The organism is Haematomicrobium sanguinis DSM 21259 (assembly GCF_000688395.1).
Classification (GTDB): domain Bacteria; phylum Actinomycetota; class Actinomycetes; order Actinomycetales; family Micrococcaceae; genus Haematomicrobium; species Haematomicrobium sanguinis.
Window position 1 is genome coordinate 1 of record NZ_JIAG01000014.1, and the last position, 86,713, is coordinate 86,713.

An 86,713-nucleotide genomic window follows, 5' to 3' on the forward strand; every position below is an offset into this window, starting at 1 on the left:
CCCAGAGAACACGCAACTCTTCACCCGAACCGCCATACAACGCGGCGGGATCTCGGTGGCAGGGCACGTCTACGTCCTCGGCAAAGCATGGACCGGGCAAACGATCCACGTCATCCATACCCCGAACACCGTCGAACTCTTCACCCGCGAGGGCGAAAGCCTGATACTCAAACCCTGGCCCCCACCCAAATCCGTCAAATACGAAGCCATCGCACGCCAACTCACCCACCCACACACCCGACACCACACACCCCACAAAAACTGTCCACTATGTATTGAGACCTAACTGTCCACTATGTATTGAGACAGTACAGACCCCCATACGGCGAGGAAAATGCGGTACGGGGATGCGAAACGAGTAGAATGAGTTCGGCTCGGGTGGCAGACGGGCCGGACGTTAGTCCCACACATTCATCAGCATCTTTCTTTGGGTTGATTGGCACGAGTCGCGCCTAGGCGACCCCACAATTACTGAAGGACAACAATGTCTGCCGACCACACGCCGTCGAACTTCACCACGGGCGCCACCGCGCAAGCCGAACCAGTGCACTTTGCTAGCCGCCCGCGCACCTACTTCGACATTCTGATTGCGGTCTTCTGCGTCGTGATCATTCTGTCCAATATCGGCGCGAGTAAGGGCGTTGTCTTTGGGCCGATCGGCGACTTCCCAATCATCACCGACGGCGGATTCTTCCTGTTCCCATTGGCATATGTCCTGGGCGACATATTTAGCGAGGTGTATGGGTTCCGTGCGGCGCGGCGAGCGATTTTTACCGGATTTGCCCTTTCAATCCTCGCGTCGCTGAGCTTTTGGGTCATCATCGCACTTCCGGGCTTTGACGACCCGGATTCCATGGCGCGTAACGAGGCATTCGCCATGGTTCTTGGTCCTGTCTGGCAAATTGTCGCGGCGAGCCTACTCGGTTATGTGGTGGGGCAAACGCTGAATTCCTATGTGCTCGTTAAGATCAAGGAGCGCATGGGCGAGCGCGCACTCTGGGTGAGACTCTTGGGTTCAACCGGCGTGGGCGAGGCCGTTGACACGTTCATTTTCTGCCTCATTGCGGCGCCGGTTATTGGCATTCAGGATGTCGGGCAGTTCTTCAACTACTTCATCTTGGGGTACCTGTACAAGTGCGCCGTCGAGGTAGTTGTGATGCCGCTGACCTACCAGGCGATTCGCTGGCTGAAGCGGCGCGAACCGAGCTACTGGAGCGAGCCGGTAGCGCAGGGTTAGGCGTTTTTCGCGTAGTACTTGCCAAGCACTTCGGCCTTGAGGTCGAAGAACGTGCCGTCGGAGATGGCGGCGCGAGCCTGGTCCACCATGCGCACCACGAAGCGCTCGTTGTGGATGGAAATGAGCGTGGCGGAGACCATCTCCTTGGCCTTGAAGAGATGGTGGATGTAGGCGCGCGTGTAGTGCTGGCAGGTGTAACAGTCGCAACCGTCGACAAGCGGCGTGAAGTCGCGGCGGTACTTCGCGTTGGAGAGGTTGAAGCGGCCGTCCGGGGTATAGAAAGCAGAGTTGCGGGCCACACGGGTGGGGGAGACGCAGTCGAAGGTGTCGGCACCGTTCTCGATGGCGACGAAAACGTCATCTGGCTCCGAGATCCCGAGCAGGTGTCGCGGTTTGTTTTCGGGTAGCTCCTCGTTGCACCAGCGCACGATCGTGCCGAGGTTTTCCTTTTCCAGCGCGCCACCGAGGCCAAAGCCGTCAAAGGGCATGGCGCCCAAGTCGCGGCTGGCTTTGCGGCGGAGGTCCTCATACTGGGCGCCTTGGATGACACCAAAGAGCGCTTGATACGGTTTGCGGGCGCGTTCGGTGGTGAGGCGCTCATGCTCGGCGATGCATCGGAGCGCCCAGAGGCGGGTGCGCTCCAGGGCCTCCTCCTGGTAACCGCGAGAGTTGTGCAGCGTAGTCAGCTCGTCGAAGGCGAACATGATGTCGGCACCGAGTTGGTGCTGGACTTGCATCGAGATTTCGGGACTGAAGCGATGACGGTCGCCGGTGATGTGGGACTTGAACCACACCCCGTCATCGTCAATGTGCGCGAGGCGCTCCTTGCCGGCGGCTACGGCGTCATCGCCGTGCTGCGCTGCCCGGGCCGCGTCCATTTCGATGACCTTTTTGAATCCGGAGCCTAGGCTCATGACCTGGAACCCGCCGGAGTCGGTGAATGTGGGGCCGTCCCAATTCATGAAGCGGCCAAGTCCGCCGTCGTCGGGGCCGCCGGCCTCATCCAGAATGTCGGCGCCGGGCTGGAGATAGAGGTGGTAGGCGTTGGCCAGCAAGGCTTGCGCGCCGAGTTCCTTCATGGACTCGGGGAGCACCGCTTTGACGGTGGCCTTAGTGCCGACCGGGATGAAAGCCGGCGTCTGGATCTCGCCGTGCGGGGTGGAAATGGTGCCGGTGCGGCCGAGGAACGGTGCGCCCGATTCGCTGGTGCGGTCGCTCGACTCGGCGAGGCGCGAGGATACGGCGAAGGAAAAGTCTGATTGCGGCACCAGACAAGTCTAGTCGGCGGTGCGGCCGCTCATCCCTGTATTGCCTTTTCATCCCGCAATTGCCGGATGAAAAGGCAATTGGCGGATGAACCGGGGTGTGGGGGTGGCAAAAGGGTGGGGATTGCTGGATGTGTGGGGTGGAGGGGTGGGGTGAGTCCTAGCGGCCCCAGGCTGCGTACGCGAGCGCTTGCCGCAACAAATCCTGACGGCCGCCGTGGAATTCATCTTGGACATACGGGCTGAGCGCCTCTTCCGGGGTCATCCACGCGAGTTCAAGCGCGTCCTGGCGCGGGTAGCATTCGCCATTGACCGGGATGATGTAGGCCAGTGCCACCGCGTGTTGCCGGTCATCGGTCAATCCGCTTTGCGAGGGCGCCGGGAAATACTCGGCGACGGTAAACGGAACCAGGCTCGGCGGCAGTTGCGGGAGGGCAAGAGAGCCAAGGTCTTTTTCCAGGTGCCGCAGGAGAGCCGCGCGAATCGTCTCTTTGTGCATCACGCGCCCGGACACGAAGGTGCGCACCATTTGCCCGGCGGGCGTGGCCTGCAACAGCAAGCCCACCTCCGTCACATAACCGAGCGAGTCCAGGCGCACCGGAATCGCCTCAACGTAAACCATCGGCAGGCGCTCTCTGGCCCACGCCAACTCTTCATCGTTGAGCCAACCGGGATGCGGGTCTGGGGTGCGAACACTCATATCCAAGTTTTACCGCATTGCCCCGGCATCTGCCGAACGCCCATGGCTCGAAACGCGAGTTGGTCCGCCCCCAGCCGCGCGCGTCGGAAGCGGCAGCGCGGCGACGCACACCAACGCCAAGAAGACCAAGGCCCCCAGGAGTAGCCACATATTTCCAGTGCTCAAGGTAAGGGAAGCCAGGCCGCTGACCACAGTCGCTGAGACAGCAACCGCAATGGACTCGCTGATGCCGGCCGCCGCACCGGCCTCCCCCGGGCTGATGCCATCTGGGGGCGTGGGCTCGGCCAAGATCGCATTGTATGTTTCGAGGTACGCGAGCCCGATGCCCACGCCGGCTAACGACCAGCCGATCACTAAGAGGGCGAGCGCAAGCCCTTGCTCACCGGATGCCAGGAATCTGGCGTTAGTGAACACCGCGACCGAACCGGCCACCGCCGCGATACCCACACCCAAGAGAAGCAAGCCGACCCGCACCACAGTGCGCGGAAAAGGAACAGCGGGCTCGCCCACCTTCGTATCCGGCTCGCCCGCGCGGCCTCGACGCTTACTTCTCGACACGTTAACCTTCCCCACAATCGCCCCGGTCACCGCCCAGCCAAAGCCACCGCACGCGAGCGCAATCGCCGTCATGGTCGCGTCCAGCCTGAGGATATCGGTGGCCAGGATCGGCACCGCCGCCTGCGCCCCAAAATACGCAAAAGTCATCGCGGCAAGCAGCAGAACCGCGCCGGGCCGGCGACCCCGAGCGCGCAGAGTTCCCACAGGCAAAGTTCGCTGCGCCCCCAGCACCAACAAAAACGAACCCGCCGCGTAGGCGAAGACAATCAAACCTGGAAGGAGCACCGGCGCGAGGGCTAGCCCACCAGCGCCGAGAGCGAGAATGAGGCCATTCGTCACACCGAGCGACTGCCGTTGAGACCCCTGAGGCGCGCTCCCGCTTTCGCGCGCACCACCACGCGGCATCGCCACCGCAATGACCACCCGCGCGGCCACCAGCAACGGCAAATACAACACCAGCGCCCAGCGCCAACTCCCCAAAGCATTGGTCGCCGCGAGATATACCGGCGCCAGCGGCGAACTCACTAGCCACACCGCGGCAAAGCCAGCCAAGACTGCCCGCCGGTGTTCCTCGCGCAAACTTGTCAGCACCCCGCCGAGCGTCACAGTCATCATCGCGCCGGCGGCAAGCCCAACCACCACGCGCCCCCCGACAAACATTGCCATCGACGAACTCAACGCGGTGAGCGTAGAACCGGCCACGCTGATCGCGGCCAAGAAACCAATAAGCCGATTCACGGAAAATCGGGCCAGCAGATACGGCCCCAACGGCATACTGGCGAACGTGGCCATCAGCGGCAACCCATAGGCTACCGAGTACAGATCCTTCGCCCCGAATTCCGTGGTGACTTGCGGCGTCACCACCGGCACCACGTAGCTTTGAATGCCCACTGCGAACTCGAGCGCCAGCAGCGCAAACGCAATCACCAGCGAACGCTTCCGGCTCAACATTTCTGCCACCGTGCCCCCAGCAGGATTCGTTAGAGGGCCTGATACCCGTAAAGGTCGGTCGGCTTTTCGTTGATCCAGATCGGCTTGCCCGGATGGTCTGGGTCCTCGAGCAACAGCGTCCTGCCATACGACTCATCCACAACGCTCCCGCGCAACCCCGCGCCTTCCAAGCGCTCGAGCAAGAGGTGAGCATCGCCGTCGTACTCCAGGCCAAATGCCGAGAGACTCTCGGTCGACGCAACCGAGGACCCCAGATCGTGATCCATCACCTGCCCGCCGCCCGGCGCGCTAAAGCTGATGAACTCGCCGTCGTTGGAACGCAACTGGGCGCGCAACCCAAGCGCGTCCAGCAGTTCCCCGAAGCGCGGCACGTCCCGCACAAACGCGATCTGATTGACCGTCACTGCGGGGCTGTCAGAACCGGCCGGGATTGGGCCCCGCGCCGCATCCACCCAAAAGGACAACCCCGCCTCATATTCCACCCGCATGCTCATTCCGTGCGGCTGCTCGCTCACCTCGGCCGCGAACCCGGCCGACCGCACCGCCTCCGAAAGCGACTCAAGAGAATCGCTGGAAAACCGAAAATCGGTCGTCAAATGATAGGAATCCGCGGGGGTCGAGGCGTGCAGGGCAACCGACCCGGAGTCGGCCCCAAACACGCGGAAAGACGGGCTGTCATATGACTTCCGCAGCCCCAGCGCGAGCAGCAGCTCCTCATTCGCGTCCATGTTCGGCGTGTATCGAATTGGCGTGACCTTGATCATTTTTGCTCCCCGCCGCCCAGGTACTCGCGCAGGGCGGTCTCGACCAGCACCGACAGGCTTTGCCCATCGTCAATTGCGCGATGCTTGACGCTCGTCACGAGGTCCTTGGGCAGATAGACATTGAATTGCACTTTCTCCGACATGCCTAGAATGCTAGTACTCTAGCTTGCTCGCGTGAAGCGCAAGAGCACCTCGAGGCCGGCGGGAGTTCCCGGCCAATGTCGCTCGAGCGCGTCCCGTCCCGCGGTTTTGAGAATGTGGCGCAACACAATCGCCACCACAATAAGATCATCCGCCCAGCCGATCACCGGCAAAAAGTCCGGCACCAGATCGATGGGCAGCAGCAAATAACCCAGTACGACGGCGATCCACACCTTGCTCCCGCGCGGCACCTTTGGGTCGGCTACTAAGGATTTCAGGGTTCTGAGCAGATCCGGGATGAGACGCAGGGCGTCTTTAGCGGTCACGGTCTCGGGGTTGCGCCTCGCGTACAGCCACAGCAGAAAGAGCAGGACGGCATACACCAGCGCCAACGAGCCAACCACGGCCAGCAAAACTTCCCAGAAATTCACGGACTCAGTCTATGGCGGCCGTACCCCAGTGGGTGCGATCGCTGAGTGCCCGCACCCGGCGGCGGCTGGCCGTTCGCCGTGAAAGGATGAAGCATGTGACGATTCCGCAGACCCGCGCCGAAGCACGTGCCCTCGAACGCGCCCAAACAACTACAGTTGTCCGTACCGCTCGCGGTCAACGGTTGCCGGGAACGCGGTATCGTGAGCCGGCGTGGGGTGGCGGTGCGGCGGTGAGCTTGGGCGTTTTGGTCGGTGTTTTCGGCGCGCTCGTGGGAATTGCGCCGTGGCTTTTGACCGGCGCGACTCTGCCCCTTCAAAATTTGTGGGGCACGCACACGGCTCCCGAGTCGATGCCGGTGGCTTTGCTGCCGATCAGTCAGTACAACGCGAGAGACATCGTCATCATGCTTGTGGTTGGCGCTCTGATTGCGGGGTTTGGTGCTTGGGGCGCGGCGAGGATCACGCGAGAGTCGCTCCGATGGGGCGCTCTCGCCGGGCTGGTGCTGGCGTACGCGGTAATTATTGTGCAGTCATTCCTGGTGACGGCCGAGGGGTTGCGCAACGACGAATCGGCGCAAATCTATGTTGCCGGACTCCTCGGGGGCACCCTGATATCGGCGGTCATCGGCGTCGGTATTTTCTATCTCGCCTCGGCCCGAACCCCGGTGCTACGAGCCTTGGCCGTGGGCGCGCTGGCAGTGCCGTTGGGCGCGTGGCCCTTAGTGTTTGCGCGTACCTCGCTCGTTGGTGAGTTTTCGATCACCGACGTCCCGTGGCTCCAGTGGATGCCCGGCGTCATTGCCGGGCTTGCACTCGCGTGGCTTGGCTGGCGTAGTGGTGCGGCGGTGCTCGTGTGGGTGCTGACGCTCGCGTTCTTATGGTTCTTGCCCGCGGTGTTTTCTGCGATTCAGTCGGCGCTGGGTAATCGCGTTATCCTGGGCGACTTTTCGGCCATGATCGCCAACGCGAGCAGAGCCTTCGGCCACACGATCCTTCCCAACGAGCTCAACGTGGCAAACGTGATCGTTGCCGTGGTGATTGGCGTGCTCGGTGCCGCGGGGCTGGCGGTCTTGGAGCGCCGTCGTACCTCTGCGGGTTAGCCCGCCCCGCCCCGCGCTACTGTTCCCGCGCGGAAAGGACGCAAAATTCGTTGCCCTCGGGGTCCGCGAGCACAGTGAACGTCGCGTCGGCGGGTTGGCCGACGTCGATGCGCTTAGCGCCGCGATCGAGGAGGCCCTGGATGAGGGCGTCGCGATCATCGCTCAGGTGCGGCGCGAGGTCCATGTGCAGCCTGTTTTTGACCGTTTTGTCTTCGGGGACCGGAACGAACACGAGGCCCGGCGGGCGGCGCTCCCAGGGGGTGGAGAAGGATTCCTCCATGACGTATTTAGGGACAATGACGATTTCTTCATCCGACTCGTAGATGACCTGCCAGTCCAGGGTGTCGGCCCACCAGCGGAGGCTCATGGTGGTGAGCTTACGCGGGGTGCGCGGGTGTTGGGGAGGTGCCGGAGCGTCAATGCGGCCAGCCGCTGTCCGCGACTTACCACGTGTGACGCTTATCCCCGTGCCATAAGCGTTGCACGTGGCAAGTCGCGAAGTGGGTTGCGGCGCGGAGCGGGCGGAGCGGCGGAGTCAGGGCAGGGTCGCGCTACAGCGTCGCGGCGGCCTCGAAACACATCCACGCCTGCAATTGCGTCGACAGGTCGATGCGCTTAGCGCCCGGGTAACACTCGGCGGAACTCTTGAACGGTTCGTTCGGAAAGATGAGCCCCTCTCGCGCCGTGAAAAGCGAGACCTTGAGCCGCGCCTCCTGCGCCCCATCCCACAGCGCCGACGCCGTGTCCAACACCAGCCTCCGCGCAATGTCGCACGCTTCTGCATCCGCCGCGCGCAATTCCGCAGAGCGCGCCGCCAGTGCCAAGTACCGCACCAATATCCCGGTAAACAGGCCGCCATCCCCGGAGCCGTGGGTCTTCAGCGATCGGCGCCCGCCGGGGCCGGACACCACCAGCTCCCGGTCCACCGCCCGCACGAGCGACGCCGCCCGCGCCACATACGCCGAGCCCCCAGTGTCGCCTGTGCCGCCTGAGCTCCCTGACCCACCAGTGCCACCCGAGTCACCAGACCCGCCCGACCCACCAGCAACCTTCGCCAACTCCAACAGTGCCCCCAAAACCGGCCCCTGGTTGTACGTCCATACCGACGGCTCCAGCACCTCGGCGCCGTCGCGGATTTTCACCCCGTCCAGGTACAGCCCGGACTCCGCGTCATATACCTTCGCATCCAGCCACGCGAGCAACTCAGAGGCAACGGCAACATCCCCGCGCCGCGCCGCAATCAGCGCCACCGGTGCCGTCGCCGGCGTGTTCTTGAAATCGCGCGCGGTATTCCAAAACACCCCGCCGCCCAAATCCGGCGTCACCGCCGAGGTCAACGAATCCTGCAATCGCGCCATCGCCCGCGCATTCCGCAACCGCCCTGAGCGCCGCCCCACTTTCTTCGCCGCCTCAGCCAGTGCGTCCAGCCGCCCCACTGAGAGGGCCAACCAGGCCATGTCGTCATAGTACGAATTCGTAAACCGCAACGCGTTCCGCAACCGCATGGTGGTGACCAGCCGGGAAGCCAGCTTTCCGGCACTGGGGTGATCATCGCCGTCGAACCTCACACCCGTGGCCAACTCCCGGTAACCCGCGTCCACCAAGCAATCCACAAAGTGTGCCTGCCACCAATAGTGCCACTCGGGCGAGAGGCGCCACGGCCGCACAATCGCGCCCAAATACGTGCCCGGCAGCGCCCACAGCCGTTGACCGTAGAGGTGCGTCACGGCGCGCGCGGCCGCCGTCGATCGGGAATCCCAAGTGTCCATAAGCCCACCTTATGAGCCGCGCGGCGCACGCAAAAGACCCGGTACGCTGGCAACGGAACACTACTCAAGGAGGACTAGTGGATATTGCAGGCGCCAGCGCGCTCATCACCGGCGGCGCATCCGGGCTCGGGGCGGCCACGGCCAAAAAGATGTACGACGGCGGAGCTTACGTTGTGCTCGTGGACTTGCCTTCTTCGCGGGGCGAGGAATATGCCCGCGAGTTGGGCGAGCGGGCGCGGTTTGTTGCCGCGGATGTGGCTGATGAGGGGCAGGTGGCTGCCGCGGTTTCCGCCGCGGGTGAGCTTGGCCCGTTGCGGCTGGCCGTGAATTGCGCCGGAGTCGCGACACCCGGAAAGGTGCTCGGGCGGGACGGCGTCTTGCCGCTGGAACAGTTTGAGCGGGTGATTCAGGTGAATCTCATCGGGACCTTTAATGTGACGCGGCTGGCGGCCGAGGCGATGGCCGAGACATCGCCGGTCAAGGACGCAGCGACGGGGACTGAAGAGCGCGGGGTGATTGTGAATACCGCGTCGGTTGCCGCGTTCGACGGGCAGATCGGGCAGCCCGCGTATTCGGCGTCCAAGGGTGCGGTGGCGGCGATGACGCTGCCGTTGGCTCGCGAGTTGGCGCGGCAGTTGATCCGGGTGATGACGATTGCGCCGGGCATTTTTGAGACGCCGATGATGGCGGGGTTGCCGGAAGAAGCGCAGAAGTCACTGGGTCAGCAAGTACCGCACCCCTCTCGGCTGGGTAAACCTTCTGAGTATGCGGCATTGGTGGAACACATTGTGGCGAACCCGATGCTCAACGGCGAGACCATCCGCCTGGACGGCGCGATCCGAATGGCACCGAAGTGAGTGCGCTGGCGGCCGGTGGTGCCGGTGGGTCCGCTGCTGGTACCAGCGGCGACGGTGGTGGCGGGGTTGCGGCCGGGGATGCCGCGGGGGTTGCCGGCGGCGCGGACTGGCCGGTTGAGGACGACGGTGCGCACGCCGCCGCGGCCGCCGTCGCCTCCGGTATCGACCCGACTCCCTCGCTGAGTGCGCCGCACGCCGGTGCCGACTTTTATCACGTCGAGGCGTGGCTTGCCGAGCATGAACGTTCCAAGCTCGCCGAACTGCGCGAGTTTCTTGCTCGCGAGGTGTTGCCGCACGCATCCCGGTGGTGGGACGCGGCGTCCTTCCCGGTCGATTTGTTGCCCAAGCTCGCAGCCCTTGGCTTGAGTGCACCGATCCAGCAGGGCTATTCGCCGCTGTTTCAGGGGCTGGTGATTGCCGAGCTGACCCGAGCCGACACCTCGATCGCGACCTTCTTCATGGTGCATCACGATCTGTATGTCGAGGCGTTGCACCAGTTTGGAACGCCCGAGCAACAGCAGCGCCTGCTCGGCCCGGCGCAGGCGTTGGAAGAGACCGGAGCATTCGCGTTGACCGAGCCGGAGCACGGTTCAGACATTTCGGCGCGCATGGAGACGACGGTGCGCCGGGACGGGGATGATTGGATTCTGAACGGCCGCAAGCGTTGGATCGGCAACGGCACGTTTTGCGACCGGATGGTGCTGTGGTGCACGGACGAGTCCACCGGCGAGGTCCGCGGATTCTTCCTCGACGCCAACGCCCCCGGCGTCACGCGAACCCGGATCGAGAACAAGATCGCGTTGCGGACCGTGCAAAATGCGGACCTGGTTTTTCAGGATGTTCGTGTGCCGGAGTCGGACCGCATGCAGGGCGTCGCCTCTTTTAATGACGTGAAGCGCCTGCTGTTGGGCTCTCGGATCATGGTGGCCTGGCAGGCGGTCGGTCAGCAGCTCGCCGCATTCGACGTCGCCAGTGCGTACGCCCGTGAGCGCGAACAGTTTGGCCGCCCGATCGGCGCGAACCAGCTGGTGCAAGGGCAGCTCGTGCAGATTCTCGGCAACGCGGTGTCTTCGATGTCGATGCTCGCGCAACTCGCGCATTTACAGCGCATGTCGCTCGATCACGACGGCTCACTCGAAATGCCGCAAGCAGCACTCGCCAAGTCCTTTACCTCGGCGCGCATGCGCGAGAGCGTCGCCCTGGCGCGCAGCATCTTGGGCGGCAACGGCATCGTCACCGATTACCGCGCCGCGAAGATCTTCGCCGACGCGGAGGCGATCTTCACCTATGAGGGCAGTTTCGAGGTCAACACCCTGATCGTGGGCCGGGACATCACCGGCATCTCCGCGTTCAAGTAGCGGCGTCCTCCCTCAGAAAGTTGACGCAGATTACCGAAGTTGTGCGGGATTTCGCACACTTTTGTTAATCTGCGTCACCTTTTCTTGGGGAGGGGAGGAAGTGTGACGGCGTTGCTCACCTATACTTCTTTTCCCCGGCTTCCACGGGGGTACTGATAGCGTTTCGTTCCAGCGGCATCGGGCAGGTTCCAAAGTCCGTGAACGCGCTCGGGTAATTGATGGCGCGGTTGAAGTCGAGAGTGACCGTGCCATCCGGGCGCGGCTTGGTGATCTGCAGCTTCCGCCAGTGGTCGGTGCTCTCCCCGTTGGTCGCATCGAAGAAGTTCAGGATGAGTGAACCCAACTTGTCCGGCTCCACCGGGAACGTGTACTCCTGACCGTCAAGCGTGAACGTCACCTCGCCCACAAACTCGGCATCGGTGCGGTACCCGAGAGCGGTCCCAATCTCGGCGAAAACCGGATCGGCATAGGGGACAAATCGGCCCTCCACCACCGCTTCCGGTGCATATTCAAACATCGGCACACCGGAGAACTCGTCCAGTAGCGGGGAATTGGGGTCATGAATGCGGATGGCGTACCGGTCGTCGCGCACGGCCAACTCGACCAGCACGTCGCCAAAGGTCACCCAGGGCAGCGATGCGTCCTCGGTCATGGACGCGGTGATCGTCCCATCGACCGGTCTCGTCCCCGTTTCTTCCACGCCGGCCAACCGCAAGCCATCGGACTCGGTTGCGCTCAGAGCGGCGTGCCCACCTCCGGAGGCGCGGCCGGTTGCTGACCACAGCCCCGGCACACCCTCGTATGCGCGGGGCTCTTCATCCAGCCAGTGCAAAGCCGTCAGCGACAGCCAGCCGAGCGGCTCGGACAGCGCTTTCGTGCGCCCATCCCGGAACCGTTGCCAGCGATCGAGCACCTTCTGATCCACATTTTCAGCCATACCCTCTTAACCTTTCCCCGATCCAACTCTATTTCCGCGCCCGTGTCTTGGCGCGCCGTCGTACATAACTCACTGCCACGGCAACCACGGTGCCAAGCGCAATCCCGGTGCCCATGCCGATCAGCGAGACGGCCCACGCGGGCAGGTCGGTGCCGGTGGCGAAGAGCGCGCCCATGCCGACCATGAAGACCGCCCAGAGAATTGCGCCAAGAACCGAGGCGGTCAAAAACGGCCGCCACGGCACGCCCGCGATCCCGGCCGCGGCCATTGACGCGGTGCGGCCGCCGGAGAGGAAGCGCACCGACACGAGCGCCGTGAACGTCTGCGCCGGCCCAACCTTTGCAACGAGCGCGACGATTCGCGCGTGCACCCAGCGCCACCAGCGAAAGCGGTCCAGCCAGCGGGTGAGCCCGAACCGGAAGGTTGCGTAGAGGGCTAGGTCGCCAAGCCAGCAGCCCAGCGCAGAGCAGAGAATAACGACGGCGAGTGGGTACCTTCCGTCCGCGGCGAGGGCTCCGGAGCCAATCACCAAGAGCTCTGAGGGAATGGGCGGGAAGAAGGCGTCGGCAGCGACCGAGACGATGAGGACGGACAGGAACCAGGGCGAGGTGGCGAGGACGTCCGGATCCATGGGTTAGCGGTTCGCCTGCTGCTGGTGCTGCGGCTGGGCGAGCGCGGCGGGGGTGTGTTTGAGAGTGAGCTCGCTTGTGAAGGTGCGGGTTTCGCCGCTGAGCGGGTCGGTGAACGTGATGCTTTTGGCGAGCAGTTGTAGCGGTTCTGCGTAGTTGTCGGGGGCCTCGTCGAGGAGGGTGGGGTAGTAGCGGTCGTTGAGGATGCCGAGCCCGAGTTTGCCCATGTGCTGGCGTAGCTGGTGGGTTTTGCCGGTGTGTGGGTAGAGGCGGTAGAGCGCATGGGTGCCGTCGGTGTGTGCGAGGTCGATGAGGCTTTCGGCGTTGGGCTCGCCTTCGAGTTCGCGGGAGAGCAAGTAGTCCTTTGTTTTGACGAGGCGGTTGCGGACGGTTTGCGGGAATTGTTGAGCGGGGTCGAAGCGTGCGACGGCCTCATAGGATTTGCTGACGAGGCGCCGCTCGAAGAGTTGCTGGTAGTCGCCGCGGGATGCGGGGTTGAGTGAAAAGAGGAGGACGCCGGCGGTCATGCGGTCCAGGCGGTGGATCGGGACAAGGTCCGGGAGGTTAAGGGAGGCACGCAGGCGGACGAGTGCGCTTTCCTTGACGTACATGCCGCCGGGGGTGGTCGGCAGGAAGTGCGGTTTGTCGGCGACGAGGAGGTGGTCGTCGCTGTGCAGGACGGTGATATCGACCGGGAGCGGCTGCTCTTCGGGGAGTTCGCGGTAGTACCAAATGAAGGTGTGTTCGCCGAGCGGGGTGTCGCGCGTGAGCTTGACGCCGCCGATGCCTTGGACCTCGCCGCGGTCAAAGCGCTCGGCGATGCCGTCCGGGTCGACGTGGCGGAAGCGGGCGAGTAGATAGCCGAGAGCGGTACCCCATTCGCCCGATTCGGGGAGCCGGACTCGGGTGGCGTTGACGCCGTCGCGCACCGGGAGCGGGGATTTCATCACGGCTTCAGTCTAGTTCCCGCCCGCGTTTCGCATCCCCGTACCGCACTTTAAGAGGCATGTGCGGGGAAATTTTTGCGGTACGGGGATGCGAAACGCGGGAGGCGGCCGGGTGTGCGACGTGGCTGGTGGCCGTGCGGGGGTGCGAAACGCGGGAGGACGCGGGTTACTCGTGGTGGTAGGGGCGCCCGGCCGCGATCTCTTGTGCGCGGTACACCTGCTCGGCCAGGATGAGCCTGACCAATTGGTGCGGGAACACCAGCGGAGAGAGCGACCAGACAAAGTCGGCTTTGTTGCGAAACTCGTCGGTGACCCCGTAGGCGCCACCGATGACGAAGCTGACTCGTTTGCCGAGATCGAGTTGGCCCTGAACTCTCGCCGAGAGGGAAGGCGAGTCGATCGCTTTGCCGCGTTCGTCGAGAAGGATGAGGTAATCCCCTTGTGCTTTGGAAGCCAGCTTTTCGCTCTCAAGCTGCCGCGCGCCGTCGTACTCCAAATTCGAGTGGGGCACGAGTTGCCAGGTGAGATCCCATGGCTTCTTCAGCCGCTTTTCGAAACGGGCGATGCCGTCGGAGACCCAGTCCTCGTGTTTGCGGCCAATGGCCAGCGCGCGCAGGCTCATTTTTCGTTGCGTCGGAGGGTGAGGATTTGGGCGACGCGGCCGATGGGGCCGTCTTCGTCGTAGAGGTCGCTCGCGGTGAGGCCGGCGCCGGTTTCGCCCCAGGAGACGCGGGTGTCCAAGCCGACCCAGCCGTGGCGCGGTTGGCGGAAGAGGTGGACCGTGAGGTCGACGTTGGGGAAAAGCCAGTCGCGCGGGTTTTGACGGACGGCGATGCCGTTGGCGGTGTCGACGAGGCCCATGAAGGAGGCGTTGGCTTCGCTTTCTTCGCCGAGGACGAGCGGGTACGGGGTGGAGAGCCAGGCGGTGCCGTTGCCGGGGCCGTTGCTGGCGACCTTCTTGAACTTCAGCGAGCGGATGAAGCCGCCGGGCCAGACATCGGAAATGTTGGTGATGTCTTCACAGGTGTCCGGCGCGGGGAGGGGGTTGAGGTGGGTGCCGGCGACGTCGGCGGTATCCGACTTGATGAGGCGCCAGGCGTAGGCGCGGATCGCGGCGCGGCCGTTGTGGCTCATGGTCGCTTGGATGAGTTCGATGGTGCGGCCGGGGCGGATCACTTCGGTGGTGACTTCGATGAGGCCGCCGTGGATGAGGCCGAGGATTTCGAAGGTGACTTGGGAGAGCTGGACGTCCTCGCGCGGGTGGTTCGTGTTGATCGCGTGGACGAGGAGGCCCGAGGCCGGAGCCATGTGCTGCTCGTGGGGGTTCCAGGCGCCTTGGGTGTGCAGGGTGGAGTAGAAGTGGGTGTCGTCCTTGCGGACGTAGTAGGCGCTGGGGGTCTGCTCAGGGTTGTCCTCGCCGAGGTGGGTGTCCGGGTTGGCGTCGGTCAGGTCCGGGGTCTCGGTGGCGCTACTCATGGGTAATAGCGTAGCGCGGTGGTTGTGGTCTGGACGTTTTCGCGCGGGCCGCCGGTGCCTGGGGCTCTGACTAATGGCTTTGTCTTTTGTTGCCCCGCCGGAGATTTCTAAGTTGCACGGTTTGAGACACGGCCGGGGGCGCTTCTGGCAAACCACAACGGCAGATAGCGACGAAGATAGTTACATGGAACAGAAAAATGAGGGTTCAAGCAGTGCGGGTCTTGTCATCACGATTGTCGGGGTCGTACTGATTGGCGCGCTCGTCGCGTGGGCCGGCAGCGTTGACGGGCGCACAGTGTGGGGCGGCGTCCCGCTATTTGCGCTCGCCGTCGCCGGAGCATTCCTGATTCAGTGGCTGGTCTACATCCCGTCCATACTTGCCAGAACGGAAAAATACTTTGATCTGACCGGATCGCTGACCTTCATCGCCATCAGTATTGCTCTGCTCATTGCCACCCCGAACAAGGACCTGCGGTCCTGGATCCTGGCCCTCGCGGTCATCCTCTGGGCCGTGAGGCTCGGTTCATTCCTGTTTGCCCGCGTCGCCCGCTCTGGCTCCGACTCGCGCTTCGACACCATCAAAAATCAACCACTTCCATTCCTCCGAGTCTGGACCATGCAAGGGCTCTGGGTCAGTGTCACGGCCGCCGCAGCCTGGATCGCCATCGCCTCGGGCTCGCGCCAACCGGTCGACATTTTCGCCATTATCGGCATCATTCTGTGGTTTGCCGGGATGGCAATCGAAACCACCGCCGACTGGCAAAAACAACAATTTCGAGCGAACCCCAGCAATAAGGGAAAATTCATCGATATTGGCCTCTGGTCTCGCTCCCGGCACCCCAATTACTTTGGCGAAATCACGCTCTGGGTCGGCGTTTTTCTGATCGCGGCACCGACCCTGCAAGGCTGGCAGTGGGTCGCCATCCTTTCCCCCATCTTCGTGATCCTGTTGCTTACCAAAGTCAGCGGCATCCCGCCCCAAGAAAAACAGGCCGAGAAGCGCTGGGGTGACACTCCCGAATATCAGGCATATAAGTCACGCACTAACAAGCTGATCCCCAGGATTCGCCCAGCCAGCACTCGTAAAATCGAGTGAATTGCCGATGACCCACCCGCAATAGCGCCCGGAGCCGTTGACCGCTCCAATTCGTTTGTTGCCAGCGTGGCCACGACACTCAAGGAACCCCCATGACGATGCCCTTCGCTAGCACCGCCGCCCACCTCACGCCGTCATCCCTGGTGCCTGCCGCCACGGATCCGAGCCAACCGCAATATGAGGGCTTCATCGGCTGGATCCTCAGCCTGATCGACACTCTCGGTGAAATCGGTGTTGGCATCGCCGTCTTCGCCGAAACCTTCATTCCTCCCATCCCCTCTGAAGCGGTGCTGCCGGTGGCCGGGTTCCTCGCCTTCGACGGCCGGATGAATCCCGTTTTCGCTTGGGCCATGGCAACGCTCGGCGCGCTTGTCGGCGCGTGGGCCTGGTACGCAATCGGTGCCGCCTTGGGTCGTGACCGCACCCGCCGGCTTATCGTGAAAATCCCGCTCATGGACGGCGAAGACTTCGACAAAGCGGAGAAATTCTTCCAGAAGTGGGGTGTCGTCGCGGTACTGGTTGGTCGCTGCGTCCCGCTGGTGCGCTCCTTTATCTCGATCCCCGCGGGCATCGAGCGCATGAACCTGCTCAAATTTTCCGCCTACACCGCACTCGGTTCAGGTGTGTGGAACGCCATCTGGATCGGCCTCGGATACGCATTTGGCCCGGCGATCCGTCCAGCCTTGGAAAACTGGAGCGGAATCCTGTCCAAAATCGTGGTCATCGTGATCTTGGCACTCGTCGCGTGGTTCGTCATTGCGCGGCTCCGCAAACGCTCGCGCCTAAAAACACCGCAAGCATAATTTCCCCAAACTAGTTGATCCGCTGCACCGAATAGCTTTGTACACGTGCACAGAATCCGCATGCCGTGAACATCGCCAAGGGAGCGCAGTTGGACAGCCAGACCGCGAGCACACCGGAGCTCACTCCGCCCGCCGCATCCCGCCGGATTGCCGTTGTCGGCTCCGGAATCTCCGGACTCATTGCAGCCTGGATTCTCAGCAAAACCAACACTGTCACGCTCTTTGAAAAGGACGATCGGCTCGGCGGTCACGCGCACACGCACACCGTCCGCACCACGCCAGAATCTATTTCCGAAACCACCAACGTGGACTCCGGATTCATCGTCTTCAACGAACGCACTTACCCAACACTGATCCGCTTTTTTCGCGAGCTCGGCGTCGACTCGCAAGCGTCCGACATGTCAATGTCCATCACGTGCCAGGGCTGCGGCCTCAGTTACGCCGGCGGCAAGGGACTCCGCGGCATCTTCCCCCGCGGCGCCGGCAACTTGCTGCGCCCGAGCTTCCTCAAAATGCTCCTGGAAATCAAGCGTTTCCACCGCCTGGCAACCCGGTTGCTTGAGAGCACTGCAGGAGCCATGCAGGAGCCAACTTTTCGTGACCCTGCATCACCGACGCTCGGCGACTTTTTGCGCGAGCACCGGTTCTCGGTGCATTTCACCAGCCACTTCCTGACGCCGCTCATCTCGGCGGTGTGGTCCTGCAACGCCGCGACCGCCGCGCAATACCCGGCCCGCTACCTCTTCACCTTTCTGCAACACCACGGCATGCTTAGCGTCAGCGGCTCCCCGCAATGGCGCACCGTCACCGGCGGCTCCGAGCAATACGTCCGCAAAGCAGCGGCGAGCATCGCGGATATCCGCCTGGGTTCTCCGGTTCAGAGCATTAAGGACGACGGCGTTAAGGTCGCCATCACCTCGATTCCCACCTTGGTCGCCACAACAGCGAGCGCCCCCGTAGCCGTGGCGGACCGCTTGACCCCACCAGAACGTGTCGGTGCCGCGCGCCTTGCCAGCGCGGCACCGGCATCCCCATATGGCGCTGACCCACTCACCGAGGAGTTCGACGCCGTCGTCATCGCGACACACCCCGACCAGGCGGCATCGCTGCTGGAAGACGGCCACCCCGCGAAAAGCATCCTCAGCGATATGCCTTATTCCGTCAATGAAACAGCCCTGCACCGCGATGCGAGCGTCCTGCCCAGCAACCCGGACGCGAGCGCGTCGTGGAACTACCTGCTACCGGATTGCGGGGCAATGCCCGAAGATGTACTCGTGAGCTATGACCTCAGCCGACTGCAATCACTCGGGAACCCCGGCGGCAAACCGTTCGTGGTCAGTCTCGGCCTGGGAGAGAGTATCGATGATGCAGCTGTCATCGATCGGATGACCTATGAGCACCCGCAATACACCCCCGAATCGCTCCGCGCGCAAGCAGAGCTCAGGAACCTCAACTCGCCGCGCATTGCCTTTGCCGGCGCTTACCACGGCTGGGGTTTCCATGAGGACGGAGCGCTTGCAGGCGCGCGGGCGGCCACGCACCTCGGCGGAGTGTGGCCCGAATGACGCCGAGCGCAATCGGTGCGGCCAACTCACTGTATGCGGTCAACATTCGTCACGTTCGCCGTGAGCCCATGGGCAACTCCTTTCGGTACCGTTCTTATCAATGGTTTGTCGATCTCGATCACCTTCCTCGCCTGCCCTGGTGGGCAAAGCCGTTTGCGCAATTTCGCGGCAAGGACCATCTGAGCGACGCCCCCGGCAACCCGCTTAACAGCATCGCCGCCAACGTGCGCGCCCACCTCAATGCCAAAGGCATCACCGCCGACGGTCCCATCTACATGCTTGCCAACGCCGCAATCCTTGGGTGGGTGTTCAACCCGGTCTCCTTCTTTTGGTGCTTCCGCAATACACCTGAAGGGGCGCCGTCCGAACTCGAGTGCGTCCTCGCCGAAGTCCACAACACCTACGGCGAACGCCACACCTACGTCCTCCACCCCGACGCAAGAAACCGCGCCGCAACGACCAAGGACTTTTACGTTTCCCCCTTTCATCCGGTCGATGGCCACTACACGATGACCCTGCCAAAACCAGATAAGCACCTGGCTCTGACAATCACTTTGCACCGACCAGAATCCAAGCCGTTTACCGCCACGATGACCGGAAACCGCCTGGCCATTACCGGAGGGAACATTGCCCGGATGCTCACAGCAATTCCGCTTGCCCCCTTGCGCGTGCTCGCTCAAATCCACTATCAAGGTGTCAAGCTGTGGCTACGCAGGCTCCCCGTCCAGCACCGACCGGCGCCGCCGACCAACCAACTCAGCCTCTCTCGAAAGGACTCGCAGTGACCACGACAACCGCCCACGTCAGCGCCGATATTTGGCCGGACATCGCGCGCGTCCCGGACGGACTTCGAGCCCAACTCGGCGCACCCATTGCACGCAAACTCTTCCTGAGCGCCGTGCGCCGCCTGCCGCTCACCCTCGAGATGCCCGGCACCGCACCAGAACCCAATAACGGCACCACCAATAAGACCGCAACCCACCCGGTCATGACCATCCACTACCCGGACCGCTTCTTCGCCCGTCTCGCCCAGAGCGGCCTGATCGGCCTCGGCGAGTCCTACATGGCACGCGAGTGGGACGCCGAGGATCTCGCCGCGGTCATGGGCGTTTTCGCCTCCCAAGTTTCCAAGCTCATCCCGCAACCCCTCCAAGCGCTCCGAAGCCTGCTCATCCCGCGTCACCCCAAGTCGGAGCGCAATGAGAGCGCCAACACCAAAAGCAACATTGCCCGTCATTACGACCTTTCCAACGACCTCTTCGCCTCGTTCCTCGACCCGACCCGCACCTACTCTTCCGCTCTGTTTGAAAGTCTTGACGCGCCGTCGTACGCCACCTTGGAGGCCGCGCAACAACGCAAGATCGACCGCCTGCTGGACGCCGCCAAGGTCACCGCCGGGTCGCGCGTGTTGGAAATCGGCACCGGCTGGGGCGAACTCGCCCTCCGCGCGGCCGCCCGGGGCGCCACCGTGTTCTCCGTGACCCTCTCCGAGGAGCAAAAGGAACTCGCCGAACGGCGCGTCGCCGAGGCCGGGCTGTCCGGCCAAGTCACCATCCAGCTCATGGATTACCGGCAGATCACCGGCCAATTCGACGCCGTACTCTCGGTCGAAATGATCGAAGCCGTCGGGCTCGAATTCATGCCAGAATACTTCCGCGTCATCGCCGATTCGCTGGTGCCCGGCGGCCGCGTGGGCCTGCAAGCGATCACGATCGGCCACGAACGCATGCTCGCGACCCGCAACTCCTACACCTGGGTGCACAAATACATTTTTCCCGGCGGCATGATCCCCTCCTCCGAACTGATCGGCGCCGAGGCCCGCGCGCACGGGCTGATTGTGGAAAACCGACTCGCGTTCGGGCAACATTACGCGGAAACGCTACGGCTCTGGGACGAGGCGTTCAACCGGGCGAGCGAGCGCGTGGATGCGCTCGGATTCGACGAAACTTTCCGGCGCATGTGGCATTTCTACCTCGCCTATTCGCGCGCCGGCTTCGCATCCGGCTACCTCGATGTGCAGCAATTCGCGATGGTCAAGGGCGGCCGCGCATGAACTCCATGAATTACGACGGCGATGGGCCGGGTATCGCAGGTAAGCTCGCCTCGGTCGTTGAGTCAGTGGGCGGGGGCGAGTGCCCGGTCACCATCGAGGCATGGGACGGTAGCGTTGCGGGTGCCTCTAGTGATGTGGGCGCGCCGGTGGTGTCGTTGCGTTCGCCGAATGTGGTGCGGCGGCAGGTGTTTTCACCTGGGGAACTCTCGCTGGCGCAATCCTATGTGATGGGCGAACTCAGTGTTTCCGGGGATGTGTACTCGGCGTTGCGGTATGTGTGGGATTGGGTTCAGGCACGCCGTGACGAGGGGCAGCCGGTTGGTGTTCTGGTGACACCGGCCCTGATCGCTCGGTTATTGGGTGTGGCTCGGGATGCCGGGGTGTTGCGCGAGCTGCGCCCTCCCGCGGCGCCCGCGACGCAAGCGAAGCTGGGTGGGCGGCTGCACTCGTTGCGGCGGGACTCGGATGCGATTAGCCACCACTATGACCTCTCCAATGATTTTTACGGGCTGATCTTGGACGAGCGCATGGCGTATTCCTCAGGGTATTGGGGCGCTGGAGCTAGTGATTTGGAGCAGGCGCAAGCCGATAAGTGCCGGTTGGTGGGGTCGAAGCTGGGTTTGCGGCCCGGCATGCGCGTGCTGGATATCGGGTGCGGGTGGGGGTCGCTCTCGATTGAACTGGCGGAGCAGTTTGGTGTGGAGATGGTCGGGGTGACGATTTCTGCGGAGCAATTGGCGTTTGGATTTGAGCGGGCGGCGTCGAGGGGCGTGTCTGATTTGGTGGAACTGCGCTTGCAGGATTACCGCGAAATATCCGGCGGCCCTTTTGACGCTGTGGTGTCTTTGGAAATGGGCGAGCACGTCGGTCAGAAAAACTATCCGCGCTACGTCGAGGCAATTCGCTCCAACCTTGCCCCCGGTGGGCGCGCGCTGGTGCAACAGATGTCGCGGCGCGGAAAGTACCCGGGCGGTGGGCCGTTTATCGAGTCCTTTATCGCGCCGGACATGTATATGCGCCCGTTGGGGGAGACCGTGGAGTTTTTTGAGCGCGGCGGCTTGGAGGTCATCGGCGTGCAGTCGCTGCGCACCGACTACGTGCGGACCGTCGAGGAATGGCGGGAGAACTTTGCGCGCAACCGCGAGGCTGCTCTGGACATGATGGGCGAGGAAGTCGTCCGGGTCTGGGAACTGTACCTGGCCGGCGGTCAGCTCAGTTTTGAGCAGGGGCGGATGGGCGTGGATCAGATCTTGATGCAGCGGTAATCACGGCGAGTGTCGGGCTAGGCTGGTTGTAGTACATCCATTCGAGGAACCCGAGCAAATTCAAGAGGGGACATTGTGACCAACAATATGAACGAGCCGTCCGCGCATACCGCCAAGCAACGCGCGATGTCCAAAGCATTCATCATTCAGGGCGTCATCGGTGCGGTGCTCATTGTGGGCGCGGTGTTGTGCTTTGTCTATGGCCAAGTCCTGCTCGGGATCCTCTTGATCGGGCTGGAGATCGTCGTCTCCCTCGTGGCGATCTTTTGGGCTCAGCACATCCAGCGGCGGGTTCGCAACGGCGAATAGTTAGATAGCACGAACGCCCCGCAATCGCTGGGATTGCGGGGCGTTGTGTATGGCGGCCACAGTGAGGTCTCGTTGGAACACAGCCAACTGGAAGGACCTTCCGTTGTGAAACACGCAATGGAATGAACGCAAATCAGTCTGAGTCAAATTGTAGGAGTATTTAGCCAAACACGTTCGGTGTTTGCGTTGAAAATAATCACATGTATCTGGGCTTCAATTTCAGCTCGGCGCTCAGTAAACCCGGCATTCTCGATGAAAGCGTTCCGTATGTCTTCGGTTGAGGATCGAGACGCTGGGTCGTACCAATAGATGATCAATTCTGCTTGGAATGAATCATCACTACCGGCATAGCTCATCGCGTGAGATAGCGATTCGGCTATCTTACTCCACCACCAGCGGTCGGACTCACCCAGAGAGCATCCAAAAATGATAAACAGCTCTGTATCATTGAACAGGTGCCCGTACCGTATCTGGTTCTGCGCCCAGAAGGGCTTCGCTAAACGCAATGCCTGATCTCGATTACCGGTAACTGCTTTTGGCGTATCAATGCCAAACAGCAAAGAACGCGGAATACCCTGCGCCCCGTGAGGGTGGACAATCTCCGTCATCACGTATGAAGAGAAGACATCCCCTGGGCGTATTCGTGCTTTCGAAACTTGACCCGGATTACCTTCAAAAGAGAAATTTCGATCTACAGTGAGGTGCGGCATTGAGTCGAACTGCTGCTGATCGAGGTAGATATAATTATCAAATATGGATGTATAGTTAAAGTTGAAGAAAACGAAATTGTAAGCATCGAAATTGTCACAGCGTGTTGGAAACGTCAACTGTCGGTAGCTATCGTCCGATAAGTCTTTTAGAAAGCCCTGCAAAGATGCCAGTGCGAGCTTCTCGTTCATCGAGTGTTCCCCAAGCTGGACAAGTAGTGCACTTGGAACGGCGAAATCCAAAAATTCTGCAAAAAATTGTTGCATTTCGCGAAGATTGACAACCAACCTGGCAGTCGCGGAGCGATCTCTACGGAATAGACCCTCGACTATCGCCTCTACGTCGCTCCAGTCTTCTTTGCCATCCTGATTCAGCCTTTCCATCTCACGATAGATGAGGTTTTCAGTATTGAATGAGCGCAGCTTCAAGAAGTGGAAAAAGCTCTCGTAGCGCGTATTGGTTTTGGCACCATAGTTGTACATGGCTTGCAAATCGAACCCATTGCCAACAAAGGAAACTATATTCCGCTGCTTAACCGGTGACGTGAATCCAGATAACATCAGGTCTCTGTGGCTCATATTGCATTCTCGCTTCTAAAATTTTATGTATTCGTATTATTACCCATACACGACAGTTTGAAAACCCCAGGATCGTACGGTGTTCCGCCCGGTGTTCGCCTCGCTCTTCCGTTCACTTTGCCGACCACACGCCACCGTCCCCGGATTTCTACGCCACTTCGCCCGAACTGGGATGGGGGTCCTGCTGCTTTCGCAGCAGACCGAGCCGGATTGCAGGTGCAGCGTGGGCTGGAAGAGTGTGCGTATCCCTCGGTGACCGAATCCGCAGACCTTTTCGAAACGAGAATTTCGCCAAACCAGGGACACGTTGTTGCGGAATACACATCATGCCGAACGGAATATTTTCTCCTTCCGTCAATCGAGCTATCCTCGCGGGGCCACTCGAGAGAAAACCGCGCCGAACCGGGGCGTTAGAGCGGCAGAAAGGAGTAATAGATATGGCGATCTATCCTCAGCCCGAAGCCGCTACGCGAACAACATCAACCACCTAATCTCGCGCGGTTATCTATCTTCGCGTCTCTACCTCACGCCAAGCGAACGAGAATGGCGAGGCAGAAGGCTACTCAATCCCGGCGCAGCGTGAAGCCTGTCGGCGCAAAGCCGAAGAACACGGTGCGACAGTTATTGAAGAGTTCGTGGATGCAGGTGCATCAGCGCGTTCGGCAGATCGTGACGGACTGCAGGCGATGTTCGGCTACCTCGGCCAGCAGGGCGCCGACTACGTCATCGTGCACAAGATTGACCGGCTTGCGCGTGACCGGATGGATGATGCGTTCATTCACCTCAAGATCAAGAGCGCGGGAGCTGCGCTCGTCTCTGTCATGGAGAACATCGACGACACGCCATCCGGCAAGTTCCAGCACGCCGTCATGGCAGGCATGGCAGAGTACTACTCGTCCAACCTGAGCCATGAGGCCAAGAAGGGTATTGGCTAGAAAGTGAAGAACGGCGGCGCCCACGGCGTCGCTTCGATCGTCTATGCCAACACGCTGAGTCGCATCGAAGGTCGCGAGATAAAGAGCGTTTCGCTCGACCCGGAGCGGGCACCGCACATCAAGCGGGCGCTCGAGACGTATGCGCGTGGTCAGGTCGGCATCTCTGACCTGCGCGATCTGCTCGAGGAGCGTGGTCTCCGGAGCCGTAAGACGACGCGGTATGTCGGCAGCGCACTTAGCAACGCCCAGGCGCATCGGCTGCTGTCGAATCCGTACTACACCGGGTGCATCAAACACCGGGATGTCTTCTACGACGGTGCGCATGAGCCGTTGATTAGCGACGAAACATGGAACGAAGTCCAGAGTGTGCTCGCAGGGAGGCGCATCGCCGGCGACCGGTCATGGAAGCATTCGCACTTCCTCAAGGGAACCGTGAAGTGCAACCGCTGCAAGCGCCGGATGGGGTTCGGCTACGCAAATGGTCGTGGTGGCACCTACGCATACTTTTTCTGCCTCAACCGGCACACCGGCCGGAGTGTCTGCGATCTGCCGTACATCCAGCAGCACGAAGTCGAAAATGCCGTTGACCATCTCTGGGCCTCGCAGCACTACAGCGAAGCCGAGCTTGCGCACATTGAAGAGACGATTGACGAGTTGGTTGCACTGGAACTTAATGACAGCAGAGAGCTGGTTGCCGTGCAGCAGAGCCGACTCGTCACGCTGACGCGCAAGAAGCGGCGGCTCAGTGATGCTTATCTCGACGGCATCGTGCAACCCGAAGACTTGAAGCCACGACAGGAGCAGCTTCAGACGGAGATCGCTGACGCCGAACGACTCGTCAGGAATGCAGCAGTCCACGGCGACATCACGAAAGAGCGCATCGGCATCTTGCTCAAGCTCGCGCGTAAAGCTCACAAGCTCCACCGATCAATCGGTGACAGGGCCAAGGGTGATCTCAACCGCGCCCAGTTCAGGGCGATATACATTGACTCGGAAAGTGACGAACCAGGTCAGGGCCACGAAGTAACCCTCGTGCCCGCGCACGCCGACGTCCTGGCCGCATTCGTGGCCGTGGCCCAGGAAGCCCGCCAGGCCCTGAACGCGCGGGACAAGGCCAGACGCAGGCGAACCAGCCAGCCAACCGCGGAGGACAACGGAAAAACCCCCGACAAGCTTTCGCTTGCCGGGGGTTCCAATCTGTATCTACTGGCGGTGACGGTGGGATTTGAACCCACGTTGGCTGTTACACCAAACAACATTTCGAGTGTTGCACCTTCGGCCGCTCGGACACGTCACCAAACAACTCCACTACTTTACCGTAAACGCCCCGTGCCACCGAAACCAGGTGGCTAGCGATGATTCGCAAAGAAATCGCGGAGCAACTCAGCGCATTCGGCCTCGCGCACCCCGCCAAACACCTCGACCCAATGGTTGAGCCGCGTCTCGCGCAGCACCTCCAGCACCGATCCGGCCGCCCCCGCCTTCGCGTCCCACGCGCCAAACACCACCCGCGGAATCCGCGCGAGCGAAATCGCGCCCGCGCACATCGCGCACGGCTCCAGCGTGACCACCAGCGTGCACCCGTCAAGCCGCCACCCCGGCACCTCCTTGGCGGCCCGCCGGATAGCCAGCATTTCCGCGTGTGCGGTGGGATCGCCGTCGTGCTCCCTTTCATTGCGCCCGGCGCCAATCACTACGCCTTCGGCGTTAAGAACGACGGCGCCAATCGGCACATCGCGCGTGTCCAGTGCCGCGCGGGCTTGGGAGAGCGCGAGGCCCATCCAGTCATAGAACTGCGCCTTCTGAAGTGCGATCCCTTTGTCCACCCCTCAATGGTACGTTTAGACCTATGCGCGTACAGGTTGTCGACCACCCCCTTGTTGCCCACAAACTCACCGTTTTACGGGAGAAGACCACGCCGTCTCCGGTGTTTCGGTTGCTCACCGAGGAACTCGTGACTTTGCTCGCCTATGAGGCAACGCGCACGGTGCGGGTAGAGCCGGTTGGGATTGAGACTCCGGTCGCGACTACTACCGGCACTGGTCTCACGAAGCCGACGCCGCTCGTGGTGCCGATTCTGCGCGCTGGGCTCGGCATGCTCGAGGGTATGGTCAAACTCTTGCCGACTGCCGAAGTCGGATTCTTGGGGATGGCGCGCAACGAGGAGACCCTGGACGTTATTACCTATGCGGAGCGGTTGCCGGATGACCTGACGGGGCGTCAGGTGTACGTGCTGGACCCCATGCTCGCGACCGGCGGAACGCTGCGCGAGGCAATCAAGTTCCTGTTCAAGCGCGGAGCTACCGAAGTGACTTGCATTTGCCTCCTGGCCGCACCCGAGGGGCTGAAGGTGCTTGAGGAAGAGCTGGCGGACGCGAACGTGAATATTGTTTTGGCGTCGATTGACGAGAAACTCAATGACAAGGCGTACATTGTTCCGGGTCTGGGCGACGCCGGAGATCGGCTCTACGGGGTAGTCGGCTAGGGCGCTTTGGATTACTGGAGAGTAGGTTTTGCCGGTCGCGCGACCGTCTCATTATGTGGACAAATATTTTCTGGCGTGACGAAGCTTAAGTTCAGATTCGATTCACACTTGGAAACAATCGAATTATCTTCGGTGTAACCAGGTAATGAGGGCTAATCTTCGAGGCGGATGGCGTTACTGGCTGGGTTCTGGCTCAAAAATTCGATTGTGAAGCGGATCACAAAATCAAGCGATTTCTCAGCATACGGACATTTTTCCCCGAGAATGATTGCCGCTGGACCTGCGTCGGGTGCAATAATTCTTTATGTGAACATCGAACCCACATCCATGACGTCGCGAGCCCCGCAGGCCATCAAGCCTGCGGACGTTGCCCGTGAGTCGATGTGCTGTCGTTGTCGAATGCATAGCTAAAGCACTACCCCAGCTCTAGTTCTCTATTCATCATTCGAGCCCAACGGCGGGTTCGCCCGTCTCGTCTCGGACACCACCCCTGCATTCGAGCCGATGATTTCGGTTTCTCAACGTTTACGAGGTTTCACCATGAGCACTTCTTCCGGCTACGTCCACATCTCTGTACGCAACGCTCAAAACCGCTCCCGCGCTGTACGTCAAGCGGGACCGTCCCACTACGGTTACGGCAACCCTGGTGTCGCACCGGGTTCTCCCTACGCCTATTCGCCGCAACAACGTTTTGCGCCCGTTCCGGTGGCGGCGACTGCGCCGCGATTGGGCCCAGCGAATAGTTCCTCTGCGGACGTGGCTCGCCCCGACGCCGATGCCATCGCGCGTGGCTTTGTTCTATACGTCGGCATTGACGAGGACACCGCCGCCGACGCCGGAACCTCGCTCGCCAAGCTCGCTCAAGAGGTGCGGAAATTTGTGCAGACTCTCGTGCCCGAGGCCGAAAGTCACGCGGCGGTAGCGATCGCACCCTCCACGGCGATCGGCTCCGACCTCGAAGTGGTGCGCCGCGCGCTGGGGGATCCCACCGCCGCCCGGGCGCAACGCATTGATTCCGCGATCAACCAGGAGAGCGCGCCACGACCCAATGGCGTGTTGATTGATTTGCCGCGCCGCGAGGTCCACCTGGACGGGGAGAGCCTCAACCTGACCTACAAGGAGTTCGAACTTTTGAGCTTCTTGGTCGACAACGGGACCCGCACGGTCACTCGTGACGAACTGTTGGATTCGCTGTGGAGTGGATCGGGCGAAGTGCCGAATGAGCGCACCATTGACGTGCATATTCGCCGACTGCGCTCCAAGCTTGGCCGGCTCGCCAACACAGTGCGCACCGTGCGCGGCCAGGGTTACCGCTTCTACGAGCACCCCGAAGTTGTCATCTGGTCCGCGCCAGAGTACTCGATTTAGTTTTCCCCACGGTTAGAGCGGGAGCGGCGAGCGCTGCTTCCATCACTTGGCAGGCCCAATTTAACGGTGCAGGCCCATATATGGGCCTGCACCGTTAAATTGGGCCTGCTAAATTGGGCCCGCATTCTTGGGGCGCGCCACGGCGCAGGCGCCCGTTGCGCTGCAATTACTTAGCGCCCCAGTAGCGTCCCAGCATTGCCCGCGCCGCCATTGACTAGACTGAACGCATGAAGGGCAACGTCAAGACTCTGATGCTCATGCGGCACGCCAAGGCGGCATGGCCCCCGGATGTTGACGACTTTGACCGCCCGCTTGCCGAGCGCGGCCACGAGCAAGCGCCCGAGGTGGGCCGCTGGATGCTGGAAAACAATACGGTTCCGGACTACATCCTGACCTCGAGTGCCCTGCGCACCCGGCAAACCACCACGTGGGTTTCCCAGGAACTGGGGGAGCTTGCGCCGACGGCCAAATTGGAGGACGGTCTTTACGGCGCCACCGGGACGGAAATTATCGTCCACATCAATCACGTTCCCGAGACTGTGCGATCGCTACTGGTTGTCACCCACATGCCCGGTGTCCAGGACGCAGCGATGCGCCTCGCCAGCGCACAATCCGATGAGGACTCCGTGCTGGATCTCGCAGGACACTATCCGACCGCCGCTCTGACGGTCATGAACGTCACGAAACCCTGGGCGGAACTTGACGGCAGGGACGCTGACGTCACGAATTTCTTTGTCCCGCGCTAAAGCGTCAATACATCCACGTCCCGCACGTAGCCGCGCAACGGCAGCATCAGCACACGAATGGCTTCATCCCGCGAGCGTTCCGGATGAAAGACCTGCCGGTCCAGGGCCAACACCAACGCAGATCCCATCATGAGACCGACCAGGGCCTGCTCATCGATGTCGGTTTCGACCTCATGCCCCTCGACCGCGCGGCGAATCGCCTGACCCGCAATCGAGAACAGGCGCTCGCGCAACAGCGCCAAGGTCGAGTGCCATTCGCTGGGCGAACGCCACAACTCGCTGATGATGAGTTGCGAGAAGGAGGGGTACTCCTGGAAGAAGTCGAGCGTGTACCCCAGCGTCACCTTCAACGCTTCTAGCGGTGGCACGGAATCGTCTGGCACCAGGCGCTCTTCCAACAGATCCACGCCGTATTCCAGTAACTGCGCCACCAGATCGGATTTGCTACCGAAGTTGTAATACACCGTGCCTTTGGATACTCCGGCCGCCGCCGCGATCTCATCCACGGTCACGTGCGCGGGACCGCGCTCGCCGATGAGCAGCATCGAGGCGTCGAAGAGTTTCTTGCGGGTGGCGGTGGTCCGCCCCGGTCGGCGGGTCGGTGCCGGCGCACTGGGCTCAACGTAGTTCATACCGCGATCTCCGGTTGCAGGGTCTTGAGCGTCCAGAGCTTGTGTTTGCGCGCGGCCAAGGTGGAAAGCAGCAGCCCGATCGCGGTGTAGAAGAACAGCGCGGCAACCACGGGCACCACTTGGGACAGCTCGCCACCGTAAATCAACTGCCGCATACCCGTCACCACATAGCCCAATGGCAAGATCTGATGCGCAATCTGCAAAGGCTCAGGAATGGTCTGCCACGGGAAGGTGCCGCCGGCCGAAACCAACTGCATCACCAACAGGATCAGCACGACGAACTTGCCCACCGTCCCCAAAAGCGCCACCACGCCCTGAATGATCGCGGTAAATGCCATCGCCGCCAGTAGCATCAACAGCCAGGTCAGCCACGGATAAGCGGTGTCCAAGCCCAAACCAAACTGCACCACCGCAAACAGCAGCGTTGCCTGCAGCGCCGCGATCGCCAGGAACGGCAACCATCCGCCCACCGCGATTTTCCACGACCGCGCATTGGAGGCGAGCGCCCGCTTGGTAATGGGACGCATCGCTTGAATCAGCATAAACACGCCAATCCAGAGGGCCAGCGACAAGAAGAACGGCGCCAAACCGGCCCCATAGCTGTTCGCCTGGGTCTGTTTCAGATCTTCCACCTTGACCGGATCGGAAATGACTCGCGCCGCATCTTGACGCTGGTCATCGGTAGGATTCGGGACGGTGCCAGCACCCTTGCGCAATTGAGAGGCAAGCTCGTGCGCGCCGTCATCCACTTTCCCGACTCCGTCCGCTAGGGCGCTCGAGCCGTCCCGCGCGGTGGTGAGGCCATCGCGTAGCTGCACCGCGCCGTCGTACGCGCTTTGCTGCCCCGCGGCCAAGGTGCCGGCACCGCTATTCAGTTCAGCTGCACCGCTGGCGAGCTGAGCGGCACCATCGGATGCCTGCGAAATCCCGCCGACGAGCGCGGGCATGTTGTCGGCGAGTTGCCGATTGCCGTCCGCCACCTGCTGCGCGCCATCGGCGAGCTTATTGACCTGGCTGACCGCGCCGTCAACCTGCGCCTGCGCGTCCTTGACCGCACTGGAATTTGCGGCGGAGTCGAGGTCGGCGAGGATCTGATCGGCCTGTGCCTGCGTGAGGATTCCGGCGTCCACAAGTTGCGCTGTCCGATCCTCCACTGCCTTGCGCACCGAGTCCTCGGTCGCGCGTAAGTCTTGGACCGCCGTCGTAATTTTATCGGCGAGCTGGCGATTTCCGTCCGCCACCTGCTGCGCGCCATCGGCGAGCTTGGCGGTCTGCTCGGGGAGCGCGGCGGTCTTGTTCTTGAGTTCGCCGAGCCCGCTATTGAGCTGGTTTGCGCCGTCGGTGAGCTGCCCGGTGCCATCGCGCAGTCGGTTTGCGCCGTCCACGAGTTGCACCTGCCCGTCGACGAGGCGCTGCGAGCCGTCGGCGAGTTGGCCGATGCCGTCACGCAACTGGTTGGCGCCATCACGCGCCTGGCTGGTGCCGTTGGCGAGCTGGTCCGCGCCGTCCGCCGCCTTGACGATCTGTGCGTGAATCTGGCCGAACCCGGTGAGCAGCTTGTTCGCCGTCTCCTCGCCGACCTCCTTCGCCACCGAGTTGTGCACCTCGGTGGTCAGCTTGTCCACAATGGAGCTCAGCAGGTAGTTATTGGCATCATTGGTGGTCACCTGAAGGATCGCCTGGCGGGAAGAATCAAAGTCCGACGGCGATGCAAGCGCCTCGCTGAAATCTTCCGGGATGATGAGGGCAAAGGAATATTTTCCACTTTCCACCCCGTCATTGGCGGCCTGCTCGCTGTCCACCGGGATCCAGTTAAAGGTATTGGTGTCCTGGAGGTTTTTGGCGACGTTTTCACCGGCGTCGAGGGTAGTGCCGTCCGCCATGGTTGCGCCCTTGTCTTCCACAACGAGCGCGGCATCGAGGTTCTTGAGGTTGCCGTAGGGGTCCCAGTTCGCGTAGAGATACACCGCGCCGTAGAGGATCGGAACCATTGCCAGCGCCAGGATGGTGAGGCGCGGCAAAATGCCCGAGGTCATGCGTTTGATCTCGGAGCGGAAAAGCTGGAAAACGGTCACTGGGCATCACCTGATTGTGGGGTCTCGGGTGTTTCTGACGTTTCTGGGGTGGCCTCTTCTGCGGGTGCCGAGGCGTCGCCGACGTAGAAGACGGGGCCGTCAAAATTGGCGGGCACGTTGAGCACTGTGGCGACAACGGTGTCACGCTCGGCGAATTCTTGCAGCGGGGTGAGCCATTCCTCGGCGTAGGGGGTGTGGCGGTCCGGGGTGTCGAAGACGAGGGTATCGACCGCGTAATCGGTGAGAGCAAGGTTGGCGAGCAGTGTGATGCGGTCTATCGCGTTGACTTGGTCAATCCAGTTGTCTTCGAGGTGCTGGAGATGGTTGACGTTCAGCCATTGCGTTGCGGTGAGTTTGGCGCGGCGCTTGCCCGGGATTAGGGCGAGGTCCTCGTTGACAAGGTCGAGAATCTTGAGGTGAGATTCGGGCTCGTTGACGTCAATGGCGTCGATCAGGCCGGTGTGCATGCGCAGGTCCTTAGGGGAGGCGCTGTGGTCATGGGTGACAGTGCCGGAGGTCGGCTTCATGCGGCCGGTGAGCGCAAGCGCGAGGGCAGTGCGGGTCAGCGCCGCGTCCGCTTGGACTAGGGTGACCGTCTTGCCGGGGGCAACCAAGCTGGTCGGCGGAACCAGGTCGGTATGGCGCCCCTTAATAAAGAGGTTGTGGGCAGTGAGCATGGGGGTCCTCAATCTTCCGATCTGTAGCCATGTTATCTAAACTGACTGGTCAGTTCAAATAAGAGGGGTGAGGGGTGTGCGTTGTGGTGGCCCAAGAGGGTTTGGATGGTTGTGCCGTGGGTGGCGGGGTGCGGCGGGTTAAGCGGTTTCCGGGCGCTGTTGTCTGCTCAGCCCCAGGTTCACCTTGCGTTCGAGTGCTTCGCGGGCCGCTTCAGGAAGTAGGAGCACGCCGTCGAGTTCTTTGAGGGCGCGCTGGTAGGCGGTTTTACGCTCGCTGTCGGTGGAGCCCTGGTTCGTGGACATCGCGACGAACTGTTTTGCTTTCTTGAGCCGGTCCCGTTCCGCGGGGGTGAAGTTGTTGTCCTTGACGCGCATCGCTTCCCGTTCGGCGGCATCGAAAGCGGTGAGGTAGTCATCCACGGCGTCTTGGTATTCGCGGAGTTGGTCTTGGGTGAACGTGGCGTCCGCGCTCTCCGGGGCGAGTCGATCTGCCTTGCGCTTAGCCTTGAGGTACGCCGAGGTGAGCGGTTCCCGAACGTCGGTCATGGCGGGGTAATCGATGAGTCTGGCGACGTCGAGTTCATAGGCGAGCCAGCGGTCATTGACGGCCTTGTGAGATTTCAGCGCCTCGGTGGTTTGGCGGCGGAGCCGATCCTGCGCGGTAGGAGCGGGAGCTTGTTGGGGATGTGGGCTCGGTGTGGCGCCGGCTTGGCCATAACGCAGGCGCATGCGCTCCATCTTGCGTTCGTGCCGCTTCTCGTTCTCTTTAGAGATGGCTTTGAACGCTCCACCGATGGAACCGGCAATCATGGCGCCAAAGGCCCAGACCACCCACATGTTGGCGGACACCCACTGAAATACCTGCTGGAACTCATTGCCATCCGCTGCCACGATCATGATTTGATTCTAGTGACTTGATCGCTCGAGTAAACCGCGTGGTATTTAGGGGCGCGGCAGGTTGGCGAAGAACTGCCACAAGTCTTTCAGGAGTAAGTCGGGGGCTTGTTGCGCCGCGAAGTGTCCGCCTTTGTCCATTCGAGTCCAGCGCTGAATATTGGCGTGGTCGCGGTCGGCGAATCTTCGGACGGATTGAAAATCGTTGGGGAAGATCGCAACCCCCAACGGCACGGTAGTAGGGCCTGGCGTTGTGGGCTCGGCGTGCGCGTCGTCAAAGTATCTGCGCACCGAACTCGCGACGGTCCCAGTGAGCCAGTAAGTAGCTGCGTTGGTTATGACATAGTCGTCAGGCACTTCGTCGCGAAAGAGCTGTGCGGTCCACGCCAGCCAGCCCGTAGGGGAGTCCTGCAGTGCAAAACTGAGCGTTTGCGGCTGAGCCGATTGGTACGCATTGAATGCGAGCCCGCCGCCAGAGGTGAATCCCTGCAGAAATTCCACGGCCGCCTGGTCTTCAGTGCTTAAATCGTGAAACTCGGCGGGATCCCCACCGGGAAAAGAAAAAACTTGCGTGACGTGAGCGCCGATCACCCGGTGCGGGGCGATCCTGCCGAGGGCTATGGAGACGTCAGAACCGAGATCGTTTCCGTGCGCCCCAAACCTCTCGTAGCCCAGGCGGGTCATAAGTTCGAGCAGTGTTTCGGCTATTCGCGTTGTGGTCCAACCTTCTGACGTGGTTGCACCAGCAAAACCAATGCCCGGTACTGAGGGGAGCACCACATGGTATGCATCGGTGGCTGACCCGCCGTGTGCCACGGGATCGGTAAGCGGACCGATGAGGTCCAGATATTCAAAAACGGACATCGGCCAACCGTGGGTCAGCAAGAGGGGAGTAGCGCTGGGCTCTGCGGAGCGAACATGGATGAAGTGAATTGGCTGGTCATCGATGGTGGTCAGAAACTGGGGGAGCGCGTTGAGTTTCGCTTCCTTAGCACGCCAGTCAAAGTCGTTGAGCCATGCATCGCGGAGTCGTTTCACGTAGTCCAGTGGCACCCCGTATTTCCAGTCAGCCGTCTCGGGAACCTCAGGCCATTTTGTCCCGGCGAGGCGACTCCTGACATCCTCTAGTACGGCATCGGGAAGGCGGACTTCAAAAGGCGTAATAGCGGAGTTCATGCCCACTGTGGGGTTCTCCCCAGGTAGCGCAAGAGCGAATCGGCGGCCCCGTCGTCCTGGTCCGGCTCCAACGCCGGCCCGTAGGCAAAGCCGCGCAACGATTCCACAGTAGCCTCGGCGGCGGGACGCAGCTGCTCGGCGAGTTCGTCAGTCAAGGGGGATGGCTGACCTGTTGCGATTGCCACATCCCAGGCGTGAACGGCGGCGTCCAGAGCTGCCGCCCCCGCTGCGAGCTCGGGGCTCAACTCTGGGACAGGTGGGAGCGGAGTATTAAGGGTATCGGAGCCTTCGGCAATCTCGGTCCAAGAAGTCCGAGCGGCCTCTGTAGCGGTGTTGACTGCGTCGCCTACTTCTTGGATACCAACTGTTGGCGGCTCAAACGGGTTGTACGTGGGAGGGGTTCCAGATCCGACGGATGCGGCCCAGGCATGCTGATCTCCTGCCGCGTGCATGAGCACCTGTGCAACGTTCCACTCGGGGCACGGCGTGGGGAGTGAGAGCTGTCCGGTGCGGATCTGCGAGGTCACCTGGTCAAGTGCAGCGAGAGCGGCTGAAAGGGTGGGGAATTGCATAGGAACTCCTTGATGGCGAACGATAGTTTTTAAAACGGAACGTTTCGTTCCGTTTTAGGGTAGCAGTGGCGTTACGGGCGAGCAATGGCTCAAGCGCGGCAACTGCTAATCTGGCGCAATGGCCGAAGACCAGGACAAGATTTCACTCAGCCCGCACCACGCCGAGGCGGCGCGCAACGATGAATCGATCCTGAATGCGGCCCGCGCTGTTTTCTTGGCTGACCCCAAAGCGCCGATGAGCAGCGTCGCCAAGCTCGCGGATGTCGGAATGAATGCGCTCTATGCCCGTTATGCAAGCAAAGAGAACCTGCTCAGAGCGCTCGCATACGACGGACTTGAGAGATATGTGGCTGCGCTGAAAGAGGCGTTGGCCAGTGCCGCCCCCATCTGGGATGCATACACCACCTGCCTCGAGCGCATCGTAGAGGGTCAAAGCCAGGCGCTTGCACAAAGGGTTGCGGGCACGTTCACTCCCACTGCAGAACTGACGGAGTTGGCCAAGGTTTCCGGCGCGCTCTCACGCGAACTATTCGACCGGGTCCAAGGCGCGGGCCAGCTTCGAGATGACGTGTCCGAGCCCGACGTGACGCTCCTGCTAGAAATGGTTGCATCCATTGATATCCCGCACGCGGATCGAGATCCATCCGTTCGCAATCGCTACCTCGCCATCGTACTGGAGGGCTTGCGGGCGCCCGCGCGGAATGTTTTGCCGGGAAAGCCTGCGAATATTGACGACCTGGTGGCGCGGTGGAGGGGCACGGGTGCTAAGGCGCCTGGCAAAGCAGAAGGCCCCCGCCATGTCGACGAGGGCCCTCACAAAAAAGTGCGCCCGAAGGGATTCGAACCCCCAACCTTCTGATCCGTAGTCAGATGCTCTATCCGTTGAGCTACAGGCGCATGTCCCTAAAAGGACTCATTTACTTTAGCGTGCCAACCGGAAATTCTCCTAATCGGCCACAATGCAGGGTGGGGCGCGCGCAAAAGGCGCGCATCGCCGTCGTATTTCATGCGGGGAGCAGGAGGCAAAACCGCCGCGCTCCGCCATAAGGCGGCTAGACCGGTCTATGTGACATGCGTCACTGAAAACCGGCCGTGGCGCCGCGAGAATCCCCGAAATCTCGCGCTTGACCAATGTAGTTGCGGCCGCGCACCGCCAAACATCGGGCCAATTTGCGCACGAAGAATCCCTACGATCGTTACACCACTGTCACCCAATGGAGGGATCAACCATGGCCGAAGTCTTGCCCGACACCACGCACGCGCCGAACGCTGAGCCGGCCGCGCAGGCAAGCATGGGGAGCACGGGAAGCACTGCACCGACCACGCACGCCAAACTGGCCGCGTGGGTTGAGGAGGTGGCCGCGCTCACCGAACCGGCAAACATCTACTGGGTTGACGGCAGCGAGGAGGAAAATGCGCGTCTAACGGCGGAACTTGTCGAGGCCGGGACGCTGACGCCGCTGAACCAGGAAAAGTTCCCAAATTCTTTCGCGGCGTTCTCCGATCCGAAGGACGTGGCGCGCGTGGAGGAGCAGACGTTTATTTGCTCCGAGCGTGAGGAAGACGCGGGGTTCACCAATAACTGGATGGAACCCAAACTCATGCGCAACAAGCTGACCAACCTGTTTAAGGGGTCGATGCGCGGGCGCACCATGTACGTGATTCCGTTTGTGATGGGGCACTTGGACGCGGATGATCCGAAATTCGGCGTGGAGATCACCGATTCGGCGTACGTTGTCGCCTCGATGCGGATCATGGCGAACATCGGCACCGATGTGCTGCGGAAGATGGAAGAATCCGACGCGTTCTTTGTCCCGGCGCTGCACTCGGTCGGTGCGCCGCTTGCGGACGGGCAGGCGGACGTCCCGTGGCCCTCCAGTGACGAGAAATGGATTGTCCACTTCCCCGAGTCGCGCGAAATCTGGTCCTACGGCTCCGGTTACGGCGGCAACGCGCTGCTCGGTAAGAAGTGCTTCGCGCTGCGCATCGCCTCGGTCATGGCGCGCGACGAAGGCTGGCTCGCCGAGCACATGCTCATACTGAAGCTCACCAGCCCCGAGGGCGCGGTGCACTACGTTGCCGCCGCGTTCCCTTCGGCCTGCGGCAAGACGAACCTCGCGCTCCTGGACCCCACGATCGAGGGCTGGAACGTGGAAACCCTGGGTGATGACATCACCTGGATGCGCTTCGATTCCGAGGGCAAGCTGCGTGCGGTCAACCCGGAGGCCGGTCTCTTCGGTGTGGCGCCGGGCACCGGCTGGGGCACCAACCCGAACGCCATGCGCGCCATCGCGAAGGGCAACTCGATCTTCACCAACGTGGCTCTCACCGATGACGGCGGCGTGTGGTGGGAAGGCATGACCGAGGACACCCCGGAGCACCTGACCGACTGGCAGGGCAACTCCTGGACTCCGGATTCCGGACGCCCGGCCGCACACCCGAACTCCCGCTTCTGCACCCCGATCGATCAAATCGACATGCTCGCCGAGGAGTACTTTGCGCCCAACGGCGTGCCGATCTCCGCGATCCTGTTTGGCGGCCGCCGCAAGACCACGGTGCCGCTGGTGACCGAGTCGCGATCCTGGACCAACGGCATCTTCATGGGCTCCACATTGTCCTCCGAGACCACTGCCGCCGCGGCCGGTCAGGTCGGCGTGGTGCGCCGCGACCCGATGGCCATGTTGCCCTTCATCGGCTACGACGCCGGCGACTACCTCAAGCACTGGATTCGCCTGAGCAGCGAGCACAGCGAAGAGCAGCTACCGAAAATCTTCCTGGTCAACTGGTTCCGCCGCACTGAAGACGGCGGGTTCGCCTGGCCCGGCTTCGGCGAAAACTCGCGCGTGCTCGAGTGGGTCATCGACCGCGTGGACAATCCAGAGGCGACGAGCAATGCGCAGGAGACCCCGATCGGCTACATTCCGACCGTGGACGGCCTGGACACGGACGGACTCGGCGAGGATGACGCGACCATCGAGCAGGCGATCCGCTTTGTTCCCGAGGAATGGGCCGCGGAGACCGAACGCATCGAAGAATGGTACGAGCGCTTCGGCGACTCGCTCCCAGACGCGATGCGCACCGAGTTGGCCTCGCTCAAGGAGCGCCTGAACGCCTAAAACCTCACTCCGCGACTTGCCACACACGACGCTTATTCCAGCGGCATTTCCGTGGTATGTGGCAAGTCGCGAGCGGTGGTGGGCTGTCGAAGGATGGTTTTGAGCTTTTCTGGAGCGGTGCGCCTCGGATCGGAGAGGTAAATTTCGTGGTGCTCGCCATTGAAGGTGAGCTCTAGGCCGGGCATGACCTCGTGGTGCAGGCGGTGGAGCGTTGGGGCTTCGGCATCGTAGGGTCCGATGTGCAACGTTTGCAGGCATTCGCCTTCGGTGATGGTCCGGAATTCTACGTCGGCCAGTCGCGGCACATCCTTCTTGGCGGCGAGAGTGTGGCGGGCGTGATCCACCTGATCTGCGGTAATCCACCCGGGTTGGTTAATGAGCATCGTCCAGGCCCAGGCATCCTTGTCCCGTGTGATGAAGACTTCCGGGTCATCGGCGCGCCATTGACCCTCAAGCGGGGCCACCACGTAATCACGCCGCAACTCCTGTTTGCTGAAGAACTTTAACGTGTACGAAAGTCCAAATAGCGCTTCCACGGCGAGTCGATACTGCTCCGAAGTATTGGGGTTGCCCTCACCGTCCAGGGCCAAATAGGTCATGGTCGGCACGTCAACCTGCGTAAATTCGTCACGCGGCGCGGAATAAAGAAAGCGTAGCGACTTTTTGACGTCAAACTTGTCCATGAGGCTAGTGTGGCTCACCTTGCGGACGAATCGTGTCCTTAATGGAATCCATCAGGGTCGAGAGCACCCGGGGCACGGCATGTTTTGTGCGGGCTCGCTCTGCAAGCGCGAATCCATAGTGGAGCTTGCGCCCGCTAGTGGTGCCGAAGAACCTGTGGAGTTGCTGCTCTACCGGACGCGCGCGTTGTTGCGGTTCTTGCCGAAAGCTTTCCCACTGCCGGGATTCGCCCTCGGCCCGAATTAACTCGGTCACGGATTCCACCCCGAGGGAGGAAATGAACTCACCTTCCAAGTCGGGATCACAGTGGAAGAGGCGCGCCCGCGCAACGCCGTGATTGTCAAAGGCGCGCTCAAAGAAAGCGGACTCAGCAATATCGCACAATGCCCAGACCGCATTTGCCGTGGCCCGACATTCACTTAGGGCGTGGGCAATATTGGTGGCCCCGCCAAGAATTTCCACCCTCACGCCGACCAGGTCAAAGGCCGAGAGTAGCTCGTCAAGCGCCGCCGCGTCACTCGCTCCTTCTACGAAGACGTGTGCGGAAAGTTCGGGCATGAATTCATCGTACGTCCCCGACCCGCGGGCCCGTCCCCTCCTCGACTGTGTAGCAGTTAATGCCCATCCGACCGGCGAGAATGGGCATTAACTGCTACACAGTCGAGGAGATAGGGTTGGGGTATGCGCGAAACATCGGATGTCACCGCCAGCCTGCCCCGCCCGGACGCCTCCGAAATTTGGATGCCCCCGCTCCCGAGCCCCCACCCCGACGGCATCGCCAAACCACGCATCGGCATCTGCGGCATCTCCATCGAGTCCAGCACGTTCTCGCCGCACGTCTCCGGCGAGGAGGCGTTCACCCGCCGCGAGGGCCAAGATCTCCTCGACTTTTACAGCTTCCTCCAGCCCGCCGACGAGCTCACCCAGGCCGCCGAATGGCGCCCACTCGTCCACTTCCGCTCGCTCCCCGGCGGGGCCGTCGACCCAGATTTCTACCAAGAAATGAAGGACGCCATTCACCAAGCGCTCCACCAGGAAATCGAAGAAAACGGTCCCCTCGACGGCCTCTTCTTCGACATCCACGGCGCCATGAGCGTCACCCAGATGTGGGACGCGGAAGGCGACCTGGCCGATATGGTGCGCAACGCCGTCGGGCCTCAGACTCTTATCACCACCTCCATGGACCTCCACGGGAACGTCTCCCGGCAACTGCTGGAAGCCGTTGACCTGATCACCTGTTACCGGATGGCGCCGCACGAGGACTACATGAACACCAAGGAGCGCGCGGTCTGGAACCTGCTCGATCGGCTGCGCGGCGAGCACGGGCGCGATCCGCAGGCCCGCCGCGTGCACAAGGCGTGGGTGCCGGTGCCCGTCTTGCTTCCGGGCGAGAAAACCTCCACGCGACTGGACCCGGCGGCCTCACTGTACGCGGAACTTCCGCGCATTGAAGCGCAGCCGGGCATCACGGACGCCTCGATCTGGATTGGCTACGCGTGGGCGGACGAGCCGCGGTGCATGGCATATGTGGTCGTGACCGGGGATGATGCCGAGCTCGCGGCGCGCGAGGCCGAGGCGCTGGGCCGCCAGTTCTGGGATGCGCGCGGCGATTTTCGGTTTGTCGGACCGGCGATGCCGCTGGAGCAGGCGGTGGATCGGGCGCTCGCCTCCAGCGCGCGCCCGTTCGTCATTTCGGACTCGGGCGACAACCCGACCGCGGGCGGCACGGGGGACGTGACCTGGACGGTCGCGCGGCTTCTGGAGCGGCCCGGGTTTGTGGACGCGGTGCGGGCCGTGCACGCATCAATGTACGACGGCGATGCCGTGGCTTCCGCATTTAGCGCCGGCCTGGGTGCCGAAATAGTAGTAGATGCGGGGGCGCGCGTGGATGGTGTGTGGGAGGGGCCGGTGACCCTGCGCGGAGAGGTGTATTCGCTGAGCGAGGGCGATCAGGTCGCCGGGCGGCAAGCGGTGATTCGGGTGGGGCCGGCCGGGGACGACGGAGCAGGTAGCTCGGATCGCGGGCTGTACGTGATCGTGACCGAGCGCCGGAAGCCCTTCCACCATCTGGAAGACTTCCGATCGTTGGGTCTGGATCCGGAGAGCTTCGACGTGGTGTTCGTGAAAATCGGGTACCTGGAGCCCGAGCTATATGCGCTCGCCGACGGGGGCAGGAACTGGATCATGGCGCTGACTCCGGGCGGGGTGGATCAGGATTTGTTGCGCCTGGGCCACTCGCATTTAGCCCCGGGCGTGTTCCCTTTCGAGGACGTGGAGGAACCCGCGGGTGGGTTGCGCGCGGCGGTGCATCGGCGCGACTAGTTCCGCGGTACCGGGATGCGAAACGAGGAGAGGATTTGGCAAAAGGGCTTCACAAATAGTGTTCCAGGTCACACAATGGGGTTAATCGATCACATGTTAATCGATTAACAGGAATTGTCAACCAAGGAGTGATCATGAACCGCCGATGGAGTGGCCCCCTGGCTATTGCCACCACAACACTTTTAGTCACCAGTACCGCCGTGCCAGCCATGGCAAACCCCGGTGCCGTAGCGGCGCCATCCCTCGCGAAAGCCAGTATTGCGAGCGCGTCTCTCCCAGGACAAGTGGCCCCGTCGCAGACGGATTCCGGTGTCATTTCGAGCGACCTCACCGTCCAGAAAGCGTTTAGCAAGGTGACCGCGCGCGGCATGGGAGACGCGGGCGAGCAGGAAAAACGCGAGAACCGGCACATGCGCCACTCGGACCTGCAATCCACGGGGCGATTCGCCACCGCGGGCACTCGCTTGACCGTTCTGGTTCCCAAGGGGAGCCCGAAGCTAGAGATCGGCATCGGCCTGTACGGGCCCTATGCCTCCATGAACGGCGGCAAAGAAGTCGGGATCAAGAAGCAGGTACTGGGCGAGGGCACCAATACGGTTGTGGCACCCGTCGACGGTATGGTCTACCTGCTGAACAAGACCGAGACCGACACCTCCCGGCCCGTCATGGTCAAGGGCGGTCAAGCCGTGCCGGTGTGGATCAAGGGTAAGACCACCCCGCAAGAGTTCGAGGCCGCGCTACAGCGCTACCCAGATGCGCCCTTTGTCACCCTGATTGCGGACCGGATTATGGGCGAATTCCAACGCCGAATTGTCGACGAAGCGACCAACCGCGCCGACTTCGGGAAGATCATGGATGAATGGGACCGCTATGTGGCAATCACAAACGCCACCTACGGTCTCTCCGACACCGCAACCGGCCTGGATTGGAAGTCCCAGCAAAAGGTCTACATCTCCAATCCGGACACCGGCTATGGTTACGCTTACGCCGAAGACGATTACATTGCCTTCCCCATCTCCAATGACGCCGGAGCTAACCTCTTGGCCAATGTACCGGCAAAGCGCTGGGGACTGTGGCACGAAATCGGGCACACCTACCAGACCACGCAGTATGAGACGGGATCGGAAGAAGTTACCGTCAACATCAGTGCGCTAGCGGTGGAGAAGGCCGTGCAGGGCACAAGCCACCTCGATGGCGAAGGGCCGCAAAAGAGTTATGACGCCTTCTTCGGGATGCCGGTAGAGCAACGCGACTACAGCGCTAACCGCGACCTCTTCTTCAAGCTCATGATGTTCGGCCAGCTGTCCTGGGCATTCGGCGACAACTTCTATCCCCAACTCTCCCAGGAGTACCGTCGCCTCGTTGCCTCCGGCGTCAAGTTCCCGAGCAGCCAGGACGACCAGCTCAACGAGTTCGCGCGGATCACCTCGAAACTGACCGATCGCAACCTCGCGCCGTTCTTTGAACAGTGGGGCATCCCCTTGACCCAGGAGGTCAAGGATGAGATCGCTCAGTACCCCGAGCTCACCACGCGCATCTGGGAGAACCGGCTCTCGACCGACATCACGGTAGAGAAGGAGCTCTAACTCTCCTGCCGCACGGCAGTCAAGACGCGGTCACGAATGGATTCCATCGTGGCCGCGTCTTTGCCTTCGGCATTCAACCGCAAGAACGGTTCCGTGTTGGAGGCACGGAGGTTGAACCACCACGCTCCGTTCGCGGCAGAGAAGGTGATGCCATCGAGATCGTCTGTTGTGGCGCCGTCGTTCTTAAATTCCTCACGCACGCGCGCCACGGCCGCCGCCACGTCCTCAAGCCGCGAATTAATCTCCCCGCTGGAGACGTATGGCTCATACTCCGCCGCGAATTCGGAGAGCGGCAGGTCCTGCTCGCCGAGCGCCGCGAGCACGTGCATTGCGGCGAGCATGCCGGTGTCGGCGTTGAAAAAGTCGCGGAAGTAGTAGTGCGCGGAATGTTCGCCGCCAAAGACCGCGCCCTCTTGCGCCATGACCGCCTTAATAAACGAGTGCCCTACGCGGGTGCGCACCGGGCGGCCGCCCTCGCGCTCCACAATCTCGGGAACCGCGCGCGAGGTGATGAGATTGTGAATAATGACCGGCGTGTGCTCGCCGGCAGCGCGCGCCCGCGCAATTTCGCGCCGCGCCACCAGCGCGGTGATCGCGGACGGGGAGACCGGCTCGCCCTTTTCATCGATCACAAAACAACGGTCTGCGTCACCATCGAAGGCCAGGCCAAGATCGGCCTGATGTTCGACGACGGCACTTTGCAAATCGCGCAGGTTCTCCTTTTCGAGCGGGTTGGCAGGGTGATTCGGGAAGGACCCATCCAGTTCGAAATAGAGGGGAACAATGTCCAGCGGAAGTTTGGGGAGCAGTTGATCGCCCAGCACCGCGGGGGTGGTGAGCCCAGCCATGCCGTTGGCGGCGTCTACGACGACCTTGAGCGGCCGGATGTTGCTGAGGTCAACGAGGTTGCGCAGGAACTGGGAGTAGTCCTTCAAGATGTCTTTGACCGAGATTTCACCGGGAGTGCTGTTTTCCGGGATGCCGTTTTCGAGGTAGTCCTCGGCAGCCTTCTGGATCTCCTTGAGACCGGTTTCGCTCGAGACTGGAACAGCCCCGGCCTTTGCCATTTTCATGCCGTTGTATTCGGCAGGGTTGTGGCTGGCGGTAAAGGTGACACCGGCTGCGTTGTATTCGCCGCATGCGAAGTACAGCTCATCGGTGGAGATGAGGTCAAGGAGTTCTACGTTGGCGCCGCGAGCCGACGCGCCTTCGGCAAAGGCGCGGATGAACGTGGGCGAGGATGGGCGCATGTCTCCGCCCACCATGATGGTTTTGCCGCTCTGCTCGAGGACATCGACGAAGGCCGCGCCCACGGCCTTGCAGATTTCCGGCGTGATGGTTTCGCCGACGATTCCGCGGACGTCATAGGCCTTGAAGGACGGGGACAAGTCAATTGTTGAACTCACCCCCATAGCGTACCGAACGGCTCCGACATTCTTGTTATTAGCGCGGAAACCGGCTGGTTTCGAGGTCAATGTCAGAGGCGGCTGAAATACTGCAGACATGGAGAATTTACCGAACGGCTCGGCAGGGTTGAAGGAGCGAGCGCTAGCACGGCTGCACGCGCTTGTCGGCAATGCGGAAGCCTCATTTCACCAGGGGCAATTCGAGGCCATCGAGGCGCTGGTCGCGCGGCGGGAGCGGGCGCTCGTGGTGCAAAGAACCGGGTGGGGAAAGTCAGCGGTCTACTTTATCGCGACCGCTTTGCTGCGCGAGCAGGGGAGCGGCCCCACAATTTTGATTTCGCCGTTGCTGGCGTTGATGCGGGATCAATTGGAGGCGGCTGAGCGCGCTGGCGTGCGGGCGGCCGTCATCAATTCCGCTAACCGCCTGGACTGGGGGGACATCCAGGATCGGCTGAACCGGGACGAGGTTGACGTACTTCTGGTGTCTCCGGAGCGGCTCAACAACGTGCAATTTCGCGATGAGCAGCTGCCGAGTTTGCTGGCGCGCACCGGGATGCTGGTCATTGATGAGGCCCACTGTATCTCCGACTGGGGACATGATTTCCGGCCGGACTACCGTCGCATTAAAGACATTATTGGCCGGATGCCGGCCGGGACACCCATCCTTGCGACCACGGCCACGGCCAACTCTCGAGTGGTCGCCGATATCGAAGAGCAACTTTCCGAGGGCGCCCCGGTCACGACCTTACGCGGTCCGCTGACCCGGAAGTCGCTGCGGTTGGGGAGCATGTCGATGCCCTCCCCGCGTGCGCGTCTCGGCTGGCTCTTGGAACATCTTGACGATTTTGAGGGCAGCGGAATCATTTACGCGCTCACCATTTCCGCGGCCGAAGATACCGCGAACATGTTGGCGAATGCGGGCTATGAGGTGCGCTCCTACACCGGCCGTACCGACCCGCAAGAGCGCATCGAGGCAGAAACAGCACTCAAGGAGAATCGAGTCAAGGCACTCGTGGCGACCAGTGCGCTCGGCATGGGGTTTGATAAGCCCGATTTGGGGTTCGTCATTCATATGGGTGCGCCCTCGTCCCCGGTGGCCTATTACCAGCAGGTCGGCCGTGCCGGGCGTGCCACCGATAATGCCGACGTGCTCTTGCTGCCAGGCAACGAGGACAGCGAAATTTGGGATTACTTCGCGACGGCCTCGATGCCCAGTCAGCTGAACGCCAACAAGGTTCTCGAAGCCTTAGCCGAGGCGGGAACGCTGAGTGCGCCGGCGTTGGAATCCCGGGTCAATGTGCGCCGCGCCCCGTTGGAGTTGCTGCTCAAGGTACTGGACGTTGACGGAGCCGTGGAGAAGGTGAGCGGCGGCTGGCGCTCGACCGGCGCGCCCTGGACCTATGACGAAGAACGCTACCGCCGGATCCAAGAAGCACGGGTCAAAGAGCAGCGCACGATGTTGGACTATGAGAACACCAAGGACTGCAGAATGCTGTTCCTGGCGCGGTCGTTGGATGATCCAGAAGCGTTGGATCCGCTGACTGCGCAACGGTGCGGGCGTTGCGACAATTGCGCCGGTGCCTGGTACGCGACTGGAGTCTCGGACCGTTCCATTGCCAAGGCCACTTCCGCGCTGGGACGAGTGGGAGTGGAAGTTGAACCCCGGAAGCTCTGGCCCAAGGAGATGCCGCGCTTGGGTATCGACGTCAGAGGGGCGATCACCGAATCGGAGCGATTTGACGAGGGGCGGGCGCTCGGGCGATACACCGACCTCGGCTGGGGCGCCTCGCTCCGCCAGGCCACCTCAGAGGAGTCGGAGGATGCACCCGTGAGCGAAAACCTGCTCAAGGGCGCGGTCAAAGTGCTCTCCGAGTGGGAGTGGTCCGAGCGGCCGGTTGCGATCGTGTCGATGCCGTCGGTGCGCCATCCCAGACTGGTTTCCTCGCTGGCCCGGGGGCTCTCAGAGATTGGGCGCATCCCCTACCTTGGCGAATTGAGCATGCTCGGCGGCGGACCCGACCACGCGCCCGGCGGAAACAGTGCTTTCCGGCTGCGAGATGTGTGGGGAAAATTCGCTGTTCCGGATGCGGGCAGAGACATCATCTCCAACCTCGAGGGGCCGGTGCTCCTTGTCGATGACTTGGTCGACTCTCGATGGAGCGCCACCGTAGCCGCAAAGGCGCTCAAGGACGCAGGGGCAAAGGGGGTGTTGCTTTTCGCACTAGCGCAGAAGGCGTAAACCTCATCCACGCTTGGGTAGCGGCGAGAAGCGTGCCGCTGACATCTCGTAAGATTCCACCGGGCGCAACCGCAACCCTTGCATGCCGCCGTCCACGGCAAGCGAGGTGCCCGTCGTGGAACCGGAGAGCGGGCTAGCCAAGTAGAGCACCGCACCAGCGACTTCTTCCGCGGTGACCAGCCGGCCGTGGGGTTGGCGCGCGTTGAGGGCGGTGCGCTCCGCTTCGGGATCGTCCGCTTTGGCGAGCAGACGCCCGATCCACGGGGTGTCCGCAGTGCCGGGGTTCACGCAGTTGACGCGGATGCCTTCGCGAATGTGGTCGGCCGCCATGTTGAGGGTCAGCGACAGCACCGCACCCTTGGAAGCGCCGTAGAGCGCCCGGGCGGGCAACCCCGCGGTGGCGGCAATAGAGCAGGTGTTGACGATCGCGGCGTGCTCGGACTTCCGCAAATAGGGGAGCGCGGCGCGGGAAACCCGGACCATTCCCAGCACATTGATGTCGAAGACGCGGTGCCATTCCTCATCGGAATTGTCCTCGACGGTGCCCTGTGCGCCGATGCCGGCGTTATTGATCACAATGTCGATGCCGCCGAACTTCTCTGCCACGGCGCCGACCGCCGCGCGCACACTGGAATCGTCCGAAACGTCGCAGGTCACCGAAAATATCTGATTATCGCTGGGCGCTCCGGACACCTCGAACGGGTTCAAGTCCAGGACGCCGACCTGTGCGCCGCGAGCCACCAGTTCTTGCGTGATGGCGGCCCCGATCCCGGACGCGCCTCCCGTCACGATTGCTGTCAATCCATCGAACTCTGCCATGATCAATCCTCCGTCGTGGAATAAAAGGTTTGCTCTTGGGTGCCGAGGCCATCGATTTCCAACCGCGCCACGTCCCCGGATTGCAGGTACGGGAACCGGCCGGAAAGCGCCACGCCTTCCGGCGTCCCGGTCAGAATAAGATCGCCTGGCTCTAACTCCATGTACTGACTGATGTAATGCACCAGTGTGGGCACATCGAAAATGAGGTCGCTGGTAAAAGAGTCCTGCCGAGGATCCTCATTCACCCAGCTGCGCAGGCGCAAGTTATTGACATCGACGTCCTCTTTGGGCACCAAGTACGGGCCGAGCGGAGTAGAGCGCGGAAGCGATTTTCCACGGGTCCACTGCCCGGCATTGCCCTTGAGCTGATAGTCGCGTTCGGAAAGATCGTTGGCGATCGCATACCCCGCCACCGCGTCAAAGGCCTCTTCCGGGCTCGCGGTGTAGCTCGCCGGCTTGCCCATCACGACGGCCAGCTCGACTTCCCAGTCATAGGTTGCGGCCCCCGGAGGGATAGGTGAGTCATCAAAGGGCCCCGCAACCGTGTTGCTGGGTTTGAGAAACACCACCGGCTCGGTGGGCGGCGCCGATCCGGACTCGGCGGCATGCGCCGCATAGTTCATGCCAATACACACCACCGAAGCGGGCCGGGCAATAGGCGAGCCAAAACGCTCGCCATCCTCCAGCACTATTTCCTCAAGCGCTCCGGAGGCGAGCAATTCGGAAACGCGAGCAACGCCGTCGTTCCTAAAGAAATCCGCGTTGATATCGGCAAAGTGGCCGGACAGATCAAAGTGTTGCTCGCCGGCATCGGTCTCCACGCTCACCACGGGCAATTCGGAGCCAGCGTCGCCGCGGCGCGAGAACTTCATGAGGGACCTCTCGGATTCGTTTGGCAATTCGCGTTGACATAAAGACATCGGATGTTTAGTCTCAACTACATCACTATACCCACGGAAAGCGCAACCATGAGCCAGATTACCGCGATTGACACCATCGATATTCGCTTCCCGACATCCCGCGAACTTGACGGCTCGGATGCCATGAATCCGGACCCAGATTACTCCGCCGCGTACGTGGTGATTCGCACTGACGCCGGTGACGGGCTGGAAGGGCACGCGTTCGTCTTTACGATTGGTCGGGGCAATGACGTGGAGGCCGCGGCGATTTCGGCGCTGGAGGATCACCTGCTCGGGCGCAACGTCGAGGACCTTCTGGCGAACATGGGTGCTACCGCACGGCTACTGAACGACGATTCACAATTGCGTTGGCTCGGCCCGGAGAAGGGCGTCATGCACATGGCGATCGGTGCCATCGTGAATGCGCTGTGGGATCTCAAGGCGAAGCGCACCGGGATGCCGTTGTGGAAGCTGCTCGCCTCCATGACTCCCGAGGAACTCGTTGAGCTCGTGGACTTTCGCTACCTGAGTGACGCCATCACCCCTGAAGAAGCGCTCGAGATTTTCCGTGCCGCCGAGCCTGGGCGTGCCGAGCGCACCGCGATGCTGGAGCAAACCGGCTACCCCGGCTATACGACTTCCCCGGGGTGGCTCGGCTATTCGGATGAGAAGCTGGTGCGGCTTGCCAAAGAGGCCGTCGAGGAGGGATTCACTCAAATCAAGCTCAAGGTGGGGGCGGACCTCGAGGACGATCGCCGCCGCCTTCGGCTTGCCCGCGAGGCCGTGGGGCCGGACATTCGCATTGCCGTGGACGCGAACCAGCGGTGGGACGTGCAGCCGGCAATCGACTGGATTCTCGCCCTAGATGACCCGAACATCGCCTGGGTAGAGGAGCCGACCAGCCCCGATGACGTTTTGGGCCACGCGGCCATTGCCCGCGGGATTGCACCCATTCCGGTGGCGACCGGGGAGCACGTGCAAAACCGTGTGGTGTTCAAGCAGATGCTCCAGGCCGATGCGCTGCAGATCTTGCAGATCGACGCCACCCGGGTGGCGGGAGTCAACGAAAATATTGCCAACTTGCTTTTGGCCGCGAAATTTGGTGTCCCGGTGTGTCCGCATGCCGGGGGCGTGGGGCTGTGCGAAGCCGTGCAACACCTCTCAATGTTTGACTTTGTCGCGGTGTCCGGGAGCCTCGAGGGCCGCATGATCGAGTACGTCGATCACTTGCACCAGCACTTCCTCACACCCACAGTCATTGTCAACGGCCGCTACCAGGCCCCGCTCACCCCCGGCGCGAGCACCGAAATGCGCCCCGAATCCATTGCCACCTTCCGCTTTCCCGACGGGATATTCTGGCAGGCGGATTTGGCCAGGGGTGGCGAGGCGCAACCGGAAATCCCGGCCGCCGCGATGCAAGGATAATGCGATGAACACGGTTTTTGACACGTTGCGCGCCGAGCGCGTGCTCGGCTTTGGCGGCGCGGGAATCGGCAATCTTTACCGCCAGATGTCCGACGGCGTTGCTCGCCAAACCTTGCAGGCCGCCTGGAACGGGGGTGTCCGGTACTTTGACACGGCACCGCATTACGGATTGGGGCTCTCGGAACGCCGGATCGGCGAGTTCCTGGCGGACAAGCCGCGCGAGGACTTCCTGATCTCCACCAAAGTGGGCCGCCTCATAGTGCCGAACCCGGACTACCGGGACGGGCAAACGGATGACGAAGGTTTCGACGTCCCCAAGACCTCTATCCGCGAATGGGATCCGAGCGAGAGCGGAATCCGGCGCAGTCTGGAAGAGTCGCTTGAGCGGCTTGGGCTGGACTCGGTGGACATTCTTTACCTCCACGATCCGGACGTCTATGACTTGGAAGCCGGAATCGCCCAAGGTCTTCCAGCGCTTGAGAAGTTGCGTTCGGAGGGTCTGGTGAAAGCCATCGGGGTCGGCGCAAACACGGTGGACACGTTGGTTGAGAGTGTGCGGCGCGCGGATCTCGACCTCATCATGCTTGCCGGGCGGTACACGCTGCTTGAACAGCCGGCCGCGGAGACCCTGCTTCCGCTCTGCAGCGAGCGCGGTGTCGGCGTGGTGAATGTGGGGGTCTACAACTCGGGCCTGTTGGCTCGGGATGAAGTACCCGAGGACGCGAACTACAACTATGCGCAAGCCCCGGCAGCGATCATTGAGCGCGCGCGACGGCTCGCCGCGGTGTGCCACGACTTTGGTGTGAGCCTGCCCGCGGCCGCGGTGCAGTTCAGCTACCAGAACCCGGTGGTTGCCGCCGTTGCCCTGGGCGCGAGCTCTGCCGGGCAAATGGACGAGAACTTGCGCCGCTTCGACGCGGATATCCCCGCCGAACTGTGGGACGCGCTCGCCAAGGTGTGACGACCTGTCGCCTCGGTGAGGCACAGCGGTAGGGGGATGCCTTAAGAAGGCGAGGTCCCGCCGTCGTGCATCAGCGGGTGCGTAGCTTTTGGTGCCGGTCGGCGTAAAGCCATGCGGCTCCAGCTGGGCTCTTGCGCACACTCGAAATCCCCGCGTGAGCGCACACTCGATTTCTACTGTGCAGATAATGCACGCTTTAACGGCGTGTCGCGTGCGTGTTCTGCACAGTCGATTTAGAGGTGGTAGGTGTTTGTGGCGGTGTCGTGGAAGAGCGCCGCTTGCTCGGAGAGGCTCAACGGCTCGGCGAGTTCTTCATAGGTGTCCCAAATGCGGGCGTAGTCGCTTGCCAGGAGCGAGACCGGCCAGTCCGAGCCGAACATGAGCCGTTCGGGGCCAAAGGCGTCGAGGAGCGTGTCGAAGACCGGGCGCAGGTCCGCGACTTTCCAGGATGACCAGTCCGCCTCGGTCACCAGGCCGGAGACCTTGCACGTGACATTGGGGTGGACCGCCAACTCGTGGATGTCCTTTGTCCAGTCCTTGATGTCGCCGGTGGCTATGTCCGGTTTCGCGGCGTGATCCAGGATGTGCGGCAAGTCAGGGTTCCGCCCCACGGACTCAATCACGGCGTCGAGTTGGCTCGGGAGCACGACAAACTCATAGCTGAGCCCCGCCCGTTGCACGGCGGCCATCCCGGACTGCACGTCATCGCGGAGCAACCAGCGCGGGTCGGGCTCGCCCTGAACCTGGTGTCGGATTGCTTTCAACCAATTCCCTGCGGGCGAGGCGAGGAGGCGGTTGAGCCTGGCCTCGGCGTCGGCGTTTGTCAGATCGACCCAGCCGGTGACCGCCGAAATAACTGGGCTGGACGCGGCGATCTCCAAAAACTCCGGTGTTTCCTCGGCGACGGTCACGGTTTGCACCAGAACCGAGGCGCTGACTCCCGCTGCAGCGGCAAGGCGCTCAAAGTCAGCGGCGGAGAAGCTGCGCGCGATGGGTGCCATCGTCTCGGGGTCGATCCAATCCTGCTCGCGAACGGTGAGGTCCCAGACGTGGTGGTGGGCATCGATTTTCGGGCCGGTGTATTTCTCGGACATAGTCACCTCGGCGTAGGTAGGATGTTTCCACCATGCTTTCCGCTACGACAGCCAGCTGTCAACGGGGCGCCCAGGACAACCGCACAGGAAGCGAGTAGCAATGCAGCACATAGCCCTCCATACCAAGATTCGCGAAGGAAAAGAGCAAGGGTACCTTGAGGTGCATGAGGTCATTCCCCCCGAACTGGATGAGGCTCTACGCGCGGGCGGGGTGCACAGTTGGCGGATCTATCGTTTTGGCCGGGACCTTTTCCACGCGGTGAGCTTGGAAAGCTGGGATGCGTTTCGAGAATTCATGGCGACAAGCCCCGCCGACATCGCGTGGCAGGCGCGCATGGATGAATTCATTGAGCCGGATGGCGATGAAGCGTATGACGGGTTCTTGCCACTCGTGTGGGAGTTACCAGAGCGCGCTTAAGCGAGGTCTGCGTCCTCGGCGTTGACGTCTTGCGCGTCTCGCAACCACTGTTCCACGCCGCTGATGTGCGTGATGAGCAGTGCCCGCACGAGTTCGGCGTCGCCACGGGCCAGGGCATTAGCGATGGCGCGATGCTCATCGATGGTGCGCGTAACCGACTTCTCTTCGGTGATGCCGCGCCACACTCGGGCGCGGACGGTCCCGGAGGAAAGACCGCCAATGAGCGAGGACAGGTAGTCGTTTCCGCTCGCATCGGCAATGACGCTGTGAAATTCCAGGTCATGCTGCACGAGGTCTTCGAGCGGGGTGTCCTCGTTGACGTGATCCATCGATGCTTCGAGTTCGGCGAGCTGTTCCGGGGTGATTCGTTGGGCGGCGAGTGCGCCCGAGGCCGGTTCCAGAATGCGCCGCACTTCAAACATTTCTAGTACCGAAGCGTCACGGTGCAGGTCTACAACAAAGCTCATCGCCTCGGTCAAGAGTGCCGGCTCAAGGCTCGTGACATAGGTGCCGTCGCCGCGGCGCACGTCCAGAACACGGATGAGTTCCAGTGCTTTGACCGCTTCGCGAAGCGAACTGCGCGAGAGCCCCAGCTTTTCGCTGAGGTCTTTCTCCGGCGGAAGCCGATCCCCGGGGTTCAGCTCGCCGGAAATCAGCATGTCCTTGATCTTGGTGATTGCTTCGTCAGTTACGGCCATAGAGGACATTCTAGGCATTGTGCACTGTTCCTGGTGTTTCCTCCGATTCAGGCATCAATATTCTTACTCTCAATCCCCGCTCCGAACCGGATATCGCTGTGCCGGAGCACCCGGTGAGGTTCGGCCGGAAGGCGAGCATCGCCGTCGTTCATTTTTATATCGAATCGGGCACACATTGCCCATTCCGGTGTGACTCACCTCACCTGCTGGGATACGATTTGTGAAACCGCGCACACCGCGCACCCTTGTTTCACGCCGCTGGCGGGGAACACGCTCGTCACCACATAAAGGGGCTTGAATTGCTCACCACACACTCCAAGGGCGCCCGAGGTAAGCGCGCGCTCATGAAAGTTGGCGCCACCGTCGCTGCGGCCGCGCTGCTGCTCACCGGTTGCGCGCAGAGTCAGCGCGACAACAACGCCGGCGATGGGTCGAATGGCGGGGATGTGAACTCCACGTTCGTGTTCGCGGCGTCCTCTGACCCGAAGTCGCTGGATCCCGCGTTCGCTTCCGATGGCGAATCCTTCCGCGTCAGCCGCAATATTTTTGAAGGGCTCATTGGCGTCAAGCCCGGCACCGCCGACCCGGAGCCGCTCTTGGCCGAGTCATGGGAGGAGTCCGAGGACGGGCTTTCCTACACCTTCAAACTCAAGGAAGGCGTCAAGTTCCAGGACAACACCGACTTCAACGCCGACGCCGTGTGCAAGAACTTTGACCGCTGGTACAACTTCACCGGTATCCAGCAAGCCGAGACGATGGCCTACTACTACGGCAATATTTTCCGTGGTTTCAAGGGCGATGACTCGGCGATTTACGAATCCTGCACCCCGAACGGCACCAACGAGGTGACCGTGAAGCTGGCGAAGCCGTTCGCCGGTTTCATCGCCTCGCTCTCGCTGCCGGCCTTCTCCATGCAAAGCCCCACCGCGCTGGAAAAGTACGGCGCGGATGTGGCGAAGGGCACCGAGGATAACCCCGAATTGAGCGAGTATGCGCAAGGCAACCCCGTGGGTACCGGTCCGTTCAAGTTTGATAAGTGGAACGTCGGACAGCAGGTGGAATTGTCCAGCTGGGATGGCTACTGGGGAGACAAGGGCCAGATCAGCAAGGTCATCTTCCGCATCATCGATGACCCGACCGCCCGCAAGCAGGCCCTCCAGGCCGGGGAAATTGACGGCTATGACCTGGTTGCGCCCTCGGACGTGCAAGCCTTGAGCGACGCCGGTTTCAATATTGTGAACCGCCAGCCATTCAACATTTTGTACCTGGGCATCAATCAGGCCATCCCGGAGCTGGCCAACCCGAAGGTGCGTCAAGCCATTGCCTACGCGATTGACAAGGAGGCGCTGGTCAAGCAGACCCTGCCCGAAGGCACCAAGGTCGCGACCCAGTTTGTGCCCGATATGGTCAATGGCTACAACCCGGACGTCACCAGCTACGACTATGATCCGGAAAAGGCGAAGCAGCTGTTGGCTGAGGCTGGCTACCCAGACGGGATCACCATCGATTTCAACTACCCGACCGGTGTGTCCCGCCCGTACATGCCCACGCCGACTGAAACCTTCACCGCGATCAGCGCCATGCTGAACGATGTGGGCATCAAGACCAACCCGGTGCCGGACAAGTGGAGCCCGGATTACCTGGATAAGGTTCAGGGAACCACCAAGGAGCACGGCATCCACCTTCTGGGCTGGACCGGCGACTACAACGACACCGACAACTTCATTGGCGTCTTCTTCGGCCAGAAGAAGATGGAGTGGGGCTTCGACGATCCGGCGCTCTTCAAGGCGCTGAACGATGCCCGCGGCATGAAGTCTCTGGATGAGCAGCTTCCGGTGTACCAGAAGATCAATGACGACATCATGAAGATGTTGCCCGGTATCCCGTTGGCCTCGCCGACCCCGTCGCTCGCGTTCGCCGAGCGCGTCGAGTCCTACCCGGCCAGCCCGGTTCAGGACGAGGTCTACAACCAGATCAAGCTCAGCAAGTAGTGTGAGCCGCGCGGTGTGGGCGCCACTGTTCATCCGGTGGCGCCCACACTGCTGTGATCGGCGCGTCCAACCCTAACCGAAGGAAGCGGGCGCACCGCACAACGGCGGTCGTTTTAGAAAGGGCACAGTGCTCAAACTCATTGCCAAGCGGTTGGCTCTCTTAATCCCAACCCTGATCGGCCTCTCCATTCTGCTCTTCGCCTGGTTGCGCGCACTACCCGGCGGGCCCGCTGTGGGTTTGCTTGGTGAAAAAGCAACACCGGAGGCGATCGCCCGCGTCAACGAAGCGTACGGTTTTGATAAGCCCATCCTGGAGCAATACTTCATCTACATCGGGAAGCTGTTGCGCGGCGACTTTGGTCTGTCCACGGTGACCAACCGTCCGGTGCTCGAGGAATTTATCAACCGTTTCCCCGCCACCATTGAGCTGACACTCTTTGCCATCGCGTTCGCCGTGATCCTGGGCGTGCCGCTCGGTTACCTGGCCGCACGCAAGCGGGGTACTGCCATCGATAACGGTTCGGTGGTGTTCAGCTTGCTGGGTATCACCATCCCCGTCTTCTTCCTGGCCTTCATCTTAAAGTACGTGTTCTCCATCATGTGGCCGATCCTCCCGACCTCCGGGCGCCAAGACCCCCGCATTGACGCGACACACGTCACCAACTTTTACGTCCTTGACGGGCTGATGACCCAAGAATGGGACGCGTCTTGGGATGCGTTCATTCACTTGATCCTCCCGGGCATTGCGTTGGGAACCATCCCGTTGGCGATCATTGTGCGCATTACCCGCGCCTCGGTGCTTCAGGTGCAAAACGCCGACTTTGTGCGCACCGCCAAGGCCAAGGGCATCTCGACGAAGCTGATCCGGCGCCGCTACATCCTGCGCAACGCGTTGCTGCCGGTGGTCACCACGATTGGCCTCCAGCTCGGCCTCTTGCTCTCCGGGGCGGTCTTGACCGAGACCGTGTTCGGGTTCAACGGCATCGGCAAGTTCTTGCGAGACGCGATCTTTGCCCTGGACTACCCGGTGCTCCAAGGCTTCATTATTTTCATTGCGATTGTGTACTCGCTCGTCAACCTCATTGTTGATGTGTCCTATGGTTTGATCGACCCGAGAGTGAGGGCCTCATGAGCCAGATGCTTCCTCCCAACCCCAGCGGCGGCCCCGATCTTCCGGATCCCACCGATGAAGCGGCGGTGGAACTGACCAAGGACGCGGGCAAGGCGCGCAACACTCGCGGCACAAGCCTGTGGGGCGACGCGTTCCGGCGATTGCGCAAAAACCCGGTCGCGATTGCCGGCGCCATCATTGTGCTCTTGTTCGTGCTGGTCGCAATCCTCGCGCCCATCCTCGCGCCCTACCCAGGGGATGCGTTGCCGGGCCGCGAATACATCACGCCGACCCACATCCCGGGCCCGGGCGAACTCCCGCAGTTCCCGCTCGGCTTAGATAAGTTCGGCGGGGACGAGTTGAGCAAACTCATTTGGGGTGCTCAGGCCTCGCTGACCATTGGTGTTGTCTCCACGATCTTCGGGTTGGCGGGCGGCATGCTCCTCGGCGCGCTCGCCGGAGGTTTCGGCGGCTGGGTGGAATCCGTGATCATGCGCTTCGTCGACATTATGCTCTCCATCCCCTCGCTTTTGCTTGCGGTCTCAATTGCGGCAATTTTGGGTCAAACGCCGATGGCGGTCATGATCGCGATCGGCGTGGCGCAAGTGCCGATCTTCGCGCGGCTGCTCCGCTCCTCGATGATCTCCCAGCGCAGTAGCGAATATGTGCTGGCGGCCCGGTCGCTGGGCCTGAGCCGCGGCACCATCGCCGTGGACCACATGCTCCCCAACAGCATGGGCCCGGTCATTGTGCAGGCAACGCTGACCCTCGCGACCGCGGTCATTGACGCGGCTGCGCTCTCTTTCCTCGGCTTGGGTGGCGGCCGCCCGGAAACGGCCGAGTGGGGCCGCATGCTCACCTACGCGCAAGACTCACTGGCGATCGCCCCGCAACTCGCGTTCTTCCCTGGCCTGTGCATCGCGATCACCGCGCTCGGGTTCACCCTCTTTGGCGAGTCGCTGCGCGAGGCTCTTGATCCGAAGTCCCGCACCAAATAGCGGCGGCGCGGTCATGCCGGGCGGTGGCCCGTTATTGTGTTGAGGCGACGATGATGGCCGTGAGGTAATCGGCAACCTGCTGCTCGGTGAGGGTTGCGAAGTCAACTTCGGAAAGCGAATTTACGTTAAGGGTGACTAGCGCATTCTTGGACTCATCAAAATACAATGCCGTGTACGCGCCTTGGGGGTTGGGCGGAATCCACGTCCGCACCACGTCGATATCCACACCGCGCGAACTCACGGTTGACACGGTATTCTCGCGGTCGCCGCCGTAACTTTTGGGCTGGTTGAACTCTTCGACCGCGGCCTGCGCCTGTTCGGAGTCTGGGGCCTGTTGCAGTGTCAGAGCACCGGCGTAGCGCTCGTTAGACCAAAAGCTGCATTGATAGGTGTAGGCGTTTTCGACTTTGCCGGCATCTCCAAAGTCCCCATAGCCTTGGTCGCTGAGCTTGGCCGGGACGTCGAGGATTTTCGGGAGAGTATCGGCAATGAGGCACGGTCCCTTTTTAAAGTAGGCAATCGAACTCGTGAAACCGTCTGATTTGGGCCACTCTTCGGCCGTGGTCTTGAGCCACTCTGCCGATATCCCCGTTACCGAGGCGTTGCTCGGCACCGAATTGGGGTTGCCGCCCTGGCAGCCGGCCAACCCGAACCCTGCAAGTGTGACGAGCCCGGCCAGCAGCGCCGAGGCGCCTCGGCGGTGCGATCTGCCCAGGCTCACGACGCCGAGCCGAGCTCGATGTCCACGCCCGGAATCGAGGCGAGTAGCTTGACGGTGTACGGGTGCTGCGGGTTCTCGAAAATCTCCTCGGTGGTCCCGGACTCGACAACCTCGCCGTCTTTCATGACGTGTACGTAGTCCGAAATCAGGCGCACGACGGCCAGGTCATGCGAAATGAACACATAGGACAGCCCGTTCTCGCGCTGCAGCCGATCCAGCAGCTTCAAAATCTGATCCTGCACCAGGACGTCCAGGGCGCTGACCGGCTCGTCACACACGATCAGCTCGGGATCCAGGGCGAGCGCCCGGGCAATTGCCACACGTTGGCGCTGCCCGCCGGAAAGTTCCGAGGGGTATCGCGAAAGCATCTTCGGATCCAGCGCGACCTCTTCGAGCAGTTCGGCGACCCGGCGCCGGCGCAGCTTATTGTTGCCGCGCTTGTACGCGCGCAGCGGCTCGCTGACGATCTTCTCGATCGTGAACATCGGGTTCAGCGAGGAATAGGGGTCCTGGAAAATCGGCTGCACGCGTTGCCGGAAGTCCCGCAGTTGCGCGCGATCCAGCTTCTGCACGGCGGTGCCCTCGAAGGTGATGTCGCCGCTCGTCGGGTCAATCAGCTTGAGCAGCATGCGCGCCGTCGTCGTCTTGCCGGACCCCGACTCGCCCACAATCGCGGTCGTCTTCCCGCGCGGCACCTCGATGCTGACGCCCTTGACCGCCTGAAAATCCGGCTTCCCGAAACCGCCCTTAAACACCTTGCTGAGGTTCTTCACCGAGGCGATGAGCGCGGGTGCCTTGGTCTCGGCCGTGATGTTCGACGGCGTGTTCCCGGCTTCCGTGCGCCCCTCGCCAACGTGTTCATCAGCGGGGAGCGGCGGCACGTCTTCGACGTGCACGTTGGGGGTCATGCGGGCGGCCGCGATAGACGGCGCGGCGGCGACGAGCTTCTTGGTGTACTCGGCCTGCGGGTTTTCTAGGATTTGGCGCGCCGGACCGGCTTCGACGACCTCGCCCTTGTTCATGACGATGATGTCTTGGGCGCGCTCGGCAGCCAGACCCAAATCGTGGGTGATGAGCATGACGGCGGTGCCGAGCTCCTCGGTCATGCGCGAGATTTGGTCCAGAATGACGCGCTGCACCGAGACGTCCAGGGCGCTGGTGGGTTCGTCCGCGATGAGCAGTTTAGGGCGGCACGCCAAGCCAATGGCGATGAGCACGCGTTGGCGCATGCCGCCGGAGAGCTCATGCGGATACTGTTTGACGTGCTCCTTCGCGTTGGGCAGTCCGGCGAGCTCGAGAATGGCCTCCACCTTTTCGCCCACGTTCTTCTTTGTCGCGTGACCGTGCGCCAAGAGAGGCTCGGCGACTTGTTGGCCGATCCTGGTGACCGGGTTGAGGTTGCTCATGGGGTCCTGCGGCACCATACCAATGGAATTCCCACGTACCCGGCGCAAACCGGACTCTGCCATACCAACTAGCTCATCGCCGTCGAACTTAATGCTGCCCGAGGTGACCTTGCCGTTTTCGGCGAGCAGGCCGATCACCGCGGCCGCCGTGGTGGACTTGCCGGATCCGGATTCGCCGACGATCGCGAGGGTGCGGCCGGGCTCGATGGTGAAGCTGACGCCGCGCACCGCGTCCACCGTGCCGTCCTGGGTGGTGAAGCCGATGTTCAGGTCGGTGACCGTAAGGAGCGGTTCGCTGCCGCTCGGGGTCGCAGGGGTGGGCGCGGTGGAAGCGTCGAAGTCAGCCATTCCTCTATTCTGACCTACTTTGCGCCGCGAGTGTTAGCTGGGTCACATGGGGGTGCCGAGGGAGTTTTTGACCTTCTCGGAGTTGTCCCAATCGTTGGCTTGCATGGCGGCCTTGACCTTGCCGTCCTTCAACCAGTACGCCTGGAATGCGCCCTTCGGGTCGCCCTTGATCTCGACGCGGTCGTAGTCCGGCTTGCCGTCCTTGGTGTGGTCCACGCTGCCGAAGTATTCCATGCCGAGATCGTACTGGTCGGTGAAGAAATAGGGTTGCTTGTCGTAGACCGTGTCCTTGCCGGCAATGTTGGCGGCGGCGGTCTTGGCCTGCTCGATCGCGTTGTCCCAGTGTTGGACGCGCAGCCGGCCCAGGGTGGGGTGGTCCTCGTTGGCGATGTCGCCGATCGCGTAGATGTTCGGGTCTGAGGTTTGCAAGCGATCGTTGACGAGGACGCCGTCATCGACCGCGAGGCCGGCATCCTCGGCGAGTTGCACGTCCGGGTAGGCGCCGATGCCGACCACAATCATGTCGAACTGCTTGAGGTCATCCGTTGTCGGGGTGGCGTTCGTCTTCAGGGTGACGCCGTGTTCGCGGTGCAGGTTGGCGAAAATCTCGGCGACCTCGGGGCCCAGTACCTTTTCCAGTGGAAGGTTGCCGCGGATGAACACGGTCACCTCGCAACCGTACTCGCGGGCGGCCGCCGCGACTTCTAGCCCGATCCAGCCGCCGCCAATAATGGCGATGTTCGGCTTGTCGTTCAGCGCCGCTTTGAGCCGATTGCTGTCTTCGGCGGTGCGCAAGTAAAAGACGGGTTTGCCGGACTCCTCGGCCGCGGGAAAGGGTGTGGGTTGGGAGCCGGTCGCTAAGACGAGTTTGGTGTAGTCCAGGGTCTCGCCGTTTTCGGTGGTGACGGTGTTGTCCTCGCGGTTGATGCTGGTGACTCGAGTCCCCATCAGGAGGGTGACGTTGTTGTCGCGGTACCAGTCGGCGTCTTTGACGGTGGCCGAGTCGGTGTCGGCTTTGCCGAGGAGCACGTCTTTGGAAAGCGGTGGACGCTCATACGGTAGGTGGTCCTCTGCGGCGACAAGCGTGATGGGATCTTGGTAATCCAATTCGCGGAGTTCGGTGGCGACGGTGGCTCCAGCCAGTCCGCCGCCGATAATGACGACGCTCATGCTCTCTCCCAGGTCAGTAGCTCCAGTGTGCTTCTGTCACAACCTAAACTTATGTGACCGCGAGCCGGGGATGCTAGTCACATGTCAGTTATGGGTCCGTGAGCGGTAGTTCGCGGACACCCTTGTGGGGCCGTAAACGCGAAAGAGGGCGCGACCACTGGTCGCGCCCTCTCAAAAAAATCGCGGAGACGGGGGGATTTGAACCCCCGGTCGAGTTTTAGCCCGACAATTCATTAGCAGTGAATCCCATTCGGCCGCTCTGGCACGTCTCCACTGTTGCGAGAGCTATGCGCAAACGCAACCGTACCAGCGTACCCGGTAGCTGGCACGGTGAGCAAAGCGTGGCGCCAGAAGGGAGAGTGTGCAACTGACGTTCAGCTCCCCTCCACAAAAAGATGATAGACAGTGAAACTATCGATAGTTACACTATCCATATGCGAATTGGTCAACTGAGCGCCGAGAGCGGCGTCTCCATCCCCAGTATCAAGTACTACATGCGTGAGGGCCTCTTGCCTGCTGGTCAGGCGACGAGCGCAAACCAGGCCGATTATTCGGGCGAGCACCTGGCCCGATTGCGGTTGATTCGCGGACTCGTGGAACTCACCGGGGTGGGAATTGAGCAGATCAGGCAATTGCTCGTCTTCATGGAACGCGGTCAGGTAGATAGTGAGTCGCTGAGCTATTCGCAGTCGCTGGCCAACCGGCGCCAGAATGACACCGCGCCCTCTCCGTCTGCGATGAGGCGAGTCAAGGCGGCACTGAATTTCAACGACGATTTGAATGGGGACCTGGCGGCGCGAGCCATTGAAATGGTCGCCCGCACCATCGACGTCACCGAGGCCGCCGGAACAAGCGTGAGCGATGACTGGCTTCGCGTCTATGCGCGCCAAGCCCGCGCTTTGGCCAGCGAAGACATCGATGAAGTCGCCCGCCGCGCGGAGGATCCCGGCGCGCAAGTGAGCCTCGCGCTCCTCGGAACACTCCTCGGCGATGTCGTCATTGAAGAATTCCGACGCTACGAACAGGCCAGGATCTCCATCTCGCGATTCGATCGGGCCTCATCGAACCCAACGCAAGAACACCGTCAGTCAAACGAAACGCCCGCAAAGCGAAAGGAATAGATCATGAACGCCGCCGCCCCATCCACGTCTCGCACTGCCCAGGCACGCAGTGCGTTGCCGCAACTCAATCGACCCCTCTTAGTAGTAACCGTGGTTATGGCCGTGCTGACGCTCGTGTGCCTCGTGGGCTACTTCGCCGATCCGCGGGAGATTACCGGTGCTCCCGCCTGGGCGAAGCCGTTGAAGTTCTCCATTTCGATTGGCATTTACGCGCTGACGGCGCTCTGGCTCTTCCGGTTTATACCCGAACGGTTTCGTCGATTGGGGACCGCGCTCGCCTGGATCATTTCGGTGGCGCTCCTGATCGAGCAAGCCATCATCGTCAATGCCGTCATTTTGGGGACTACAAGCCACTTCAATGGGACGACCCCGTTGGCGATGGTTCTATGGCAGGTCATGGGAGCCAGTATTGTGTTTGTCTGGGTCGCGACGTTGATCCTCGCGGTGGTGCTCTGGAATGCGGAGTTGGGGGATCGGGCGCGAACGCTTGCGGTCCGAAGCGGTGTCGTCTTCGCTTTGCTCGGAATGGTGCTTGCTTTTGCGATGGTGGTTCCCGTGTATCCGTGGCTGAATACCGGTAGTCCAGACGTATTGGGCGCGCACTCTGTGGGAAGGCCGGACGGCGGCCCCGGGCTACCTCTTCTCGGCTGGAGCACAGTGACGGGGGACTTTCGCCCCGCGCACTTCCTAGGCATGCACGGCCTTCAAGCAATCCCGCTCGTTGCCTGGGGGCTGGAGGCAGCTTCCCGAAAGAGCCCGGCTTTGCGGGTCGTGGGCGTGCGAATTGCTCTGATTTGGGCGGCCAACGTGGCGTGGTTCGGGTTCACCATGTTGCTCTTTGTGCAGGCGTTCCGGGCGCAACCGGTCACGGCCCCGGACGGGATCACGATCTCCCTGGCGGCAACAATTATTGCGGTAAGCGTGCTGGTCGCGATTGTCGGCGTTTGGCGAGCACTGGTAAGGGCACGCGCACGGGCATCGGCTGGGCAGCATAGGCCGGCGCCCCAAAGCCAAGCGGTGCCCCAGCATCACCAGGCGGTCTAGGCATGAGCTCCAAACGCTACCCTGCGCTCTTTTACACTTACCTCGTGCTCGCCGCGCTTGGCCTCGTTGCGACGTGGACCTTCAACATCCTCTCGATGGCCGCGCGTGAGAACTACCTTGGCGAATGGTTCGGCAACGGCCCCGCGGTGCTCTCGGCGGCATTCGACCTCATCGTCATCCTGATCGTGGCCGCCGTTTTCATGGTGGCTGAGTCCCGCCGCCTCGGGATGAAACACGTGTGGGCGTACCTGATAGCGATGCCGCTCGTGGCCGTGGCGTTCGCGCTCCCGCTGTTCCTGGCCATGCGGGAGCGCGCCCTCGCCACCGGAAGACCCTACCCACGCGGCCATAAGGCCGCGCGAACCTAGTCGGTCAGCGCCTTGAACAAGAACCGGTAACTCAAGGCGCGGGTCTTCGCGGCCTGGCGGTTGTCCGAGGCGGCCGAGTGCCCACCCTCTAGGTCCTCGTAGAACCACACGTCCTCGACACCCATATCCTGCATCTTCGCGGCCATCTTGCGCGCCTGCACCGGGCCAACCCGGTCATCGGAGGTCGCGGTCCAGAACAGCACCTCGGGGTACTTCACCCCGGTGCGCAACAGGTGATACGGCGAGAAGGTCTGAATGAAATCCCACTGTGCCGGGTCATCCGGGTCGCCATACTCGGCAATCCAGGAGGTGCCAGCCGACAGTTTCACGTATCGCTTCATGTCCAAGAGCGGCACCCCGCAGGACACCGCACCGAACAGCTCCGGGTACTGGGTCAGCATGTTCCCGACGAGCAGCCCGCCATTCGAGCCGCCCGCACAACCCAGGCGCTCCGGTCGGGTCACGCCGCGGCGCACCAGGTCTTCGCCGACCGCGGAGAAGTCCTCGTATGCCTTGTGCCGTTTTTCCTTCATGGCGGCTTGGTGCCACTGCGGCCCGTACTCGCCGCCGCCGCGAATATTAGCCACCACGTACACGCCCTGGCGCCCGTTCGCCGCGCGCGGGGTGAGCCAGCCGATGCCGATGGTCGGCGCATAAGCGGGCAATCTGCTGATCTCAAAGCCACCGTAACCGTCGAGCATGACGTGATTATCGCCGTCGTACTCCATGTTTTTCGGGCTGACCTGGAAATACGGGATGTGCGTGCCGTCCTTGCTGGTCGCGAAGAACTGCTCGACCTGAAAGTCGTCTTCGTTGAAATACGACGGCGAGTGCTTGACTTCCTGGGGTTCCTCACCGACGGTGCCGCGCAAGAGGGTGGTGGGGGTGAGGAAGCCGGTAATGGTCATCCAGAAGTCGTTGGCGGTGGCGTCATCGTCGGGATCGAGGGCGGAGACGCTGACGTCGTGGTTCGCCGGGACGCCCTCGAGGGTGCTGGCGGCGAAGTTGTTGGCGACGTCCAGCACGCGGATTTCGCTTTGGACGTCGGTCAAGAGTTGCAGCAGGATGTAGTCCCGTGTCACGGTCCAGCCCTGCAGCGAGGTGTTAGCGGTCGGCTCGAAAATGAGGTGCGGGGTGGCCTGCCCGGCAAGGTAGTCCTTGAGGTTGACGACCGCGAGGCCGCCGGCCGGGACCAGGCCAAAGGGGGCGTTCCAGTCGGTTTGCGGGCGGAAGAAGAGGTGTTCGCGGTCCAGGTCGACGTTGACGTCGGTGGGGGCGTCGATCTTGGTCCACTCGCGCGCGTCCGGGAGCATGAGGTAGGTGGTGGCGTTGAAGAAGTCGATCATGTCGTTGGCGATCGAGCGTTCAAAGCCGGGGGACTGGTCGGTGCCGACGGAGGCGAGGACGTGGTCTTCGGGGACCTCGAAGACGAGTTCGGCCTGCTCCAGCGCTTGGCCGCGGCGAAGGATGCGCCCGGATCGCGGGTAGGAGGACGTGGTCATGGTGCCAGGGCCGAAGTCGGTTGCCCAGATGATTGAATCATCATCAAGCCAGCCGCCGTAGCCCTTGGCGACGGGCAGGTTGAAGCCATTGTCGGTGACGAATTGCTTGGTTTCCAGGTCGAACTCCCGGACGGCATGGGCGTCGCCGCCGTCTGGGGACATGATGACCAGAGCGCGCTGGAAACCGGGGCGACGGATAGTTGCGCCCGCGAATACCCACGGAGTGTCTTCCTCTTTGGCGAGTTGGTCCACGTCCAGCAGGATTTCCCATTCGGTGTTGTCGCTGGCGTAGGAGTCCCAGGTGGTGCGCCGCCAGAGGCCCTTGGGGTTCTTGGCGTCGCGCCAGAAGTTGTAATAGTAGTCACCGGTCTTGGTGACCATGGGGATTTTGTCCTCGGAGTCGAGGGCGGTCAGGATCTCGGATTCGATGGCGCGGAAGTCCCCGTCAAAGAATTCGGCCTCCACCTTGGCGTCCTGCGCCTTGACCCACTCCAACGGTTTTTCACCATAAATTTCCTCCAACCAGAGGAATTGGTCTTGGTCATCGGTGGCGGCGGGCGCGGCGGGGGTGTTCTCCGTTGAAGTCATGGTTCCATCCTAGGCATCCTGGCCGGTGCCACTTCAAGAGCGCGGGTAATCTTTTAGGGTGAACGAGTCGATCAAAGTCCTCATTGTGGGCGCGGGTCCGCGCGGGCTCTCCGCGGTGGAGCGAATTACCGCGCAGGTGGCCGCCGCCGATTCGACGAGTTCGGCGCGGGACGTCGAAGTCACGTGGGTTGACCCGTTTGAGCACGGGCCGGGCAAGGTGTGGCGCACCGATCAGTCCTCGCGCTACCTCATGAACACGCCGAGTCTGTTTCCCACTGTGGTGCCGGATGCGCCGGAGTTGGCGTCCTCGCTCGTGCCGATGAGTTTTGATCAATGGCGAGAATTCGCGCGCGAGGCGAGCAACGCCGTCGTGCTTCCTGAAGATGCGGCCGAGGAATTGGCCGCGCTCACCCGCACCGATTACCCGAGTCGGCGCCTGTATGGACACTACTTGCGGTGGGTGCGCGAGCAGCTTATGGCGCGGTTGCCCGCGCGGATGCGGGTGGAACTGGTGCGCGGCGAGGTGCGGTCGGTGAATTACGACGGCGAGTGGCTGGCTACCGTGGGCCGCCCGGGTGGCGATGAGGTGCTGGTGCGGGCGGATGCGGTGGTGCTGGCCCTGGGGCACGTGCCCGCGAAGTTGAGTCCGGTACATGCCGCGCTGCTTCAGGTTGCCTCCGATGCGGAGGGGCTCGGCGCGCGGGGGGTCGCGCGCGGGGTGACTTATATTCCGCCGCAAGTGCCCGCGGACATTGACTGGGATGTGATTCCGGCGGCGGAGCCCGTGTTGGTGCGCGGGATGGGGTTGAACTTTTTCGACATTATGGTGCAGCTGACCGAAGGGCGCGGCGGGCGGTTTGTGCGCGGGGACGGTGGTTCGGGGCGAGCCGGTTCGTTGGAGTATGTGCCAAGCGGTGCCGAGCCGCGATTGGTGGTCGGTTCGCGGCGCGGAACCCCGTACCGGGCGAAGGCGGCGCTGGAAGGGTATGTGCCGCGGCGCTCGGTGTTGCGGTCGTTGACGCTCGAACTGGTGGCAGAGGTAGCGGCGCGCGGGGAGCAATTGAGTTTCGACGTGGACGTGTGGCCGTTGCTACGCGAGGACGTGCAACGGAACTTTGCCGAGGCCGGGGGCGCGGGCGAGTTTTCCATCGAGGCGCTCGCCATGCCTTTCGCGGGGGTGGGTGTGATGTCGGCGGCCGAGTATCAGGATTTGGTGCGCTCCTACTTGGAGGAGGACCTCGCGCGGGCGCTTCGCGGCGAGCAGGATCCGGTCAACATTGCCATTGGCACGTTGAACGCGGGCCGATCTGTGGTGAAGGCCGTTGCTGCAGCCGGGTTGTTGACGGACGAGTCTTGGCATACCGATTTGCGGGGATGGTTTGAGCCCTTGGTGGAGGGACTGGCCAGTGGGCCTCCCGCGGTGCGGATTGCGCAGTTGTTAGCCTTGCACCGTGCCGGGCTGGTCGAGTTTCTGGGCCCGTATCCGGAGTTTGATGCAGGCAGCGCGGGCAGCAGGGGCAGCGGGTCGTCCGTAGCCGCGGCTGCGGGGGTTGCCGGTGCTGCCGGTGTGGATGGGACTGGCAGCCTGGACGTGACTGCCAGTCTGGACGGGGCTGCGGGGTTTGCCGGTGGACTGAGTTCTGCGGGCGGATTCCGTGCGGTGAGCGCGACGGTTCCCGAAACGGAGTACCGCGCGTCAACCCTGATTGAGGCAATGATGCCGGCGAACCGGGTTGCCGTGACCGACTCGGTGTTGTTGCGGCAAATGCTGTCCGACGGGGTGGTGCGTGCCCGGACGGTCGCGTTGGGTGGGCACGAGGTTGTGAAGGGGAGCGGGCTCGATGTGTCCCGCTCTGACCTGCAGGCGCTGTCCGCGGATGGCGACTCGGCGCGGGGCTTGTACGTGTTGGGGTTACAGCTCTCGTCCGTTGAGTGGGGCACGGCGATCGCGGCCGAGTCCGGAGCCCCCATCGAAGCGGGCGGGCGAACGCTGCTTGACGCGGATGTCATCGCGAAACAGATTCTTGGTGGCAGCTAGGTCGAGCCGGTTGGCGTGATCTGGACAGGTTGCCAATCTGGCCTGGACCGGTGGAACCAGAGGAGCTGCGTACCTAGAAGTGCGCTGAGTCTAGAACAGTGCGGTGAATCTAGAACGGTGCGGAGTCGAAGTTTGAGGTGGCGTCCGATGGGTCGTATGCCCACGGATCGGTGCCAGTCTGTGAACTGGCCCATTGTGACGAGTTGGGGCTGGGTTTGTCGCGCGTACCGGACGAGCCGTTGGCCGATGGCTTGCGGCGCCGAGTTGACCGGACAGGGTGCAAGAACCGAATGTACTCGCTTGGTTGGGTGGGCGGCCGGGTGAGTTCGGTGAGAGCTTTAGTGCCTGGCGGTGCGCTCGGGGTAGGGGCGGTATAGCTGACATTTCCGAGGGGAGAGGTCCACATGGTGCCGCCATCTGGTGTTCGAGAGCTCTTCCAACCCCGATGTGTTTTCAGATTGTGGTGTTTTCGACAGAGCAGTTGCAGGTTCTCGGGTGTTGTTTCGCCACCAGAGTCCCACGGATCGATGTGATCTGCGTCAGTTCTTCTAGCGCTGACAGTGCAGCCGGGAAATTCGCAGGTTTCGGTGCGCTGTAACAGGAAATCGCGTACTTCTTGAGTGACGCGGTAGACGCCGCGCTGGTACTCGACGGGGAGGTCGGTCGCCGGGTCGGTGATGATTCGGTACAGGTTTTTCGCGTTTGAGGCGAGGTCGCGAGCCAGGTCGCCGGGGATGGGGCCGTAACCGTCAAGGTTGGCGAATCCATCACGCAGGCCAAGGAGAACATCGTAGGGAATCGTGACGACGATCTTTGCCGGGATTTTTGAGTGTGACGCCGAGGCTTCTGGCCCCGAGTTTTCGCTGTCCGATTCAGTTGGCGCGGCGCTCACACCAGTTTTGCCAGCGACAAAGCGGCGGATTGGAGCCTCGTCTGCTGTTGCCGTGTCGTCGGAGTCACGAGGAGACGGCGACGTGAGATTATCGAGGTCTTCGGTAGGGACATCCCCAGGTCTGGAGTCTGGTTTGGAGCGGGTTTCGGTGGGCGTGTGCACGGCTGATCCGTTGAGAATCAGGTCTGTGAACACATCTGCACGGACCTGAGCAAGAGTGCGGGGATCTTTTGCGGATCGAGACGCTAGTGCGACGTCCGTGATGGTGTTCATGACGGCGTATGCGGACTCGGCCGGAAGATGCGCGGTGAGGGTGGCCAAGCCGTTCATCTCCGAACTGATAAACACAGCGCGGCGCCGCTCGTCGCGCTGGCGACGTTCGGACAAAGACTCGTGGTGGAACACCTCGCGCAGGGCATTCGCTCGTTTGCGAATTTGGGTACGACTGCGCTTGGGCACCGGCTTGTTCGCGGGGGCGAGATACTCCATCATTCCGCGATCGAAAAGTCCCAGGACTTCTGGGTGGAGGTCCTCGGTCGTCGCAACAACGTCGGTGAGGCGCGCCTCCGGCAGATCGCCAGAGAGGTAAAAACGTTCCAACTGCGGCATGTGGAGCAGCGACACCGAGTTGGTGATGATGCGGTGAGCCCCCGCCTCGCTACAGTTGGCTTGCCACGCCAGTTCGGAGGCAAACTCTGATTTTGCGGCCTTGAACGCTTTCGCTTTTGTTGGGTCGTTATAGATGTGAGGGAGGATGCTTGCGTTGCTTCCTTCACGCGAGCCGACGCGGGACTTTGCGTCTTCCGTGGCGGGGTCGGCACCCGTAAGTTCCTGATGTGCCTCGACGATACGTAGCTCTTCCTCATATTGGGTGCTGAATAGAGCACCCGCCGCAATGTGGCCGGCTGCGTCAATTTGGTTGCGTAGCTTTGTCAGATCCCCGAGGAGTTGGTTGAGAATGATGACACAACTATCTGCGTCCTGAAATTCCTCACGCAATTCGATCGCGGGATCAAAGCGACCCGACGCGCCGCCGGGGGCATCGTTGAACTGGCGCAAACCTTCACTCACGGCATCACGCAAGTCAGCAAGCGCCTGGGTGCGTTGCTTGAGCTCGAGGTGCGCGAGTGGAAAATTCATATCTCGAACCTATAACCCGGCTCTGACATTGAGTTCGGGTTTTCGGCGGGCTGCCAAAATCTGTGGATAACTTTCGCAAATCGGCTGAAATTGATCGCCTGTGTAGGAACAAGGAGAGGGGCCGATGTACACGACATCGACCCCTCGTCGCCGGCTATGCAGTTACTTTTCTCGCGAACTGCGTTGCTAGTGTTTCGCCTTGCGCCGGGCATTAGCGAGGACGAGCGCCGCACCCACGGCAAGCACCGTCAGACCGCCTAGTGCGATCGAACCTGTCATGGCACCAGTGTCCGGGAGATCGCCCCCAGGCGATGAGGTTGCCGTCGCAGAGCCACTCGGTGAGCCACCCGGAGCGTCGCTCGGGGACTCCGAGCTCGTCGGCGAGGGAGTGCCGGTTGGCTGACCACTAGGCTGACCGGTAGGGCTTCCAGTTGGCACATTGGTGGGGGCCGGAGTGTCCGTTGGAGTGTCGGTCGGGACCGGTGTGCCGGTTGGGGTCCCAGTGGGCGTCGCGGTCGGCTCTCCAGTGGGTCCCGGCGTCGCCGTCGGCTGACCTGTCGGTGTTGCAGTTGGGGTTTCGGTGGGTTCGCCCGTTGGTGCAGGCGTGGCCGTTGGGGTCCCGGTGGGCGTTGCGGTCGGCTCGCCGGTGGGCGGAGCCGTTTCTGACGTCAGGGTGAGCGCGACCGGGAGGTTGACATCCACAAACTCGCCGCTGAGGCGCGGGAAGATTGCCGATCCGGCGGCCTCAGCCAGAGCAAACACTGACGAACCGGGGACGCCACCAGAACCAAGCGGCCGCCCGGATGCAGTGCTGGATGCAGTGCCGGTTGCAGTGCCGGTTGCAGTGCTGGATGCAGTGCCGGTTGCAGTGCCGGTTGCAGCGTCGGATGCAGTGCTGGTTGCAGCGTCGGATGCAGTGGCGGTTGCAATGCCGGACGTAGTTCCGTCTGCAGTGCCGTCTGAAGTAGCGCTTCCTGTGCCAGTTGCTGTACCGCTTGCAGTACCGCTTGCAGTGCCACTTCCGGTGCCAGCGCTCGCGGCCGGCACGGTGAATGTCACCTTCGCGTTTCCGTTAGCTACCGGCCAGGTGCCGACATTCGTGCCGGCAATGTCTCCGGTGATTTCGGTCGTTTCCGGTGCTCCCAGCGAGTTCAGGTTCAACCCGAAAACTTCAGCCGTAACGGTGTCGCCCGTCGTGGCCTCGGCGCTCGCAGTGCGAACCTCGACGCCGCGCTTGACGAAGTCGGGGCTGATCGGCGACTTCGACTTTAGGTAATTCTCGAACGCCTGAATATCCTTGAGTCCCGAGGGCGTCACATCCGTTGCCTCTTTCAGCACGCTCAAACCGTCCCCGCCGCCGAACAGGAAACTGAAGCTCCCCAGCCGGAAGGAATCCTCGGGCGCCACCGCGTTGCCATTCACCCACACCCCGGTGACCCGATCACCAAACTCTCGCGTTGTATCAAAGGTGTACCGGACGTTAGCCGACAATGACAACGCAAGGTAGCGTTCAGCCCCGCCGTCGTTCTTCTGCCACTGCTGCTCGAGCAACCGCTTCAACTGCGCGCCCGTAATGGTGCCGGTGACCATGTCATTGTTGAAGGGCAGCACGCTCTCCGCGGTGGCGCGGCGAATCACGCCGTCCTCGCCGTAAAAGAGCTCATCGCGCAGACCGCCCGGGTTGACCAGCCCGATCTCCGCGCCGCCGCGCTCCGCCGGGCCCAACTCGCTAGCGATCATGTCCGCAATCAGGTTCCCCAGCGTGGATTGCTGCGTGATATCGCCTCGGCTGTCGCCGCGGAAAGCGGTGGTGATGTCCGCAGTGACCGACCCCCATGGCACGTTGATCTTGTCCGCCTCGGCAAGTGCCGCGTCCACAATCTCCTTGACCTTCGCTACGCGCGGGTACTTTTCGGCCAGCGCGGCGGGGTCTTCGGTGCTCCGCGGCACGTTTCCGCTGCTGTAGCTGATGACCTCGCCGGTCGCAGTGTCCACCGTCAACTGGACCTGCGCCAGGAAAGCGCCATACTCGCCCGCCTGAATGACCGGGCGCGTGCGGCCCGGATCGCCCGGAACCGGCGCATCCCAGGAGTACTTCTGATGCGTGTGCGCATTGAACAGCACGTCCACGTCAGGGCTCGTGTTCTGCACAATATTCGCAAAGACACCACCCTGCGCGAGCGCCTCGTCAAGGGTGGAAGTGGCGTCGTTGACGGGGGCGCCGTCGTGATAATTCGCGACGATCACATCCGCCAGACCCTGCGCCTTGATCTTCGCGGCCTCGCGGTTGACCGCCTCGACCGGGTCGCCGAAGTCGACGTCTTTGACGCCTTCGACAGGAACCATGGTCGGCGTGTTTTGCGGTGCGGTGCCAATGATCGCGACCCGAACACCGTTCACGTCCTTAATCACGTAGGGGTCAAATACCGTCTCGGTAGTGCCCTTGCGGTAAATATTGGCGGCTAGGTACGGGAAGTCGACGGCGTCGGCGACGCGGCCCGTGGCATCGGAGACACCCCGGTCCAACTCATGATTCCCCACCGCCGATGCCGCCATTTCCAGTGCGTTGAGCGTGTCCATGGTCGGAACATCCTCGGCAATGCGCGAGGCAAAGGACGAGGCGCCAATCAGGTCACCACTACCGAGCAAGATCGAACCGTCCGGGTTCTCTGCGCGCAACTGCTCGATGGTGCCCGCATAGTTCACGGTGTTGTCATCGATGCGGCCGTGGAAGTCATTGGTGGCAAGGAGGTTGATGTTCGCGGTTTGGGGCTGGGGCTCTGGCCCCGTCCCGGCCGTGAAGTTGAATCCCACAACCTCCGGATTGTGGTCCGAGGACCGCAACGCATCCGGCTGGTACAGGTTGGTCACGTTCGCGTTGTACCGCGAGTACTCGAAACCGACCGACTGCGTGGCATTGATGTTCCAAATCTCGGCGGCAGTCATGGCCTCGCGAGCCTGGGCGGACATGAAGACGTGGTCTAGCGACCCCAACAGCCCGCCAAAGAGATAAGAGAATGTGGTGCCATCGGTCGGCGCGTCCACATAGCCTGCCTGGCGCAAAACCTGCAGCGGGTCCTCTTGCGAGTAGGAGTTGAAGTCGCCAGAGAGAATGACATTGTCGGTACCCGCCGCCTGCTTCTGCTCATCCGCAAATTTCACCAGGGACTGCGCCTGTTCGACGCGCCGCTGGTTCCATGCGCCCTGACCGTCGCCCTTGTCCGCATTGGGGTCGGTTGGCGAATCTGGCGCGGAGCCTTTGGACTTGAAGTGGTTCACGATGACGAGGAAGTTGGCGGAATCGCCCGCGGCGCCGGAATCGCCCGCGGTGCCCCCGGCGGCCCCGGCTTCCCCCGCCCCAACCGGCCGGAACACCTGCGCCAGTGGCTTCCGCGCATTCACAAACGCGACCCGATCATCCAGAATCGCAGACTCGCCCACGGGCTCAACTTCCGCCTTCTTGTAAATGAACGCGGTCCGGATGAAGTCCTCTTGGTCCAGCGGCGGAACCACCGACGGGGTTGGGACAAACGCCCACGTGTCCGGCGCGGCGGCGTTCAACGCATCCACCAGAGTGGATAGCGCCTCGTCCCGGTCCTTGCCGAACTTCGCCGAATTCTCGATTTCCTCCAGCGAAACCACGTTCGCGCCGAGCTCGTTGATGGCCGCGACGATCTTGTCTTGTTGCCGCTTCAGGTTCTCGGCATTCGCCGCGCCTCGGGCGTCACAGCCACCGCGCACCGTCGTGGGCGCGCCGTCACGGTCTTGATAGAACGTGCACCCGCTCAATTGATCGCCCGTGGTTGTGAAGTAGTTCAGCACATTGAAGCTGGACACCCGAATGTTTCCGCCCACCTGTGGTGCGGCCGGAACCGGCACCTCGCCAATACTGGCCGGCTGCACCTCCTCGGCGTTTGCCGTGGTCAGTTCGGAGGTGGGTTGCAACCGCCAGGAATCGTTTCGGTAGTCCACCACGACCGGCTTGGTAAAGCTCACCGGCGCACCCACCACAACCCGCTGTGCCAAGGACAAGTACGGCAACGGCGTCCCAGTATTGACCGGATTCAAGAAATTCGTGGAGGCCCCGTCATCCAAACGCACCACACGGGCAGCGGCATCATCCTTAGCCGCCTGCCACTCGGGCGAATTGACCGGCCCGGCCTCGGTTGGCTGCAGGATCGGCGCCGCGCCGAGCGACAGGCCCATGTCGCCGTACTGGTTCGTGGAGTAATTGTCGCTGACAAAGTAGTCGCCCTCGGGTGCCAGCAGCATCCCTTCAAGGGACTCACGCTCGGCCTCGGCCGCAGGCCACGCGGAAGCGACCGGTTTTACCGCCTCGACCGCCTCGTCCAGCACCCGCGCCCCGCCGGATAGCACCGTGATCTCGGTCAGCCCCTTGTATTCGCTGACCTGGCCGGACACCTCGACATAATCGCCGACCGCCACCGACCCCACGGTTTGCGCCGAGTACACAAAGATCGCGTCCGAGGCCTTGTGCGTGGCAAAGTCCATATCCCCGCCAGTCCCCGGCGTCTGAAGAAAATACCCGTTCAACCCACCGGTCGGGTACGCCGCGGTCACCACACCGCGCGTGGTCACCTCTTGGTTTTCCAGCGGCGAGCTTGCCCCGGTACCCTGAATGTCCGAAATAGCGGTCACCGCACCGGGCGTCGCCGTGGGTGACAAAGTGGGAGTCGGCCCCGGAGTCGCAGTCGCCGTCGGTGCCACAGTAGGAGTCGGCTCACCCGCCCCCTGACTGTTTTCCCGTGTCACCTCACTGCTCACCGTGAAGTCCGCCGCATTATTGTCGGTATCGGTACCGCCGCGCACCAGCGACTGCACCACCCGCGTCCCGCCGAGCGCCGGAGCGGCCGCCCCCTCAAACACGGATGCGCTCCCGTAGCCCACCAAATCCACCACGCGCTCATCACTGACCGCGGTCTCAGGCGTCAGCCCGCTCAGTAGCGACCCCTGTTTGGACAGAATCACGACCCCGTTCGACCCGCTCAAATTCGGCGAACCGCTCGCATCCGGCGTCGGCAGCGGCGAACCATTGGACCCATTCGACCCCAGTTGCACCAAATACTTCCCACCCGCCGGGACGCTCCCGGCCAGCTCCGCCGCGCTCGTCGCCGCGGAACCGCTCGCCGACTGGTATTGCACGCTCCACCCATCCACACTCACCGGCGCGCCACTTAGGTTCGCGAGCTCCACAAACTTGTTCGCATACGGTTGCCCGGCGCTCCCGCCGGCCGCATAAATTTCATTAATCACGACGGCGTTGCTCGCCACTTCTGCCTCGGCTCGCCCCGGGACGGGGTTGGCAGATACCGAGGCATCCGTCGGAGCGAGCGGGTCGGCATTGGCCGGAATGACGGCGCCGGTTGCGGCCATCGCAAACGCCGCGAGGAAAGCGAGGACAGCTCTTATCGGTCCAGGCTGGCCCATATGTCCTGCCTTATGGCGCGGTGTACCCGTATGACGCGGTGTGCGCGCTCGCGCGCCGGAACCGGCGGCCGGCTCGATTTTGGGCATAGCGGTATGACGGTTGTGACTCATGGGGGTTTCTTTCCCGTCGGTTGGTGGAGGCTGACTTAGTGGTTGGAGTTTTTGCGTGCGCGGCTAATGGCCAGTGCGGTGCCGCCAATGAGCAGCAGTACCACGGCGCCGATGCCCAGCGGCACCAGGTTGTTGGCACCGGTATCGGGTAGCCCGCCTCCGCCCGAGGTGGGCGTAGCGCTAGCGGTGGCCGTCGGCTCTCCCGTGGGCTCGTCGGTCGGCTGAGCCGTCGGCTCCCCGGTGGGCTCCCCTGTCGGTTCTCCCGTCGGAGTGGCTGCCCCTTGAATCGCCACCGGAAGCATCGAAACGGTTCCAGACTCCGGAGTGGTCAACGTCAACCAGTCGCCCTCGGTCGCGTCTTTCGGGACGGTGAAGGTAATGCTGCCGGCGCCGTCTTTAATGTCTCCGGTCGCCAGGTCGGTCACGGTCGCATCTCCGACGAGCGGCGCACCGCCGAGCGCGCCCCGCTTCTTGGCGGCGGCGCTACCAGTGCTAGCCGGGTTCAGTTGCACCGTGGCACTCGTGATCTCCGGGGAACCGAGCGAAGTCATTTGCAGGGTGGAGGCATTGAGCGTGTAGGTTTCTCCCGCGGTCACTGTCGCTGGCAATCCATTGACGCCTACGGCGTGCTTGGCGAAGTTCGGCGAGAGGGGCTTGTTCGCCTCCAGGTAGGAGATCCAGCCGTCGCGGTCGATCAGACCGGAGTCGCGTGAGTCGCTGCCTTGGGTGAAGACGCGGAAATTATCGCCGCCGAAGATCAAGAAGCTGAACGTGCCAATGCGGTAGTTGGCATTCGGGTCATACAGTTCGCCGTTGATCGTGATCCCGGTAATGTGCTCGCCTTGGGCGGCTTCGGGATCAAAGGTGTACTGAACGTTGTCGGAGAGCCCCAATTGCAGGTAGGAGCGGCTTGGCTTGGTGCCGTCGACGGTCGTCTGCCACTGTTGCTCCAACAATTCCTTGAACTGCGCGCCGGTCAAGGTGGTGGTCCACAAATTGTTGAGGAACGGCAGAACGCTATTGGCCTCGGCAAAGCTCACCTTGCCATCGGGGGCGTAGTAGAGTTCCGAGCGCAACCCACCGGGGTTGACCACGCCGATGTCGGCGCCGCCGCGCTCGGGCGACCCGAGCGTTTCACGCAGCATGTTCGCGACCGTATTTCCGAGCGTCGATTCGCTCCCGCGATCGTCTCGAGCGGGCTTGCCATCCTTCAGACTAAATGCGGTGGTGATGTCCGCGGTGACCTCGCCGACAACCTCGTTGCCCTTCTGGGCCGCGAACGTGAGCGCCCCGTCCACGGTGTCCTTGACCGCCTGCACACTCGGGTACTTGGCAATGATTCCGGCATCGAACTCGGCTTGGATGCGGGCGGCGTCCTCCTCGCTCGCATCCTCGGGAATGTCCGCTGTCAGCCTCGGTACGAGGGCTTGCGCGTAGGAGACCACCGTGTTGGAATCATCCAGGTTGAGCGTGATGTTTCCGAGATTTTCGCCGTAGTTTCCGGTCTGAATGATGGGGCGAGTCTTGCCTGCCACGCCGGGGACGGGTGCGTCATAGGTGTACGCCTGGTGAGTGTGTCCGGTCACGATCGCTGCGACATCCGCGGAGATGCCCTCGGCGATGGACTTGAAGACCGGGCTGGAATCGATCGCTTCTTGATAGCTTGCCGAGCCGTCGGGGGCGCCTTCGTGCAAGGTGGCAATGAAGACGTCGGCTTCGCCCGAGGACTGCAACTGCGACACCACATCATTGATACTGGCCACTGGATCGCGGAACTCGAGGTTCTCGATGCCCGCAGGGGACACCAGGGTGCTCGTTTCCTGGGTCACCGCGCCGATCACGGCAACGCGAGTGCCGTTGACATCGGCAATGTAATAGGCCGGGAGCGCCCGCTCCTGGGTTCCCTTCACAAAGACGTTCGCCCCGAGAATCGGGAAGTTCGCCCAACTTTGAGTCTCGTTCTTCAGGAAGTCATAACCCTTGTCGAACTCGTGGTTTCCGGCGGCGGTCGCGTTCAAGCCAACTTCGTTGAGCACATCCACCGTGGGCCGATCATCCTGAACGGACGAGGCAAAAAGCGAGGCAGAGATGTTGTCGCCGGCGCTCACCACCAACGTGTTCTCCGGTGCCTTGGCGCGCAGTTCTTCGACCGTCCCAGCCCACCCGACGGTGTTTTGGTCGATACGGCCGTGGAAGTCGTTGAAATTGATGAGGTTAATGCTCTTGGTCGCCTCGGCTGCCGGGCTGGCCTCTGGAGTAGCAGTTGCCGGCGCGCTTGGAGCGGACGGCGCGCTCGGGGAAGCCACAGCGGGCAATACGGCGGCGGCCCCCACCGTTGCCGCGAGCAGGAAGCTCGCCCCCATCCGCCAGAGCGAAGTCATTGTGAGTTTTGAGGCCATCTGTCTATCTCCGTTGCCAACAGTGTCGCCGAGAATTCCATCAATAAGGTGTGCGGCCGAGTGCTGGACCGCGCTAATACGAGTGGGATATAGCGGGCACCCCAGCGCCCGCTATATCCCATCCAATCAGTCAAAGGTTAACTTTGGGTAGGTTCTGGCAAATTTATCCGCCAAAACTTATGCTCCGGAGCCCTTGCCCTTGAGCGATCCGGTGACCTCCTTGAAGACCGCCGTGGACGTCGACTTCTCGAGGTCGACTTCGCCAATCAAGCATTGGATGAGCCGGTCATCGGCTTGATCCCACGTGCTCTGAGTCGGGTACAGGTAGGTGTACTCCACAAACGGGCCGCCGCTCTCGAGGTTCTGAGACTCATAGTCGGCACCATAGAATTCGTTGAGCTGGGCGATGCAGAAGTCATCCGCCTGCTGTTCCAGGTCGCCGGAGGGCGGGTACGTTGCACTGGTGACCTCCATGTCCGCGTACACCTCGAGCGTGTGCGGCTGCTCGCACGGGATGATGTCGGTGTTCGTAATTTCGGTGCCGGTCAGATCGTTGGTGCAGTCGCCTGTCTTGAGCGAGAAGACGGTGGCACCGGTCGCCGCCTCGGTTGCCTTGCCGCTCTCATCGCGGGCCGCGTCGCCTCCCCCGCCAAAGATCGAGCAGCCGGTCAATCCCAGCACCAGGGCAAGAGCGGCCAGGGCAACGCCACAAGAATGTCGAACGTTTCGTGCAACTGAATGAGCCATGTGATTCCCCTCAAATGTGCGCATTTGGGAACACCACACTCGCGGACGGCGAGTTACCTCGAAGCGTCCCCAAACGCTGAGTCGAGTGATACTTGCGAGCCTAGCCCAAAGTGAGCGCACTCACATTATTTTTTGGCGTCGATTAAGGAACCGGTCGTCTTTTTAAAGGTCAGGTCCCCACCGGTGGACGCCGCGACATCGACCTGCCCGATCAGACACAAAATTTGCCGGTCCTCATTCTCATCCCACGACTTCTGATTCGGGTACAGCCCGGTCGTGGAATACACGGACGTCTTCACATCCGTATTCATCAGTTTCTTAAACTCTGCGCTGCAAAATTCGGTGTACTGCTTTTGTACGGCATCATCGCCCGGATAGGTATCGCCAGTGACCGGGGTCTGTGCAAAGGCTTCCAAATCATGCTCTGCCGAGCACGGGGTCACCGTCACGGTGGTGAAACCGGACATTCCCGGGTTCAGCAAACAGTCTCCGTTGCGCACCTTATAAGCACCGATATCGGCCTGCTCGGTGACCTTGCCGTTCTCATCCCGCGGCGCATCCGGGTTCTTGCCGAGCCCGCAAGCACCCAAGGCCAAGGCGAGAAATGCGGCGATGGTGACTAACGCCGTCGTACGTAAAAAACTGTGCTGAACCATCACCTTGAGGTTATCGCACCGGCCCGCGCCTCAAGGCTAGCCACGCGGTGATCCCCGGGGGTAGCGTAAGCTCCGGGAGCGTGCCGAGGGGCGCGCCGGAAAGGGAGTCATGGCAGATCTGAACCCGTACATCAACTTTGATAATCGCGCTCGGGAAGCAATGGAGTTTTACCAGAGCGTGCTCGGCGGCGAACTGAGCTTGAACACCTACGGGGAGTTCAACGCGTCGGAGGACCCGGGCGAGCAGGACAAGATCATGCACGCGCAACTCAAGACCGAGGACGGCATGGTGTTCATGGCCGCGGATACGCCCAACGGGATGCCCTATAACGGCATTAGCGGCATCAGCCTGAGCATCACCGGGTCCAAAGCGGACGAGGAGAAGCTGCGCGGCTACTGGGATGGATTGCAAGCGGGCGGGCAATTGATCATGCCGCTCGAGCCACAAGTCTGGGGCGACCTGTTCGGCATGTTCACCGACAAGTACGGCGTGACCTGGATGGTCAATATTGCCGGTGAGTAAGGGCGCTCGCGGAGCGCGCGGCTCGGCGCGACTCAAGAGTCGCCGTGCCTGAGGGTCATTCGATTTACCGCTTGGCCCGGCAGCTTGACTCGGTGTTTGTGGGGGAGACGCTTCAGGTGTCTTCCCCACAAGGGCGTTTTGAGGCCGGTGCCGCTCTGCTCAATGGCCGAGCGCTTCAGCGTGCCTGGGCGCACGGCAAGCACCTATTTCTGGATTTCGGCGGCCCAGTGCTACACGTGCACTTGGGGCTTTACGGTGCGTTTAGCTTCGGCGGGGACGAGCAGTTTACCGGAGCCTCCAGCATCGGCGCGCCGAGGCGGATCGGGGAGCGGGAAGTGAGCGCGCGCGGCGCTGGGCCAGATACCTACACTGGCCCGCCGGAACCGGTCGGCGCGGTGCGCGTGCGGCTAGTCGGCGCGCACGGGTGGGCCGATCTGCGCGGCGCCACCACCTGTGAAGTGCTCACCGCCCCCGAGGTCGACGCGGTTCTCGCCCGCCTCGGTCCCGACCCTATCAACCCGTCACCCGGGCGACCTCGCGCTGAACCGAACGCCGACGCGGAAAGGTTCGTCAACGCCGTCGTACGTCGAAAGACGCCGATCGGCCAGCTGCTGATGTCCCAAGAGGTGATTGCCGGGGTGGGCAATATTTATCGCGCCGAGTCGCTGTTTGCGCTCGGGCTCGATCCGCGCACCCCGGGCAGTTCCGTGCCGTGCCCGGCATTGCGCGCGCTTTGGGATGTGCTCGCCGTGTGGATGCGGCTGGGGACCGTGACCGGGCGGATTATTACGACGGCGCCGCTCGCCTGCGCGCTGGACTCCCGCGAGCTGGGGGTGCTTGGGGCGGGGTGGGGAGGCGGCCGGGGTAGCGCGGATGCGTCGCCTAGCGTGTCGGGGTTGAGCGCGGTGCAGGAGTTGAGTGCGGTGCCGGAGGCCGAGGCGCACTGGGTGTACAAACGCGCCGGTGAGCCGTGCCGGGTGTGTGGCACGCCGATTGCGCTCGCCGAGATGGCCGGTCGCAAAGTGTATTGGTGTCCCGGGTGCCAAGTGGTCTAAGTGCCCCTGATCACGGAGCACCGCTCTGCGCCCCTTGACAATCAAAGATAAACACAGATAAAGTCACTCAAACACAGATTGAGGTGATGTGAGTCACGCGGCCCTCCTTGCCGGCCACGAGGCTCGCACCCTGAATCGCCAGCCACGAGGAGTGACATGTTCGCCGAAGAGCGCCAGGAGCGGATCGCGACGCTGATTGCCGATGCGGGCCGGTGCACTGTGGCGGACCTGACCGCGACCCTTGGCGTCACGGCCGAAACCGTACGCCGGGACCTGGACCTTCTCGAGTCCATGGGCAAACTGCGGCGCGTACACGGCGGTGCCGTCTCGGTGGATGCCTCCAGCATGAGCGAGCCAAGCCTGGGAGAGCGGCAAGCGCAGCACATGGGGGAGAAGTCGCGCATTGCCCGCGCAGCGCTGGCGTACATTCCGCGTGGCGGCAACGCGTCGGTGTTGCTGGATGCCGGAACCACCACGGAGGGCCTGGCATCGCTGCTCGCGCAAGGCCCCTCTGCCCAAGCACACGAGTTATTAGTGATCACCAATGCGGTGCCGATTGCCGGAACATTGGCCGCGAACCCGGAACTGGAAGTGGACCTGCTCGGCGGCCACGTGCGTGGTCTCACCCAAGCCACCGTGGGGGCGGCGGCCGAAGCGCAACTGGAAGCGCTCCGCCCCGATGTCGCATTCATTGGCACCAACGGGCTCAGCGCCGCGTTTGGTCTATCCACCCCGGACGCGCAAGAGGCGCGCATCAAGACCGCAATGGTGCGCGCAGCCCGCCGAGTGATCTTGCTGGCGGACTCGAGCAAGCTCAGCCAGGAAACCCTCGTTCGCTTTGCCGAGCTCAAGGAGATTGACGTGCTCATTACCGATAAAGAACCAGCGCCCACACTTGCCGCGGCACTAGCCGAGGCCGAGGTCGAGGTGGTGTTTGCATGATCGTTACCCTCACCGTTAACCCGAGCCTGGACCGCACCATTGAACTGGCCGGCGAACTACGCCGCGGCGAGGTGCAACGCGCCACCGCCAGCGGCACCCACCCGGGCGGCAAAGGCGTAAACATCAGCCGTGCGCTGGAAAGGACCGGGCTGCGCACCGTCGCCGTCCTCCCGGACATCCCAGACGGCGACCTCACCCTCCAGCTCGACGCCGAAGGCATCAACTTTCTCCCGATTCACACCCGGAAGCCGGCACGCTCCAACGTCACCATCACCGAACCGGACGGCGTGACGACCAAAATCAATGAGCCGGGGCCCGAGCTCGACCGTAGCGAGCTTGACGAGATTTTTTCCGCACTCCTGGGCCACCGGGAGTACGCCACCTGGTTTGTGCTGGCCGGCTCCCTCCCGCCGGGTCTCGCCCCTTCGTACTACGCGGACCTCATGACGGACCTGCGCACCCAGCTCGGCGAATCGACCCCGCAGTTCGCGATCGACGCTTCCGGCCCCGCCCTCGCCTTCGCCGCCGACAATGCACCGAACCTCATCAAGCCCAACAGCGATGAGCTGGCCGAGCTGCTTGCCGCCGAGGGTGTGAGCACCTGGAGCCCGGAGCAACTCGAAGCGGACCCGGCCCTGACCGCAACGGCCAGCCGGACGCTCGTGGAACGCGGCGTCGGCGCGGTGCTGGCAACGCTCGGCGCGCGTGGCGCTGTCCTCACCACCCGCGAGGGCGCATGGCACGGGCGCCCCCGCCCGATCCGCGCGCGTAGCACGGTGGGCGCCGGGGATGCCGCGCTGGCCGGTTACCTTTTTGCCCGCGAGATGAACGACGCCGATGCCCCCTTAGCGCTCGCCACCGCCGTGGCATTTGGGTCGGCAGCCGCGGGGCTGCCGGGCACCGAGATGCCGCTTGCCGATGAGGTTGACCCCTCCACCGTCACCATCACACCACTTCCGTAACTCACACGGACCCGAAGGAAAATCATGAGTGAAATCATTACCGAGAACCTCGTTCTCCTCGATCAAAACCTTGGCTCGAGTGCCGAGGACGTGATCCGCGCGCTCGCCGAACGGATTACCGAGGCCGGACGGGCCACCGAATCCGAGTCGCTATTTGCCGACGCCTGGGCGCGCGAGCAAAAGAACGGCACCGGCGTCCCCGGCGGCATCGCGATCCCGCACTGTCGGAGCGAGTCCGTCTTAGAGCCGACGCTCGCGATGGCGCGGCTGAGTGAACCGGTCGACTTCGGTGCGAAGGACGGCCCCGCGGACATCGTGTTTTTCATCGCCGCGCCCGCCGGTGCGGACAAGGCGCACCTGAAACTCCTCTCCGCTCTCGCCCGCTCGCTCGTGAAAAAGGACTTCACCGCGGCGCTTCGCGAGGCGCAGACCCCGCGCGAGATCGTGGAACTGGTGGACGCGGCGATTGCGCCCAAAGCGGCGCCTGCCGAGTCTGACTCCGCACCTGCCGCTGAGTCGGTTGCCACCGCGGGCGATCCTGCCGCCGGCCCCGCTGTTGCCCCCGTGGACGCCCCGCGCAAGATCGTCGCGGTCACGGCCTGCGCCACCGGCATTGCCCACACCTACATGGCCGCCGACTCGCTGACCCAGGCCGCCAAGGATATGGGCGTGGACATCGCGGTGGAAACCCAGGGCTCGGCCGGTGCCAAACCGCTGAACCCCCAGACCATTCAGGACGCCGATGCGGTCATCTTCGCCGTCGACGTGGACGTGCGGGAAAAATCCCGGTTCGCTGGGAAGCCCGTTATTAATGTGCCGGTCAAGGCCGGCATTGAGGAACCGCAAGAGCTCATCGAAAAGGCGCTCGCCGCGGCCAGCGACCCGAACGCCACCCGCGTTGCCGCAGGCACCGGAGGGTCCACCCAAGGAGCCGGGACTTCCACCGAAGAGGAAAGCGCCAGCCTCGGCGAAAAGATCAAGCGCGTGCTGCTGACCGGCGTGAGCTACATGATCCCCTTCGTTGCCGGTGGCGGTCTGCTCATCGCGCTCGGCTTCCTGTTGGCCGGAACCGATATTGCCAACGCCGGGGTCGCCGACACCATCTTGACCGAAAACAACCTCGGCAACCTGCCTGCCGAAATGGGTGGGCACGCACCGCTTTTGGTCTACCTCGGTGCCGTCGCGTTCAAGATCGGCGCCCTGTCGATGGGCTTCCTCGTCCCGGCGCTCGCCGGGTATATCGCCTACGGCATCGCCGACCGCACCGGCATCGCCCCCGGTTTCACCGCCGGCGCCGTCGCCAGCTTCATGGGCGCCGGGTTCATTGGCGGACTCGTGGGCGGTGTACTTGCCGGGCTGGTCGCCTACTGGCTCAATTCGCTCTCCGTGCCGCGCTGGCTCCGCGGCCTCATGCCGGTGGTGATTATCCCGCTGATTGCCTCGATCATCGCCTCGGGTGCGATGTTCCTCTTCCTGGGCGGCCCGATCGCTGCGCTTACTGAAGCACTGAATAGCTGGCTGTCCTCGATGACCGGTGCCTCCGCCGTCGTACTGGGCATTATCTTGGGCCTGATGATGTGCTTTGACCTCGGTGGGCCGGTCAACAAGGTCGCATATTCGTTTGCGGTTGCCGGGCTCGGCGCCGCGAGCGTGAGCAACGAGGGGCCGTGGCTGATCATGGCCGCCGTCATGGGTGCTGGCATGGTGCCGCCGCTTGGGATGGCGCTCGCCACGTTCCTCGCGCGCAACCTCTTCACCCTGCCGGAGCGCGAAAACGGGAAGGCCGCGGTGCTTTTGGGCGCCTCGTTCATTTCCGAGGGTGCGATCCCGTTTGCCGCCGCCGATCCGCTGCGCGTCATCCCGGCGTCGATGCTGGGTGGCGCGGTGACCGGTGCCCTCTCGATGGCCTTTGGGGTAACGTCGAAGGCACCACACGGCGGACTGTTTGTCGGCTTCGCGATCGACCCGGTCCTCGCGTGGAGCCTGGCCATTGTGGTGGGCAGCGTTGTCACCGCGCTGAGCGTGATCGCGCTGAAGAAGTGGGTTGGCGCGCGCCAGCCGGAGGAGGCGATTGCATGAAAGGCATCGGAGTCAGCCCCGGGCGAGTGATCGGCCCGGTGGCGCGGATGGGAGATCCGGTCGCCGAACCGCGTGCAGACCAACCATTAAGCACGACGGCGGAGCTCGCCACCGAGCAGCTCAAAGCAGCTTCCGCACGGGTCGCCGAAGACCTCAAGGCACGCGCTTCGCGCGCGAGCGGGGACGGTAAGGCGGTGCTGGAGGCGACAGCCCTCATGGCCAGCGATCCGATGCTCATTAAGAGTGCCGCAAAGCTGATTGCGGGCGGCGCTTCGCCCGAGCGCGCCATGTGGGACGCGGCCGCGAAGGTCGCCGCCCAATTGGAGTCCCTCGGCGGGTACATGGCCGAGCGCGTCCACGATGTCTACGACGTCCGCTCCCGCATTATTGCCGAGCTCCGCGGCGAGTCCGCGCCCGGCGTGCCAGAGTCGAGTGTGCCCTTTGTGCTGGTCGCCCACGATCTGGCACCGGCCGACACGGCAACCCTGGACCCTGCAAAGGTGTTGGCGCTCGTGACGGCAGAGGGTGGACCGCAGTCGCACACCGCGATCCTGGCGCGCGCCCTCGGGTTGCCCGCCGTAGTGGCGGTGCATGAGGCCGGTGCCCTCGTCGACGGCGCGGAGGTGTTTGTGGACGGCGGTAGCGGCGAGGTAGTGTCCCCGCCGACCCCCGAGAACGTGGCCGCGGCCACGCAGTGGGCGGTGCAGGCCGCCGAACTGGGGTCCTTTGACGGGCGCGGCCAACTGGCCGACGGTTACCCGGTGCCGTTGCTGGCCAATATCGGGACCGTCGCCGATGCGCGTGCCGCCGTCGAGGCGAACGCCGAAGGCGTGGGGCTCTTCCGCACCGAGTTCTTGTTCCTGGACCGCGCCGACGAACCAAGCGTTCATGAGCAAGTCGCGGCGTATCGCGGCGTGTTCGACCTCTTTGCCGGCAAGAAGGTTGTGGTGCGGACGCTGGATGCCGGGGCGGACAAACCGTTGCCGTTCTTGAGCGACGCCGAGGAGCCGAACCCGGCGCTCGGGGCCCGCGGCTTCCGCACCGAATTGCGTACCCCGGGAGTGTTGGGCAGGCAATTGTCGGCGATTGCCGAGGCCGCCTCGGGCTCGGACGCCGAGGTGTGGGTCATGGCGCCCATGGTGTCCACCGGCCCGGAAGCCGCGGCGTTCAAGGCCATGTGCGAGGTCGCCGGACTGCCCGTTGCCGGCGCCATGGTCGAGGTGCCCTCCGCGGCGATCAACGCGGATCACATTTTGACCTTCGCCGACTTTGCCAGCATCGGCACGAACGACCTCACCCAGTACACCATGGCCGCCGATCGACAGGTCGGTGTGTTGGCCGAGTTCAACGATCCCTGGCAACCCGCCGTGATCGCGATGGTGGAGGCCACGACCCTTGGTGCCGCCCGCGCGGCTAAGGCGGCTGGCGCCAACTCCGCCAAGCCCATTGGGGTATGCGGTGAGGCTGCCGCGGACCCGGGCTACGCCGTCGTGCTTGTGGGGCTGGGGGTGCAAACCCTCTCGATGACCGCCCGCGCGTTGCCTGCGGTGGCGCGCGTGCTCGCCACGGTCACACTGGATGGGGCGCGCTCGATTGCGGCCAAGGCGCGTGCGGCGGCGACAGCGGGGGAGGCCCGTGCTGCGGTGCGTGAAGAATTGCCCGTGTTGGAAGAACTTGGACTATAGGAGACACACATGGTGGAACGTCAAGCGACAATTGCAAGCAAGGTCGGGCTGCATGCGCGGCCGGCGGCGATCTTTACCGAGGCGGCGCAGGACCTCGACTTTGAGGTGACGATCGCGGCCGAGGGCGAGCCGGCGGATGAGGCGCTGGATGCGTCAAGCATTCTCTCGATCATGGGGCTCGGCGCCGAACAGGGCGATGTCGTGGTGCTGCGCGCCGAGGACGGACCGGGCGTCGCCGAGGGGCTCGACTCGCTCGTCGCGATCCTGGAAACCGACCACGACGCCGAATAACCCTCCCGTCTATGTAGCGCGACACGCCGAGGAAACGCGCGTTTCCTCGGCGTGTCGATCCTTCTATAGTTCGTCAAGTGAGCTTTGGTTGAGTGTTCGGTAGATGTGGCGGACGATGTAGCGTTTGAGGGATCGGCGGATTTCGGGTTTGGTTTTGCCTTCGGCGAGGCGTTTTTCTACGTATGCGCGGGTGTGGGAGTCGTGGGTCATGCGTGAGACCGCGATCATGTGCAGGGCCGCGTTGAGTTTCCGGTCGCCGCTGCGGTTGAGCCGGTGGCGTTGCGTGTTCCCGGAGGAGGCCGGGATCGGGTTCACGCCTGCTATCGCGGCGAACGCGGCTTCGCTTTTCACCCGGCGCGGGTGGGACCACACGATCATCGCCCGGGCGGCACTGATCGGACCGATCCCTTTTTCTTTCAAGAGCACGGCTGCTTCGATGTGTTCCAGGGCGTGGGTGATCAATTCTTTGTTCTCGGCGAGTTGCTCGTCGAGGTCCTGGATGCGTTTGGCCAGCCGGATCGCTTCATGACGCGCGGTAGCGATGTCCAGGTCCTCGCCCTTGCGGGCACGCCAGCCGGCGATCATAGTGATCGTCGCTTTGGACAGGGCTTTGCGGGTGTCCAGACCGAACTCGGTTTTACGTACCAAAGCGCCGA

Annotated in this window: 75 protein-coding genes, 3 tRNA genes and 2 pseudogenes; 39 read left to right on the top strand and 41 right to left on the bottom strand. The window is 62.5% G+C overall.

All coding sequences use genetic code 11. From position 1 onward, the window contains the following. Together O148_RS17995 and O148_RS0111915 are read left to right on the top strand one after the other, a co-directional pair. Nucleotides 1-286 (top strand): hypothetical protein (locus O148_RS17995; RefSeq protein WP_035746024.1); only part of this gene is annotated, 286 nt, incomplete at its 5' end. A gap of 198 nt (nt 287-484) precedes the next feature. Next, on the top strand, nt 485-1,237 hold the full coding sequence (locus tag O148_RS0111915; protein WP_026531099.1) for a queuosine precursor transporter: 753 nt from the start codon (nt 485-487) through the stop codon (nt 1,235-1,237). Here O148_RS0111915 and tgt read toward each other — a convergent pair. The 6 genes and pseudogenes from tgt to O148_RS18270 all read right to left on the bottom strand — a co-directional run. After that, on the bottom strand, nt 1,234-2,508 hold the full coding sequence (tgt, locus tag O148_RS0111920; RefSeq protein WP_026531100.1) for a tRNA guanosine(34) transglycosylase Tgt: 1,275 nt from the start codon (nt 2,506-2,508) through the stop codon (nt 1,234-1,236). The two genes, O148_RS0111915 and tgt, sit on opposite strands and share 4 nt — an antisense overlap. 154 nt (nt 2,509-2,662) lie before the next feature. Then, nucleotides 2,663-3,202, bottom strand: coding sequence for an NUDIX hydrolase family protein (locus tag O148_RS0111925; RefSeq protein ID WP_026531101.1), 540 nt, complete (start codon nt 3,200-3,202; stop codon nt 2,663-2,665). Between the two features lie 9 nt (nt 3,203-3,211). Then, nucleotides 3,212-4,711 (bottom strand): MFS transporter, encoded by a 1,500-nt coding sequence (locus tag O148_RS0111930; RefSeq protein ID WP_026531102.1) that lies wholly within the window; start codon nt 4,709-4,711, stop codon nt 3,212-3,214. Between the two features lie 29 nt (nt 4,712-4,740). Beyond that, nucleotides 4,741-5,475 (bottom strand): hypothetical protein, encoded by a 735-nt coding sequence (locus tag O148_RS0111935; RefSeq protein ID WP_026531103.1) that lies wholly within the window; start codon nt 5,473-5,475, stop codon nt 4,741-4,743. Then, nucleotides 5,472-5,618 (bottom strand): ribbon-helix-helix domain-containing protein, encoded by a 147-nt coding sequence (locus tag O148_RS0111940; protein WP_026531104.1) that lies wholly within the window; start codon nt 5,616-5,618, stop codon nt 5,472-5,474. Before O148_RS0111940 ends, O148_RS0111935 begins: the two co-directional genes overlap by 4 nt. Nucleotides 5,619-5,761: 143 nt before the next feature. Further along, a pseudogene (locus O148_RS18270) lies at nt 5,762-5,852 on the bottom strand (YkvA family protein); the annotation flags it as partial. Between the two features lie 290 nt (nt 5,853-6,142). Here O148_RS18270 and O148_RS0111950 point away from each other — a divergent pair. Then, the gene (locus O148_RS0111950; RefSeq protein ID WP_026531106.1) at nt 6,143-7,147 is read left to right on the top strand and encodes a hypothetical protein; all 1,005 of its coding nucleotides are present in this window, start codon (nt 6,143-6,145) and stop codon (nt 7,145-7,147) included. A 16-nt stretch (nt 7,148-7,163) separates the two neighbouring features. Here O148_RS0111950 and O148_RS16380 read toward each other — a convergent pair whose 3' ends face one another. Further along, nucleotides 7,164-7,514 carry a VOC family protein gene (locus O148_RS16380; RefSeq protein WP_051620162.1) on the bottom strand — a complete coding sequence of 117 codons (351 nt, stop codon included), beginning with the start codon at nt 7,512-7,514 and terminating at the stop codon, nt 7,164-7,166. A 184-nt stretch (nt 7,515-7,698) separates the two neighbouring features. After that, nucleotides 7,699-8,916 carry a glycoside hydrolase family 76 protein gene (locus O148_RS0111960; protein WP_026531107.1) on the bottom strand — a complete coding sequence of 406 codons (1,218 nt, stop codon included), beginning with the start codon at nt 8,914-8,916 and terminating at the stop codon, nt 7,699-7,701. A gap of 77 nt (nt 8,917-8,993) precedes the next feature. Between O148_RS0111960 and O148_RS0111965 the strand changes: the two genes are divergently transcribed. Both O148_RS0111965 and O148_RS0111970 read left to right on the top strand, forming a co-directional pair. Then, on the top strand, nt 8,994-9,773 hold the full coding sequence (locus tag O148_RS0111965; protein ID WP_026531108.1) for a 3-hydroxyacyl-CoA dehydrogenase: 780 nt from the start codon (nt 8,994-8,996) through the stop codon (nt 9,771-9,773). A 179-nt stretch (nt 9,774-9,952) separates the two neighbouring features. Then, complete coding sequence (locus tag O148_RS0111970; RefSeq protein ID WP_026531109.1) at nt 9,953-11,131, top strand: acyl-CoA dehydrogenase family protein; 1,179 nt, start codon at nt 9,953-9,955, stop codon at nt 11,129-11,131. A 115-nt stretch (nt 11,132-11,246) separates the two neighbouring features. Here O148_RS0111970 and O148_RS0111975 read toward each other — a convergent pair whose 3' ends face one another. The 5 genes from O148_RS0111975 to O148_RS0111995 all read right to left on the bottom strand — a co-directional run bounded on the left by O148_RS0111975 (nt 11,247) and on the right by O148_RS0111995 (nt 15,120). Continuing rightward, nucleotides 11,247-12,068: a DUF1684 domain-containing protein gene (locus tag O148_RS0111975; RefSeq protein WP_026531110.1), complete on the bottom strand. Its 822-nt coding sequence runs from the start codon at nt 12,066-12,068 to the stop codon at nt 11,247-11,249. A gap of 28 nt (nt 12,069-12,096) precedes the next feature. Next, complete coding sequence (locus O148_RS0111980) at nt 12,097-12,699, bottom strand: DedA family protein (protein ID WP_026531111.1); 603 nt, start codon at nt 12,697-12,699, stop codon at nt 12,097-12,099. Nucleotides 12,700-12,702: 3 nt separating this feature from the next. Further along, the gene (locus O148_RS0111985; RefSeq protein WP_026531112.1) at nt 12,703-13,644 is read right to left on the bottom strand and encodes a pseudouridine synthase; all 942 of its coding nucleotides are present in this window, start codon (nt 13,642-13,644) and stop codon (nt 12,703-12,705) included. A 166-nt stretch (nt 13,645-13,810) separates the two neighbouring features. Beyond that, nucleotides 13,811-14,266 (bottom strand): 23S rRNA (pseudouridine(1915)-N(3))-methyltransferase RlmH, encoded by a 456-nt coding sequence (locus O148_RS0111990; RefSeq protein WP_026531113.1) that lies wholly within the window; start codon nt 14,264-14,266, stop codon nt 13,811-13,813. Beyond that, nucleotides 14,263-15,120 (bottom strand): thioesterase family protein, encoded by an 858-nt coding sequence (locus tag O148_RS0111995; RefSeq protein WP_205618189.1) that lies wholly within the window; start codon nt 15,118-15,120, stop codon nt 14,263-14,265. Before O148_RS0111995 ends, O148_RS0111990 begins: the two co-directional genes overlap by 4 nt. A 184-nt stretch (nt 15,121-15,304) precedes the next feature. Between O148_RS0111995 and O148_RS0112000 the strand changes: the two genes are divergently transcribed. The 7 genes from O148_RS0112000 (at nt 15,305) to O148_RS0112030 (ending at nt 22,211) form a co-directional block, all read left to right on the top strand. After that, complete coding sequence (locus tag O148_RS0112000; RefSeq protein WP_051620163.1) at nt 15,305-16,216, top strand: DUF1295 domain-containing protein; 912 nt, start codon at nt 15,305-15,307, stop codon at nt 16,214-16,216. 92 nt (nt 16,217-16,308) lie between these two features. After that, nucleotides 16,309-17,019, top strand: coding sequence for a DedA family protein (locus O148_RS0112005; RefSeq protein ID WP_240470862.1), 711 nt, complete (start codon nt 16,309-16,311; stop codon nt 17,017-17,019). A 65-nt stretch (nt 17,020-17,084) separates the two neighbouring features. After that, nucleotides 17,085-18,584: an NAD(P)/FAD-dependent oxidoreductase gene (locus O148_RS17920; RefSeq protein ID WP_075204361.1), complete on the top strand. Its 1,500-nt coding sequence runs from the start codon at nt 17,085-17,087 to the stop codon at nt 18,582-18,584. After that, nucleotides 18,581-19,369 carry a DUF1365 domain-containing protein gene (locus tag O148_RS0112015; RefSeq protein ID WP_026531118.1) on the top strand — a complete coding sequence of 263 codons (789 nt, stop codon included), beginning with the start codon at nt 18,581-18,583 and terminating at the stop codon, nt 19,367-19,369. The genes O148_RS17920 and O148_RS0112015 overlap by 4 nt, the downstream gene beginning before the upstream one ends. After that, nucleotides 19,366-20,637, top strand: coding sequence for an SAM-dependent methyltransferase (locus tag O148_RS0112020; RefSeq protein WP_026531119.1), 1,272 nt, complete (start codon nt 19,366-19,368; stop codon nt 20,635-20,637). Before O148_RS0112015 ends, O148_RS0112020 begins: the two co-directional genes overlap by 4 nt. After that, on the top strand, nt 20,634-21,902 hold the full coding sequence (locus O148_RS0112025) for an SAM-dependent methyltransferase (RefSeq protein WP_026531120.1): 1,269 nt from the start codon (nt 20,634-20,636) through the stop codon (nt 21,900-21,902). Before O148_RS0112020 ends, O148_RS0112025 begins: the two co-directional genes overlap by 4 nt. A 75-nt stretch (nt 21,903-21,977) precedes the next feature. Further along, on the top strand, nt 21,978-22,211 hold the full coding sequence (locus O148_RS0112030; protein WP_026531121.1) for a hypothetical protein: 234 nt from the start codon (nt 21,978-21,980) through the stop codon (nt 22,209-22,211). 143 nt (nt 22,212-22,354) lie between these two features. Here O148_RS0112030 and O148_RS0112035 read toward each other — a convergent pair whose 3' ends face one another. Next, nucleotides 22,355-23,497: an AbiH family protein gene (locus O148_RS0112035; RefSeq protein WP_026531122.1), complete on the bottom strand. Its 1,143-nt coding sequence runs from the start codon at nt 23,495-23,497 to the stop codon at nt 22,355-22,357. 503 nt (nt 23,498-24,000) lie between these two features. Here O148_RS0112035 and O148_RS17195 point away from each other — a divergent pair. Both O148_RS17195 and O148_RS18275 read left to right on the top strand, forming a co-directional pair. Next, the gene (locus O148_RS17195) at nt 24,001-24,432 is read left to right on the top strand and encodes a recombinase family protein (RefSeq protein WP_084157291.1); all 432 of its coding nucleotides are present in this window, start codon (nt 24,001-24,003) and stop codon (nt 24,430-24,432) included. Between the two features lie 3 nt (nt 24,433-24,435). Beyond that, nucleotides 24,436-24,957, top strand: a pseudogene (locus O148_RS18275) (recombinase family protein); the annotation flags it as partial. A gap of 682 nt (nt 24,958-25,639) precedes the next feature. Here the strand turns inward: O148_RS18275 and O148_RS0112050 are convergent. Both O148_RS0112050 and O148_RS0112055 read right to left on the bottom strand, forming a co-directional pair. Then, a tRNA-Ser gene (locus tag O148_RS0112050) sits at nt 25,640-25,729 on the bottom strand. Nucleotides 25,730-25,781: 52 nt separating this feature from the next. Then, nucleotides 25,782-26,213: a nucleoside deaminase gene (locus tag O148_RS0112055; protein WP_051620175.1), complete on the bottom strand. Its 432-nt coding sequence runs from the start codon at nt 26,211-26,213 to the stop codon at nt 25,782-25,784. A gap of 68 nt (nt 26,214-26,281) precedes the next feature. Here O148_RS0112055 and upp point away from each other — a divergent pair, with 68 nt between their 5' ends. The 3 genes from upp (at nt 26,282) to O148_RS0112070 (ending at nt 29,031) form a co-directional block, all read left to right on the top strand. After that, a complete protein-coding gene (upp, locus tag O148_RS0112060) occupies nt 26,282-26,917 on the top strand; it encodes a uracil phosphoribosyltransferase (protein ID WP_026531126.1) in 636 nt (211 codons plus the stop codon). A 540-nt stretch (nt 26,918-27,457) separates the two neighbouring features. Next, nucleotides 27,458-28,285: a winged helix-turn-helix domain-containing protein gene (locus tag O148_RS0112065; protein WP_026531127.1), complete on the top strand. Its 828-nt coding sequence runs from the start codon at nt 27,458-27,460 to the stop codon at nt 28,283-28,285. Between the two features lie 227 nt (nt 28,286-28,512). After that, on the top strand, nt 28,513-29,031 hold the full coding sequence (locus tag O148_RS0112070; RefSeq protein ID WP_205618191.1) for a SixA phosphatase family protein: 519 nt from the start codon (nt 28,513-28,515) through the stop codon (nt 29,029-29,031). Here O148_RS0112070 and O148_RS0112075 read toward each other — a convergent pair. From O148_RS0112075 to O148_RS16390, 6 genes are all read right to left on the bottom strand, one after another. Further along, a complete protein-coding gene (locus tag O148_RS0112075) occupies nt 29,028-29,663 on the bottom strand; it encodes a TetR/AcrR family transcriptional regulator (protein ID WP_026531129.1) in 636 nt (211 codons plus the stop codon). The two genes, O148_RS0112070 and O148_RS0112075, sit on opposite strands and share 4 nt — an antisense overlap. Next, nucleotides 29,660-31,738 carry a YhgE/Pip domain-containing protein gene (locus tag O148_RS0112080; RefSeq protein ID WP_026531130.1) on the bottom strand — a complete coding sequence of 693 codons (2,079 nt, stop codon included), beginning with the start codon at nt 31,736-31,738 and terminating at the stop codon, nt 29,660-29,662. Before O148_RS0112080 ends, O148_RS0112075 begins: the two co-directional genes overlap by 4 nt. Continuing rightward, the gene (locus O148_RS0112085) at nt 31,735-32,415 is read right to left on the bottom strand and encodes a hypothetical protein (protein ID WP_026531131.1); all 681 of its coding nucleotides are present in this window, start codon (nt 32,413-32,415) and stop codon (nt 31,735-31,737) included. Before O148_RS0112085 ends, O148_RS0112080 begins: the two co-directional genes overlap by 4 nt. Nucleotides 32,416-32,553: 138 nt before the next feature. Continuing rightward, complete coding sequence (locus O148_RS0112090) at nt 32,554-33,312, bottom strand: hypothetical protein (RefSeq protein WP_035746027.1); 759 nt, start codon at nt 33,310-33,312, stop codon at nt 32,554-32,556. 45 nt (nt 33,313-33,357) lie between these two features. Beyond that, complete coding sequence (locus tag O148_RS0112095; RefSeq protein ID WP_035746043.1) at nt 33,358-34,485, bottom strand: epoxide hydrolase family protein; 1,128 nt, start codon at nt 34,483-34,485, stop codon at nt 33,358-33,360. Continuing rightward, on the bottom strand, nt 34,482-35,057 hold the full coding sequence (locus tag O148_RS16390) for a TIGR03086 family metal-binding protein (RefSeq protein ID WP_035746029.1): 576 nt from the start codon (nt 35,055-35,057) through the stop codon (nt 34,482-34,484). Before O148_RS16390 ends, O148_RS0112095 begins: the two co-directional genes overlap by 4 nt. A gap of 118 nt (nt 35,058-35,175) precedes the next feature. Between O148_RS16390 and O148_RS17430 the strand changes: the two genes are divergently transcribed. Beyond that, nucleotides 35,176-35,916, top strand: coding sequence for a TetR/AcrR family transcriptional regulator (locus O148_RS17430; protein ID WP_075204362.1), 741 nt, complete (start codon nt 35,176-35,178; stop codon nt 35,914-35,916). On the opposite strand, the gene O148_RS0112110 is transcribed toward O148_RS17430, so the two are convergent. Next, a tRNA-Arg gene (locus tag O148_RS0112110) sits at nt 35,882-35,954 on the bottom strand. The genes O148_RS17430 and O148_RS0112110 overlap by 35 nt on opposite strands. 395 nt (nt 35,955-36,349) lie before the next feature. Between O148_RS0112110 and O148_RS0112115 the strand changes: the two genes are divergently transcribed. Next, nucleotides 36,350-38,173, top strand: coding sequence for a phosphoenolpyruvate carboxykinase (GTP) (locus O148_RS0112115; RefSeq protein ID WP_026531135.1), 1,824 nt, complete (start codon nt 36,350-36,352; stop codon nt 38,171-38,173). 32 nt (nt 38,174-38,205) lie between these two features. Here O148_RS0112115 and O148_RS16400 read toward each other — a convergent pair whose 3' ends face one another. Together O148_RS16400 and O148_RS16405 are read right to left on the bottom strand one after the other, a co-directional pair. Then, a complete protein-coding gene (locus O148_RS16400; protein ID WP_051620164.1) occupies nt 38,206-38,856 on the bottom strand; it encodes a GyrI-like domain-containing protein in 651 nt (216 codons plus the stop codon). A gap of 4 nt (nt 38,857-38,860) precedes the next feature. Then, nucleotides 38,861-39,412, bottom strand: coding sequence for a hypothetical protein (locus tag O148_RS16405; protein ID WP_051620165.1), 552 nt, complete (start codon nt 39,410-39,412; stop codon nt 38,861-38,863). Between the two features lie 183 nt (nt 39,413-39,595). Here O148_RS16405 and O148_RS16410 point away from each other — a divergent pair, with 183 nt between their 5' ends. Continuing rightward, nucleotides 39,596-41,176: a M81 family metallopeptidase gene (locus O148_RS16410; RefSeq protein ID WP_035746049.1), complete on the top strand. Its 1,581-nt coding sequence runs from the start codon at nt 39,596-39,598 to the stop codon at nt 41,174-41,176. A 134-nt stretch (nt 41,177-41,310) separates the two neighbouring features. Next, complete coding sequence (locus O148_RS0112135; protein WP_026531136.1) at nt 41,311-42,762, top strand: M60 family metallopeptidase; 1,452 nt, start codon at nt 41,311-41,313, stop codon at nt 42,760-42,762. On the opposite strand, the gene O148_RS0112140 is transcribed toward O148_RS0112135, so the two are convergent. Further along, nucleotides 42,759-44,168, bottom strand: coding sequence for a phosphomannomutase/phosphoglucomutase (locus O148_RS0112140; protein WP_240470865.1), 1,410 nt, complete (start codon nt 44,166-44,168; stop codon nt 42,759-42,761). The genes O148_RS0112135 and O148_RS0112140 overlap by 4 nt on opposite strands. 97 nt (nt 44,169-44,265) lie before the next feature. Here O148_RS0112140 and O148_RS0112145 point away from each other — a divergent pair, with 97 nt between their 5' ends. Continuing rightward, nucleotides 44,266-46,407: a RecQ family ATP-dependent DNA helicase gene (locus O148_RS0112145; RefSeq protein WP_026531138.1), complete on the top strand. Its 2,142-nt coding sequence runs from the start codon at nt 44,266-44,268 to the stop codon at nt 46,405-46,407. Between the two features lie 3 nt (nt 46,408-46,410). Here O148_RS0112145 and O148_RS16415 read toward each other — a convergent pair whose 3' ends face one another. Next, nucleotides 46,411-47,226, bottom strand: coding sequence for an SDR family NAD(P)-dependent oxidoreductase (locus O148_RS16415; RefSeq protein WP_051620166.1), 816 nt, complete (start codon nt 47,224-47,226; stop codon nt 46,411-46,413). Nucleotides 47,227-47,228: 2 nt separating this feature from the next. Beyond that, entirely contained in the window at nt 47,229-48,098 is an 870-nt protein-coding gene (locus O148_RS0112155) for a fumarylacetoacetate hydrolase family protein (protein WP_026531139.1), read from the bottom strand. Between the two features lie 96 nt (nt 48,099-48,194). Here O148_RS0112155 and O148_RS16420 point away from each other — a divergent pair, with 96 nt between their 5' ends. Next, a complete protein-coding gene (locus O148_RS16420) occupies nt 48,195-49,550 on the top strand; it encodes an enolase C-terminal domain-like protein (RefSeq protein WP_051620176.1) in 1,356 nt (451 codons plus the stop codon). A gap of 4 nt (nt 49,551-49,554) precedes the next feature. Next, nucleotides 49,555-50,511: an aldo/keto reductase gene (locus O148_RS0112165; RefSeq protein WP_035746034.1), complete on the top strand. Its 957-nt coding sequence runs from the start codon at nt 49,555-49,557 to the stop codon at nt 50,509-50,511. Nucleotides 50,512-50,744: 233 nt separating this feature from the next. Here O148_RS0112165 and O148_RS0112170 read toward each other — a convergent pair whose 3' ends face one another. Further along, complete coding sequence (locus tag O148_RS0112170) at nt 50,745-51,605, bottom strand: amidohydrolase family protein (protein ID WP_026531141.1); 861 nt, start codon at nt 51,603-51,605, stop codon at nt 50,745-50,747. Nucleotides 51,606-51,705: 100 nt separating this feature from the next. On the opposite strand from O148_RS0112170, the gene O148_RS0112175 reads away from it, so the two are divergent. After that, nucleotides 51,706-52,023, top strand: coding sequence for an L-rhamnose mutarotase (locus tag O148_RS0112175; RefSeq protein ID WP_026531142.1), 318 nt, complete (start codon nt 51,706-51,708; stop codon nt 52,021-52,023). Here the strand turns inward: O148_RS0112175 and O148_RS0112180 are convergent. After that, entirely contained in the window at nt 52,020-52,721 is a 702-nt protein-coding gene (locus O148_RS0112180) for a FadR/GntR family transcriptional regulator (protein ID WP_026531143.1), read from the bottom strand. The genes O148_RS0112175 and O148_RS0112180 overlap by 4 nt on opposite strands. A gap of 344 nt (nt 52,722-53,065) precedes the next feature. On the opposite strand from O148_RS0112180, the gene O148_RS0112185 reads away from it, so the two are divergent. The 3 genes from O148_RS0112185 (at nt 53,066) to O148_RS0112195 (ending at nt 56,821) form a co-directional block, all read left to right on the top strand. Next, complete coding sequence (locus tag O148_RS0112185) at nt 53,066-54,712, top strand: ABC transporter substrate-binding protein (RefSeq protein ID WP_026531144.1); 1,647 nt, start codon at nt 53,066-53,068, stop codon at nt 54,710-54,712. A 127-nt stretch (nt 54,713-54,839) separates the two neighbouring features. Then, complete coding sequence (locus tag O148_RS0112190; RefSeq protein ID WP_026531145.1) at nt 54,840-55,844, top strand: ABC transporter permease; 1,005 nt, start codon at nt 54,840-54,842, stop codon at nt 55,842-55,844. After that, a complete protein-coding gene (locus O148_RS0112195) occupies nt 55,841-56,821 on the top strand; it encodes an ABC transporter permease (protein ID WP_026531146.1) in 981 nt (326 codons plus the stop codon). Before O148_RS0112190 ends, O148_RS0112195 begins: the two co-directional genes overlap by 4 nt. A 31-nt stretch (nt 56,822-56,852) precedes the next feature. Here the strand turns inward: O148_RS0112195 and O148_RS0112200 are convergent, their stop codons facing one another. From O148_RS0112200 to O148_RS0112215, 4 genes are all read right to left on the bottom strand, one after another. After that, nucleotides 56,853-57,542 (bottom strand): hypothetical protein, encoded by a 690-nt coding sequence (locus tag O148_RS0112200; protein ID WP_026531147.1) that lies wholly within the window; start codon nt 57,540-57,542, stop codon nt 56,853-56,855. Continuing rightward, nucleotides 57,539-59,296, bottom strand: a complete 1,758-nt coding sequence (locus O148_RS0112205; protein ID WP_026531148.1) for an ABC transporter ATP-binding protein — start codon at nt 59,294-59,296, stop codon at nt 57,539-57,541. The genes O148_RS0112200 and O148_RS0112205 overlap by 4 nt, the downstream gene beginning before the upstream one ends. Before the next feature lie 42 nt (nt 59,297-59,338). Next, nucleotides 59,339-60,466 (bottom strand): NAD(P)/FAD-dependent oxidoreductase, encoded by a 1,128-nt coding sequence (locus O148_RS0112210; RefSeq protein WP_026531149.1) that lies wholly within the window; start codon nt 60,464-60,466, stop codon nt 59,339-59,341. A 183-nt stretch (nt 60,467-60,649) separates the two neighbouring features. Continuing rightward, nucleotides 60,650-60,738 (bottom strand) — tRNA-Ser (locus tag O148_RS0112215). Between the two features lie 162 nt (nt 60,739-60,900). On the opposite strand from O148_RS0112215, the gene O148_RS0112220 reads away from it, so the two are divergent. Genes O148_RS0112220 through O148_RS16430 form a run of 3 tightly spaced genes read left to right on the top strand, consistent with a single transcriptional unit; the run spans nt 60,901 to nt 62,999 of the window. Next, the gene (locus O148_RS0112220; protein ID WP_026531150.1) at nt 60,901-61,587 is read left to right on the top strand and encodes a MerR family transcriptional regulator; all 687 of its coding nucleotides are present in this window, start codon (nt 60,901-60,903) and stop codon (nt 61,585-61,587) included. Between the two features lie 3 nt (nt 61,588-61,590). Further along, a complete protein-coding gene (locus tag O148_RS16425; RefSeq protein WP_051620167.1) occupies nt 61,591-62,631 on the top strand; it encodes a hypothetical protein in 1,041 nt (346 codons plus the stop codon). A gap of 2 nt (nt 62,632-62,633) precedes the next feature. Beyond that, nucleotides 62,634-62,999, top strand: a complete 366-nt coding sequence (locus O148_RS16430; RefSeq protein WP_051620168.1) for a DUF2834 domain-containing protein — start codon at nt 62,634-62,636, stop codon at nt 62,997-62,999. Here the strand turns inward: O148_RS16430 and O148_RS0112235 are convergent. Continuing rightward, nucleotides 62,996-65,089 (bottom strand): prolyl oligopeptidase family serine peptidase, encoded by a 2,094-nt coding sequence (locus O148_RS0112235; RefSeq protein WP_026531151.1) that lies wholly within the window; start codon nt 65,087-65,089, stop codon nt 62,996-62,998. The genes O148_RS16430 and O148_RS0112235 overlap by 4 nt on opposite strands. A 58-nt stretch (nt 65,090-65,147) precedes the next feature. Between O148_RS0112235 and O148_RS0112240 the strand changes: the two genes are divergently transcribed. After that, a complete protein-coding gene (locus tag O148_RS0112240) occupies nt 65,148-67,127 on the top strand; it encodes an FAD/NAD(P)-binding protein (RefSeq protein ID WP_035746036.1) in 1,980 nt (659 codons plus the stop codon). A 109-nt stretch (nt 67,128-67,236) separates the two neighbouring features. On the opposite strand, the gene O148_RS0112245 is transcribed toward O148_RS0112240, so the two are convergent. From O148_RS0112245 to O148_RS0112270, 5 genes are all read right to left on the bottom strand, one after another. After that, nucleotides 67,237-69,159 carry an HNH endonuclease signature motif containing protein gene (locus tag O148_RS0112245; RefSeq protein WP_026531153.1) on the bottom strand — a complete coding sequence of 641 codons (1,923 nt, stop codon included), beginning with the start codon at nt 69,157-69,159 and terminating at the stop codon, nt 67,237-67,239. 186 nt (nt 69,160-69,345) lie between these two features. Beyond that, a complete protein-coding gene (locus tag O148_RS16440) occupies nt 69,346-74,607 on the bottom strand; it encodes an ExeM/NucH family extracellular endonuclease (protein ID WP_169737535.1) in 5,262 nt (1,753 codons plus the stop codon). A gap of 146 nt (nt 74,608-74,753) precedes the next feature. Continuing rightward, nucleotides 74,754-77,117: a 5'-nucleotidase C-terminal domain-containing protein gene (locus O148_RS0112260; RefSeq protein ID WP_051620170.1), complete on the bottom strand. Its 2,364-nt coding sequence runs from the start codon at nt 77,115-77,117 to the stop codon at nt 74,754-74,756. 177 nt (nt 77,118-77,294) lie between these two features. Continuing rightward, nucleotides 77,295-77,864, bottom strand: coding sequence for a septum formation family protein (locus O148_RS0112265; RefSeq protein WP_169737536.1), 570 nt, complete (start codon nt 77,862-77,864; stop codon nt 77,295-77,297). Nucleotides 77,865-77,989: 125 nt separating this feature from the next. Beyond that, complete coding sequence (locus tag O148_RS0112270) at nt 77,990-78,520, bottom strand: septum formation family protein (RefSeq protein ID WP_026531156.1); 531 nt, start codon at nt 78,518-78,520, stop codon at nt 77,990-77,992. A 109-nt stretch (nt 78,521-78,629) separates the two neighbouring features. On the opposite strand from O148_RS0112270, the gene O148_RS0112275 reads away from it, so the two are divergent. From O148_RS0112275 to O148_RS0112305, 7 genes are all read left to right on the top strand, one after another. Beyond that, nucleotides 78,630-79,043, top strand: a complete 414-nt coding sequence (locus O148_RS0112275; protein WP_026531157.1) for a VOC family protein — start codon at nt 78,630-78,632, stop codon at nt 79,041-79,043. 44 nt (nt 79,044-79,087) lie between these two features. Beyond that, on the top strand, nt 79,088-80,098 hold the full coding sequence (locus O148_RS0112280) for an Fpg/Nei family DNA glycosylase (RefSeq protein WP_026531158.1): 1,011 nt from the start codon (nt 79,088-79,090) through the stop codon (nt 80,096-80,098). A 156-nt stretch (nt 80,099-80,254) separates the two neighbouring features. Then, complete coding sequence (locus tag O148_RS0112285) at nt 80,255-81,040, top strand: DeoR/GlpR family DNA-binding transcription regulator (protein WP_026531159.1); 786 nt, start codon at nt 80,255-80,257, stop codon at nt 81,038-81,040. Next, nucleotides 81,037-82,002, top strand: a complete 966-nt coding sequence (locus tag O148_RS0112290) for a 1-phosphofructokinase family hexose kinase (protein ID WP_026531160.1) — start codon at nt 81,037-81,039, stop codon at nt 82,000-82,002. The genes O148_RS0112285 and O148_RS0112290 overlap by 4 nt, the downstream gene beginning before the upstream one ends. 24 nt (nt 82,003-82,026) lie before the next feature. After that, the gene (locus tag O148_RS0112295; protein ID WP_026531161.1) at nt 82,027-84,081 is read left to right on the top strand and encodes a PTS fructose transporter subunit IIABC; all 2,055 of its coding nucleotides are present in this window, start codon (nt 82,027-82,029) and stop codon (nt 84,079-84,081) included. Next, complete coding sequence (gene ptsP, locus O148_RS0112300; RefSeq protein ID WP_026531162.1) at nt 84,078-85,766, top strand: phosphoenolpyruvate--protein phosphotransferase; 1,689 nt, start codon at nt 84,078-84,080, stop codon at nt 85,764-85,766. Before O148_RS0112295 ends, ptsP begins: the two co-directional genes overlap by 4 nt. Before the next feature lie 9 nt (nt 85,767-85,775). Next, complete coding sequence (locus O148_RS0112305; protein ID WP_026531163.1) at nt 85,776-86,057, top strand: HPr family phosphocarrier protein; 282 nt, start codon at nt 85,776-85,778, stop codon at nt 86,055-86,057. Nucleotides 86,058-86,120: 63 nt separating this feature from the next. On the opposite strand, the gene O148_RS0112310 is transcribed toward O148_RS0112305, so the two are convergent. Then, on the bottom strand, nt 86,121-86,713 hold a 593-nt coding region (locus O148_RS0112310), incomplete at its 5' end, for a transposase (RefSeq protein ID WP_026531164.1).

Bases quoted from the DNA above. Each gene is read 5' to 3' on its own strand.
- O148_RS0111995 (WP_205618189.1), bottom strand. From the start codon at position 15,120: ATGAGTAGCGCCACCGAGACCCCGGACCTGACCGACGCCAACCCGGAC.
- O148_RS0112270 (WP_026531156.1), bottom strand. From the start codon at position 78,520: ATGGTTCAGCACAGTTTTTTACGTACGACGGCGTTAGTCACCATCGCC.
- O148_RS0112210 (WP_026531149.1), bottom strand. From the start codon at position 60,466: ATGAGCGTCGTCATTATCGGCGGCGGACTGGCTGGAGCCACCGTCGCC.
- O148_RS0112295 (WP_026531161.1), top strand. From the start codon at position 82,027: ATGAGTGAAATCATTACCGAGAACCTCGTTCTCCTCGATCAAAACCTT.
- O148_RS0111930 (WP_026531102.1), bottom strand. From the start codon at position 4,711: ATGTTGAGCCGGAAGCGTTCGCTGGTGATTGCGTTTGCGCTGCTGGCG.
- O148_RS0112090 (WP_035746027.1), bottom strand. From the start codon at position 33,312: ATGATCGTGGCAGCGGATGGCAATGAGTTCCAGCAGGTATTTCAGTGG.
- O148_RS0112165 (WP_035746034.1), top strand. From the start codon at position 49,555: ATGAACACGGTTTTTGACACGTTGCGCGCCGAGCGCGTGCTCGGCTTT.
- O148_RS0112245 (WP_026531153.1), bottom strand. From the start codon at position 69,159: ATGAATTTTCCACTCGCGCACCTCGAGCTCAAGCAACGCACCCAGGCG.
- upp (WP_026531126.1), top strand. From the start codon at position 26,282: ATGCGCGTACAGGTTGTCGACCACCCCCTTGTTGCCCACAAACTCACC.
- O148_RS17430 (WP_075204362.1), top strand. From the start codon at position 35,176: ATGGCCGAAGACCAGGACAAGATTTCACTCAGCCCGCACCACGCCGAG.
- O148_RS16380 (WP_051620162.1), bottom strand. From the start codon at position 7,514: ATGAGCCTCCGCTGGTGGGCCGACACCCTGGACTGGCAGGTCATCTAC.
- O148_RS0112095 (WP_035746043.1), bottom strand. From the start codon at position 34,485: ATGAACTCCGCTATTACGCCTTTTGAAGTCCGCCTTCCCGATGCCGTA.
- O148_RS16430 (WP_051620168.1), top strand. From the start codon at position 62,634: ATGAGCTCCAAACGCTACCCTGCGCTCTTTTACACTTACCTCGTGCTC.
- O148_RS0112065 (WP_026531127.1), top strand. From the start codon at position 27,458: ATGAGCACTTCTTCCGGCTACGTCCACATCTCTGTACGCAACGCTCAA.
- O148_RS0112205 (WP_026531148.1), bottom strand. From the start codon at position 59,296: ATGGCTGACTTCGACGCTTCCACCGCGCCCACCCCTGCGACCCCGAGC.
- O148_RS0112025 (WP_026531120.1), top strand. From the start codon at position 20,634: ATGAACTCCATGAATTACGACGGCGATGGGCCGGGTATCGCAGGTAAG.
- O148_RS0112155 (WP_026531139.1), bottom strand. From the start codon at position 48,098: ATGAAGTTCTCGCGCCGCGGCGACGCTGGCTCCGAATTGCCCGTGGTG.
- O148_RS0112145 (WP_026531138.1), top strand. From the start codon at position 44,266: ATGGAGAATTTACCGAACGGCTCGGCAGGGTTGAAGGAGCGAGCGCTA.
- O148_RS0111940 (WP_026531104.1), bottom strand. From the start codon at position 5,618: ATGTCGGAGAAAGTGCAATTCAATGTCTATCTGCCCAAGGACCTCGTG.
- O148_RS0111975 (WP_026531110.1), bottom strand. From the start codon at position 12,068: ATGGCTGAAAATGTGGATCAGAAGGTGCTCGATCGCTGGCAACGGTTC.
- O148_RS0112180 (WP_026531143.1), bottom strand. From the start codon at position 52,721: ATGGCCGTAACTGACGAAGCAATCACCAAGATCAAGGACATGCTGATT.
- O148_RS0112260 (WP_051620170.1), bottom strand. From the start codon at position 77,117: ATGGCCTCAAAACTCACAATGACTTCGCTCTGGCGGATGGGGGCGAGC.
- O148_RS0112195 (WP_026531146.1), top strand. From the start codon at position 55,841: ATGAGCCAGATGCTTCCTCCCAACCCCAGCGGCGGCCCCGATCTTCCG.
- O148_RS0112285 (WP_026531159.1), top strand. From the start codon at position 80,255: ATGTTCGCCGAAGAGCGCCAGGAGCGGATCGCGACGCTGATTGCCGAT.
- O148_RS0112070 (WP_205618191.1), top strand. From the start codon at position 28,513: ATGAAGGGCAACGTCAAGACTCTGATGCTCATGCGGCACGCCAAGGCG.
- O148_RS0112175 (WP_026531142.1), top strand. From the start codon at position 51,706: ATGCAGCACATAGCCCTCCATACCAAGATTCGCGAAGGAAAAGAGCAA.
- O148_RS16405 (WP_051620165.1), bottom strand. From the start codon at position 39,412: ATGCCCGAACTTTCCGCACACGTCTTCGTAGAAGGAGCGAGTGACGCG.
- O148_RS0112235 (WP_026531151.1), bottom strand. From the start codon at position 65,089: ATGACTTCAACGGAGAACACCCCCGCCGCGCCCGCCGCCACCGATGAC.
- O148_RS0112265 (WP_169737536.1), bottom strand. From the start codon at position 77,864: ATGGCTCATTCAGTTGCACGAAACGTTCGACATTCTTGTGGCGTTGCC.
- O148_RS0112035 (WP_026531122.1), bottom strand. From the start codon at position 23,497: ATGAGCCACAGAGACCTGATGTTATCTGGATTCACGTCACCGGTTAAG.
- O148_RS16440 (WP_169737535.1), bottom strand. From the start codon at position 74,607: ATGGGCCAGCCTGGACCGATAAGAGCTGTCCTCGCTTTCCTCGCGGCG.
- O148_RS0112075 (WP_026531129.1), bottom strand. From the start codon at position 29,663: ATGAACTACGTTGAGCCCAGTGCGCCGGCACCGACCCGCCGACCGGGG.
- O148_RS0112055 (WP_051620175.1), bottom strand. From the start codon at position 26,213: ATGGGCCTCGCGCTCTCCCAAGCCCGCGCGGCACTGGACACGCGCGAT.
- O148_RS16420 (WP_051620176.1), top strand. From the start codon at position 48,195: ATGAGCCAGATTACCGCGATTGACACCATCGATATTCGCTTCCCGACA.
- O148_RS16425 (WP_051620167.1), top strand. From the start codon at position 61,591: ATGAACGCCGCCGCCCCATCCACGTCTCGCACTGCCCAGGCACGCAGT.
- O148_RS0112000 (WP_051620163.1), top strand. From the start codon at position 15,305: ATGGAACAGAAAAATGAGGGTTCAAGCAGTGCGGGTCTTGTCATCACG.
- O148_RS16400 (WP_051620164.1), bottom strand. From the start codon at position 38,856: ATGGACAAGTTTGACGTCAAAAAGTCGCTACGCTTTCTTTATTCCGCG.
- O148_RS0111990 (WP_026531113.1), bottom strand. From the start codon at position 14,266: ATGAGCCTGCGCGCGCTGGCCATTGGCCGCAAACACGAGGACTGGGTC.
- O148_RS0112170 (WP_026531141.1), bottom strand. From the start codon at position 51,605: ATGTCCGAGAAATACACCGGCCCGAAAATCGATGCCCACCACCACGTC.
- O148_RS0112085 (WP_026531131.1), bottom strand. From the start codon at position 32,415: ATGCTCACTGCCCACAACCTCTTTATTAAGGGGCGCCATACCGACCTG.
- O148_RS0112115 (WP_026531135.1), top strand. From the start codon at position 36,350: ATGGGGAGCACGGGAAGCACTGCACCGACCACGCACGCCAAACTGGCC.
- O148_RS0111960 (WP_026531107.1), bottom strand. From the start codon at position 8,916: ATGGACACTTGGGATTCCCGATCGACGGCGGCCGCGCGCGCCGTGACG.
- O148_RS0111925 (WP_026531101.1), bottom strand. From the start codon at position 3,202: ATGAGTGTTCGCACCCCAGACCCGCATCCCGGTTGGCTCAACGATGAA.
- O148_RS0112275 (WP_026531157.1), top strand. From the start codon at position 78,630: ATGGCAGATCTGAACCCGTACATCAACTTTGATAATCGCGCTCGGGAA.
- O148_RS0111935 (WP_026531103.1), bottom strand. From the start codon at position 5,475: ATGATCAAGGTCACGCCAATTCGATACACGCCGAACATGGACGCGAAT.
- O148_RS0112135 (WP_026531136.1), top strand. From the start codon at position 41,311: ATGAACCGCCGATGGAGTGGCCCCCTGGCTATTGCCACCACAACACTT.
- O148_RS0112005 (WP_240470862.1), top strand. From the start codon at position 16,309: ATGACGATGCCCTTCGCTAGCACCGCCGCCCACCTCACGCCGTCATCC.
- O148_RS0112220 (WP_026531150.1), top strand. From the start codon at position 60,901: ATGCGAATTGGTCAACTGAGCGCCGAGAGCGGCGTCTCCATCCCCAGT.
- O148_RS0111915 (WP_026531099.1), top strand. From the start codon at position 485: ATGTCTGCCGACCACACGCCGTCGAACTTCACCACGGGCGCCACCGCG.
- O148_RS16410 (WP_035746049.1), top strand. From the start codon at position 39,596: ATGCCCCCGCTCCCGAGCCCCCACCCCGACGGCATCGCCAAACCACGC.
- O148_RS0112305 (WP_026531163.1), top strand. From the start codon at position 85,776: ATGGTGGAACGTCAAGCGACAATTGCAAGCAAGGTCGGGCTGCATGCG.
- O148_RS0112185 (WP_026531144.1), top strand. From the start codon at position 53,066: ATGAAAGTTGGCGCCACCGTCGCTGCGGCCGCGCTGCTGCTCACCGGT.
- O148_RS0111980 (WP_026531111.1), bottom strand. From the start codon at position 12,699: ATGGATCCGGACGTCCTCGCCACCTCGCCCTGGTTCCTGTCCGTCCTC.
- O148_RS0112015 (WP_026531118.1), top strand. From the start codon at position 18,581: ATGACGCCGAGCGCAATCGGTGCGGCCAACTCACTGTATGCGGTCAAC.
- O148_RS16415 (WP_051620166.1), bottom strand. From the start codon at position 47,226: ATGGCAGAGTTCGATGGATTGACAGCAATCGTGACGGGAGGCGCGTCC.
- ptsP (WP_026531162.1), top strand. From the start codon at position 84,078: ATGAAAGGCATCGGAGTCAGCCCCGGGCGAGTGATCGGCCCGGTGGCG.
- O148_RS0111985 (WP_026531112.1), bottom strand. From the start codon at position 13,644: ATGAAATCCCCGCTCCCGGTGCGCGACGGCGTCAACGCCACCCGAGTC.
- O148_RS16390 (WP_035746029.1), bottom strand. From the start codon at position 35,057: ATGCAATTCCCCACCCTTTCAGCCGCTCTCGCTGCACTTGACCAGGTG.
- O148_RS0112290 (WP_026531160.1), top strand. From the start codon at position 81,037: ATGATCGTTACCCTCACCGTTAACCCGAGCCTGGACCGCACCATTGAA.